Raw genomic sequence first — 115,343 nt, forward strand, 5'->3', positions numbered from 1 at the left:
AAAGGCAGCCTGAAGCTGTATTTCCTGAGAAAGCCTGAGGGCCCCTCATGGGCCCTCTTTTTTGTTCCGCGCGTGTCGGTCAGTTGTTTGCTGTTAAGGCGCTGGAATGGGCCGTTGCCACAACTGGCTGGCCCGGCTGCAGGCGCTCGCCGCCGCGCACCACAATTTTGTCGCCAGCTTCAACACCATCTGCCAGCGCAACCCAAAGCCCCACAGTTGCCTTGATGTTGGCGTCCACGCGTTGTGCCGTGCCGTCCGCACCCACCTTGAAGAGATAAACACTGCCACTCTTGATGATAAGCGCGTCACGGGGAACGGCAACTGCTGTCATTTCTGGCCCCTTTGGCAAACTGATCATCACGGGTGTGCTGACGGTCCAGTCTTTTGCGTCTGCGCTTAGGCGGACTTCCACCATACGCGACACCGCGTCACCCACGGGCACCACCGTCCGGATCGGCAGGTTATAGACACCGTGCCTGCTTTTCACTTCAACACTGTTGCCTACCGCCAGATAGGGCGTGATGTCGATTGGCGCAGGCATGGCGATTTCGATGTTCCGCGTGTCGACAAGGCGCAGGACTTCCTCGCCAACCGTGACATATTCGCCCTTGTTGGCCAGCCGTTGCACCACATGGCCAGGGAAGGGGGCTTTGATCTGGGTACGGTCCACATCGCCCTGCGCGCGGTCCAGTACGGCCTGTGCGTCGGCGATTTCCTGACGTGCCATTTCAAGGTTGGCGATGGCTTCGTCCAGGCGCGCCTGGGATGCGTTGTTGCCAGCGGCCAGTTCTTTATAGCGCTTCACTTCCTCCTGGCGATAGGCAAGGTCAGCTTGCAACCGTTTCACATTTGCAGCTGCGCGCCTTAGTGCCACAGCAAGCAGTCGGTCATCAATGCGGGCGATGACGTCGCCTTCTTCTACTGCAGTGCCAACATCCGCAACCCACAAAAGAGGGCCTTCCACTTCTGCTGAAATGCGACTGTCGTGGAGACTGATCACGGTGCCTGACACATCCATTTGGGGTGCCATCTTGCGGGATGCTGCCTCAACCACTTCCACTTGCGCGGGCGGCATTTCGCCCATGCCCTGGCCTGACGCAGGTGCGGTAGCCAATAGGCCAGCCGCAAGCATCAGCGGGGCGGCGATACGAATATTCAAGAGGGTTCTCATAACTTAGTCCTGCTGTCTTTCTTGTTATTCTGCCGGGTTTGTCTGGCCAGCGTCACTGCCATCTTCAAAGCGCCGAAGCTGGTCTGGCGTGGCAGGTGCGATCTTTGTGGGTACAAGCTGCAAAAGGCTCGGCAACAGCAACAGCGTGAAGATGGTCGAAATGCTCATGCCGCCCACAATGACGGCTGCCATGCCGCGATAAATTTCTGACCCTGCGCCCGGGAACAAGAGCAGCGGCAGCATGCCAAAAAGACTTGTGAGGGTGCTCATAAAAATGGGGCGAAGTCGTAACTTGAGCGCCTGATGGACCGCTTCGGTCCGGTTCATGCCGCGGCCCTGTGCCGTACGGGTTTGGGCTACCAAAAGAATGGCGTTGTTCACGACAAGCCCAAGCAGAATGATAAAACCTATCATGCCCAGAAGGTCGAGCGGGGTGAACTGAATAAAATTGAGTATCGCCAGTCCGATCATGCCCCCTGCACATGCCGTCAGGATGGAAACCACAACAAGCAATGCATCCACAGGCGACCGAAACAGTCCAGCAAGGATGAAATACAACAGCGCAATGGCAACCAGGAAGTTCAGGCCCAGTGTTTTAAGGGCCTGGGTCAGGTCATCCGCACTTCCCGCATATTTGATGACCGCATCGGCAGGTAACATTGCTTTAAGCTGCGGTTCGATCTTCGTCTGAAGCTCGTTGATAAGGGTGTCAAGCGCCATGCCTTCGGGTGGGTTGACCTGGAGGCTATAGGCACGGATGCGGTCAAACCGGGCAATTGCGTTGGGGCCAAGAACCGTTGATATCTGGGCTAATTCCCCAAGCGGCACTAGGCCGCCATTGGGAGTGTGAACCGGCAGGTCTGCCATCTGCTCCGGCGACGTGAAGCTCTCTGACTTCAGATAAATATCCATCTGGCCCTGGCCGTCAAAATATTCACCCAGCCAGGCGCCTTGGCCCAACTCAAGGATGACCATGGTCAGGTCCTGCCGGGTCCAGCCCACTTCGGCGAGACGGCGGTCATTGGGATCAAACCTGAGTTCGGTGGATTCTGCGAACGGGTCAGGTTGCGGGTTGGCCGTGGCACCAGGAATTTGGCCCATCACCATTCCCATGCCTGCCATGGCGGCGTTTTTGGCGGCATTCAGGTCTGTAGAGCTGATGCGCATTTCTACGCTGTTTTCACCGCCAAAGCCGCCAAAAAGACTGCGCCGCAGGGTGAAGCCAAACATGTCGGGGATACCACTTGTCACCTCCGACTGCACAATGTTCTGGAGTTCTTCGAGCCTGCTTGGGTCTTCTGCATTGAGGGCCAGCCAGCCGCCAGTTGCGCCTGGGAAAGACCAGAAGAAATAGTCGCGAACCTTGGGTTCCTTTTCACCCTTCAGGTAGGGCTGGATGCGGGCATCCACGACTTGGGCAATTTCCTTGTCCGCCGTTTCCACATTGGTACCAGGCGGGAAAAACAGGAAACTGTCGACTGTGTCGCGCTTAACAGGAGGTAGATAGTTTCGCTGCGGCATGAAAAAGAAAACCAATATCGCTGATACTGAAATCAGGATAATGACCCAGAATACCTGTTTTTGAACGGTATCGGTTACGTTCATCAAGCTATTGGCCATCCGGTCCCATGATGTTTCGCGACCGTCAGCTTCTGGCAAGCTGCGCATCCAGAAGCGTGCCATGGTTGGGAGTACAGTGACGGCGACAAGAAGAGAAATCGCCACGCCAACAGCGATGGTGAGGGCGAGGTCAGCGAACATCTGGCCAATGGCATCCTTCAGGAACATCACGGGAATAAATACTGCAACAGTGGTGGCAGTGGACGCCAGCAGCGCCCCCCACACTTGGGTAGCCCCCATATCTGCCGCGTCGCGAGGAGTTTCGCCGCGTTCCCGCAGACGAACAATATTTTCCAGCACCACGATGGCGGCGTCCAGCACCATGCCGGTGGCGAAGGCAAGCCCTGCCAGCGAAATCACGTTAAGCGTACGACCTGCCACGCCAAGGATCACGAAAGTGGCCAGCAGGGAGGTAGGAATGGCAATAGAAATCAACAGAGTTGCCCGCCATTGACGCAGGAACATCCACAGGGTGCCAACAGCAAGCAGCATCCCTATCACGAGGTTGCTGCCCAGAAGGCTGATCGACCGGTTGATATACTGCCCGGGATCAAAGGCGTATTGGGCCACCATCCCGCGGTCTTTGAAGGCACCGGCATTCAACTCATTGATTTTGGATTTTACGCCGTCGAGAGCTTCAAGCACATTGGCGTCATTGCTTTTGGCGATGGCAAGGCGGAAAGCGGGATTGCCGTTCTGGTAGATGAAACCATCTGCGCGCCCTGGCCCAACTTCAATACGGGCCACATCTCCAAGCGTGATAGGCAGTCCGCCGCGCCATTCAAGGATAAGCCCTTGCAGTTCTTCTATGTCATAGCGGCCTTCATAGCGAACCGTATACTGCTTGCGGCCCACGTCGACAAAGCCCGACGAAATGTCAGCTGATTGGCCGATGCGCGCCGGCACGCGTGCGATATCGATGCCGAATTCCGCAGCCTTGTATGGGTCGAAGATGATCTTGAGCTGGTCCTCGCCGCCATTGCTGTCCCAGAAATCAATGTTGGAAACACCATAAAGCGCCTGCAGTTCCGGCACGATGATATCGCGCATATAGCGGGCATTTTCGCGCGCCAGATGTTCCGTGCCAGGCAACTGCTGCACGTAATATTCAATCAATTGGTCGTTGGCGTCACCCCATTCGCCCAGCTGGACCTGTGGTTTTTCCGCATTTGCAGGCAGGGGACGCAGGCGGTTGAGTCGGCTGATAATTTCAATCAGCGCCCGCGTCATATCGGTTTCAATGGCGAACTCGAGCTGCATGAAACCAAAGTTGGCCATGCTCCAGCTCTGCATTTCCGTGAGGCCCGGCGTGCCTTGCAGCACTTCCTCAACCGGCACGGTAATCTCAGATTCGATTTCGGCAGGAGATGCCCCAGGCCACTGGTTGACAATTGTGACAACCGGCTTCTCAATCTGTGGCAGCAGCTGTGCCGGCATGTTTAGCATGCTGGCGATGCCCAAAAGCATGACCACCGCGGCTACGATGCCCACGGCAACAGGGTTATTGAGGCTTTGGCGCGTCAATCGCATTTTCTGTCCCTCGCGGTCAGCCCCCTTTTTTGGGAGCCTATTCTTGTTGCGTTCAGTTGAGCGAACGGGTGCCTTCAGGCTTTTGCCCTGCATATCTGGCTACCATGGGTATGGTCGAAAGCCGTATGGCCTTTCGTGTAGCGCGAAGTTGCTGACCCCCGTAAGCTATCCCACAGTGCACGTGTTCACGGTATGTTCAAGAAATTTGGTCTGATCACATCGCGCCTGTGCTATGGAAACACTAGCGCTGTGTTTAATTGATCACAGTGTCAAAAACTGACAGGAGCGTTCCGCCGGATGGAAACTTTTTTATGGTCTAAGCAGCTGCACCATTTTCCTGAGTGATCGCAAGATAGACATTGCCACTGTCATCGACACTTGTTTCAAGTGCGGGGGTGCACCCCTTGTCCGCGCCCTGCGCTTCTCCGCTCTTGAGGTCAATTACCCAATTATGCAGTGGGCACGCAACCGAGTGCCCGTGCACGATGCCTTCCGACAATGGGGCTTTTTTGTGCGGACATTCGTTCTTCAGCGCGAAGATTTTATTGTCCGATGTTCGGAACAGGGCCACCTCAAAAGCACTGGTGTAGATGCGGCGGGCACCGCGAGCCGGGATATCGTCAATATGGCAAACAAGGGTAAAGGTCGGTTGGACGGGCATTTTCATATCCTGCTGGAACAATTTGGGAAGTGTTTTTGGAACTCCGGCGTTTGGCGTAAGGTTCGACGAAGAATAGCAAGCCGTATGCCAAAACGGCTGCCTGAAAGGAGTGGCCGACTGACAAGGATGCCGTAGCGTCTTGATGCAGTGGAGCTGCAATCTTGGGTGCAAGTGCTGACCATTAATTAGACAGCTGACCAAAAAACGGCCAGCGCCTTGGGAAAAATACACCGGTCAGCGGAGCGGGATGGAGGAAATGACTTCCATTTCAGAAATATGGTGTTTTTTCTTCAGTACCTGGATTTCATCAAATGCCGCCTCTAACCATCTGTTGAAGGCATCAATCATCAGTGGTTTGGTGGTGGTAGACAGGAAATACTGGCTGTTCTGAAATGGCAGGTCGCGCCTGAAAACTATTGTTTCCACCGGTATACCCTCGCGCCTCATGTAAGCGCGCATCACATTAATATTGGTGTAAATGGTATCTACTCTGCCACGCACCAGCAGGTTAAACAGATCTGCTTCCGCGTTGGCTTCAAATAGCTTTACATGGGTGTTTCCAAGGACGCTCATATCGATCGTGAAGCCGCGCATCGTTCCAACCTTTTCAGGTGCACCCCTGTGTTCAGGGAGTGTCAGGAAACCATCTGTGAACAGCACGACCGGGTCGGAATAGAGAATGGGGGCATTCCCTTTTGTGGATTGTGCCCAGTCTGGGTTGGCGGGAAACTTGGCATCGATCAGGCCGGAAGCCAGTGCCCTGTGAAGCCGCGGAATGGGTAGCGGTCGGTACTGGACTTCCACACCCTGGGCAGCCGCAAATGCATCCAGAAGGTCGCGCCCAAAACCGCAATATCCTGTATCGCATATGCCGTAGTAGGGCAGATGCATGATGTTTTCCACGCCGATCACATACGTGGTTTGAGGCGGGTTGTCATCGGCGTCGGACACAATACTGCCAGCAAGCACCAGGCATAAGGCCTGTGCCAACCGATGCAATATGGAAGATCTGGTCCCGCTCTTGCGCATCCGTTACCCCGGGCCCGCCAACTTTGATGGAGAGGCCAATTCACTTTACGCCGACCAGTATGAGATGGACCTGTTAAAACAATGTTAGCACCTGACAGTGGTCCATCTTTCTTATCAGAAGGGGCAGGTTGCCCATGTCTCGCACTTGGGCTACAAAAGCCACTGCCCCGCTCGACATATGCTGGCGCCCGCCTATGTCATGGACCATTAACCGATTTGTGACTTTTCAGGAGTGCTTCCCATGCAATCATTCATCCCGACCAAACGCACGTTGATGGGCCCCGGGCCCTCAGACGTTCATGACCGCATTCTCGAGGCTATGGCGCGCCCCACTCTTGGTCACCTTGATCCTGACTTCCAGCGCATGATGGAGGAGCTCAAAGGTGGCCTTCGTGCCCTGTTCAAAACCGGAAATGCCATGACCTTCCCGGTTTCTGCGCCTGGATCAGCGGGCATGGAAATGTGCTTCGTTAACCTCATCGAGCCGGGCGACAAGGTTGTTGTTGTGAAGAATGGTGTTTTCGGGGAACGCATGCGCGAAAACGTGGTGCGTGCAGGCGGCGAAGCTGTGATGGTGGAATTCGATTGGGGCACAGCCCCTGATGTGTCGAAGGTGGCCGAAGTACTGGCGGCCAACTCAGACACTAAAATTCTGGCCTTCGTTCATGCTGAGACATCAACGGGTGTGCGCGCGGACGCTGCCGCTCTTTGCGCGCTGGCCCGTGAACACGATTGCCTGACAATCGTAGATGCGGTGACCAGCCTGGGCGGTCTGCCCGTTGAAGTGGACGCCTGGGGCATTGATGCCATCTATTCGGGCAGCCAGAAATGCCTGTCCTGCACGCCAGGCCTTTCGCCGGTGAGCTTTTCTGAACGTGCGCTCGAGCGCGTAAGAGCCCGGAAGGTACCTGTGCAAAGCTGGTTCCTGGATCTCAGCCTTGTGATGGCCTACTGGGACGGCACAGGTGGCCGGTCCTACCATCACACAGCGCCTGTGAACCCGCTCTATGGTCTGCATGAAAGCCTGGTGATGCTGTTTGAGGAAGGGCTGGAGGAAAGCCACGCCCGTCATGCGGTAATGCACGAAGGCCTCGTTGCAGGCCTGGAGGACATGGGGCTTGACTTCCTGGTGCACCCAGACATCCGTCTGCCGATGCTGAATGCAGTCAAGGTGCCAGACGGCATTGATGAAGCTGCTGTTCGGGCACACCTGTTGCAGGAATACGATCTTGAAATTGGTGCTGGCCTTGGTCCACTTGCAGGCAAGGTTTGGCGGATTGGTCTGATGGGAACCTCGGCGCGTGAAGAAAATGTAGAACTTTGCCTGACAGCACTGGCTGATGCGCTGGGTAAACAGCAGATGCATGTGGATGGCCTGAAAGCTTTGGAAGCAGCCCGTACAGCCATGAGCGATGATTAACAGCAGGCAGATCAGTCTGGCGTGAAAGGGCGGGGACTTCCCCGCCTTTTTTGGTTTTAGATGGCCGTGATGCCCTTAACTTTCATTGCCCGTCCATTTGCGCCACATCCGGCGCTCGCAGGCGGCGGGGCCACCTGAAAGCGTGCTTGTGAAGGCCAGCACAAACAAAAGCCACATCACTTTGTCTGCCTGTTCCGTGCCTTTCAGGATGAGCGCACTGCCAATCAGCGCCGCCGCCCACAGAATTGCCTGCACGATTTCCTGCCGACCTTTTTTCCGCTTTTGTGCGGTTTGCATTTTGTTGTCCTCGGCCATGTCTTACTCCTATATGTCCTTCGTGGGTTCATTAATGTAACCTAAAGGTATCAAATAGGTTGATATAGTGGTCATGTCAAGAGGGGCGCGTATATCGCCCCTAAGGTCTCGCAAAGTCGTGATCTGCGTGAGCCTTGTTTTTTCGGGTGTTCGGGGCAATCTCTGAAATCCGGAAGCATAGCCATGACATCAAGGAAGCCCATGAAACCGATCCAGCTTTACTCACTGAACACACCCAACGGGCAGAAAATCTCCATCGCGTTGGAGGAGCTTGGGTTGCCCTATGATTATCACCGCATCGATATCGGTGCTGGCGATCAGTTTACACCAGAGTTCCTGGCCGTGAATCCGAACAACAAAATTCCAGCGATTACAGATCCTGATGGCCCTGATGGTAAGCCAATCAATGTTTTTGAAAGTGGCGCGATCCTGCTGCATCTGGCGGAGAAAACAGGCAAGCTTTTACCGGCAGAGCCACGCGCCCGGTCTGAGGCCATCCAGTGGCTGTTCTGGCAGATGGCGGGGTTGGGTCCCATGTTTGGTCAGCTCGGGCATTTCTTCAAATATGCGAAAGACAAATGCGATCATCCCTATCCGGTGGAGCGCTATACCAATGAAGCCAAGCGGCTGTTGAGTGTGCTTGATAAGCGGCTGGATGGGCAAAACTATCTGGCAGGGGAATATTCCGTTGCCGACATCGCGACTTTCCCTTGGTTGAATTGTTTGGAAGAATTCTATGAAGCCACAGAACAAGTCGATTTATACAGCTTCCAGAATGTGGCTGCCTGGCGGGCGCGGTGCAATGAGCGCCCTGCTGTGATCCGAAGCCGAGGGCTTTACGTATAAGGTTCATTCCTCGTTACAGCGACCCCGACGGGTCTCCTCCCTCTCCATCCAAGGGGGCCCTTCGCTGACTGACCCGCCCCCTTCCCCCGAGGGCGGGTCAATTTTTTTGAACCAATACCTTATCCTGCCTCAATCCCGGATTAGGGGTTGGTGCCGACGGTTGCTTCCGATATGAAGGCCCCAAACGATAACCGAGGATTTTATGACAAAGTTTGTAGCGCTGTTGCGTGGTATCAATGTGGGTGGTCACAAGAAGATAAAAATGGCCGACCTCAAGGAAGTGGCTGGAAAATGCGGGCTTTCGGACGTGCAGCATTATGTACAGTCAGGGAATCTGGTGTTTTCGGGCAAAGGCACGCCGGATGCGGTTGCGGGCAAGCTGGAGAAAGCGTGTGAGCGGACCTTTGGTTTCCCCGTGGATATCATGGTGCTCTCGGAAGACGAATTCCGTCAGGAAGTGGCGGCCTGTCCGTTTGCTGATGGCAGTAGTCCCAAAGGTGAACTGGACCCGAAATTCCTGCAGCTGGCCTTCCTGAAAGGCATGCCGGACAGCGCGCATATAGAAGCGCTTTTTGAGGCTTACGAAGGGCCAGAGATGGTGCGGTTGGTAGGGCGTACCATCCATATTTATTTCACTGAAGGCTCAGGCCGATCCAAGCTGACGCCACTCCTGACCGACAAGAAGCTGGGTGTGCCCGCAACTGCGCGGAATTGGAACACGGTTCAGAAACTGCTGGCGATGCTGGACGACTAAGCTATCTTCTGCGCGGACTTGGCTTCGCGCCAAAGCTGGGCCACGGCGGCCATGAGACTTGGGCGTGTGGCCTCGAGATACAGCCGGTTGTCCGGCAGTTCTGCCTTCAGGCGGAAATAGGCCTTCTCAAGCGAATGATAGGGCATGCCCGGAAACAGGTGATGTGTCGCGTGGAACCGCAGCCCCACAGGTGCCCAAAGGCTGGAGATATAGCGGTTGCCCGGGATATCCACGCTGTCGAGGAACTCTTCCTGCTGGGTCATGCGTTCACGCCCGCCGTTCCGGTAAGCGTGGGCCGCCAGGGTCCGAAGGCCGTTCAGCACGAAAATCAGGATCGTCACCACATACCATACAGCCAGAAGCTTCCACGGCAGATAGCCCAGATACATCAGGCCGAGGCCCGCATAGGCATAGACGCCGGTGAAGATATCCTCAAGCAGCCAGCCAGCCACTTGGTCTTTTTTGGGGGCCGGGCGGATATAGGCGAAGTCGATCACCAGCGAGCTTGCCCGCTTCCAGACATAGCGGCGGAATGGGGGGATGATCAGGGTTAGCGGCATCAATACCGTATAACGCAGCAGCAGAAGGCCCGGCACAATCAGGGCCTGGACGATGAAGGCCACAATCTTCCAGGGCTTGTCCACGGCGAACGGCAGATATTCCCCGTCCTCGGAGGTGCCATAAACCTGCGGCTTGTGGTGATCGATATGTACATCGGCGTAGGTGTAGGCCGGCACCATCATTGGCATGCCGCAGAAGGCATTGAAATAGCGCCGGAAGGCGGTGAAGGTGCCTTTGCGGAAATGCGCGATTTCATGGATGAAAATCACCGCGCGGTAGAGGCCAAGCGTGGCAACCACAAGCGCCAGAATTTGCACAAGTGAATAATTAGGCGCCAGGGTGGCGACAGCCACAGCGCCCCAGCCGATGCCGGCAGATAGCGTGAAGTCTGTCCAGTAGATGCGGGCATTGGGTTTCCACAGGTCCTTGACCAGTTTGCGCGCTTCCTTGAGCGGAAAGGCGGCCGCTTCCGGGTGTTTACCGGACCTAGCTGGCGCATCCGCTGCTGAAGTTGCCACTTTTCCTACTGTCATACCGTCTTGCATGTCATTCTCTCACACCGCGATGGCGGTAAATCTTACATGTGCGCCTAATTGCCATAAAAACGCAGAAAGGCAAAGTGTCTTAAAGCCCTGCAGGCCTCACAAATCCTTGACTTTAGGCAATCGGCGTGGGGCTTGTGCTAAACTAGTTGGGCGAAACTATGTCCGTGGCGCGGGGCAGAGATGCGTATTTCTGCTCTTTTTTTCAAGCGCTTGTCCGTCTAATCTTGAAAGTATAACAGAAGGAATTTCTTGGACGTGCTCGATTATCAGGCATTGCTGGATTACATCGCCGAAGGGGTGCAGCCTCATTTCGGTAAGGGCAAGGTTGCCAACTATATTCCAGCGCTCGCGGGCGTTCCGGCAACAAAGTTCGGCATGGCCGTGCAGCTTGCGTCTGGCGAGAGCTTCTCGGTGGGCGACGCTGAAGAAGCCTTCTCCGTCCAGAGTATCTCCAAGCTCTTTGTGCTTGAACTTGCCATGTCTCACTTCGGTGACATGGTCTGGACGCGGGTTGGCAAAGAGCCGTCAGGCGACCGTTTCAATTCCATGATCAAGCTTGAGATGGAACATGGTGTTCCCCGGAACCCCTTCATCAATCCAGGTGCGCTCGCAACGCTGGACCTCCTGATGGGGCTGAAGGGCGACACCAAACACCGCATCCGCAACTTCCTGCGGTTCCTGGCAATGAATGATGCGGTTGACGCCGATGAAGCGGTCATGCAGTCAGAACTGACGCATTCAAACCTGAACCGTGCCATGGCACACCTGATGAAAAGCTATAAAAATATCGACCAGGATGTGGATACACTACTGGAAACTTATTGTTTCCAATGTTCCATGACCATGACCTGCAAGGACCTTGCGCTTGCGGGCCTGCCGCTTGCAACAGGGGGCTATTCCGCGCTCCATGACGCTACCATCCTGTCGGTGGCACAAGCAAAGCGCATTAATGCCGTAATGCTGACGTGCGGCATGTACGACAGCGTCGGCAGCTTTGCTTACCGGGTTGGGGTGCCTGCGAAAAGTGGTGTCGGCGGCGGTATCCTGGCAGTGATCCCCGGCAAGATGTCCGTGGCCGTGTGGTCGCCTGAGCTGGACCAGTTCGGTAACTCTTATGTTGGTACCGCGGCGCTGGAAATGTTCACGTCCATGACCCACACCAGCATTTTCTAGGTCATCTAGCGGTCTATCGGCGGACCATCCGCGAACATCATATCAAAGTCATTCGCGTCAACCAGATGCGCATAAGCTGCCCTGATTTTTGCGGCCAGTTCAGGGCGCAGGTTTGCGCCGCCCGCCAAATAGAGGGTCAGGCCCACCTCAAGGTCATAGACCGGCTTGAACGCCCCTCGCCAGGCGCCGTGGTGCTGGCGTTCAGTCTGGTAATTGATCATGCTGCCCGGGAAAAGGTCAACGCGTCCTGCCTCTACCATTTTGAGTGTGCCGGGTTGATCCAGATCCGGCGACTGTATGATGCTGGCTTCTGGCAGGCCTGTATCCTGAAGAATGGTGCAGGAGATATCCCCCTGCACGCAAATAACGCTAAAGGCCCCTTTCCGCAACTGTTCGCGAGTGAAGACGCGTTTGTCATCCTTGCGGGCAAACAGCCGGTAATTGTCGAAGGCCAGTGGTACAAGCCACTGAAAGCGCTCCTCACGGTTCGGTATGCGGGCGATGGAGTAGATCAGGACATTATCTGCGGTTTCCGTGTAACGCACCGCCCGTGCCCAGGGGACGATGGTAATCGAATAGTCCAGCTCACTTATGTTCATCACCTTGCGGACAAGCGCTGTCGCGTCTCCAGCTACAGTGCCATCAGCTGCAGGGAAATTATAAGGGGGATAATTTTCCGTGAAGATGAATACGTCAGCCGCGTGTGGGCTACTGACGCTGCTGAACAACAGCAGACAGACAAAAAACAACGCACGCCTGAACAAAAGCTGACGTCTCCCCATTTCTGGCCCCACGGGGCAATAATAACCGCATAGCGAATGGTTCGCACGTGAATATTGTCAAATGGCTGTGATGTTAGCGTTCAACAATATCCCGCTTCATCGGGGCCAGAAGAGCCAGCAGTCGGTTCTGGGTATGGAAAGGCACGCCTTCTTCGTCCATCGCTTGCTGGAGTTGTTCCACAAGGGCATTGAACTCGGCCTCGGTGATCCCAAGCTTGATGTGGGACTTTTTCATGTTTACGCCGCGATATTTGCACGGCCCCCCTGAAAGCTCGCATACTTGATCAGTCAGTAGTCTGGCCAGGCGATCCTTTTTTGTCTGCTCGAACTGGTGGGCGGTGCGGGGGTCGGCAGACGTCAGTTCCACCAGTCGGGTCATCATTCGCGCGATCGCATCTTTGCCCCCCAAGTCATCAAACAGGCTATCTGCGTGAACGGCGGTGGTCAGGGCCAGAAGGCCAGCGATCAGCGTGGTTTTCAGAAATTTCATATCTAGAACCCCAGTTGGACGGACAGGTAAAATCCACGTTGGCGGCCCTGCAGGGCAATCTTGCCAAGGTCGGTGTAGGCGGCTGTTACCGTCAAATGTTTTGACGGTAACCAGACCACGTAAGCGGCCATGGCGTCATCTTCTTCTGCGAAAGCCAGGTTGTCCGGCTTGGTGCGATAGTCAGCACCAAGTACAAAGTGACGACTGAGTAGGTAAGCGACCGATCCTTCAAATTGAAGAGACCTGCTTGAGCCATTCGGACCGCCAAAGCCCAGGAGGCCGAACTGGTTGGCGCGTGTCAGTCTGGCCGTGCCGGTTAGCACAAGGCTTTTATCTAGCAGGATTTTAGTGGCAGCCAGATAAACGTCTATATCGTCGTCGTCCTCAGCGCCCACTGCGCGTACGATAGCTCCCTTGTCCACTTTCTTGTATTGAGCGCCCAATGCCACTTGCGGCATCCAGGTGTCTTGGTCATAAACCGCGTCCCCGAATATCTTCACTTTCGCACCAAGGATGTCCTGGTTGAACTTGAAACCCTCCCCAAGGCCCAGCCGCTCGCCCGCACTGCCGGTATCAAACCACTGCCTGGTGAAGCTAAGCTCAAGCCGATCATATAGTCCCACGGTGGCGCCGGTGGCGTTCAATGTGAAATCGTTGGTGGTGACATAAGTATGGTGCACGCTGCCGCCAATCTGGCGATTGGTTCCATAGCCTGAAATTACTGCCCAAGGCGTCAATCCGCCGCCTGCAGTCCCTTCAACCTGGATCACCCCTGGGGTTGCCAAAATTTTGCCGCTGCCGAACAAGTTTTCCTCAGCAGTGGTTGGGCTGGAAAATATGAGTAAAATGGTCAGAAAAAACAGCAGGGTTGTGCGGCTTTGAGCCATTTTAGCGTTCCTTTTCAGTGTTCAACCCCATGAAATCTATAGCAAGTTTTCGGCCTGTTATGAAGGGATAGCTGGAATATTGCCCTTACTTCTGTGCCTCTATTTGCTATCCTTGCGTGCAAGGTGACCAATCTGCTGTTCGGTGTCTCTTATAGGGTTAAGGTCACGTTTTCTTCAGCGACACAGTAGGCGGAGAACACCAATCATGTCCCTTCTTGATAATATGATGTCTACCGATTTTATGCCACATGGCTACTGCTTCCTGTGGGCGCCGGAAATCTTGTGGACCCACGTGGTTTCTGATGCGGTAATCGCCTTGGCTTACTTTTCCATCCCCATCAGTCTCATGGTGTTCATACGCAGACGCCCTGACGTTCAGTTCACTTCTATATTCTATCTTTTTTCGGCGTTCATTTTCCTGTGCGGAGTAACCCACATTTTTGGGATCATCACGGTATGGCATGGTACCTATGGTATGTCGGGTGTTGCAAAGGCCGGTACGGCCATTGTGTCTCTCCTCACAGCGGTCGCCGTCTGGCGACTCATTCCTGCGGCACTCAAGATACCAACCCATGCATTGCTCGAACAACAGGTGGCGGAGAGAACTGCAGAACTTGAACAGAAAAGCCGTCGGCTCGAATTGGTGATCAACAAGATTTCACCAGCGATCATTGGAGTGAACTCGCGCGGATTGATTCAGGTGGTAAACCCCGGTGCGACAAACCTGTTTGGGTATTCGGAAGACGAGTTAATGGGCCAGCCTGTTGAAATTTTGGTGCCGCAAAATGCTCGGGCGAAGCACCCAGCCAACCGCGAGAGATTTTTCACTAATATGAAAACCCGTCCAATGGGGCAGGGGATGGAGCTTTATGGCGAACGAAAGGGTGGCGAGCTGTTTCCTGTGGAAATTGGCCTGACACCGGTTGAAGACGATCCAGAAATCGTTGTGATTGCTACAATTGTGGACGTTACGGAACGTATGCGGATCGCAACCGAGCGTCGCCGTCTGGTCACTACAATTGAGGCTTGTGATGATGCCATTTTCAGCCTTGATCTCATGGGCACAATCCAGAGCTGGGCGCCGGGCGCGGAGCAGCTGTTTGGATATTCCGCTGACAAGGCCATTGGTTGGCCGGGTACGCTGATCTTGCCAGAAGGTAAGTCCGGAGAGCTGCATGATATCCTTGCCCAGATTGCAGCCGGAGAGACGGTTCGCCACTATGAAACGGTTTACCGCCATGCCGATGGCCATGAAATTGATGTATCCATGTCCATTTCCCCGGTTAAAAATCCGCACGGCCAGATTGTCGCTGCTGCGGTGGTGGCGCGGGATGTTTCTGATGCAAAGGCTGCCGAAAAAGAGTTGCGCGAGTTGAACGGAAAGCTTTCTGCTTCCAATGAAGCGCTGGACCAATTCGTCTATATCGCAGCGCATGACCTGAAAGAACCGTTGCGGGGTATTCATAATCTCTCATCTATCGTGCGTGAAGAATGTGCCGATAAGCTCGAGAAGGAATACCAGGAAGACCTTGATACGGTTGCTCGGCTGACAGTGCGCATGGAGAGGCTGATTGACGACTTGCGAGAATATTCCCGCATCGAGCGCGGCGAACGACAAGGAGAAGAGATTGCAGCCGACAAGGCGGTTGAAATTGTCCTGGATGATATCGGTGGCTTCTTGTCCGAACATGGTGCGGAAGTTGTTGTGGTTGGAGACCTCCCAAGGCATGTTTTCCCTTCAGCACATCTTACCAGCATTTTCCGAAACCTGATTACTAATGGTGTGAAGTACAATGATAAATCGGAAAAAAGGGTGGAAATCTCTGGTCGGACGGACGGCAAGTTTGCTATACTGAATGTCACAGATAATGGCATCGGCATTGCGCCGGAATTTCAGAACAAAGTGTTTGACATGTTCCGGCGCTTCCACCGTGAAGACGCCTTCGGGGGCGGAACTGGTGCCGGTCTAGCCATTGTAAAGCGCATTCTCGATCACAGTGGCGGCTGGATCAGGTTCGAGACTGAGGAAGGAAAGGGAACAACCTTCTCCTTTGGCCTACCCATTCAAATGGAGTCACATGATGGCGGACAATGAGACCGACCTTATCTTACTCGTTGAAGATAGCGAGGCGGACGTCCGCGTAACCAAGCGCGCCTTCAAGAAGTTGGGTGTCGACAACCCGGTACATCACTGTGAAGACGGACGTCGGGCGATCAATTATCTGGCCATGTCCAAGGCGGCCCAGCGGTAACCGGTGGCCTTCCCTTGTGCTGCTGGATTTGAACTTGCCAGGTGTTGATGGGCGTGAAGTGTTGCGTACGATCAAAGATGATGATCGGTACAAGTCTATTCCAGTGGTTATATTCAGTACCTCAGATGATGAACGTGATGTTCAGGATTGTTACGCACTGGGCGCAAACAGCTTTGTCAAAAAGCCGCACGACTTGAACGGATTTGTGGATGCCATTCAGTCTCTCTCGGAATTTTGGTTGCACAGTGCGGAATTGCCGTCGCGTCCGTGAGGCTGTGGTGGCGTTCTAGATCATGTCATTAGGCAGATTTTGATCAGGTTGCTTCTTTGGCAATTCGATCTTGAATCTGCTGCCGCCAGTCGCACGCCCTTCGCACCAGATCCGCCCGTGATGCATCTCAGCAATTTTGGCGCATGTCGCGAGGCCAAGGCCGGAGCCCGTGGTGTTTTTCCGGTGGATGCGGAACAAGGGTGAAAAGATTTGGCGACGAGCAGAAGCAGGTACGCCGCAGCCATTGTCGGTAATCGTGATAATACAGCTATCCTCCATGTCTTCGGCGCTGATCGTGATCACGGGGCGAGCGTCAGAATGATACTTGATTGAATTGGCGATAAGGTTTTGGAACATCTGTGTCAACTCCGTGACATAGCCTTCAATCTTCGGCAACGTCTCCAATTCAATGACAGCACCCGACGCCTCAATGGCTTCCTCAAGTAAATTCGCAGCCAGCTGTACTGTGTCTGTAAGGTTGACAGGCTCGCATGCTTCTGCCGAAGAGCCAGTTCGGGCAAAGTGCAACAGGTCGATAACCAGTTGCTTCATATAGTGGGCCGCCTTCAGGGCGCTGTCCAGATAGTCAGGTATCTGGTCAATCTCGCCCCTTTCCATCATCTGTTGGGCAAGCGACACAAAGCCGATGACGCCGTTGAGAGGATTGGCAAGGTCATGCGCTGCGGTGGATGCAAAATTTTCCATCAGCATTTGCTGGTGCACTTGGCTACGCTTTTCCTGAGCCCGTCGGATGGCGCTATCGATTACTTCTTGCAGCCTTCCAGAGTTTAGCTGATTTTTGGATAGGTAGTCATGCGCCCCCAGTTTGATGGCTTTAGCGGCCACCCGCTCACTGCCTTCTCCACTGATCATCACGAGGCCTGGAAAGCCGGTTTCAATATCACGGTGAATACTTTCCATGAGTTCCAGCCCGTCCAGGTCCGGAAGCCGGTAGTCGATCAGCATGCAGTCATAATGCTTTTCGGCAATCTTGCGGCGCGCGTCTGCGGCTGTATGCGCGGAATCTATATGGTAGCTGGCACTTGAACGTTTGAGCGCATGTTCAATGAAGCGGCAGTCAGCGCCGCTGTCATCAACAAGCAAAATATCTCTATAGTGTATCGGCAATGCAGTTCCCCTAGGTTTCGCCATAGTGGGGCGCATGAATACAAGACAATATTGGTACGATTTATTGGCGAAAAAATCAAATGTTAGCGTGTTGTTTCATAAAATTTTACCGATCAGGCTACGAATTTGTGCAGACTATTCATTAGCGGGCTTCTTAAAGACTTCTTTCTGACCTTTTCACAGCCTATGGCCCTTGAAGGGGCGGTAAGGCGCCCTAAACTCTTTCCCCGGATATACAGTGGACCCAAGCGGTATAGATTTGAAGGGGCGAACAATGCGTCTTGAATATAGTGAAGAGGACCTGGCCTTCCGTGCGGAAGTGCGGTCATTCCTGGAAGCCAGGCTTCCAAGCCATATTGCAGAGCGGACCAAAGCGGGCCTTGCTCTGGAAAAAGAAGACTATCTGAATTGGCAACGTACATTGCAGGAAAAACAGTGGGTGGCCCACGCCTGGCCCAAGGAATTTGGTGGATCGGGTTTTACCCCATTCCAGAAGCACATCTTTGAAGAAGAATTTGTGCGGGTGGGCGCGCCAGAACTGCCACCTTTCGGGCTTTCCATGTTGGGTCCGGTGATTATTGCATTCGGGTCGGACGAGCAGAAGGCCCATTATCTGCCGCGCATCCTTGACGGTACCGATTGGTGGTGTCAGGGCTATTCGGAGCCGGGATCTGGCTCGGACCTTGCCAGCCTCAAGACAAAAGCAGTGCGCGACGGTGACCATTATATTGTTAATGGTCAAAAAACCTGGACCACGCTTGGCCAATATGCCGACTGGATATTCTGTCTTGTACGGACATCCAGTGAAGGCAAGCCGCAGACCGGCATCAGTTTCCTGTTGATCGATCTCAACACCCCAGGCGTTGAGATGCGCCCGATCATCACCATCGAAGGCGGCCACGAGGTGAACGAGGTATTCTTCGATAACGTCAAGGTGCCGGTTGAAAACCTGGTCGGCCAGGAAAACATGGGCTGGACCTATGCCAAATACCTGCTGCAGCACGAGCGTGTTGGTATCGCAGGTGTGGCTGCGGCCAAGGAAACACTGAAAAAGCTGAAAAAGATCGCATCCGACACCGATGACGGTGAAGGCGGGCGTTTGATTGACGATGCGCATTTTGCGGAGCGTCTGGCGAATGTGGAGATCGACCTGATGGCGATGGAACTGACCAACCTTCGGGTGCTTGCGGCGGCTCAGGCCGGCGGCGCGCCGGGGGCTGAAAGCTCCATGCTCAAGATCAAGGGGTCTGTGATCCGCCAGGAGCTGAGTGACCTGATGCGCCGGGCTGTTGGCCCCTACGCGCTACCGTTCATGCCGGAGCTGGATCAACTGGGTTCCAACATGGAACCTGTTGGCCCAGAGGGCGCACATCTTTATGCAGGCCAATATTTCAATCGCCGGAAATACTCAATTTATGGCGGATCGAACGAAATTCAGCGCAACATCATCTCCAAGATGATTCTTGGGCTTTAAGGGAGGATTTAGGTATGGATTTCAATCTCTCTGATGATCACCGCATGCTCAAGGACATGGTCTCGCGCTTTGTACGTGAGCAGTGCGATTTTGAAAGCCGGTTGAAGCTGATCAGCTCTGAAAAGGGGCATGATGAAGCGGTTTGGGCACAGATGGCGGAACTTGGGCTGGTGGCTGCTGTGCTGCCGGAACGCGTAGGCGGCCTTGGTGGGTCAGGCTTGGATATCATGGTGGTGGCCGAGGAACTTGGCCGCAAGATTGTGGTGGAGCCGTTTCTTGCAACGGCTGTTCTGGGGGCTGGGCTTCTGGCTGAAGAAGCTGCCGAAGGGCGTGGTCCTGCACTTCTGGATGACGTGATCGGCGGTGGGCACAAGCTCGCGCTGGCGCACTATGAACCGGGTGCACGCTACAATGCGGCGAAGGTGGATGCGACAATCGCTGGTGGCAAGCTGTCGGGTTCGAAATCGCTTGTGATCAATGGCGGCGATGCCGCCACTCTGGTTGTGTCCGCCAAAGATGGCGACAAGTTGGTGCTGGCACTAGTTGCGAAGGATGCTGAAGGTGTTGCTATCAAGGCCTTTAAAACTCATGACGGTTTTGGCGCCGCTGAGGTGACCTTCACAGATGTCGCCGTGGCAGCGGACGATGTATTGCTTTCGGGCGATGCTGCGGAGGCGGCCCTTGGCCGGGCTCTTGCGCGCGCTACACTCGCGCTGTGCGCGGAAAGCCTGGGTGCCATGGAAAATGCACGCGACGCCACGCTGGAATACCTGCGTACCCGGACACAGTTCGGAGTGCCGATTGGCAAGTTCCAGGTGCTGCAGCACCGTCTTGTGGACGTGTGCCTCGAGATCGAGCAAGTGCGGTCAATTGTGCTGCTGGCGGCTTCCAAGCTGGACGCTGGCGACCGCGACAAGCATCTGTCTGCTGCCAAGGCCCTAGTAGGCCGTGTGGGCCGAATGGTCGCTGAAGAGGCGGTGCAAATGCATGGTGGTATCGGCGTGACCTGGGAGCTTGAATTGGCACATGTTGCCAAGAGGCTTGTGATGATCGATCATTATTTCGGTGACACCGATTACCACCTGAAGCGCTTCCAGAAGCTGTCAAAAGTAGCTTAAAAGACTGCCGTTAGAACGCAGAAAGCCCGGCTTTTGCAGCCGGGCTTTTTTGTTGCCTCTATGTCGTGAACCTCGGGGCTGTCTACCCTTTAGCGTTGATCTTGTAGCTGAGGGGAATGGTCAGCGACACGCTTTCCCTGTTTTCAGGCAGCTTAGGGAAGCTGATACGGCGCATCAGGTCGACGGCTTCATCGTCCAGGATCGGGTTGCCTGAGCTTTCGACCACCTGCTGAGCCAGGATGGTGCCGTCCATGGCAATCTGCACCTTAACCCGGACCGTGCCTTCAATGCCTTCTTCAATCAGCTGTGTTGGATAGCCCTGGTTTCTTGCCAGAATACGGGAGACATCACGTTGCCAGCCCTGCCAGTCAGGCGTGGCTTCTGCTACCTGGACATCGGCACCCAGCTGGGTTTGCTGCTCGTCCATATTGAATCGAAGCGGAATCTTGAAATTGAAGCTGGATAACCCCTCAGGCAGCGGGGGCAGAGGGTTGATCCGGTTCAGTATCTGCAGGACCGAACCATCCAGCACATTGTGGCCCGACGACTGGTTGATCCGGAAGCCGATAATGTCGCCGTTCTGGCCGACAGTAACTTCAACCTTCACTGTGCCTTCCAGTTTGGCGTCCAGCGCGCGCTTGGGATACCGCTGCTTGGACGCGAAAGCGTCATAGACCCGCTCGCCCCATGTGGCGAGGTCATAGTCTTGTGCGGTAGCTGAGGGCACTGTGGTGCCGCATAAAAAAGCGAATAGGCCGAGGGTGAATATAGTACGGGTGGACGTTGGCGACATTGCGCGTTCTCCTTGCGGAAAGGGCTAAAGGCAACAAACGCAGAACTGTCGGGCAGGCTTCCGATACCTATAAAGTGGTGGTTGTCTGTCCTATGTCGGGCAGAATAGGTAACATTGGTTTATATCAAATTAACGCCCTTCAAGTGACCAGAACTACGTCGTTTTTTCGTGCGAACTGACAGATTGTGTCGGCGCGCAGCATTATGTATGGTTCCTATAAGGATGGCTGAACGCGGGGTCACAGCGCAGGGAGGACCTATGGGCGACATTGAGATCAAGCCAAGTGGCGTGTTGCGGGGAAGAACGGCCCTGGTGGTTGATGACCAGGAAATCATCCGCAAGATGTTGGATAAGTTGCTCCTGAGCCTGGGCTTCACAGAGGTACTGCAAGCTCAAGACGGTTCTGATGCCCTCAAGATGCTTGATCGCCGTGCCTTTGATGTGATTGTTTGCGATATCAATATGGATCCAATGGGCGGTATTGATTTTGTTCGTACACTGCGGGATGGCGCCAATATCCGATTTGATGCCAAGCGCGCAAGAACACCTGTGCTGTTCCTTACAGGTAGTGCCGAAAAGGACCATATCCTGAGTGCTAAGGGCTTGGGCGTGAAGGACTATTTGTTGAAGCCGATCGACCCGGAAAAGCTGCGTGCTCGGTTGGTTAAGATGTTCAGTTGACGTGCTGATTTGCGCGTAGGCGCGGTTCAAGAAAACGTGATCGGGCGGGGGCTTACAATTTCTGTTGTGGCCCCCATTTCTGTGGTGCCCGGGGCGTTCCCCTACCTCCCCCTAAGCTCCCGGGATCGCCCGCGCGTCAGCCCCCAATAGACGCGCGGGCTTTAATTTTTCGGGCTTCGGTGAGCGGCTAGAACTGCCCTGAGATTTCAAACAGGAACCCGGTATCGCGCTCACGCTCGGAGATTTCGGTGCCGATAAAGGTATCGCCGCGGGTTGGTGCGTAAAGATATCGGATCCGGTCACGCTGGACACTGAAGGTATAAAAGCTTGTCAGTTTCATTTTTACGCCGAAAAATTGGGTGGTTTCAATGAAAAGGTCCCAGCGGTCACTGCCCTCGAAATCCTCGAATTCCTCGACAAAATAGCCATGCCAGTTGAAGTTTGAATCATATTCCACGCCCCATGACCATTCCGAATTCGGAATGTCGTGACGGAAGTCGATAAAATATTCCAGCGGCTTGAAGTCATGGAGCCTGCGCGTCTGATTGGTGAGCGGATCAAGGAAGCTGCTCTCTTTGGCATAAAGCTCTACCTCCAGCAGTCCGCCTTTCAGTAGTCGATCAAGAGGAATGCTGGCCTGGGCATCGAGGCCCCAGCGGCGGGCACTGCCGACGTTGGCGCGGGCCTGTGCGCCACTTGGTAACACGATGCGTTCAAGCACGTCGTCTTTCCACTCGTGAAAAAGGCTCAGTGACAGCGCGCCCCGGTCGCTGAATTGATAGTTGACAGTGCCTTCGAGGCGGTCGGTACGGTCAGGCCTCAGGTTCGGGTTGCCAGCAAAAACGCGGTCGTCTGTTGCGTCCGCGCTTGCGGCAAAATCGCCAAAGTCAAGCTGGCCTACAAACCGTTCCGCTTTTACATCAAACTGCAGATTGTCAGACATGTTGAAGGTTGCCCCCAGGGATGGCTTCAGGAATTTGAAGGTCTGTGCCTGTTCGGCGTGCCCTGATGTGGAGATGCGTGAAATTTCTGCCTTCAGGCCACCATCAAGAGTGACCTTGTCAGAGGCCTGCCAAACCATATTGACGAAGGCCTCAGCTCGTTTTTCCTCAACCCGAACAGGTGAGGGCGCGCGGTAGAATGTCTCCACGCTACTGCTGTCCCGTTGGCTGATTTCCAGGCTGCCATCCAGCGTGTTGAAGGCTCCCTCAATGCCGAACTCGGGCTTGAAGCGGCTAAGCCCGGTTTTGCCCAGCGTGGTTCTAAAAATGGTTTCGGTGGTTTTTTCCTTGGCAGTGAAGGTGCTGAAAGAGGACGGCGTTCCCAACGGTGTTTCGAATGAAATCTCGTCAACGGCTGTCCAGTCCTCAATTGTGGTCAGGCCAATAAGGCGCCACTTCCAGCCGCTGTCGTATGTGCGCGACCAGTCGGCCCCGAATTCACCCGAATATTCTTCCCAGTTATGGTCGTCAAAAAAGCGATCAGTCACCGGAGCTGTTGCCAGGCCCGCGCCGCGACCAAGGCGCTCAGTGTCCCCGTACCAACTGTCGAACCCTAACCGGCCGTTCAACTGCAGCCGACCGCCAAAAGCGTCCCGACCGGCGTCAAATGAAAAGGTACCGTCGCGGTTCTGTTCGGTTCTGTTTTCGGTTTGCCTTTTGGTAAGCACACCGCCTGCATCCCGGCGGCTGATCACGGCCTGACGGGATTCGTCCTTGAAGAATGTCACCAGTTTAAGGGATGTGTCCCATCCCATTAGTTGGGTGCTGAATGTGCCGGAAACGGACGGCATGATTTGGCTTTTGTCAAACTTGCGGAGCCCGACTGTCCAGGTGCCTGTGCTGACATCTTTCAAGCGAACGACGTTTGCAATCATGCTTTGGCCGGCCGCTTCACCTGCGCCAATAGCGCCGCGCTGTATTTCAATGTGGGACACCTGGCTTGCCGGAATTCGGGAAAGGGCTTCCGAGAGGCCGCCTGATTTTGATGTCGGCCGCGTGCCGTCGATAAGAACATTGCCCGCTGTGCCGCCAAAACCCCTCGCGCTTGAGCCAGCGTCAAACACAAATCCGGGCAGCCGGTTGATCATATCCAGTGCCGTCTGAGGCGTATATTGTTCGAAGAAGTCAGCATCGAAGGCTTGGTGGTCAACATCAATTGTCACGGACGCACTTGCGTTAACTGTTGCATCCGAAGCGGCAGCAGGCAAGATGGCCGAAGCAAGTGCGGACCCAAATACAAGGGAGCCGTAGGCCTGTCGTGTGGCCCTTTTCGTCATTCCAAATTTCCCCAGAGCATGTCTGCTTCCCGGACCCTGCGAAAGGGTGGTGCTGACTTGAATTGTTATAATGTCCGGCTTCAAACTAATGATTTAATGGGCCTGGGGCTGGTCTTTTGCGGTGAAAAGAGCCCTTGCCGCGATAAATTGAATCGATCTGACTGCGCACGATACCTTAGGTGCAGCCAGCCATAAGCCGAACTCATGCTGGGGCTAAAAAAATAAAATCAGGGCGTCAACAATTCTTTAGCGGATTTACAATTGCGAAAGGAATTCGGGCCTAAGCTGTTCCCGGGGTCAAATAGTGTTTGAGAGGTTTGCCATGGTTCCTGGAGACGCAGGAGACGGCAGTTTAGTATCATCGTTTGAAGCTACGAGCGTAACCAACCAGTTGGATAGCCTCCCCTCGGCAAGTGCAGACATGCAGTTGTTGGTAGGCGAGAGTTCCATGCAGGCAGGAATACGTAGTGCAGATCTTAGGGACATGTTTAACCATTATCTGTCGTTGCGTCCTTCCAAAGGAGTAATGCCCTCCCGTGAGGCTTTCAATCCAGCCGCACTACCAAGACACTTACCCAATATTTTTCTCGTGGAAATTGAGCTTCAGCCAGATGGCAAGCCGAACTATCGCTATAAGGTGTTTGGTACAGCGCTTAGCGTATTGTTCGGCGCTGAGATGACCGGCAAGCTTGTTAGCGAATTTCCCGATCCCAACAGAGCGGAAAGATCGCGCCGTATTCTGGATCATGTTGCCCTGTTGCGTCGTCCGGTACGAACGGCAGGCAATTTTGTATCCAAGAACGGGATGTCAGTTTTTGGGGAATCTATTGTATTGCCGTTTGGTGAGGGTGACAAAGTGACCCACGTTCTAGCAGACCTTGACTACGATCAGCACGACTGATCGTTTTTTCAAATGTTGGTGACAAGTCCGGAAATGGCGTGCAGATTTTTGCGCGGCGTCATACGGTGTCGCTTGCTGTCTTGAAAGACGATAATTGCTACTTATGAAGGATACTCCCGCGTGACAGAACCGATCCCGCAAATGGGCCCACGCCAATGGGGGTTGCTGGCCATGCTTTCCGTGCTTTGGGGGGCGTCTTTCATGGCGATTGAAGTGGCAATAACTGCCTTGCCACCTTTGACTGTTGTTGCTGTGCGGGTTTCGCTGGCCGCTTTCGGCCTGTATTGCTTCATGAAGCTGACTGGGGTTTCCGTGCCCGGCGCCGGGCACAAAAACAAATGGCAGATATGGGGGGCTCTTGCGGTGATGGGGCTTCTGAATAACATCATGCCCTTCTCGCTGATCGCTTGGGGGCAGACGCAGATTGCTTCAAGCCTGGCTTCCATCCTGAATGCCACCATGCCGCTTTTCACTGTGTTTGTGGCTCACTTTTTCATCCATGATGAACGCCTGACTGCGAGACGCTTCTCTGGTGTATTGGTTGGTTTTCTTGGCGTGGTTTCCATCATTGGCCCAGGCAGCCTTGCGGGACTTACGGGCGAGTTTATGGGGCAGGTCTCTGTCCTCGCAGGATCTCTTTCCTATGCTTTTGCAGTTGTGGCCGGTCGCCGTTTCGTAGGGTTGGGGTTGAAGCCAGTGCAGATGGCATTTGGGCAGGTTACAATGGCAGCGGTTATGTTGATTCCGATTGTTATTGTGGTAGATGCGCCCCAAAGCCTGCCACTGCCTGAGGCCAGAGTTTGGGCCGCGCTATTGTCTCTGTCGCTGCTTTCAACGGCACTTGCATATCTGTTGTACTTCCGCCTGATCAGTGAGGCTGGCGCAACCAGCGCGTCGTTGGTGACGCTTACCATTCCGGTGGTCGCGACGACCTTCGGGGTGTTGTTCCTGGATGAGAGTTTGCAATTAGGCCACGGCATTGGCCTTGTGCTGATCGGGCTTGGTCTTCTGGTTCTGGATGGCCGCCTGCTCAGGCGGCTGCGCAACAGCATAAGGCGGCAGGCCTCAAGCCCCCCGCTTTAGGTGTTTCACGGCATGAATTCGGCTGGATCCAGCCCGAGTTCCCTTAGGTGTTCTGCCATTTCGCCAGAAGCTGCCAACTCTTGCAGGCGGTGATTGAATTGCGCAATAAAGTCCCTGTTGTTGGGGGTGTCATGGCAAACAATCCGAATGCGCGGAACGGGAATAGGGTCATAGTGCGGATCATGGGGCGGTAGTGGCTGGCCCAGGCTTTGAAAAACAAAAAAAGCATCCGGCATGTTTGCGATCATTGCATCCACCGTACCGGTATCCAGGATTTTAGCTTTGTCCACTTCGTCTGCCACAGGAATATATTCAACTCCGATATCACCAAGAGAATGGGGTATTTTTGATCCTAGTGCGTAGGCCAGGCGCTTCCCCGTTAGGTCTGCTGGACTGTGGATGATGGTCATGTCGTCCCGGGTGAAAACCCTTAAGGGGGACCGCAGCATAGCGGCGCTTTCGATGAAGCTTTCCCCTTCCTCCCAATCACCAGTTCGCATCAGTGTATCAATGCTTTTTGGATAGACACAGCTGGACTTGTCGCGTTTGAAGCCGCGCATGGCCCGCTTGTAGGGGGCGACCAGATAATTCTTACTGCTCAGGTCTGTGCCAAGTGTGAAGCGGGCGTAATCATTGTAGAAGCCGCTGCCATCAGCGTCGAGCGTGATACCCCAGCCGGTCGCAAATATATGCGGGATCTTGAATTCAGGATGATGCGCCCAACTGGGCATCGCGACCAATCCCAGCAAGCAGGCTATTACTAGGGCCGAAAGGGAAGGGCGCATTCAAGGGTCCTTGGTGAGAGGTTAATCGATCCTTGAGATACAGGGTATAGGAACAATGATTAACAATTGGCAAAAGCATCGGGTGCTTTGCCTTTCTGCTAATGCAAAGCACTAGTCATGATAGCGGGATTTGATCCGATCAATGGAATTGGTACACCAATCCATGTAACTTCTTTGAAAGCGAAGTCCGGCATCCAGTGTCATTTGCATGAAGAAGTCATCGTCGCCGAGGCCATCTGGGTAGGTCGGACACTGGGCTTTCCAACCCGCTTCTACAGCCTGAAGTGCAGCGTAACGGGCTTGATAATGCGCCTTCAGTTCTTTGAAAAACTTTAGGGCGGCCTCACGGTCCTTTTGTGTTCCCATGAAAAATACCTGGCCCAGGAAACCATGCCGCACCGGGCTGGTGGCAGGCCCAGTGTGTAGCCAGTCTATCAGGGCTTGGGTGCCAGCGTTTGTTCTGCTGTAAAGCTTTTTGTCTGGGCCTTTGTCAGACGGTACGCCCTCAACGCGCGCTAGGTCGTCCGCTACCAGCTTCTTTAGCGCCGGGTATATCTGACTTAGTTCCGCAAACCAGAAATGCTTCAGCGAACTGTCGAATTCCTGCTTGATGTCATACCCGCTTTTGGGTTCTGCGATAATGCCCAACAGGATATGCTGCAGGCTCATGCTGGGGCCTCCAACTTGCTTCGCTTGGGGTCGTCAAATTTTTTGCGGTAGTGGCGTTCCCATATCATGTTGGCTGGTACGCCTATCAGGGTTGGTAAAATCCAGGGTACAAAGGCAAAGGGGCCTTCGACGCCAATATCGAATAGGCGCGTTGCGCCGAATACAAGAAATGCGGTGTGAAACGCAATGCCAGCACCGATCATTGCGCCCATATGGCTATACCACCAGCCACGTTTGGATGTTTCACGCCCTTTGAAATAACCCACAATCTGTGGCCCGACCAGAAGCCCGATAGGCGATAGTGCCAACAGTACGACTGTCACTTCAGGCCTAACAAGAACGGCATAGGCAATGACCGCAACACTGCCGATAATTGCCCCGTACCCCAGCGCTAAGTTGGCTGCGGAGGCAAGCTTGGTTGGGTCTTTCTTCTCCCTGAGAACGAGCGTCCCGAAACGCAGCATAATGAAGGTCACCAGTGACAGGTAGCCAAGGAAAATCGCGAAACCCCAGAAGCTTTCCAGTTGCTCGAAGCTGTAATCAGACAGCGCATAGCGTATCGCACGTGTCCCAATAGAAAGCACCGCGGCGGTCACCACCACATAGCCGGCATTGAGGAAAACCTTGCCAAAGCGCCGGTGGTTAACCGCGCCTTTCTTGGCAAAGATGGGAACCCAGTAAGCCGCGAGGCCGATAAAGCCTGCGGTTATGTGGGTATAGAGAAATATTTGGTTGAGCATATCCATCGCAGCCGTGCCTCGGTTGTTATCTATGTAAATATTTATATAGTAGAAGCTTGTGTTCGGTTCAAGAGGGGGGCTTTGCCTTGACAGGCCACTTCTGAATAAACATCTATAATAAATGGGGAATTTAAGAAAAGTTTGGTTGAAAAGACGCCAGAAGCGCCATGCGTTTGGCTGGCTCTCAGATAACCAGGATCTTATCGTTACTGTGTCGATGCTGCTGATCTACCGCTTGATCCACGTGTTTGCGGTGGTTGGGTTTGGCCCAAGGGATTTTCTGACATTTTGGTGTGGATCCCATGACTTCTCAGTTCCTCTCCATCCTGCCTTCATGCTGGTTTTTGCTCTCTTGCTTGCATGGATACTGTCGGTCATATTCTCAAGACTGCGTCAAACAATGACAGGCCGTTGGCCTATGTTGCTGGTGCGGGGACTGACTATAACGCTGCTTGTCGGTTACATTTACGTTCTGCATGAGCAGTATGGCGGCTTCACGTGTAGTGTTAGGTCTCCCGCATATTTCGCAGCCGAACTGCATCAGGAACGGTATGAGGAATCTAAACGTTTCTTGGCGTCTCTGAGGGAAGATGAGGAAAGATGACCCCTGCTGAATTCAAAGCTTTGCGGGAAGGGCTTGGTCTATCCGAGCGCGACGTGTCAATGTTGACCATGGCCAAGGAAGCGCAGATCAAGGCATGGGAGCAGGGCCTTGAAGATGTCCCCGAGGCAGAAGGCGGTCTGTTGATGGATATCGAGCGCGAGGTCGAACGTCGGCTCGCCGAGGCTCTCAAGCGTGCGCTAGCGAGAGATGTCGTGACCCTCAAGCGCTTCAAGAGCCCGCTTGATTTCAAGAAGACCGGCCCGGACATGAGGCCCATCCCAAGCATGCTGGCATACCGTTGCCACTCGGCGCTGATTGGTCGGCTTTACCGGGCGCTCAGGCGCGCGGGTCGGGACGTCACGATCATCTATTCCTGATGTGGCATATGGTCTTTGGGGTCGAGACCTTTTGAAATCAGAAACGTACGCAGCTTTCCACTATCTATCAACGCTTTGAGGTGTTGGTCGAATGCGTGGATGAATGCCCTGTTTTTCTCAGTCTTATGGCAGACGAGCCCAATTTCTGTTGAATCAAGGGAATAGTCCACGTCATAGGGCGGGAGTTCCTTGCCAAGGCTGTCGAAGACGAACTTTGCATCCGGCAGTACCGCAACCAGCAAGTCCGTGCGGCCCTCCAACAGCATTCTGGCTTTTCCGACCTCGTCTGAGACTGCCACAAAATAGGCGCCGGACCCTTGCAGCAGATTAGCGACATCTGAACCCAGGGCATAGGCAACCCTCAGCCCTTGCAGATCACCCACATTGGCCGGAGGGCGGGTGCCATGGGGACTGAATATGCGCGACTGTGCAGCCACTACGCTTCGACTGCCGATATAGCTTTCAGGGTTGTCGATGGCGCCGGTGGTGACAAGATAGTCCAGGCTGTTCGGGTATAGGCAACTGGTTTTGCTTTCCAGGAATGCGCGTTTGGCACGCTTGTATGGTAAAATTTCATAATCGATTTCGCCAAGAGCTGATGGCAGGACCATTCTAGCCAATTCGTTGTAAAAACCACTGCCATCTGATTTGAGCGTCAGGCCCCAATCTGTCCCAAGGATATGGGTAGAGTCGGTCGCAACGCATGCCTGGGGCGTGGTTGAAACAAACATGCCAAAAAATGCAGCGCCTAAGGCGCGGCGTACTGGTTTGAACGCCATATGCTGTCAGTTCCCCTTCTGCGCTCCCCTGCGCGACCGCCATAGTAGCGTGCCTGCAGGCCAGTTGGCAAACGAAGGACGTTTGCCTGATGGTGGATTTTACCTGTAGGGTGTTGGAAAAGGGGAGGAACGAGCATGCGATGGCTTTTCACACTATTGGTGGCAGGAGTGCTTGGAACAGTCCCTGCTGCTTGGGCAGGCCCTTTGGAAATAGCACCGCCCAGTGATGCCCTGACTTTCGCCAGGTCCTATGAGGACGGGATGCCTTCAAAGCTCTTGCTGGTTATTCGTTACGAAGGCGAAACAATCACTGGAATTGATATGTCTCATGCACTTGGGCGCCCGGTGTATGATCCGATCATTCTCTATCAAGAGCTGGGAAGGCCTGCTATTCTGGAGGCGCTGAAAGTGATACCAGAGAGCGCCGCCGTGACGGTGCCGATTTTCAGTCTAGGTATGCCGGTGGGGCTTGGTGGCAACCATATCGCTGCAGGGGCGAATTTCTCGGAGCATGCCGATGAGGCCGAAGTTGAAGAGGGACCGTTCCTGTTTCCGAAACAAGTTCAGCCGACGCCCTGGAATGCACCCATTCCCCTAGGCGAAGGGCTCCTGGATTATGAGGTTGAATTGTGTTTCGTACCGATGCGGGATTTTCCCCCTGTCCGGCCCTCTTCGGTGATGGGCTTGATCTTGTGCAATGACGTGACTGACAGAGCCCTGCTTTTGAAGCGCATCGACGCTTTTGATATTGGATCCGGCAAAGGCTTTACCGAGGGAAAGAGTGCGCCAGGATATCTGCCAGTAGGCAATCTGTTTGTTATCCCTGCAGATATGGAAGCTTTTACGCGGACGTTGGTGCTCCACTTGTCTGTAAACGGAGAGGCCCGTCAGTCGGCATCTGTATCCCGGATGGTTTGGAACCTGAGGGAGATCCTGCTGCAGACGGAGGCCAGGAAGGATCATCGGTGGGCTTTCCATGAAACCTGGGCCAGCTTGCCTATCAGTAAGGGCAGGGTACCCGCACGGGCAATGATCATGTCGGGCACGCCGTCGGGAACCGTATTTGACGGGGTTCGCACAATGCACAAAGTACGAGGCTTTCTTGATTATCTGTTGGGCGGCTGGGATCAGCCCATGCAGCAATGGGTTATGGGGCGTTACATTCGAGAGGAACGGAAATTGGACCGGTATCTGAAGGCCGGTGACACGGTTCATATTCGGGTGGACCGTATGGGGGAGCTCCTGAATCCGGTGGAAAAGCCGGTGGAATAGCGCTCTGTCGGCACCGTGAAATCGGGCCTTTTGGGTGCCAAATTATCCTTTTATTTCCGCATCTTGAAATATAATTACGGTTTTCTGGATTTTCCTTGTTGACAATTGCGCAGCGCTTCGGTTAGTGATGCAAATATCGGACGGCCTCAATAGGAGGGGCCTCGAGTATTTAGGATTTTAGGAACATGAACACCACTTGGACGAAAATGTATGCAGTGAAAGGCGCGCAATTTATTTGCGTCCGTCTCGCATGCGTCCAGGAGGGTAGAGAGCTTTAAGCCGACAGGCCAAAAAGTTAAAAGGTTCCGAACCCCTCCGAAGCATCGCTCCGGAGGGGTTTTTCGTTGGACCGAACAGGAGCAAGGATAGGCACCTCAAAGCGCAAGCGACGGACGGTGCGAGACATTTGAGAAACAGAAGACCCGAGTGCGGCACGTTTTGAGTGAGATACTTGCGAGGACAGAATGAACCCCCGGGGTGCGGTAAGCGGCCCTTACCAAACCTCGGGGACCATAAAATGAAACAAATATGGCCCAGGATATGCATGGGCAAAATGGTGAGACAGAGACATGACAGCAATTGTTAACATACGGCCCGGCGAGACGGGCGAAGAGCGGTTCAACGAGTTCCGAGAGGGACAGCCGCTGAAGATTGCCCGCGCGCGGCGGGGCTTTGGCGGCTTTATCACGCTCGATATGGGCGAACCGTGCGAAGCGGATGCGGTGACGGGCGACGCCCAGTGGCAGTGGCATTTGTGGATCTACAGCTGTGACTGGGACCTATATCTGGACGAGGCGCGGATCCTGTGGCGGCGCGAAAGCGACACTGCCCGGGCCGGTCATATCCTGTCGAAACTTGAAGGCGAAAGCCTGACCAGTATTGAGCATGACGAAGTGGACGACTGTTTTGTGTTCACCTTCACCGGTGGTTTCCGTCTGCATATAGACCCGGACTTCTACGGCTATGACGCAGGGGACGACCTGTTCATGCTCTTTAAGCATGGCGAGCGCGATGTGCTCTCCTATTCCCCGAAACGACGTTTTTACAAGGCAGCGTAACATGATGAGTAGCCCAGCGTATGACATGACGGCAGATCACCCTGAGTTCGAGATCAGCGTGAGCCTGGAGATTGATACCCAGGAAAGTTCACCCGACGCGGTGACCAAATCCCTGGGCGTCTTCCCGAGCCTGGTCACGCGCAAGGGCGAGCCTGAAGCGCCGGAAGGCGAGCATCACAGCGTGCTAACGCATCAGGCGCTCAACAGCCACAATATCTGGCGGCTCGACAGTGGCTTACCCGCTGCCAACACGACGCTGTCGGACCAGATCAATGCACTGCTGGACCGGTTAGAGGGCAAGGAAGAAGAAGTGCAGAAATGGGCAGAAGGCGCACACGTGTTTGTTGCGGCCTACGCCTATAGCCGGGTGCCGCTTTTGACGCTGAGCCCTGAACAAATGAGCCGCATGGCGGCGCTGGGTGTGACGTTGGAGGTCGATTTGCACGACCTTACACATGCCCAGGACAATGATAATTGACGGAGACAGACGATGGAAAAATTTCACGACGTAATGCTGCCCCGCGACGTAGAGCAGTTCGACCTGAAGAAGGGCGCGAAGGGCGCAATCATCGGGTCTGGGTTGACGCACCAGCGGGTTTATACCGCTGAGTTTCCAAGCATCCGGGGCGGCGGTGCTTCGACGCTCCTGGAGTTGGACGCTGACGCGTTCGACAGCCTCGGCGAAGTAGTGGTTGTGGCCGGTTGGCGCCAAAGCGCAAGCCAGCTCGACCGACACTAGGTCAGTTGAGTTTCTTTAGCCCCTGATTCCTCCCCCGGCCTCCCCTTTGGCCATTTGGAATCCCCTGGCGCCGGCATCCTCCCCTGAATTCGGCGCCAATCCTCAGCCCCCTCGCCACAAGCGAAGGGGCTTTTTTTTGGTTAGCGGTAGAACCCTGTGGCGGATATGCAGCAGTTGGCACCAGAGTCGTCAACGGCGCGGAGATTCCGCTTCACCAAAACTTTGTCTGGCCGTCGAACGGGCTATTATATCAAGCAGGGAGTGGGGAATGCGCGACAAGTTTTTTGACATTGCGGACACAGCGGCAGAGACCTTTGCAAAACTGGTCTTGATGGCGCTGTTTGCCGCTTGCACCATTTTCCTGATGGTTGATGCGGCGCCCGTTGGCATCGTTTTCTTCTTTGTCGTCCTCAGCTTTGCGCGCTGGGTATGGGCGAAGCCCGCAGAGAAAGACGACCAGTTGACCGACTGATCGTGCGGTTGGCCACAGCTATCTTTTCAAGAGAACAGACAGTTCATCGGCTGTGTCCAGAATTGGCCGGCTGGATTTCTCGACACGAGCTGTGATCAGGGCGCCTTCAAAGGCTGAGAGAATCAGCGTCGCGGTGGCGCGGACCCTGGCGCGGGGCCAGTCATGGCTCAGCAGCATGTCGCTTACTGCGCGTTGCCAATGATTGAAGGACGCTTTGGCTACTGGGGTTATGAGGTCGGAGTGAGGTACGGTTTCGAGAACCGTTGTGGCAACTGGACAGCCGTCCGTGTAGTCCGATTTTTCCATCCAACCCGCCAGCAGCGACGCATATGCTTGTACAAATCCTGCCGGGCTTTCTGCGGAACCCGCAAGTTCTCTGAACGTGCGGGTGGCAACCTTGCTGGCTGCTTCAAGGGCGGCCGCACCAATGGCTTCCTTGCCTTCCGGGAAATAATAATAAAGTGATCCACGTGGTGCGCCGGACCGCTTCAGGATTTCTGCGGTGCCGGTGGCTGCATAGCCTTGTTTGCGAAAAAGTACGGCAGCCGCGTGGATAAGCGCCGCTTCATGTTTTGACCGATTCTGCGGCACCTTTTTTCGCTTGTCATCTGCGGCTTTCGCGGCAGTTTCAGTTGTCTCTGACATCCCGAATTTCTCTGTTTTTGACTCTGGGGCTTGACTTTTGTTAAAGTTATACAGATCAGTCTATATAATCAATATCTTTCAAGGACGGAAAATGACAAGTCAAGTGAATGAAGTGACAGAAAAAGCAAACGGGGGCCACCAAAGTCCAGTTGCAGGCGTGCGGGTGGCTACCACGACCTTGATCCGGGAAGTGGTGAAAGCCTCGCCGTTCACCGAATGGACCGGCTGCGAGGTGATTACCTGTGAAAACGGTGTGGCGGAACTGAAGATGCCGTTCCGGCAGGAACTGACCCAGCATCACGGCTTCGTCCATGGGGGTATTATTGGATTTCTGTCTGATAATGTGTCGGCCTGGGCCGCTGCCAGCGTGGTGGGCGACGTGGTCACCGCGGATTATAGTGTAAAGTTGTTGGCGCCAGGGATCGGCGAGGAATTCTTCGCGCGCGGCGAAGTTGTGAAAGCCAACAAGCGTCTGGTGGCTGTTGAAAGCCGGGTTTACGCCCTGCGGGACGGTGAGCGCAAGCTGATTGCTATCGGCAGCGCTACTATTTTACCGGTATGAAATAAACCATTAATTGTTTTTTTTGGTTTCCAAGTATTAGCTTCGGGCTTATGCTGATCAATCAGATGCATCCGGTTTGGGGGAGACCACATGTCTGAAGGAACGGGTACCCGGCGCGAAAAAATACCAGTGTCAACCATCATTTGGGCACTGTTGACGGCGCTGATTTTTTCAGCCGCCGTCTATCTTGGCGAGAGCTAAGCTAGGCGATACGTTGAAAGTCGGTGGCGGCCATCAGGTCACCAATCAGCCCGGCCTTTGATCCCTTTGCATTCACATGGAATATCGCTCGGAAATCATCAGCCTTCTTTATCAAGCTGGGGTCCATGCCGTCCGGTAGGCCGACATCGTTCGGAAGCAGCATCATCTGACTGCTGCCATAGGCATTGCAGGCAAAATAGGTCCCCCAGAAACCACTTTCTTTTTCTGCCAGCCGGATACCCAGTGCCCGCTCTAGGTCTTGACGGGAGCCCATGATATCAGTTTGGCGTGTGCCGAAGATCATCTCCTGCACTGGAGATTTGTCACCAACTTGTTGAGGCTTTGACGGTGCCTTAATCGGATGGTCCACTGTTTTCTTCATTTTTAACCTGAGGCCGAAAATAGGATCAAACGGTGCGTGATCCTGCAGGAAAAGCTTCAGTGGTAGGTGAAAACTGATCACGATCAGGCCAAACGGAAAGAAATAGAGGCCCCGTGCGAGCGATGCCCAGCTGACGGGCGCGGTGCCGCCTTTCATGACGCGGTAGCCCAGTATGCGCGCGCCAATAGTGGTTCCCTGCATCACCAAGGCTGGCAGCGCAAACAAGAGAGCATTCAGGGCAACGATCATGGTAAAATCAAAACCGGTCAATACGTCTGGTTTGCGGTCGAAGACCAGCTTGAATATGCCAAATACCCCAGCAAAGCCGATCAGTGCGTCAATGGCAAAGGCGCAGACCTGGCCGAACCAAGGCGCTTCCCTCAGAACAGTTTTCTTCACGTTGACCCCCACAAGCTCAATCATCAGCCGATGGAATGTGCGTATCGGCTGTTTTATTCTCTCTACAGTATATTGAGTGTTTTGTTAACACCATTGGTAGCAAATGATACATCCAAATTGCCGGTCGCATAGGGAGGGTGGCAATAGTATTGTGCCGGTAGGCCGTATGTAAGGAAGGCGGATGTCAAAGGTGAAAAATCAAGTAGCTCATTTAGGGGTGCTCCTGGTTCTACGTGATGCAGTCGGGCACATTTCCCGTATCTGGGCTCGGGCAGTGATTGTTTGCCTCGCGATGGTTTGCTCGCTTCTCGCCTTTGGTGGCATTCTGCAGCTGTTTGGTATTCCGATCTTTGACGTCCAGCCGGAACCGGCGTGGCGCTTTGACACCTTCCTGTTCAATTGGTTGGGTTGGGTAATCAGCTATATAGCCTACACCATGCTGATCGGAAAAATGCTGGCCCACCACTCAGCGATTGGGGCCGCTTTGCCTAGGCATTTGCTCAAGTCAGGCATGTCTGTTTTTGTTTTGATGGCTGTCCCCAGCGCAATCGTATCCACCTGGATGCCAGACGGGGATCTTACAATGACCTATATTCTTGCGATGGTGCCGCAAAGTATGCTGGATGTGTCGCTCTCAGTCTGCGTCCTCTACTTGGTCCTTCGGCGAGGAGCGATAAATGGTGGAGAATTTCCGACGCCGGATTGGCGATCCATTCCAATTCGTCTTTCGCTGGCTTTGATAGTGTTGCTTGGTGTTTTCCTGATCGCGGCTGAGCTGCTCTATACTGCTTTGGGGACAATCAAGTGGCAGGTGCTGACCGGTAGCGATGATCTGTCTGCCTTCATGAGTATGGCTGCGTTCGCAGTTGCCATTATGGCGCTGTATCTGAACATTGTGGCGACTCCCGGCTTGGTGGCGGCTTGGTACAGCAATCAACCAGGCGCCAGGGATCATCTATCCGGGATAAGGAATATTTTTGGGTGATCGATTGACAGCCATCCCTGCAAACGTCCAATGTGCGGCATTGATCGTGTCGAAATTACATGTAATTGGGGGTTGGGATGGAAGACATCTCGCAGGGGCCGCAAAGTCTGGGCGCAATACTTGGTAACAGCGTTCGTCAGATTTCCACCATCTGGGGGCGTGTCATCCTGTGGACAATTCTGATCTTTCTGATCAATTCTTTTGTTGCTGTATTCATCATGGCCATTACTGGGTTGCCCTTCGAGAATGGATGGTCTGCATCGGGCTACCTCTATAACTGGATAGCCATCACCCTGGCATATGGGACGATTGTGAAGTTCGTGGGGTATCTTTTGGCAGCCAACCATCTGCTCCTGGGCGAACCGGGAAAGAAGCCACAGCTTGTTCGCACAGCCTTCCTGGAAATTGCCATTGCTGCCGCAATTATGGCTGTGCCACAGACGCTTGTGGCCGAAGACGGTCTGACGTTGTGGGACTTTGTTGTTTCTGTCCCATGGAGTTTCCTTGATGGCTGCGTCATTGCGACGATTTTGGTTCGGGCGATAGCGATGAATGCACGCCGGCAGGGGAGCGAAGAAGGCGTCAAATGGCGTGAGGCGCCTGGCCCTATTACCGTCAAGCTGATGCTGGTTTACAGCTTGATGACCAGTGCGGTGGGGCTGACGCTGGAGTATCTGCGGGGGCTGCGTATGCCGGTAATCGACGGTGACTATTCTTCTTCTGATGTGACCACTGAATGGATCATTTATCTCTCGCACATTGGTGCGTTTGGCATCGCCACTGCGTTCGCTGCGGGTGTCTTTGTCGCCTGGTACAAGCTGCTGCCGTCAGTACAGGCTAACCCTGGCGGTATCCGCAACATTTTTTCGTAGATCATATCTGGCAGGCACTGGAAGAATACATGGACAGCAAACCGATGAAAGAAGCGGGACATAGTTTAGCAAACGCCGCCTCGATTACCGGAAATGGCAATCTGCCCGGGACAGGGGCGCTGGTGCGGGAAGCTGTTAAATGTATGTTTTCCAATTTCAGGCGCTTGATTGCCTGCTTCATTGCTTTATGCCTGTTTGGGGGGCTCCTGTTTCTTGTGGCCAGTGCAGCAGGCTTAGAGAGTTTCTTCGATCAGGGCATGGCGGGCTCGGCCCTTGGCAGCTTCATGTTTTTGTTTATTGGCTACTTCATTACCACGGCCGTGATGGGAATGCTGCTGGCCTATATTTTTGCTGCCAAACTTGGCTTTGAGATAAGCCTATGGAAAAGCTTTTTGCTGAGCTTCCGCGGCTGGATAGGGGTTTTGGCCTTATCTGTTGTTTTGGCCCTGATCTATATGGATTTTCCGGCAGACATTTCATACAGAGAGCACGCACTGGTGGCTTTACCGTTGGAATTTCTGGAAACCGCCCTTGTCGGTGCAGCGCTGATATTCATGGTGAGGAAGTCCAGCGAACATTATGGCTATCCTCTCGTGTTGTGGTCCGATTTCTCGGTGCGTAAGATCTGGCGGTTCCTGGTCTGTATTTCCGCAATTGTTGGCTATTCTGTCCTGTTTTTGGATTGGGGCAGTTCTTGGGCGATCGAGGTGTCGGATGCGGCTTTGGAAGCGACCGACCTTGAAAGCTTGCAATTTCTCCTGCTTTGGCAGGTTCTGGCAGTTTTGCTTGGCACAGCTGGGTTGTTGATAGACTTGGGGATGTTGCCCTGTGCTGTGCTGGTTTGGTTTCTGCATGTACCCTCGGTTCGTCAGGACGCCTGTGGCATCACCCAAATATTTCGGTGATCTCTCCTTCAATCCGACAGACCCAATACGGTAAACACTGCGCCTGTTCATGCGACTTGCAAGTGCCCATGACCCTGCGCCAAGTATGATTAGTGTCATTAATACGTGAAAATATTACTGGATATCAGGCGTTTAGCTCAGACCCGGGAAAAATCGTCTCTGAGCCACTTGAAGTTCTGTATGCAAATGCATACATATAAACTGTAAGTTTTGAAGCTCGCTTTTAGGGTGTGGGTGCCGAGTGCCTGAAAGCGTAGATTGGGGGAGGCCTTCATGGTCGCAAAATCGGTCCCGTTAAGCGTTCGCTTGTCCAGGGAAGATGCCGAATTTATCGCAGGCCTGAAGGCCGGAGACGCCGTCACCATGAGCGAAAAGGTGCGGGCGCTTGTAAGTGAAGCACGCCTGAAAGCCTTGCGCGGTGACACGTTTGAAGGGGTGGTTGAGCAAACTGAAGACACGCTCGCCCCCCTCAAACAGGCGCTGGACAGACTGGAGCAGGACGAAGGTGTCCGCTCTGCCCTTCTGAGGGCCCTGATTGTCGCTTTGCCGCGAATCTTGGCAGAGCTGGAGGCCGCCGATGTGGACGGAGACCCGCCCATTCTGGAGAGCCTGACCGACCTGGAAGCCGGGGCTGCCCGGCGAGTGAAAGATCTTCTGGATCAACTGGCGCGCCTGAGCGTGACGAAGGAAGCACCAACCCTTGATCCCTGTATCATGCGTAAAACGATCGCTGAGCCCCTGACGGAGCTTATCGATATCATTAAAGCCAACCCGAACAGTGGGGAGTAGGGATATGACCAACATTGCATCACGTGTAAGCCGTCTGATCTCAGGCAGTGTGAATGCCGCCATTGACGCCGTTGAGAACATGTCGCCGGAGATGGTGATGGAGCAGGCCATTCGCGAAGTGGAAGTGGCTGCCGCGGAAGTGCGGGCCGAGCTTGGCAAAGCCACAGCAGAGCGCCATCTGGCCTCAAAAAAGCTGGCTGACAACAGCAGTAAGCACGAAGAGCTTGCGTCACAGATTGAAGTGGCCGTCGCGGAAGGTCGCGACGACCTTGCGAGTGCGGCCATTACCCGCCAGATGGACCTGGAGGCCCAGGTGCCGGTTCTTGAGCAAACAGTGGCGGATGCCGCTGAACGTGAGAAGGAACTTGAAGGCTATATCGACGCTCTCAAGGGCAAGCGCTCCGAAATGCAGGAAGAATTGAAAGCCTTTAAGGCACGTCAGGCCGAGATGCCGGAAAACACGGTGATTGACGCCAGTGGCAACCCGTCATCAAGTCATGAGATCAATAAATCAGTGGACCGGGCATCGGCGGCTTTCGACCGGGCATCGGGGCACGCGGCAGATATGCTGGGCACCAGCTCGAAGGACGCCGCTGCGATGGCTGAACTGAAAGACCTTGCGCGCAAGTCCGAGGTTGAAAAACGGCTTGCCGCCATGAAGGCTAAAGGCGCCTGATAAGGCTTTGGTGCGACGATGGGGGTCGCATCAACGTCCCGCCAGACTGCTGCCCAGCCTGGCGGGACACCCAACAATAAGAATATATCTGATAGGGGTTAAAGCGGATGAGCGAATTTATGCTGGATGCAGCCAACCTGCCATTTTCCGTGGCACTTGCGATCATGCTTCTCATCGCAGCGATTGAAGGTGTCGGCATGCTTCTGGGCTTTGCCCTGTCTGGTCTGCTGGACAACCTGCTGCCGGACCTGGAGCTGGATGTGGATATCGACGCCGGTGACGTGGCAGACCATGGGGCCTTTGGCGAATTTCTCACCTGGCTAAGGCTTCGGGAAGTACCCGTAATTGTGGTGTTGATCGCCTTCCTGACCAGTTTCGCCATTACCGGTTTTGCCATGCAGCAAATCCTTGCAGGTACGCTGGGCTTTATACTGCCGGCGCTGATCGCGGCCCCAATTGCACTGTTTGTTTGCCTGCCCGGCGTGCGCTTGTTTGCGGGCGTTTTGGGCAAGATCATGCCGAAGGATGAAACCGAAGCGGTGGGCAGCGAGACCTTTATCGGCCGCCCGGCGACCATCACGCTGGGCACTGCAAGCATGGGCAGTCCAGCCCAGGCAAAACTGAAAGATAAGCACGGGCAAAGCCATTATGTGATGGTGGCGCCCGATAACGACGGCGAGAGTTTCGAGCAGGGAACAGGCGTGCTGCTGGTGCGCCAAACAGGCTCCACATTCTTCGCCATCAAAGACACTCAAACTGACATGTTGGACGCTTGAAGCCAAAACCAGGGGCCGCACGCGCGCCCAAACCTCATCAGGCCAAAGAACCAACAACCGATCAAATGAATGCAACGTCTCCTCCGAGCCGCATCAGGCAGACGGGGGTCTATTGAAGGAGGCAGTTCATGCCAGAACAAATGATTACGATAGGAATTTACGCGGGTATTGCCGTTGTCGGTATGCTCACCATTGGGCTCATTCTGGCCCGCCTTTACACACGGGCATCGAAGGAAATCTCTTTCGTGCGGACAGGTTTCGGTGGCCAGAAGGTCATCATGAACGGTGGCGCGCTTGTGTTCCCGGTGCTTCATGAAGTGATCCCGGTGAACATGAACACGCTGCGCCTCCCGGTGCGCCGCGATAACGAGCAGGCGCTCATTACTCGCGACCGGATGCGCGTGGATGTGGTGGCGGAATTTTACGTTCGCGCCCAGCCAACTACCGAAGCTATTGCAAATGCGGCCCAAACGCTTGGCGCGCGCACCATGCAGCCAGAAAAGCTGAAAGATCTTGTTGAAGGCAAGTTCGTCGATGCGCTCCGCTCTGTGGCGGCAGAAATGTCGATGGAAGAGCTGCATGAAAAACGCGTGGAGTTCGTGCAGAAAGTGCAGCAGGCTGTGTCGGAAGACCTGCTGAAGAACGGTCTGGAGCTTGAAACCGTGTCGCTGACCGGCCTCGACCAGACGGGCATGGAATATTTCAACCCTAATAACGCGTTCGATGCCGAAGGCCTGACGCGCCTGACCGAGGAAATCGAGCAGCGCAAGAAAATCCGAAACGATATCGAGCAGGACACAGCGGTTCAGATCAAGAACAAGAACCTGCAGGCGGAGAAAGAGTCGCTCCTGATCGCCAAGGAAGAAGAATATGCGCGGCTTGAGCAGCAGCGTGAAGTGGAAGTGCGCCGGGCGGCACAGATGGCGGAAATCGCCAAGGAGCAGGCGGACCGCCAGCGTGACGCCGACCAGGCGAAAATTGTAGCCGAGCGTGCTGTAGAAGAAGAGCGCATCGAGAAAGAACGTGTGGTTCAGGAAAAAGACATCGCCAAGAACCGGGCGGTGGAAACCCAGGACATTGAACGCCGCAAGGCTGTCGAGCTGGCCGAACAGGAACGCGATATCGCGATCAGCCAGAAGTCCAAGGAACAGTCTGAGGCGGCGGCTGAGGCAGATGCTGCACGCGCGATCGCCGTGAAGGCGGAAGAGCAGGTAACCACGTCCCGCGAAACTGAAGTGGCTGACCGTCAGAAACAGATCGAGCTCATTGAAGCCGCTAAGGAAGCCGAGCGTGAGGCGCTTGCGATCACCATCGCGGCTGAGGCCGAGAAGCGCGCCGCATCCGATAGCGCCGAAGCTGTGCGTGAAAAAGCTCGCGGTGACGCTGATAAAGCCCGCATCACGGCAGAAGCAGAAGCTGAAGCCGAGAAGCTGCGCGCTGCAGCTGCAGAGATCACCTATGCGGTTGAAGCAACAGGTATGAAGGCGCTCAACGAAGCGGCTAACCTGCTGTCTTCCGAACAGATCGAGATGAAAGTGAAGCTGGAGCTGATCGGCAATCTTGAGAAGATCATCCGCGAGAGCGCCAAGCCGATGGAAGCCATTGATGACATCAAGATCATCCAGTTGGACGGCCTGAACGGCATGGGCGCCACCACGGTGAACGGCGAAGCCGTGAGCACAGGCGGTGACGGCAACCTGGCAGACAAGGTTGTGTCCTCGGCCCTCAAATACCGGGCGCAGGCACCGCTGATCGACAGCCTGATGGCTGAAGTGGGTCTTGCAGGCGGTGACCTGAATGGCCTGACCTCCAGCTTCAAGCCAAACGGCAAAGCCAATGGCGCGGCAAACCCTGAAGATGCAGCGGTTCCGACGCCTGCTGTAGCCAAGAAGGTCAAGCCAGCAGCAAAGCCAACCGGCGCGGCTGAATAAAAACAGATAGCCAACCGGCGTGGTCTACGGGCCGCGCCGGTTGGCTAAGAGCCCAGAAAAGGAAACTTAGATGCTGCACTTGATTGTCCATCTTATTTCCTGGCTTTTCGGTAGGTGGTTCGAGGAAGACGAGAGCGCCAAAAACGAGGAGCGTCTGAGGAAGGGCGCTCCCATACCGCGCAGATCGGAGGATGATCGGTGAAGCTACTGCTGGCTATATCGACCCTTGTGGCGCTTGTTTTGGCGGATACTCGGGCAAAAGACACCAGCAGCATCTGTGATCTTGCGATCAACCGGGTTTGTGAGGTGAAGGCGGGGCCGCTGCTGAAACATGCCACCCTGCAGTTGATGGACGAAGAGACCCAGGTTGACCTGGTTGGCGGCGCGGCCTGGCGAGTGTCTTTTTATCGCTACCCCCATCAGTTTGCTCTGGTGGTTGAGCAGGCGAAGGGCCGATATGTCTGGTGGAATGTCTATCTGCTGGGAAGAAACCCCAATATACGTTTTCAGTTTGAGACCGTGAGAGAAGAGGGCGTGCGTGAGTTCACACTTTCGCCGCACCATGGGCTGAAAACCTGTATGGCTGATACGCCGGGGGTTTGCGACCAAGTGATTGCGGTGAAGCAGATCCTGGCTGGTCACCTGGAAGCAAGTCGCTTGAGCTGGAGGGTAGGTCCCGGAATTCTCGCGGCACTTGATTATGTTATGGCGGAATGTACGGCGCACCTTGGTCAGCCGTGCGGGGAGGATTTCACCTTTGATTGAAACACTGTTTGATTTTGTGGCCGACTTTCTGATGATGGGATTACCGAATGGCAAGGCGCCAAGCAGGCCGATGCTCGGTCAGTAGCGCGCACCGAAGAGTGAAGTAAAGATGGGATTGAAAGCCAAGGGCAATTCTAGCCTTAAGGTAAGGTAAAAAAGCAGCCTTCATTTGGGAGGCCACCATAGGAGAACACAAATGACAGCGGTTTATATTATTCTGGGTGTGGCGGCTTTGCTGCTTCTGTATGTGGCCAGCGTTTACAACAAGCTCGTGGGCTTGCGCGTGCGCAAGAACGAGGCCTGGTCGGATATCGATGTGCAGATGAAGCGCCGGTACGACCTGATCCCGAACCTGGTGCAAACGGTGAAGGGCTATGCCAGTCACGAAAAGGAAACGCTTGAGCGCGTGATTGCGGCGCGGTCGGCGGCCGTGTCTGCGACTGGCAGCCCGGCCGATCAGGCGCAGGCGGAGAATATGCTAACCGGTGCGCTTCGGCAGCTTCTGGCAGTATCCGAGGCCTACCCGGACCTGAAAGCCGACAAGAATTTCGCCAACCTGTCGGACAAGCTGCATGAGGTTGAGGACCATATCCAGAAAGCGCGCCGTTTCTATAATGGCAACGTGCGCGAACTGAATGTGGCGGTGCAGGAATTTCCGTCCAACGTCGTGGCGAACATGTTTGGCTTTGCTCGCGCTGAATTCTTTGAACTGGACGATGCCGAGGCCGAAGCCGTGAAGCAGGCGCCGAAAGTGGAATTCTAGGGGCGCCTGATGACGTCTGTTCGTGAACAGGTCTCCGTAAGCTATGAGCCAACGCCGGGCATTTCACCGGCGCTGGCCAGGACAAAGCTGATTGGCGGATATGATACGCGAACCTTCGCAGTGGCGATCCTGTCGCTGGTGCAGGACGGATTTCTGGAAATGAAACCGGAACAGGACGGCAGCATACGCCTGCGGCGGAAGGCGCAGGCCTGGCTGCCGCAGGGCAGTGCCGCCCAATGGTTGCTGAAGGCGCTTGTTGGCAAGGACGATTTTGCGCTGGGGCCTAAGGCTTACGTGCGACTGCTGACTATCCGTAAAGGTCATGCGGCCCGGTTGTTGAAGGAAAACAATCGCGTCGCAGGGAATGGCGGTATGTTTATCATGGCTGGTTTGGGGCTTGTTGTGCTGATGTCGGTCTTTGTCGCGGCTGTTGCTGTCCGGGCACCACTCCACTTGTCGGCTTGGGAAATCCTTCTGCCCTATTGGCCGTTATTGGCTGTGGCGGTTGGTGGCCTTTGGTTTTGGCGGATGGTTCATATGCGGGAAAAAAACGCCAAGCTTCAGCGAGAGGCCAACGAGGTTGAACGCTACCGGCGTTACATTGAAGTTGCTCAAGCAGAAAGGCTTGATCCCAGGTTTGCCGCCGATGGAGCTTATAAGTTTCATGATCCGGACACGGTTTATGCTGCAGCATTTGGTGTGAAAAATGCTTGGGCGGACCCTGTGGTTCATCTGCTTGAGAGCTTGTTGCCAGCCACAATAGAGGGGGCTGGCTACTCGAAAGCAAGGACGGATAAAGACAGATTTATACGCTGACGGCATGCTGAGGCTCCAGCACACCGGGAATAAATAGAGCAGGGATGGTTTTCCTGCAGGGCATATTTGCCGCCAAGCATACCAATAGTGGGGAGATTGATATGACGCACTCGAAACAACAGGTTCGGCCATGGGCTTTTGCTGCTCGACGTCTGGCTGTCTTGCTTTGTCTAGCTTTGTCAACAGTCGCGGCGCAGGCGACCGAGCAGATCGAGCGTTATGAAAGCGACATAACAGTGCGTGCTGACGGTGTGGTTGAGATTTTGGAAACCATTACCGTCAATGCCGAAGGGCGATCCATTCGGCGCGGTATTTTCCGCGATTTTCCAACCGAATACCGCGATGAACATGGTAACAATATCAAGGTCGGCTTTGATGTAATATCCGTTACCCGCAACGGCAGACCGGAACCTTACCGCGTTGAAGCAAAAGACAACGGCAAGAGGGTGCGGATCGGCAGTGCGGAGCATATGCTATCTCACAGGCAGCACACTTACAGCATTCGGTATGAAACCACCTGGCAAATAACCCACCTGACAGATACTGATGAACTCTATTTCAATGCTATTGGTCACGGTTGGCAATTCCCCATCCTTTCGGGCGGTGCCACGATCAGGGTTCCCGAAGGCGCCGAAATCGGCCGCACCAAGGCAACAGCGGGCCGGATGGGGCAGGTAAACGACATGATTGAACCCGAGCGGCTGGCGCCGAATGTGGTGCGGTTTGACCTGCCGCATGACCTGCGTCCGCGCGAGGGTTTGACAGTTCTGGTGGAATGGCCGGCGGGGTTCGTTGCCCGCCCATCGGGCGCAGATAAGGCTGAACGCTTCCTGATGGACAACGGCTGGATTGGCATTGGCGTGCTGGCGCTTGCGATCCTGATTTCCTATCTGTATGGCGCATGGAAGCTGGTTGGTAAAGACCCAAAGGGCGGTGCCATTGTCGCACAGTATGCACCGCCCGAAGGCCCGTTTGGTGAAATGTCACCGGCTCTGTGCCGCTTCATGATGGAACTCAAAACAGACAATACGGCGTTCAGCGCAGCGATCATATCGATGGCCACCAAGGGGTATTTGAAGATCAAGGAAACAAGTAAGGGGATCACGCTGACGCGGATCGCTTCTGATGTCGAATTGCCACCGGGTGAGGAGGCCATCGCCAGCAGACTTTTTTATCATGAAGGGGATGAATTCCTGATCGAGGAAGGCGAATATAACAGTAAGCTCGCAAGCGCCGTGAAGGCCTTCGGCTACGCTGTTGGACGCGGTGAAAATAAATATATCAAGCGCAATATGGGGCCTGTGTGGACAGGTGCTGCGCTTTGGATTGCAGGTATGGCCGTGATGATCATGGGCGGTGCCCATTTCCCCTTTTCCTTGCTTGGACTTCTTGTGGTTGGTGGGATTGCTTATTGGGGGCTGTCTGTTTTGCGGAAGGCCGAACATGAAGAAGGCCAGGGAGCGGTTACGGCAGCGGCAGTTCTTGCTGCCTTTGCTGCCTTTGGTATGAATGTGGTGTTTTCCGAAGCCGTCGCACTTTACCCCGGAATGTTTCTCTTCATTCTGGTTGGCTTGGTGATGGCTCTGGTTTTTGGCATCTTGATGAAGGCTCGCACTCCATACGGGCGCCGCCTGTTGGATGAGGTGGAGGGCCTGAAGCTCTATATGTCGGTGGCGGAAAAGGATCGGCTGGATTTTCATAACCCACCGAACAAGACCCCTGAATTGTTTGAAAAGCTGTTGCCCTATGCCATCGCGCTCGGCGTTGAGAACCGCTGGGGCGACCAGTTTGACGATGTTCTGGCACGCGCGGCGAAGGCAAGGGGCGAAGAGCATTATCAACCTGGTTGGTATCGCTCCAGCAGAGGCAGGGGCTCGTTCGGTAGAGGGCGCTTCTCCGCTGGCGCCTTTGGCGGGGCAATAGCCGGCGCCATGACCAGCTCGATCGCATCCGCAGCGACCCCACCGTCTTCAAGTGGGTCGTCCGGTTTCTCTGGTGGAGGATTTTCCGGTGGTGGCGGTGGCGGCGGTGGTGGCGGTGGTGGCTGGTAAGCCGTGACACCGCTCAGGCATCAGTGGCCCAGGGTTTTGCGCTCCAACGGACCAAGATAATAGGTCGGGTCGATGCCATTTTCCGATAGGAAGGCGGCTAACGCGCCGCTTTCCCGTAAGGTGGCGATCCGCGCGTTCACCCGAGCAAGCATCGCTTCATTCCCTGGCGTCCGGTGACAGACGATGGCGATATTATCGTCGTTTATGGTGAAGGTTGGATCATAGGGGGGGAGCGGTTTGCCAAGCTCGCGAAACACAAAGAGCACGTCGGGCATGTAGGCGATCATCAACTCTACCCGGCCGCTAATTAGAAGCTCAGCCTTGCCCTTTTCGTCGTTAACCGGAATGAAGGATGCACCAAACCCGTCCAGCAGTTTGGGAACTTCTGCCCCCATTGGGTAGGCGATCACTTTTTCTGAAACGCCCGATTTTCTGCTTACTGGCGGCGTGTCATAGCGCGAAAAAATATGGGCCACGCTGCGGATCATGAAGTAGCTTTCAATCAGATCGGATGTGTCGTCAACGATGCCAGTCGCAGCCATGTAATTCAGGGTGCTGGGATAATGGCAGCTGGATTCATCTTGTGCAAAAATTCGATTGGCACGGCGGTAGGGGACGATGTCGTACTGGGGGGCACCATCCAAGGTGCCCAGGACCAGTCGTGCTAAATCGTTGTAAAAGCCTGCCCCATCCTCAGCCAAGGTCATACCCCAGGCAGTGGCGTAAATTTTCCCGGCGTTGTGCGCATCCTCTGTAGGCTGCGCGAACACATGCGTCGTCACCATGAGGGAAATACAAGATGCGATAAGCTTTAATGCGTTCATATGTAGTCCCGTTATACCCCGTTATTCATGATACGGGAAGGCTACGGGAGTAGCAACGGGTTATGGCGAGCGAATGGGCGTGTACAGCTTAGGGTCCAATATGTTCTTCACGAAAAATGCTTGCAGTTCACCGCTTTCCAGCACGGTTGTCGCGCGCTCATTGAAGGCATCGATGAAAGCCCGTGTCGTTGGCGTGTTGTGGCAGGTGATGCGTACTTGCGTGTCGTTCAGTTCATAGGATGGATCAAATGCAGGCAGGGGCTGCCCCAGGGCATTGAACACGAATTGTGCGTCTGGCATGGCCGCCGTCATCATGTCGACCCTTCCAGTAAGCAGCATCCGGGCCTTGTCGCTTTCATTGGCAACTGCAATGAAATCCGCGTTAGCCTCTTTCAGGAAGAAAGGAATGCGTGACCCCATGGCATAGGCGACCAATTTTTGGCTTACATCTGCTATGCTGGCGGGCGGCTTGGTGCCTTGTGGCGAAAAAATATAAACCTTCACCTGTAGCAAGCCACTGGTGTCGATAAAGCTGTCGGCTGATGCAATCTCACCGCCGTCCTGAAGAAGCTCAATATTGCTTGGGTAAAGGCAACTGCTGTTGTCGCGCAGAAACAATGCCTTGGCGCGTCTGTAAGGACGAATGTCATAGTTGTATGGCGTGTCTAGCCCGGAAAGAAACAATGCGGCCAGATCATTGTAGAAGCCGGAGCCATCCTCCGCCAATGTCATGCCCCATGCTGTAGAATAGATATGGACGCCCTCTTCGCTCACAGGCGTTGTTGGTTCGCTTGCAGTTGGCGCCATTGTGTCTGCTGAATGCTCGCTTACAGGCGCGGGCAGCAGGAAAACCATGACGACCAGCCCACCCAACAGGACAACAACGCCCCACGCTAGAACTGTATTCTTCATGCGGACTCCGGTTTGGACACCGGGCCACTATATCAGACGAAGATTAGCAGGGGAAAGAGAGATCAGTCCTGATCCAACTGCTCAAGATACAGGCTGGCATTCAGGCCATACCCCTCGTAGAAGCGTTTCAGGTCGCCGGAGCTGTGCAAGCTTCGCAGACGTCTATTCAGTTGGTCCATAAATGCCCTGTTGCCAGGGGTGTCGTGACAGACAACGCGTGAACTGGCTGCGGGAAAGGGGCGATAGCTTGGGTCATAAGGCGGTAGGGCACTGCCCAAATGGCTATAAACGAGGCCTGCGTCAGGAAGGTTGCCAACCATGACATCCACTCTGCCAGTCAGCAGCATACGGGCTTTGTCCACCTCATTCGCGACCGCGATAAAGAAGGCCCCGTCTGCGCCCAGATACTCTGGCACCTTGGCCCCCATCGCATAGGCAACACGTTTGCCGGCCAGTTCCTGCGGGCCTCGGACGGCAGGGGAGCCGGGCGGTGTAAAAACTGCGACAAAGGTTTTCTGGATGGGGATGCTCTGGATGAACCCCACCGAATTGTCGATATCCTTGGTGCGTATCAAGCCAAGGATGCTTTTGGGGTATATGCAGCTGCTTTGCTCTTCATAAAAACGGCGCATTGCCCGGCGGTAGGGCTCAATGTCATAGCCAATATTTAAGCCAAGCAGGATATAGCGACCCAGGTCATTGTAAAAGCCGCCCCCGTCGGTGGAAAGGGTCAGACCCCAGGCTGTTGCATAAACCTTTGAAGGTGGAAACTCGGTCGGCTCCGCTTCGGCCTGAGGGATGCCTGCAATACAGAGCATGGCAGCCAAGCTGCATGCTGCCAGGTGAAGTCCCCGTCGGATCCGGCGGATGTGTTTGTGCATACGGTTTCCAGCAATTGATCATATTAGCATACATAATTTTAGGACGCCTGGGAAGTCAGGGCGACAGGCGTGGCTGTTGGGCCATAAATCCAAAACTGGAATGAGAAATTTGGATCTTATTGTTAACACTTGCGCAACGGTCTATCTATAGAAGTGCAAAACAAACGTGCAAAACCAATAACTTGCACCAATTTATATCTGTCCAGGATACACGAATGCTGTCCGATGATACTCAAAGTGGCGCCATCGCCTTTTATGACCGGTTGGTCGCCGAAACCGAAGTTGACCGGGCCGCTTTCATGGCGTTACCGATTATTCGGACAGCACTTAAGGGCGGATTGTCAAAGGATGTCTACCTTGGTTATCTCAGTGAAGCCTTCCATCATGTGAAACACACAGTGCCATTGATGGCGCTGGTCAATGAGCGACTGGACGAAAAACACACGGCATTTCAGATTGGCCTCGCGGAATATGCCCTAGAGAAGCGCGGGCAGGAACGCTGGATATTGCACGATATTGAGCATGCTGGTGGCGATGCGGATGCCGTTAAAAACGGTACTCCTGCCAATGAGACCCAGGCCTTGGTGGATTTCGCATATGAGTATATCAGGCAGGTCAGTCCAATGGCCATTTTTGGCATGATTTTCGTGATCGAACGTACGGGCTCTGGGTTGGCGGAAAGGGCAGTCGAACATTTGATGGAGACCTTGGGGCTTCCACGAAAGTGTTTCAGCTATCTGTTATCTCACGGGTTTGCGGACCTGTCGGAAATCAGCTTCTTCGAAGGCCTGATGGCGCAAGTAAACGACCCAAAGGAACAGGATGCCATCGTGTATATGGCAAAGCGCATGTATGGCCTTTATGGCCAGGTGTTCCAGGCGATCGCCGACAAGTCGGGTTTCAGCGAAGGCGACTGAAGCCGGCACTTTACCCCAACCCGGGAACGGGCCAGCGCAATCTCGATTGACAGATGGCCTCTGGGCCTCCTAGTTCATGGATACCAAAAAATGGTGGGGAAATTATTTATGGCTTGTTTGGTGCGTTCGCTGGCTCTGTCATTTGCGTTTGTCTCATTGATAGCTGTCGGCCCGGAAGTCGCTTCTGCTCAGGACTATGAAACGATCCCGCCACCACGCAAGCTGACCAAGGCACAAAGTGATCGGGCAGCTGCGAATTATCAGAAATATTGCGCATTGTGCCACGGTGTTAACCGTGAGGGCTACGCCAACGACCATGCCCCGTCGCTGAAAAGTGAAAGTCTGTTCCAGTCCGGCGTGCCGCACGCTGTGTTGCGCCCGCTGTCTTACGGTCGCGAAGGTACGGCCATGGGCGGTTACCTGGATGAGGTTGGGGGTCCCTTGACCCTGGACGAAACCTGGGATCTGACCTACTGGTTGTTCTGGGAATCTGGCGTGGACCGCGTAAGGCTCTCCACGGAACCTGTGCATGGCGATGTTGGCCGCGGAGCGGCGGTGTATCAGGAAAACTGTGCCAGCTGCCACGGGGTGAACGGCGAAGGTGTCGACGCCCCGGCGCTTGGAAATCAATCGGCACTTGCGCACAATACTGACGAATTTATCCGCTTTGCCATTCAAAACGGTCGGGACGGGACACCAATGCCAGCATGGCGGGATAGTCTGTTGCCGGAGGATATCGACAATGTAACCGCTTTTCTGCGCAGCCGGGCAAGTGGCTGGACCATGCAGAAGCCTGTACTGCAGGCGATGCCCACGCCAGATGAATATATTATAAACCCAAACGGCGAAGACCCCGGTTTCGAGTTGTCGGATGGTCGATACGTCTCCGCAAAAGATTTGCTGACTGCCCTTGAGGGCAAGAAGCGTATGGTTTTGCTGGATACCCGTGTGACATCTGTCTGGCAACGCGTCCATATCGAAGGCTCGATCCCGATCCCCTATTATACAGACTTCGACAAGCTGATGTCAGACCTGCCAAAGGATGTGCAGATCGTGGCCTATTGTTCGTGCCCACGTGCGGCAGCGGACAGCGTGATCAACAAGCTCAGGCGCCGGGGGTATGAGAATACTGCCGTGCTGTATGAAGGCATCTTTGGCTGGATGAACATGGGATACCCTGTCATGCGCGGGGACTTCGAGGTTGCCGCCGATTAGGGGTCCCTGATGTTCCTAATAAGATGGAATGTTCCTGTCAGGCGCATTTATCGTTAACCGAATTCCAATAGGGTAGGCATAATGATTCGTCTGGAGATCGACGAGGGAATTTATGCTGTCGCGGAACCCTATTTGCAGCAAGAACATACACAGTAGCTTCAAAAGAACACTTTTGGGGCTTGCTGCCCTAATGCTGTCAGTACTGCCTGTTCAAGCCTGTAGGGCGGCAACCGACGACCGCACCATCATTGTCGGCTATGACGAAAATTCCTTCCCTGCCTATTTTCAGGAGGCAGGACAGTGGGTTGGCATGGATGTGGAAGTAATCCGGCGGCTTATCCAAGGAGCTGGCCTGACGTACCATCCAGTTTCCATGAAATTTCCCCGCCTCCATAAAGACCTCCGAATGGGTGTTGTTCATCTGGTGCCGAACCTGACCAAGACCAAGAAGCGGTCGAAGGACATGGAGTGGATCGGCCCGGTTCGGGTCACGGCCATTGCGCTTCTATGTCGTCCTGAAAAGCTGGGCATCCCAATTGGCTCCTATGAAGATCTTGAGCAGGCGGTGGAAGACACCCAGCTCAGGATCGCCTATGTCACGGCTACCAGCTTTTCGGAATCGTTCGACCGACGCCTTGCCGATGAAGCGTTTGTCAGAAGTCTGTTTTTCGTATCAGAGAAAGCAACCGCCGCCAGGATGACGAAGGCAGGCAGGGTTCTTGGTTTCTTCTATGATGATCTTGAGGCCGCAGCGATCATGCAGCAGCCCGAAATGGCGAAGCTCGAAGGATTTGACGGCCTGGCCATCCATGATTTCCGTATCCCGGGATCAGAGGGCGGGGTCTATATCGGCATGTCCAAACGATTGCCGGATGCGGTCAGGACAGCTTTGCAGCAAGAATTCCAGACGATCCAGCAAAATGGCGAGCTTGACGCCATCATCAGCCGGTGGACCGAGGCCGACAATGCGGTCAACGCAGCAGGTCAATCCAGCATTCTGAACCCATCTTCATCACAAAGATAAAGCATGTTCTTACATTGGGCGCATCCGCTCTTTGGGGTGCCCTGCAGTGCTTGGGCCCGGGGCTCTGGGTATATGCTTGTCTGGGCCTTCTGCCACTTCAATTTGATATCGCATTGCGGTCAACTTCACGATTGTCGTATGGTCCTTTAAGATTTTTTTGGGGGAGAATTATGAAGAAGTTGATGTTGGTTTCGGTCCTGTTTCTTTGCTTCGGCGGGCTGGCAAAGGCTGATGAATTTGAGGGTTTGGTTGAGGAAATCAGGTATTTATCTGGTGCAAATACTACATCCATGGTCCTGCTTGATAGCTACTTGGCAGGCAATCGGGGGCTGATGTCGGGGTTTCTCAAGTATGAACTGGCGTTGGAAGGAAAGCAGACCAGCAATGCCAAGATAAATGATTTGCTCGATAAATGGCAGGAAGCCTATGTGGCTGCGGTACCCAAAGCAGTAGCGGAAATAGAAATGCAGTATTTTCGTCAGCAGTTCACACTCAATGAGCTGAAGCAGATCAGGGACATACTGAGCGATCCGATTATGAGAAAGCTAACGGTCGCCGGATTTCCACCAAATCGGTACTCCATCGAAATTCTTGCTGAACTTGAAAGACTTAACGCCAGTATTATGAAGCAGCTGGAAGATGCTGACCCAGATTGGTGGAAGCTTGGTGAGGCAGAAAGCCCTGAAACCCAACTGGCTGATGCGAAGGTTTTGAACTTTACGAAGGAATGGATGAAATTCAAGGACGCCGTTACTGAATATCCCGACAATCGTTGGCATCTAATCGACGAGGGTATGGCAGAGTTTGTGATTAAGGGCGGGCTAGAGTGCAAAATTCCGGAAAAGCAAGCGGCTGTGGTGGCGCTTCAGGCGATGATCATTGATGCTACGCGTGCGGATCATGCAATTATTATGAACCAGGTTGGCAGCGAACTACTCATGCTTCGCAATGAAAGAGGAGTGGACATTGCAGCCACCCGACATGCGCTTTTGGAGGCCGCATATCTGTCTGCTCGCGATGAAGGCATAGTGATGTTGTATAACGACGCTTTCAATATGGATGATACACCGCGGTGCGAGAATATTGAGGGATGGGCTGATGGCTTGCTGGCCAAGGCTGAACAGCTTGAGAAAATTCGTCAGGACTGATGTCTCAATCCAGCATTCTGAACCCATCTTCATCACAAAGGTAAAGCACCTCCTTGTCGTCGACTGTGGTCATCAGCTCCACGGGCCGGCGCCACAGGGCGTACATATGCTCCATCGTGTGGCGGCAATTGTCGGGCTCAAGCTCGCGCACTTCGCCCGCAACTTCGTCCACTTCATGCTTCAGCGTTAGCCGGTCGCCCGCGCGGGCATCGATCTTGTGACCCTTGATCACCGGTACACCGCCCATGCCCATATTGGCGAGTAAGGTCGCCTTCACGTCCTTCCAGCCGCTGTCGTCTGACACATGGCTGACCACCAGATCACCCTGTCGGTTGGGGCCATACTCGAACAGGTCCAGTTCGCGCATCAGTTTCTCGTCAAGGAAGCGCCTAAGGAAACTGACATCTCGGTCCACCTCCCGCACCTTGAACATCTCTTCGCGCACATGCGCGGCGTCGGCGGTGGTCAGTGGCAGCGGGCCACCATCGTCATCCTTGTCGTCGATGCCCAGATGTTCCTTGGCGATCTTCCGCCAGGTCATGAAGCCGATATGATAGGGGTTCATGCCGCCCGGGTGCGGGCGGATCACCTGGTGGTGGCGTACCAGGAATTCCATATGGATACCGTGCGGCAGGTCGAGCGCATTCATGATCTGGTGGTGCCAGAAACTGGCCCAGCCTTCGTTGATGGTTTTGGTTTCGATCTGCGGCAGAAAATAGAGGCTGTCTTCGCGCACGATATTGACGATATCGCGCTCCCATTCGCTGAGGTCAGGGGCGCGATCGCGCACCAGCAGCAGCAGGTCTTCTTCATCCTCCAGAAGCGGTTCGTCGAGCACACCTGAGAGTACCTTGTCGTGGATTTCGCTGTCCTGACCCTTGCGATTGCGCGCAAACTCGGCCGTGATATTGGCTTCCTGCTGCGCGCGAGTGTGGCGCTTGACGGACGGGTTCCTGGTGACCTGCAGGCTAAGGGCATGGCAGGCATCCAGGATGCGTTCCACCTTGTCGACGCCGATCGACGGGTCGGCCATATAGTCGCGGATGCGGTTGCCATGCACCTTCACCCGGTTCAGCACATTGGTGGGGTCGGTGTGGCGGAAGGTGAAATTATTCTTGAAGAAGTCGTTGTGGCCATAGACATGCGCCATTGTCAGGATCTGCAGGCACAGGCTGTTGCCGCGCATCAGGTAAGCGACCGACGGGTCCGAATTGATCACCATCTCATACGGCAGGCCACTGAGCTGCAGGTCATAGAGCGTCTTCTGGCGTTCGAAGCTTTTGCCGAACGACCAGTGCGGATAGTGGGCAGGCATGCCGTGATAGGCCATATAGCCCAACATCTGCTCGTGGTCGCACACCTCAAATTCCTGGGTGAAGCAGTTGAGGCCGATATCATCGACGATGCGCAGGATCTTTTCGTTCCAGCGCTGAAGGTCCGCCATGGTCCAAGCGGTTTCGTCGGGACGGAACGGGACTTCGTTACCCGGCATCGGCATCCTCCTCTTCCCTTAGCGCATGGCGGAGTTTTTCTTTGCTCAACAGCGCCTGGAACGCGGGCCAGACATCGTCTTTCTCGTTGATTTTAACGGCCTTGAAATTGTCGGCATCCAGATTGCGTTCGAACACATCCACAAGTCCCGAACCCCACGGGCGTATTTCGCCATAGCCAAACAGGTTGCATACATCGCAAAGCTCCTTGGCGCATTTGAGCATGGTCTCATTGTCTTCGGTGAAATTGTCACCGTCGGAGCCATGGAAGGCATAAAGGTTCCAAACGTCCGGGTGATAGCGTTCGCTGATGATATCGAGCGCCTTCTGGTAGCCCGAGCTGATCTTGGTTCCGCCACTTTCGCCCTTGTGGAAAAACTCATGCTCACTCACTTCCTTTGCCTGGGTGTGGTGGGCGATAAACGCCACCTCGACCGACCGATAGCGGGTGCGCACGAACTGGAACAGCAGGAAGAAGAAGCTACGCGCCAGATATTTCTTCATCGTGTCCATCGAGCCCGAGGTGTCCATGATGCAGATGATGGCGGCGTTGCTTTCAAAGCGGGTCTTGGGCTTGCGCCTACGGTAGCGCAAGTCTTCGCGCCGCATGCTGGCCGGGTCTTCCGATCCGATGGTGCCGCCGGCGATCCGGCGTTTGATCAGGGTCTTGAGCGTCTTTTTCTTGTCGAGTGTGGCGGGGTTGCCCGCGCGCTGGGTGCCCGCGCGCCTCAACGTGCGTTCGGATAGGGTCTCGCGCATCTTGCGGCGCTCCATGTCCGGCAGCTCAAGGTCTTCGAACATGATGTCCACGAGCTCATCCAGCATGATCTCGGTTTCATAATAGTCTTCGCCCTCATCGTCGCCGCCTTCACCTGGCTGGGCGCCTTGCTTCTTCTCGCCCGCCTTTTGGACAACCTGGCCTTCCTCGGTATCGCCATCGCCCGTGCCGGTGCCTTTGCCCTTGCCGTAAACAAAGCGGTATTCCTTGATGCCGCGGACGGGAATTTTGATGATCGTGTCGCCGGAGCGACCGATGATGGGTTGTTCGGCGACGATGTCGGCGATGTTTTCGCGGATGGCCTTCCGGACCTTCTGTCGGTGGCGGGCCCGGTCCCCCGCAGAGCGGTCGGATCGCAGCCCTTCCTGGGCCGGATAGTCGCGGAATATGACTTTTGGCTGGCTCATGTGCTTATGGCCTCAGTCCTTCCATAGATTGTTGGCGGCATATTTGAGAATCACATCTGCCGAATAGGGGGTGTAGCCAAGGTCGAGGAGGTCCTCGACCAGCTTGTCATACTTGTTGCGCTGGTCCTCGTCCCGTGTACGGCTTGCCGTCACGATCCGGCTGATATCGCGCACGCTTGAGGTCAGGCGTTTCTCAATCGCGTCTTTGAGCGGTGCATAGGACGTGTATGTGATCTTCTCTTTCCGTCGTGTTGCGGACCACAGGAAGGCGATCACTTCCTGGCGGAAGCCCTGGCAGGCGCTGCCGACGATAGCGATCTGTTCCTCGATGGACTTCAGGAAATTCTCGTCAGGTTCGAGCTCTTCCTTGGTGTCGCGGTCCTTGACCTTGGACTTGTTCACATAGGCTTCGGCATGGTCGAGATAGTTGTGGAACAGGGTTTCGGCCTGTTCTTCATAGGCATGCACGAACGCCTTGGTGATTTCTTTCTCAAGGATCGACAAATATTCCTTATGGATGGTGTCCTGCAGGAAGCCGAGGAGATCTTTCTTCTTGTCGTCGGCAAATTCGCTTTCCTTGACCATGTCAATCAGCGCTTCACGGATATGAATTGGTGTGATGCCGTCCGGGCTTTTAGAGAGTGCAATATCAAGTGCCTTGACGATGAAGCGCGTGGAGATGCCGGAAAGGCCCTCGTCCTGCGCATCGCCCTTGAGTTCTTCGATATCCACTTTCTTGGTGCGGCCCTTCTCGATCACCTCATCGCCATTATAGAGGCGGAGCTTGGTCATGCGATCGCATTTGTTCGACGGCTCAAGGCGTGACAGGATCGCGAACATGGCCGCGGTCTCCAGCGTGTGGGGAGCTATGTGGCCGTCGAAACCGGACTTGCCCAGGATCTTCTGGTAAATCTTCACTTCTTCTGAAAGGCGGAGGTTATAAGGCACCTTCACCACTACGATCCGGTCGAGGATCGCCTCGTTCGTGTGCTCGGCCTTGAACTTGCGCCATTCGGCCTCGTTCGAGTGCGCGAGGATCGCACAGTCCACATAGACCATGCCGTGGCGGCCGGGGGCAGGAACTTGTTTCTCCTGTGTCGCGGTGATCATGGTGTGGAGATATTCGGTTTCGTTCTTGAACACCTCGATAAATTCCACGATGCCGCGGTTGCCGGCGTCAAACGCGCCGTCGAGGTTGAGCACGCGTGGATCGCTTTCCGAATATTTGTCGAGCTTCGAGATATCTTCGGAGCCGATCAGCACGCTGGTGTCCTGGTTGTTGGGGTCCACCGGCGGCACTACAGCGATGGCGCGGCGCGCGCGCTTGGACGGGCGCACGGAAATGACACGCATCTTTTCATACTCGCCGCCGAACTCTTCCTTCAGTCGGTAGCGGCACACCGGGCACAGGTCGCCTTCGACATGAACGCCCAGCATCTTCTCGAATTCTTCCCTCAGGTGCCTTGGCGTCAGGTGCAGGGGTTCTTCCTGGATTGGGCAGCCCTCAATCGCCATCATCGGGGCTGCGGTCTCGAACAGGTGATGGACATGGTCGACAAGGCTTGACTTCCCGGCACCCACAGGGCCCATCAGGTACAAGACCTGACGGCTTTCCTCGCCCTTCAGGGCGGCCGCATGGAAATAGCGCACGATCCGGTCCACAACCGGTTCGATGCCGAAAAAGATATCCTTGAATTTGGTGTAGACCTTGACGCCTTCGTCGCCGAACAGGCGGCCGATGCGGGGGTCGTCTTCTGCTGTGAGGACGGTGTCGTTCTTGTCGATCAGCGCTTCATAGACGCGCTTATGGGCCAGCATGGGCAAGTGAGGATTCTCGCGCAAGAGTTCAAGGTAATCAAGGAAGGTACCTGACCATTCTTCCTCGGCTCGCTTTTCACGGTCGGTTGAAATCAGTTCCGCAAAAGACTTGTCCTTCTTCACCATTGCTTTGTCCTCACTCGTTGCTGTCCAGTTTCCTTGTGTCTCCATCTTCATCACGCACACGCGTGTTCATCATCGGTGCGCGATGCCCCGTTCGCTTCTAACGCCTGCCGCGCTGGTGGCGACATGACCGAAAGAATCCCCTAAAAAATTAACAAATGAGTTCGATTTGCGTCCCGCTTCTGCGGGGAGATAATGAAATTGCCGGGCAGATCCGCCCACGCGTTAACTATATCACATGGTGCGCCCGTGCTGATTAATTTTTCATGAACAGATCACCTGGGCAGAGAAAAACCAGTCAGCAGGGAGGACAAAAATCCGTGATCGGGTCGGGTGAACTGAAAAATGACGGTCTGGCATATATGGCCTGAAATTGACATTTTGGGCACTTAACACGCAGAGTACCATTCGGCATGGTGCCGCTGTTCTCAGTCACGACAGCGAAAGGAAAATCATGTTGGAACTTATCATCCTGAGCACCTTCGGCCTCCTTGCGGTGTGGGAGATGATCCACCCACGCCAGCAATATCCGGCCTCCCCCTTCTGGCGGACGCGGGGTGCAATTGGTTTCATTCTTTATTTGGCTGTTGGCACCTATGCTCCCTTCCTTTGGGATGATGTGCTCGCGAATTATCGGCTTTTTGATCTTACATCCCTGCCGATCTGGCAGCAGGCGTTGGCGGGCTTTTTCACAGCCGAACTGGTCGGCTATTGCTGGCACCGCAGCATGCATAACTCGAACTTCCTGTGGCGCGCCTTCCACCAGATGCACCATTCTGCTGAGCGATTTGACGTTTGGGGCGCCTTCTACTTCAGCCCCCAAGACATGGTGGGCTTTACCTTCTTTGGCAGCCTTGCACTTGTAGGTGTTGTGGGCCTCGGCGGGGAAGCGGGTCTGATTGTCAACCTCGCAATCCTGTTCCTGACTGCGTGGCAACATATGAACATCAAGACACCGTACTGGCTGGGCTTTTTCATCGTGCGACCGGAGGCCCATTCGGTCCATCACGAACGGGGCGTCCACAAATATAACTATTGTGATGTGCCGCTGATCGACATGGTGTTTGGAACCTTCAGGAACCCGAGGGAGATCATTCCTGAGACAGGTTTCTATCAGGGGGCCTCCCTGGAAATTCCAAAGATGATTGCTGGGTTCGACGTGTCTTCAAGCTATGCGGGCCCTAGCCCCTCAGGGTCAGCTGCAGGCAAGAAAGCGACGGCGGGCCAGGCCTAGGCCAGATGGGCCAATGGCTTTCCAAGGTTGCGGATGGCTTGGTATTTTTGCCGGTACTTGGCTGGTGAAACTCCTGCCGTCCGCTTGAAAAGGCGGCGGAAAAAGGCTGAGTCTTCATAGCCAACTGCCGTGCTGATCTCCTCCACGCTTAAGTGTGTGGTTTCCAGCAACTGTTTGGCTTCCTCCACGCGGATGGTTTGCACATAGGCCACGGGTTTCATACCCGTGGCACTTGTGAAACGGCGTTTGAAGGTGCGTTCTGCCAAACCGGATTTCTTGATCATGCGACTAACCGGCTGGGGTGCATCATAGTGGCCCGCGATCCAGGACTGGCATTCCCTTATGACGGCGTCATCATGATCCTTCAGGGGGGAAGGACCGGTGAAAGGCAGTTGACCGTCGCTTCTGTCACCCAGCAGGTAAATCTTTGCGGTTCGCGCTGCGGCGTCATATCCGAAAAAGCGCTTGATCAAATAAAGGCATAGTTCCATCCAGGATGCTGCCCCGCCGGTCGTAATGATACTCTCGTCATCTACCGCGCAGGAGAAGATCAGGTCAGGCTTCCATTTGACTTCCGGATAGGCCGACTGAAGCAGTTCGGCCCCGGCCCAATGGGTGGTGGCCTCCCGGTCATTCAGGAGACCAGTTTCTGCAAGAAGGGCGGCGCCGGTACAAACCGAACAGATGGTGCTGCCACGGGCGTGCTGATCTCGAATCCACTCGGCGCTGGCCTGCCAGAATTCTGTGGTCTGGAAGTCATCCCCAAGAAGAAAATCGGGGGCGATAATAATGCTGCCTGAAGGCAAATCCTCAAGGCTAGCTTGGGGCATGATCGGGATTTTTCCGATGCAGGTAAATACACCCTTGATGGGGGAGACGATACGCACGTCGAAGCCTTCGATGTGAGTGTCTGCACCGGTCAGGGTTGTCCACATACTATCCGCCGAATCCAGGATTTCATATAGGCAATACAGCACTGATCCCGTGGTCTCGGGCAGGGCAAGGATGTCGATTCTTGGTTTTGCAGGCTGCATAAGGTTTCCAGAAATGGCATAAAAAGACCGCAATAGTCATTTATAGCACTTATCAGTTTGAGTTGGCTTTGACAAGGTGCGCCTGCATTGAGCGAATGAAGGACTGGTCAGGCATTTCCGGTCCATCTTCAATCATGCCCTGCCCTGCAGGATAGGGCTGACCAGTCGGAGCACGTCTTCCTGACAAGTGCCGGGTGACGCTCCTCCCGCACTTACCCCACAATCGTCACCGATTGGTCAGCCCTCGTGATCAGTCGTGACACTATGCAAATCAACACCCAAAGTATGGCTGCACCTTAATGCTTGACCTTGTAGTAAGCTTTAAGGTGTATGATGATGTCGACTCAAGGATAAGGAGTGTGGCATGGCTGGCATGACAATCGGAAAACTGGCGAAATCCACAGGCGTGGGAGCGGAGACAATTCGGTATTATGAACGCAGCGGCTTTTTGCCGCCACCGGACCGGATGCCCTCCGGGTACCGTGTCTATGGCGGTGACGCGCAAAAGCGCGTGCGGTTCATCAAGGAGGCGCAGGCGCTGGGTTTTACCCTGAACGAGATCAAGGAGTTATTCTCCCTCACGGATGATCCTGACGCTGACTGTGCCAGTGTGAATGCACGGGCCCGGGCAAAACTGGCCGAGATCAATGAGAAGCTGAGGAAGCTGAAGTTGATGAAGAAAAGCCTTGAGCGCCTTTCTGACTATTGCCCCGCAGATGAACACCCGCTGACGGAATGCAGTATTATCAACTATCTGTACGGCAAATCCGGGCTCAGCGCCTGAGGCAGATGCTAGCGCCCCAACTGACGCTTCGCGGTGGCCCTGAGCGCAATATAATTGTCCTGGTTCTCTTTGGAGATGCTGGCGCAGTAAGCTTGAGTGGTCATCTCCAGACGGTCTTGAGCCTCGCGCCTTTCTGCAATAGCTGTTGCATATTCAAACGCATAGATATCCTGGCCAAGGTCGCCAATGAAGCGCCGAACGTCGGCTTTGTCCATCGCGCCAAACTTGGACCATTCGGTTTCTTCAAAGTGGGCGACGATGATTTCACTCAGGTTCTTCAGTGCCATTTCGTTGAGGATGGGCATGTTTACATTCAGTTCGTGCCGTCTGCAGAAATAGACATAGGAGCGAAACCGAGCTGGCCCTAGAGCATTATGATACAGCGGGTGATTGGTTTTTCTGACAGCCATCCACTTATCCATCGACCATGCGCGGACCTGAGCAAGGCCTGGGCTTTCAGCTTCAAAAAGCGGGTCCGGGATGGGGAAGCTGCCGTCTTCCTGCGCATGCAAAACATGGCTGGAAATTAGCAGTATCAACATACAGAGGGCAAGCCTGAGAGGGTGCATGGTCTTCTTTCCTTTGTTTGTTCCGATTTTGGCGGTTTTCATCTGCGGCGCAACCGTTAAGATGCCCTACAAGGAAGGAACCTCAATTTGCTGATATCTCCGCTACTGACCCTTTTGCTGGCGAACGCCACTCCTGCCGACTGCACCCCAGTTGAGAAAGAAATTCACGGCACGTCCCTTGAGGGCCAGTTGATGCCAGGGCAGAAAGTGACTGCATTACCGCCGGGATGCCGGGACATGCGGCGGTTGGATTTTGTTATTTTCACATCGGACGAAAGCCAAAATCTGGTCATCAAGCAAATCTGGGGAATGCCGGGTGATAAACTATTGGTTGACGACCGGGGCTATGTGTTTGTCAACGATGAGCAGGTGCTGACACCCTTTGACAAGCCATACCGCCTGAACCGTTATTTCATGCGCAAGCTGAAGAAATTTGAAGGCGAATTGACCGATTATCTATTGTTGGGGCACCCTGGCAGCCTGGACAGTGGGCGTGTTGGGCCAATTTCCATTAACCACATTGTAGGCATCGTCGAGAAGGAAGAAGGCCGCGAACGGCACTAGCTGTGAAGCCTTTTGATCCTACCCACCTAAGGCTGACAATTGGGCCCGGTAGCGGCGGCTGGCGGGTACCTTGGAGCCGTCCTGCAGTAGCACTTCCGCGTCACCATCAGACTTCGGTTTGACCGAAAGAATGCATTCAGCGTTGACCGTGAAGGACCTGTGTATGCGAATGACGTTGACCCCGGCATCCGCAAGCTGGCGTTCCAGCCCGGTCATGCTGAGCCGCACCAGGTGCATGGCATTGGCGGTGTATAATTCCACATAATTGCCGGCGGCCTTGGCATAAAGAAAGTCACAGGGCTTGATCCAGATGAGCTCGCTCCCGCTTTTGAACGCCAGCCGCTTGTCTGGTGTTTGACGTGTGTCTTCCTGCAGGGCTTCTTCACGTCGGACCAACGCCTGCACCAGATACAATAGTGACACAAACATGATGTAGGTCACGACATCCTTGCGGTATTCATAGAGCGCATCGCGCCATACGACATCCAGGAAGCTATAGTTGCTGTCGAAAAATCCCCAGAAGATCAACTTGCGCAGACCCACCATGCCGGCAACATGGATAGCGGAAAAGGCTATGCTGAGTCCCAAGTGTGCGATCACCGCTTTCTTCATGCCAGCGGCGTCGAGCGTCAAACGGCGCACGAACCAACTGACGAGTGGAAATAGCAGAATGATAAAGACCGCACTGGTGGCTTCAGTAATCCACGGTGTTCGCGCGTCAAGGCTGTCGCCCCGGCGCGCCGCTTCAGTCAGAATGGACAGCGCGTTGACGGCCACGATAACCAATGTCACCACCGATACCACGCCCCAAAGAAAGCGTTCGTTTCGGCTGGGCAGGCAGGCGCGATAGAATTTCCATAAGCTGATCATGCCTGTCACTATAGCGCCGCCTCTTTTGCAGCGAAACTGCAAAGCTTGGCCACTTGTCCCAGATGTGCCGCCGTTCGTCCCTGGCCAGCGGCTGCTGGGCCCATGGAAGTCATTTTCAATCCGCCGCTCGTCCCTCCCAGGCAGCAATTCGTGTCTGGCTATCTGGTGCCTCTGTTACCTTGATGATTGTATGTCCTTACCCGAGAAAAACGATGACGCGAGGATATGATGACACATACAATGAATAATAGGCGGTATGACCTGGACTGGCTCCGGGTCGTCGCCTTTGGCCTGCTGATCTTTTATCACGTAGGTATGTATTATGTGACCTGGGGCTGGCACGTAAAAAGCCCTTATGAGAGCGATTTCCTGGAACCAGCCATGATGCTGCTCAATCCATGGCGGTTGTCGCTATTGTTCCTGATCTCCGGTGTGGCGGTTCGGTTCGCTGCTGATAAGGCCGCAGCGGGTGTTTTCGCCTGGGCGCGCGTGAAGCGCCTGACGGTGCCCTTCTTCTTCGGTGCCTTCGTCATTGTGGCGCCGCAAACCTATTTCGAATTGCTGCGGGCTGGCGCAATCGAGCCGGGCTACTGGGCATTTTACAAGGATTATATGGACCTTGATCAGCGCTGGGAGGTATTCACCCCCACATATAACCACCTTTGGTATGTGCTTTATGTACTGATCTATACGCTTCTGATCCTTCCTGTGTTGCCACTTGTGCGGCGGTTTCGTGCGGGTGCAACGTTGAAGAATTTGCTTCAGACGCCGCTTGTACTTGTTGTGCCTGCACTTCTGTTCGTGCTGTACCGTTTCACGTCAGATATTGCCTGGCCGGAAACCCATGATATCCGGGGCGACTGGGGTGCTCACATCCGCTATTTCAGCTATTTCGCTGTCGGTGTGCTGGTCGCCAAAAGTGGCGCTTTCTGGGCCGGCATTGCGCGCCAATGGAAATTGTCGTTGGGCCTGGTTGTCGCAGCGGGTATCACGCTCACCGTGGCCTGGGCCAACTGGACGGAACTTGATGTGGACGGGCCTCTGATGCAGGCCGCTCGTACCCTCAGGATATTTTATGTCTGGTGGGTAATCTGTGCGCTCTTCGGTGCGGCTCAGCAGTTTCTCAACCGCCCCAGCACCGCGCTTAGCTACCTGACAGAAGCGGTGTTCCCATATTATATTTTGCACCAGACAGTTATCATTCTGGTTGGTGTGGCGGTGGCTCCTTACCTGATTGGCGCAGTGCCTGAGTTTTTGGTGGTGACGATTGGCACCGTGGCTGCCTGCGTGCTGCTCCATGAGTATGTAATCCGCCGTATTGGCTTTCTCAGGCCGTTGTTTGGCCTGAAACCAAAAGGCGCCAGTCCGGTCAGCGATCCGCTGGTGGTGCAGACATAGCCTATCTCTGAAAGGGGCGGTCACGGCCCGATCGCCTCTTTCTGAATCTTTTCCGATCCAGTCATTCAGCCAGGGTTCATGTCGTGCCCGCACAATGCGCGCAGCACAGATATGGGGACCTGCCCAGGCTTGCATGAGCCGGGGCGGGTAGTGTCAGAACTAGGCCTCTGGGCCAAACATTGCCTTATTCGAAGGAAATATTGTCGGCCTCCGTATCACGTGGGAACCATTCCAAGCGGAGCGACCAATGCTATTTTCTGACAGATTTCATTATGTCCCAATTTTTAGCGCCTTAACCCTTGTCGGAGCGACGGTTTCTCCAGCCGTTTTTGCTGATGATGCAGAAATCGATACCGACCGCACTACGGCTGTGGATACCACGACGCTGATGGGCGGCAGCGGGACACTGACCGTCACCGCAGACGGATCTGTCACGGTTTCAAGTGGCACAGCTGTCAGCATTACAGGCAATCATTCGCTATTGATGCAGGGAACGTTGCAGTCAGATGACGCGACGAATGCTGTCGCGCTAGGCGTCTATACCGATGATCTCCGTCTGACCTCAGACATCGACATCGAAGGGGCGTTCGTGATTGATGGCCCCACGGACGAAGATACGGCTACGAGTAACGTTGGCTTGGGTGTTTTCGGGACTGGCGTGTTTGACGGCAACCTGACGCTTTCGGAAGAATCGTCCATATCAGTCACGGGCGGCAGTGCCCGGGGCATCCTGATCGAATCCGGCTTCGAAGGCGAAATATATAGCGACGCTGTCATCACCATGACCGGTGAAGGGTCTGTCGGTGTTGAAATCATTGGTGACGTCACGGGTGACGTGACCATCGATGGAACGATCACTGCCCGCAACAAGGACAGCATCGGCATCCTGCAAACGGGCACTATTGACGGTGCGTTTGTGCATGAGGGTGGGATGTCTATTGGTGAGCCGACCACCACTGATGACGATGGCGAAGTTGTTGACGCAGTTCCTGGCAGGGCAGGGCTTTATGTGGGGAGTGATATCACCGGAGGCCTGATGCTGAATGGTGAGGGCGCGGACTTCAATGATGATTCAGACGAGGTGATCCCGACATCGGCCATCACCACATATGGTGGTGCCCCGGCTGTGTTGATTGAAAACCTGAAGGCAGACGGCACTGATTTGCGCCTCGGGCAGATCTCCGGTCTGGACTACGGTTTGGTCCATCGCGGTTTTATCACCGTGAACGGGCAAAGTGCCGGCCTTGATGCCGTGGGTATGCGCATTCTGGGCGGTAACGAGGCCAAGTCCATCATCAAGCGTGGTATCCACATCGACGACGGCTCGATCGATGTCAGTGCGCTTGATGCCACGGCTGTCGCGTTGCATCTGGGTGACGGCGCCGAGGTGCCAATGCTTTATAACCGAGGCACGATCGAAGCCACGACCGGCGTGACCTACAATGATGATGGCAACGAAACCTACAGCGTTGGCGGTGATGCCATCGGTGTGGATGTGGACGAGAATGCCCTTCTGGAAGCGCTCCAGAATGAAGAGACCATTGTGGTGTCCGCTGCAGGTGAAACCGGCGACGGTTTCGGCGTGCGCGACCAATCCGGCACGCTGACACAGATTGACAACTCGGGTGCCATCTTTGTTGTGCGCGGCACCAACAGCTCAGGAGAAACGGTTGCGTTTGATTTGCGAGCCAACACAAGTGGCGTTGAAATTAGTAACAGTGGCACGATCCAAGGCGATATCTGGCTCGGGAGCGGTGATGATAACGTCGTTCTGACGGATGGCAGCCTGGACGGAGATATTGCATTTGGCGCCGGGCAAAATAGCTTTTCCATGTCTGGAAACGCTGATTTCTCAGGCAGTATCAGCCATGAAGGGTCGCTTGATTTCTATCTTTCAGGCGCCGATCTGATGCTAGGGGCGGATGACGTGCTGGACGTGACCTCCGCCACGCTGAGTGACGGTGCGACGCTGTCCATCACCGTTGACCCTATTGAAGGCAGTGCCGGGCAGCTGAATGCGACGGGCGCTGTGGCCATCAGCGACGACGTTTCAATTACCACACGCTTCAGCACGTTTGTGACCGAGGAACAGACATATACGGTGATCGACGCAGGTGATCTGACGCTGGAAGGTGACCTGGTAAACGATGGAGGTGCTTTCCTTATGCACGGTACGCTTGGTTTGTCTGACGACGGGACAGAAATCGAGCTGACTGTCCGTCCCAAGACGGCAGATGAACTTGCTTTCACCGGTAACCGTGCAACGCTTTATGGCAATCTCTTTAAGGCACTTGATCCGGAAGATGATTTGGGGAGTGCCTTGGTACAGCTAGAGGATGCCGATGAAGTGGAAGATGCCATGCAGGCCATGATGCCGGATACCACCGGCGCCAGCCTGCAGATGGCCTACAGCGGCCTCCAGCAGCTTGAGGGCGGGCTTAGCGACCGCCTGATTGAGGTCAATGCCAAGAAGCGTCTTGAAGGTGGTTTCTGGGCCCGTGAAGTCGTTGGTGTTGGCGACATGACTGGATCCGTCAGCGAGCAAGGCGTGGACTATATCGGCGCCGGTATCCTTCTGGGGTACGACAAGGCGATTGGCCAAAATGTCCTGTGGGGCTTCGGTGGCGGCTTCATGTTGCAGGGTACGGAGCGTGAAAGCAACATCGGCGATGACGTATCCATTTTTTCACCTTATCTGAATACCTACCTGATCGCCAAGGCGGGGGCTGCCTATGCCACGACGTCAGCATCCATTTGGTATAACGATGTGGACCGTAGTCGAGAGCTCTCTTTCGCCACCATCGATAAGTCAGTGGACAGCAGTTCAAGTGGCTACACGGCAGCGCTGGATGCCGGTATTGGATATGACCTTAAGCTCGGGGGGCTGCATGTGCGGCCGCATGTGGGCGCAAGCTATATGCATGTTCGCGAGGGCGGATATACGGAAACGGGTGGCGATGGTGCCAACCTGGTGGTGGAAAGCCGAAGTTATTCACGCCTGGACGGAATTGGCCGGGTATCAGTGGGCTACGATTTCCGTTGGAGCGGCAAGGGTGAGAATGCAGTCATTATCCGGCCTGAGGTCTTCGGCACATACAGGAAGGCCTTGAGCGGAAACGATACGTTCGTCACCGCAGCGCGTTTTGAAAGTGGGGAAGACTGGTTCGAACTGGCTAACGACCCAATGGCAGACAAGTCAGTGGTTATCGGTGGGGCGTTGAATATCTTTTCGGGCTTCGGTACCGCTAGCCTCAGATATTCGCGTGAAAAGCGCGATGACTGGAAGTCCCATTATGCCGGGTTCAATTTCCAGATGCGCTTCTAAGAGGCGAAACGAGAAGCGGCGCAGCCATTGGGCCGCGCCGCTACATAATCGGTGTATCCATAATCTTATGCCGCTAGTTTGGCTGCCCGCAGCACGAGTGTTTCAATCCGTGCGCTTTTCACCGTGATAATCTGACGTACCTTGTTGAGAAGCACGCTGGCGGAATGGTCATCCACGTCCGAACAATCAAGCTCGATCCACTGAAAGCCTTCTTCCGTTTTCCGTGCAGAAACGCTGTCGCAATCCTGACCGCGGATCGAGAAAAGTTCCAACACGCGGGACAAGGTGTTTGGGTCATAATCCGCCATGACGGAAAATCGGGTTCGGGTGTTGCCTCGCAAAACCATGACTTGGGTCTCCATAAAAAATGCCGACCCCGCCCGTTTGCTCAGGCCCTTCTGGGGTGCGGCTTTCTGTCTAAGGTATGAACACTTTACCCTGACGCATGCGAGAAAAGGTTCCTATTGTCGCGGATATGGCATATAAAGTGAGAAATTATCTCATTAAATAGCGGTATATCGAAATAATGGCCGACAAAATAGATGATCTTGATGCACGTATCCTGAATTTGCTGCAGGAAGACGCCCGAATCCCGCTGGTGGATCTGGCCGACAAGGTTGCCTCCAGCCGTTCTGCCGTGTGGCGGCGTATCCAGAAGATGGAAGAGGCGGGCGTGATCTCAGGGCACACGGTGCTTCTGGATGCGGAAAAGGCCGGGCTCGGCGTGCTTGTGTTCGCGCAGGTCAAGATGCATGCCCACAGCCGTGACGTGCTGCCGGACTTTATGGAAAAGGTGCGCGGCTTCCCGGAAGTGATCGAATGCCACACCCTGATGGGTGACATTGACTTCATTCTGAAGGTGCGGGTTCGTGATGTGCAGGCCTATGAGGAATTTTTCTGGAATCACCTGTCGCAGATTGACGGTGTGCGCGAAATCAACAGCTCCATCGCCCTGACGGCCGTGAAAAATACCACCAAGCTACAGGTGGTGGCGGGTTAGCCATTTGGCCTGAACACACGCTTGATATAATCGCGGCATAAAAGGACCTGCCGAGGAAGCAAGTCTTTGGTGTCCAGCGATCGGGACAGAATAATGCCGCCCTCAACGGATGCCATGACCATGTCGGCAACGGCTTCCATGTCAACGTCCCCGGTAGGCGGGTGTTTTCGGGCGATCTGTTCCAGGCGATCCAGGAACAGCTTGCGCCAGCGCAGGACGCCTTCGGCATTTAGGTCGCGTATTTCACTGTTGAACAGCTGGTGCTGGTAGCAGTAGGACGCAACCATGCAGCCGGGATGCAATGACGGCATGTCTGAGAGCATGTCTGCAAGCAGTTTCAGCATCAGCAGGAGGCTGTCCAATGGATCTGTGCAGCAGGCGTCAGCCTCGTTGAACAGGTCGGCAAAAATGCGGTCGTCTTGCTCGACATACCGCAGGAACAAATGCTTGGCCAGGTCGGCCTTATCCTTGAAATGATAGAAGAAGCCGCTTTTGGTGATGCCTGCGGCGACGATCAACTCGTCTATGCTGGTGGCAGCAAAGCCTTTTTGAAGCACGGATTGTTCGGCAAGCTCCAGGATCAGGTCCCGTTTTGACTGTTTCTGGTGCATCGCAGCCCCCACTAAGGCTTGTCAAATGTTATATATATCAATGGCTTGGCTCTACTGTACCACAAGTACACTAGAAGGCCCATTGCCAAATAGAGATAGTGGCCGCGACTGGGCGGCTTCGGCTGCCCAGGGAGACCAAGAAAAACGCGAGGATACCATCATGACAACAACCTTTTTACCCAAGGTCGGCGGTCCGCTTTACCTGACCGACAGTGGGCTCGAAACCACCCTGATCTTCCACGAAGGCCAGGAATTGCCTTATTTTGCGGCGTTTGACCTTTTGAAGACCGAAGACGGGCGTGCATCGCTCAAGGCCTATTACATGCGCCACGGCGAGATCGCGCTTGCCCAAGGAATGGGCTTTCTGATGGAAGGACCAACCTGGCGGGCAAGCGCCGACTGGGGCGATAAGCTGGGCTACGCGCCGGACGAACTGGCGGCCGCGAACAGGGCATCGATCGAACTGATGCAGAGTGTGCGGGATAGCCTGAAGGCCCGAGGCGATATCCCTGTTCTGGTCAGTGGTTGCATCGGGCCGCGTGGTGACGGCTATGTGGCCGGAGATGCCATGACTGCTGAGGAAGCCCATGCCTATCATCAAGCACAGGCCATCGCCTTCAAGGAGGCCAGAGCGGATATGATTGGCGCCATCACCATGACCAATATTCCGGAAGCGACGGGTGTTGCGCTGGCTGCAAAGACGGCCGGAATCCCGGTTGCCATATCCTTCACTGTGGAGACAGACGGCCGCCTGCCAAGTGGTGACAGCCTCAAGTCGGCGGTGGCCGTAGTCGATGCGGCGACGGGCGGGTATCCGGCATACTATATGATCAACTGCGCCCATCCTGAGCATTTTGATCACGTGCTGGAAAGCGGGGCAGCCTGGATGGACCGGATTGGCGGTATGCGGGCCAATGCGTCCCGGTGCAGCCATGCGGAACTGGACGAGGCAGAAGATCTGGATGACGGCAATCCGGAAGAACTGGGGCAGCAATATCGCGCGCTTCTACAAGCCCATCCGCAGATTGTTGTGCTGGGTGGGTGCTGTGGCACTGACCACCGTCACATCCACAGTATTGCAAAGGCTTGTGTGCCGCTTGGTCAAGCTGCCTAGAAGTGGATTTTCAATATGGCGTTGATCGCCACCTGATCGGTATCGAAGGCCGCAGTGTCTTTGATGCCGAACTGGTTCTTCCAGATGTCGATCTCGGTACCAAGCCATATTTTGCCCGGTTCGCCCCATGTGGCGCCCAGGTCCCATTTGATCTGTGGCACCAGATGGAGGGCTGTTTCCTGTGGGCCCCAGCCCACTACATAGTCCATGAAGCCATCGATGACGAACGCCTGTTCACCCACTTTGAAAGGGCGTGACCACGCAATCGTCCATTGCATGTCGTCAAACCCGGCACCAAGGCCGGTGTCCTTGCGGGCGTAGGCATGGACGTTGAAAAAGGTGAAGCCTGGCAGGTTCAGGTCAACGGCACCGCCAATCAGCAGGCCTTCAACGCCATCCTTTCCGCGTTCCCAGGTGGTTGCGATCAGCACATCGCGGATCAAGCCATCTTCTGAAAATTTGAGCCCAGCGACTTTACCAAGGCTCAGGCGTGGCGAAATTTCACCGTACCAACTGCTGCCGGTGAAGGCATTGTCGTGATAATCCAGATAGTCGAAAAAGCCGAACACATCGCCCCAGTTCCAGGCACTGACGTGCTCAAATGTCAGGGTGGAAATATTGTTCCCCGGCACCTCGAAACCTGTGCCAGTCAGAGCGGTAATGCTATTGTCCATCCAGATGAGCGGGCTGGAATCTTCTGCAACTGCCGGAGTGCCGGTAAGGAGAGTTGCAAGTACCAAAGGGCGCACGACAGCCATACCTACGCCTCCCGCACGTCGGTGAGGAAGCGCTTCACATCGTCGCCTATAGTGCCGGACAGCTCGTCCAGCCGTTCGGCGACCGCCATCACGCTGTTGGATGCTTCACCAGTCTGGTTGGCCCCTTCTGTCACCTGGCCGATTTCACTTGCGACCTTGTCGGTTTGCTCGGACGCGAACTGAACGCTGCGGCTGATTTCAGACGTGGCGGCTTCCTGTTCCTCTACGGCGCTTGAGATGGCCAGCGTGACCTGGTTGAGTTTGCTGATGGTCTCGTCGATCGCTTGCATGGCGCTCACGGCTTCGCCGGTCAAGCCCTGCATTTCACTGATCTGGGCAGTGATGTCCTCTGTGGCTTTGGCGGTCTGGTTGGCAAGGGACTTCACTTCTGACGCCACCACGGCGAAGCCCTTGCCGGCGTCGCCCGCGCGAGCGGCCTCAATGGTGGCGTTCAGGGCGAGGAGGTTTGTCTGCTCGGCGATGTCATTGATCAGTTTCACCACATCTTCGATCTTGGCGCTGGCGACAGACAGGGTATCAATCGCTTCGCTGCCGGTGCCAGCCACCTTGACGGCGTCAGCGGACATCTGGCTTGCGGCCTGGATCTGGCTTGCGACCTCCCTGATGGAGGCCGAGAATTCTTCAATCGCAGACGCCATGGTGGATACGTTGTTCTGCATCTCGTGCGACGCGGATGACACGGATGTTGCCTGCCCGCGCGTCTGGTCGGCCACATCGACCATGGTAGTGGCGGTTGAGCGCATCTCGAGGGCGTTGGCGTTCAGATTCTCAATTGCTTCGGAAATGGACCGGTCGAAGGCGGCGATCAGCGCTTCGATGCGGGCGGCATGCTCTTCGCGCTGGCGTGCTTCCTCAGTATCACGGGCATGTTTTTCCCGTTCCAGTGTTGCGCGCTCCTCTGCCGCTTCCATCTCGGCTTTCTGGGCGGCTTCCCGTTCTTCCGCCAACTGCTCGACCTTCTTCATCTCATCTCGGAAGAACTCCATCGCGCGACCCATGTCGCCGATCTCGTCCTGGCGGCCGGTGTGCGGAATATCGATATCCAGCTTGTTCTCCGCCAGCGTCAGCATGGTGCCGGTGATGTCATTCACAGGTGCCGCGATTGAATGGCCAACGCCGCGGGCAATCACAACAGCCAACAGCACACCAAGCGCGCCCGTGACAATTAGGGTCCATGTCTGGAAGCTGAAGGCGCTCAGCATTTCGTCTACGATGGACTGTTGTTGCCCTTGCTGTAATTCAACCAGTTCGTTGATGCTGTACAGAACCTTTTCGAGGGGCGGCCAACTAGTGCCGTCGATCTCCAACTGTCGGGCTTGCAGGCGGGCGTCTTCGCCGCCCTGCATTGCCAGGTCTATCTGGCGGCGGAACATCGTCTTCAGGGTTTCGGTATTCGCCTTCAGTTCCCTTGCGATCCGCAGGCCGTCACCATTTTCTTCTTCATATTCACGATACAGGTTGATCAAGGTTGTGATGTCCCGGTCAAACTGTTTGGACCGGTCCTCGAACAGGCCCACCAGATAGTCATTTTGCGTCAGGACGGTCCCGCGTGTTAGCGCCAGCATATCGGTGACGTCATATTGTACCTGCCGCAGCATGGCGGTGGATGCATAGCGGTTCGCTGCCAGCTTGGTGGTCGACTGCACCCCTTGCACCTGGATCAAGTTGCCGATCACAAATAACAGCAAAAGCGCTACCAGCGCACCTTGGCCGAGAGCAAGTTTCATTGTCAGGGAATAGTCCCGCAGAAAAGCATCAAAGAATCGTCTCATCGAAGAGCTCCAGGAAGGCGCCGTGGCGCATTAGACCGAAACAAAGGAACTGGGGCCATCTGCCGGCCCGAATGGCGGGATTCGAAATCCGACATCATTGTCCCAAAGCAGGGTTAAAGTTGCGTTAGCGGTCTTGCCAACTGGCAATAAGCGCCTTGCCGGGGCGCGAACCATGCAGTATAGCGGGATCAGGTGGTGCTGGCCCGGCGCCAAAGGCGTTGGGCAGCTAAGAGGGAACACGGACGTTGACCTCGTCAACTGTATGCCGTGGCTGTACCCGCAACTGTGATTGGGGACGCGTTTCAACAAGGCCCACTGGACCGCTAAGTTTGGTCTGGGAAGGGTGAAACGGCGGATGATCCAAAAGCCAGGAGACCTGCCACCGCGTCGCCCATCTGTCAGCCGGGCTAGCTGATCAGAGCGGTTCTCCCGCAATGGCGACAATCCCGCTGAAATGCGCGGAGATTGTCCCTGTCTTTTAAGGCAAGCTCCCGTTCAGTGGTTTTGTGAAACCAAGAATGATGGGAGCGGGCATGCCCTCAAGCCTGCAATTGAAACACTTTTTGACAGCTGCTGTTGTTGTGGCAGGCATTGCTGCGCGCGCAGGTGCAGCGCCCACCGTGGCTGGGCTTGATTTCTGCGCCGACCAATATGTCCTGGCCTTCGCTGACCGGCAGGATATCGTCGCTGTGTCGGGGGATGCCACCAGCCCGAATTCTTTTTACCTCCGGCGGGCCCAAGGTCTCCATGCACTCAGGGGGGGCGCCGAAGAGGTTCTGATGCTGCGGCCGGATATCCTTGTGCGCAGCTACCGGGGGAGCCTGTCTATGGATGCCAAATTTGAACGCGTCGGCATTACCTCTTACCAGCCGCCTTATGCCTTCAACTTCGAGGCCAACCTGAAGAATTTTGGGGCTGTTGCCACGCTTTTGGGGCACGAGGCAGAGGGCAAGGCCTTCATGGCGGACTATATGGCCCGGTACCAAGCGCTAAAGCAGGCTGCCCCTATTCCCATGAAGACGGTCTATATGACTCCCAGCGGCTTCACGGCAGGGAAGGGAAGTTCGGTAGACGATATGATCCGACTGGCCGGACTTGACCCAATTGCCGAGGACCTTGGCCTGAACGGTTGGGGGCCTTTGCCCCTCGAACAGCTGGTCATGATGCCGCCTGACCTGGTGGTTGGCAGCTTTTTCGAGGAAGGGGCTGTTCATATTTCCAATTGGAGCAGCGGGCGCCACACAGTGTTCCGCGATCTGGTGAAAGACGTGCCGTCGATCATGGTGCCAAGCGGCATGATGTCCTGCGGCGGTGCCTTTACGGTGGATGCTGCCGAATATATCCGCTCGGAAATCAAACGTCGTGAATTGATGCCAAATAGGGTTGCCGCCGCGGCGACCGGGGAGAAACAAGAGTGATCAGGAAGCTGCAACAAAACGGCTGGCTGCTGAACGTGTCGCTGATGGGGGTTATCCTGATCGTGGCGCTGATGTCAGGCATGTTTGGCCAGGTGGACCTCGATGTTGCGCAGGTGGCGGCGGCTGTATTTGGTCCGCCCGACAGCCCGGAGGCCATCATCGTGCGCGAACTGCGTTTGCCTAGGGTGCTGCTGGCTATTCTCGCCGGTGCGTCGCTAGGCTATTCCGGTGCTGCCCTTCAGGGGCTTCTTCGCAACCCGCTGGCTGATCCGGGTGTGATAGGCGTGTCGGCCAGTGCCAGCTTGGGGGCAGTTATTGCCATTTATATGGGGCTGGCGGCGATGTCGTCTCTCGCCATTCCAGTCATGGCCATGGCAGGTGCGTTTGTTTCGACCGCGATCCTGATGCTATTGGCCTCGCGTGATGCCAGCGTGCTGACGCTGATCCTGGCTGGTATTGGGATTTCAAGCTTGGCCACTGCCGCCATTGCGCTGGTGATGAATTTTACCTCAAACCCGGTGACGGTGCAGGAAATGGTGATGTGGATGCTGGGGTCGCTTGAAAACAGGACGTTTGACGACCTCACATTGGCAGGGCCTTTCATCGTAGCGGGATGGCTTGCAATGCTGGGTGTGGGGCAGGGCCTGAACGCTCTGAGCCTTGGTGAAGAGGCCGCCCAGACGTTGGGGATTGACCTTAAACGCCTGCGCTGGCGCGTGGTGCTGGGGACAGCCCTGTCTGTGGGGGCGACCGTGTCAGTTTGTGGCGCCGTGGGTTTTGTCGGCCTAGTGGTGCCCCATATGGTACGGGCCATGATTGGTTATGAGCCGCGCCGCCTGCTGCTGCCGAGCGCGTTCCTGGGCGCGATCCTGATGATGCTTGCCGATATCCTGACCCGCCTGCCGATCGGTCACGGTCAGCTGCGCCTGGGCGTGGTGATGGCCATCATTGGCGCACCGGTATTCCTCTATATCGTGTTCAAGACGCGGGAGAGCATGCGATGAACGGGCTGGAAATTCAAAACCTGGCCGTCACGCTGGGTGGCAACGCTATCTTGCGCGATGTGTCTTTCAACGTTGAGCCCGGCCAGGTGGTTGGGCTGATTGGCGCGAACGGCGCTGGTAAAAGTACAGCGCTGAAAGCTGTGCTTGGCATTGTTGAGCCCGAAGCGGGCGACATCCGCATCGGTGATCAGGACGTGGCGGCCCTCGCGCCCCGCGAGCGAGCCAAGAAGCTTTCTTATGTGCCGCAGGGCGCGCCGGTTCACTGGCCGCTGACGGTCGAGCGACTGGTGGGGCTTGGGCGTACACCGCACCTGACACCCTGGCAGGAAGTGAGAGAGGAGGATCAGGCTGTCATCCGGAGCGTGATGGAAGAAACAGACTGCTGGCACCTTCGCAACCGGTTGGCCACAACCCTTTCGGGGGGTGAACGGTCCCGGGTGCTGCTCGCGCGCACCATGGCGGTTGGAGCACCCTTCATGCTGGCGGATGAGCCCACGGCGTCGCTGGATCCGCTGCATCAGCTTCAGGTGATGGACATCATGCGCGGGCAGGCGGCTTGTGGTGCCGGCGTGCTGCTGGTGCTGCATGACCTCAGTTTCGCGCTACGCTACTGTGACCGCCTTGTGCTGCTGCATGAGGGTGGCGTACTGGCGTCTGGTACGCCAGCGGATGTGCTGACAGACGCCCATTTGGAAACCGCTTTCAAGGTGAAGGTGGCTCGCTGGTCTGAGGGCGGTGAGCAGTTCCTCGCGCCGCATGTGGCTGGGGGATAGGCCTTGGCGCGGTCCCTCATGCTGCAGGGCACGGGCTCTGACGTTGGGAAGTCCGTGTTGGTGGCGGGGCTATGTCGCGCGTTCCACCATCGTGGCCTGACGGTCAGGCCCTTCAAACCCCAGAATATGTCCAATAATGCGGCGGTCGCCAAAGAAGGCGGCGAGATCGGTCGTGCCCAGTGGCTGCAGGCACAGGCATCCTGCGTTGACCCCAGTGTTCATATGAACCCGGTTCTGCTGAAGCCGGAAAGCGACACGGGCGCCCAGATTGTGCTGCAGGGGCAAGTGTACGGCCGGGCCGAGGCACGAACCTACCAGGAACGGAAACAGGAACTGTTTGCTCGTGTGGTCGAAAGCTTTGACCGCATGAAGGCGGAAGCCGACCTCGTGCTGGTGGAAGGCGCGGGCAGCCCGGCAGAGGTGAACCTGCGCGCCACTGACATCGCCAACATGGGGTTTGCACTTCCCACTCAAACGCCGGTGGCACTGGTTGGCGATATCAACCGGGGCGGGGTGATCGCAGCCATTGTCGGTACGCATGCGCTGTTGCCGCCTGAGGAGCGCGCGCTGATCAAAGGGGTGATCATCAACCAGTTTCGGGGTGATGTGCGCTTGTTTGATGGCGGACTAGAGACCATCACAGATGTAACCCAGTGGCAGAACTTTGGCGTGGTGCCTTTCTTGCGCTGTGTGCGCGACCTGCCGGCCGAAGATGCGGTGGTGCTCGAGAGCGCGAGCGAAAAACGCGAAGGCGGTTTGCGCATCGTGGTGCCGATGCTATCGCGCATCGCCAATTTTGATGACCTTGACCCCCTTCGGGCTGAGCCGAATGTCGAGGTGGTGTTCGTGCGGCCGGGTACGCCCCTGCCGCGTGATGCCGACCTCATCGTGCTGCCGGGCACGAAGGCCACCATAGCTGACCTTCGCTTCCTGAAAGTCGAAGGGTGGGACACCGATATCATAGCCCATGTACGCACAGGCGGGCATGTTCTGGGTATTTGCGGTGGCTATCAGATGCTGGGGCAGAAGGTGTCTGACCCTGAAGGTATTGAAGGCGCGCCTGATGAAGAAGCCGGCCTTGGCCTGCTGGACGTGGAAACGGTCTTGTGCCCCGCCAAGGAAGTGCGTGATGTGGCCGGCCATGCCCCGGACCTGGGGGCTGAGGTGACCGGATATGAAATCCACACAGGCCGCACGTCAGGCCCCGCACTCGACCGTGCCTTCATTCTTTCTGGAGGGGAAAGGCTGGGTGCAGTGTCTCAACAAGGTCGTGTGATGGGGACATATGTACACGGGCTTTTTGACAAGGCGGCCTTCCGAAATGCCTTCCTTGTCCGCCTTGGGCTGGCGAATGGCATGATGGAAGATCATCACCACCGGGTGGACCGGGCGCTTGATGATTTGGCTGAGGCCCTTGAAAAGCACCTTGATCTTGACGCCCTTTATGCGGCAAGCAGATAGACGGGCACACTGCCATGGGTAGCCAAGGGGCACGGTTATGGAAAATCTACTGACGATCTTTGATATCGCGGGCATCTTTGTGTTTGCGGTCTCAGGCGCGCTGGCCGCCATCCGGAACGGCATGGACCTTTTTGGTATTATTGTTTTGGCGCTGATGCCTGCAGTTGGCGGAGGCACGCTGCGTGACCTGATGCTGGATCAGCCGGTGTTCTGGATTGAAGGCACCCAAACCATCTGGATCGCGCTTGGCGCTGCTTTCGTTACTTTCCTCGGTGCGCGCTATCTGGACGGCAAGCGCCTGACGTGGCTGGCGTGGGCTGATGCCATTGGCCTGTCGCTCTTTTGCGTCGTTGGCGCCGAGAAAGCGCTAGACGTCTCGGGCAGCATGCTTGTGGCCACTATGATGGGCGTGGTGACGGGCGTTGCCGGCGGAATCATCCGCGACGTGATCTGCAATGAAATTCCGTTTGTGATGAAAAGAGGCGAAATCTATGCCACGGCGGCTTTCTTCGGTGCCGGAGCTTTTTGCCTTCTTGTTTATATCGGCGTTTCCGGGCCAATTGCCCTGTGGCTTGCCATGCTTGGCGCATTCCTGATGCGCGCCGGCGGCATCGTCAAGGGCTGGACCTTGCCGCAGGCACTGCACTAGTCCTCTAGAAGCTTAGGATTTTTCCTGTTTTCGGGCTGACCCGGCCATTGACCATGTCGGTGTAGGTCGCAAGCATCATGCTGGGGCCTTCATCACGCTCGATGTCGATCCAGCTTGCGGCGGGTTTGATGAAGTTGAGCCAAGCTTCGGCTGTGTTTTTCTGGAAGCCCTCCGGGCCCCAATCCGCCAACCGCTTCTGGCCTTGGGACGGTGCAAAGAACATCGTCGGCTTTGCGCCAGGCAGGTTCGAATTGTCGCCCATCTCGTCCCAGTGGGACGCGCCAACGGCACAACTGTAAACCAGGTTGTCGGCAAAATGGCTATGCACATCGGTGCGCACCTGCCCACTGCCAGCCATGTCGATATAGATGGTCTTCTTGCTGGCATCCAGACTAGCCACGTCGTCATATGCAATAGCGCGGTCATAGCAACCCAGGCTTTCGACGAACGCTATGTTCCCGGGCGAGGTAAGGCCGACCACCTCAATGCCTTCCCTCTTGGCCAGTTGGAACGCTGCGCCGAACGCAGTTTTCGAAGATGCACTGGAGAGTACCACCTGCGTGGCACCGAAAAAGTCATTGTCGGCCATGAAGTCATCAATCAGGAAACTGGTCATGAAAAGCGGTCGGAAGATCATCTGCAGGTCTTCCATGCTTTCCACATAGCCTGGGTCGGTGGCGGCATTGACATACTGGTTATAAACGATGGCCAGTTCAGCCCGGTGGGGGCTGCCGTCAAGGAAGCCCGCAGGTGATACCTTCGCTGGTTTGACCACCAGATGTGTCGACATTGGGTAGTACCCATAGAAGCGTTCGCCCACCTTCACATCCGGGTGGTTGCTGGCCTCAACGTCGGCGAAGCCCCACACGGGAATGCGTCCCCAGCCGTCGCTTGCCGGGAAAAACTGCCAGTATTTCATCACGTCACCGAAGGCCGCATAGGTCACATTGTTGGCGGTAAAAGCGAACCGGTCCAGCTTCAGAAGCACGTCACCATCCTTCAGGTCAGGCAGGTCGTGGCTTCTGAACTCGGTCTTGTGGAGGTCTGCTTTCGCGACCAGGAAATCGGTGCACTGTGTCATGTGATGCTCTTTTGCCCATGGTTTTCATTTTGTTCGTTACACATGACCTAGGGTGAAGCTTTTCGCATTCAACTTCTCTTGTCGGGTGTAGGGCAAAAAGGCATACTGCATCCAATTGGAGATCCTAGAGGACGGATATAATGGACTTTTTCAATTCGAACGACCTTGATACCGACAAGCTGGTGGCCCAGGCCACGGACATGGGTATCACCATTCTGGCAGCTATTCTGGTCCTGATTGTTGGCCTTTGGCTGGCCGGATTCGTTGAGCGCCGCCTGAATGCCGCCTTCAAGAAAAGCAGTAAAATCGATCCTACGGTATCGAGCTTCATGGCCAGCCTTGCAAAATATGCGGTGATCATCTTTACCGGTATTGCGCTGCTGGACCAGTTTGGCATCGAGACGACATCGCTTGTCGCGGTATTGGGTGCGGCCGGCCTCGCCATTGGCCTCGCGTTGCAGGGCACTTTGTCGAACCTGGCGGCGGGTGTCATGCTGCTGATTTTTCGGCCGTTCAGGGTGGGGCAATTTGTTGAAGTAGGAGGTCATGCGGGCACAGTAAAGGGGATTTCCCTTTTTCTGACCAAGCTGGACACCGGCGACAATGTGCGCATTACCATCCCGAACAATTCGGTATGGGGTAGCTCCATTCGCAACTTCAATCACCATGATACCCGGCGCCTGCAGATTGTGTATGGCATCGGCTATGGCGACGATATCGACAAAGCTATGGAGATTATCAAGGCCAGCATTGAAGCAGACGAGCGCTGCATGAATGACCCGGAGCCAGTGATTGCAGTGACATCGCTTGGCGAAAGTTCGGTGGATATCATGGTGCGCGTCTGGTGCGCGTCCGGCGACTATTGGGCGCTCAATTGGCATCTGCTGAAAACCGTGAAGGAACGGTTCGACGCCGAAGGGGTTTCGATCCCATTCCCGTGCCGCACCATTTATCAAGGCGAATAGGAGTTCAAGGCTACATCTTTCGTTTATAATTGTTGATCAGGGCAGCCTGCAGCCGGTCAAAACCATTTCATTGGTTGACTGTGCCGCAGCTGCCCTGTTTTATGTCGCGGGTGAGCCCTGCGGCTGGGTGGTGCAGGGCTCACATCAAAAAGAATATGGGCAATAACAAAAAATATCTCGTTACAGCTCCTGGAGGGGATCAATGATTAAAGCAGTACTCAAGTCGTCCGTTGCGGCGACGGCGCTGTTGCTTGCGGCATGCGGCAATGGTGAACAATCCAATGACACGCCTGCGAATGAGCAGGTTGTGGCCAAAGCCGAGGTAAAACCGGAGCTGGGCAGTTTCGGTGTTGACCTGACGGCGCAGAAAGAAAGCGTCAAGCCGGGCGACAACTTCTTCGAATATATGAACGGTACATGGCTCGATACTTTCGAGCTGCCGGCTGATCGCACCAACTACGGCGCCTTCACCGTGCTGGCTGAGCGCTCCCGCGACCGGACCAAAGCCATCATCGACGAAGTGACTGCTGGTGACTTCCCGCAAGGCTCTGTCGAGCAGAAAATTGGCGACTATTACAACAGCTATATGGATGTGGAAGCGATCAATGCCCGGGGCATTGAACCCCTGCGTCCGCTCCTTGATGAAATCGCGGCTGTTGAAGATGTGGCAGGTCTGATCCGCATGTTCGGTCGTGACGCCAAGGACAGCATGATTTCACCGGTATCGGGTGGCCTGGGCATCGACCGTGAAAACCCTGACTACTATATCCTGAACCTGGGTCTTGGCGGCTTGGGCCTGCCAGACCGTGACTATTACCTGGATGACAGCGAGCGCTTCCTGGGTATTCGCGAAGCCTACAAAGCCCACATCGCTGAAATGCTTGGGTTTGCTGGCGTCAGCGCAGAAGATGCTGCCTCGCAGGCAGAAACCATTCTGGCGCTTGAAACCAAGCTGGCCGAGAAGCAGTGGGAACGCGCAGACCGCCGTGATCGCACCAAAAACTTTAACCCAACCACGATGGAAGAGCTGAAGGCAAACTACACGGGCTTTGATTGGGATGCCTTCTTCGGTGCCGGCGGCCTTGAAGGCCTGAAGAAGGTGAATGTTACCGGACCGCAGCCGCTTAAGGATGCCATTGCGCTGGTGAACGAAGTTCCGGTTGCTGATTGGAAGGCTTACCTTGCGTATCACACCATTTCGAACCACGCGGCGATCCTGTCTGAGGAAATCGATACGGCGAATTTCAACTTCTTCGGCAAGACACTGCGCGGCCAACAGGAACAGCAGGACCGCTGGAAACGCGCAACAGCACGTGTGGGTGCCTTGGACGCGCTCGGTGAAGCCATCGGTCAGGTGTATGTGAAGCGTCACTTCCCACCAGAAGCCAAGGCTGAAATGGTCAAGCTGGTGGAGAACCTGCGTACGGCCATGGGCCAGCGCATTGATGGCCTTTCCTGGATGGGTGAAGAGACTAAGAAAGAAGCGCACGCCAAGCTGGCGTCCTTCAATCCGAAGATCGGTTACCCAGACAAATGGAAAGACCTGTCCAAGATTGATATCAAGGATGGTGATCTGTTTGCCAACGCCAAAGCGATTGATGCCTTCAACTATGAAGACCTGCTCGGTCGCTTCAAGCGCAAGACCGACAAGGACGAGTGGTTCATGACACCGCAAACGGTCAATGCCTACTATAACCCGCAGTTCAACGAGATCGTGTTCCCGGCCGCTATCCTGCAGCCGCCATTCTTTGATCTGGGTGCTGATGCAGCCGTCAATTATGGTGGTATTGGCGCGGTGATCGGCCACGAAATGGGCCACGGCTTCGATGACCAGGGGTCCAAGTCCGATGCCACTGGTGTGCAGCGCAACTGGTGGACGGACGACGACCGTGCGGCGTTTGAAAAGCTGACGTCCACGCTTGGCGGCCAGTACGACCAGTATGAGCCGGTACCGGGCAACCATGTGGACGGCACCTTTACCATGGGTGAGAACATCGGTGATCTGGGCGGCCTGCGGATGGCCTACACGGCCTACAAGCTGTCGCTGAATGGCAAGGAAGCGCCTGTGATTGATGGCCTGACCGGTGATCAGCGCTTCTTCATGGCCTGGGCACAGGTGTGGAAGCGCAAGTATGCGGAAGAAGAGCTTCTGAACCGCCTGAAGTCTGATCCGCACAGCCCGTCTGAATACCGCGTCAATGGTATCGTGCGTAATATGGATGAATGGTATGAAGCCTTTGATGTGAAAGAAGGTGACGCGCTTTACCTTGCGCCAGAGGATCGTGTCCAAATCTGGTAAGCGGATAGGCATAGAAATACTGAAAGGGCTGGGGGTTTCCCCAGCTCTTTTCGTTTGATCCAAAGAGCGGACAGTGCCTGGGAGCATTTTTCATGGACGACTTTGGGTGGGCCAACCTCCATGAGCCAAGCAACATGTCGGCGCAAGTTATAAACCTTTCGTCGCATTACCCTGGCCGCTTCGCGGCCGCTGCCGATAAATCTGGTCCTTGAATTAAGCGTCCAGTCATGGGGGGAGGGACACCAATGACCAGAAACGGTTTGGCGCTGCTTGCAGCCGCTTTTCTTTTATCAACACCCATCATTTCAGCCGATACCGAATCTGAACCGCAGATAAGGCACCATAAGATTGCAGAAGGCTTCCATGTTCTTTATGGCGGGAATGGTCTTGGGGCATCTGTGGGTGTGATTGAGACCTCAGACAGTCTGGTGCTTGTTGACACCATGCGTGACCGCACAACTGCCAAGCTGGCGGCAGCGCTTCAGGAAATTTCGGACAAGCCGGTAAGCCATGTGTTCAACACGCACCGGCATGAGGACCATACCAGCGGCAACAGCGCCTTCGTCGAGCAGGGGGCAATTCTTGTGCGCCAGGCCAATGGCCCGGACGCTGATGAAGGCAGCCAGATACGCTTTGATGAAAAGGTGATATTGAATGTCGGCGGCGTGCGTTTCGAAGCCTACGCAGTCCAGTCTCATACGCCGGAAGATGCGCTGATCCGGGTTCCCGCGGCCAATGTCATTTTCCTGGGCGACACATTTACCACCAACTGGCACCCGACTTTTTATTCTGGCGGCGAAGCTGGACAGCTTGCCGTGATTGAACGGGCGTTGGCCCTTGCGGACGATAAAACGGTTATTGTACCCGGACATGGGAATGTGACGAACCGGCAAGGAGTAATTGTTTATCGGGATGCTTTCCGTGACTGGATGGATCGTATGCGCGAGTTGGCCTCCGCCGGATGGACGCCTGATCAAATGGCAGCTGATGCGGAATTGAAGGCTATTTCGAAAAGGTTCCTGCAGGATGGCAGCAGAGACGAGATGAGGCCGGCGGGCTATAGGCGTTTCATCAAGCGTACGATCTCAACTGAATTGACGACGGCAAATGAAAGCGTGCTGCCACACCTTGGCGAGTATGTCGGCACCTACCGTTATGCAGATGGCATGTTGCTTCGGGTTGAACTAGCGGAAGGTGGTTTAACGATTTTCGAAGGTGGCCAACTTTCAGGCCATGTCATTCCGCTGTCGAAAGACAAGTTCCATTTCCCAGGCAGGCTGGAGGGAGAGGGCCATCTGACATTCCAGTTTGATGGCGGCGGCAATGTCACTGGCGCTACGTATGTCGGCGAAGACCAAAGCTGGCCTGCTGCACGCGTCCGCGACTAGTGAGGTAGCGGATTGTCTGGTATCCTGGGCATACGTGTGGAAGGGGGTACCATGACGACATCAATTTTTTGCCGCTTTACAGCAATCTCATTGTTCTTGCTGTTGCCGGGATGTGTGGGCAACAGCTTCTTTTGTAAAGCCGAACATGAAGACCCGAAAGTCGCTAGCTTGATGCGTGATAGCTGCCAGGGTAACCGCGGTGCCAGCATGCAACTCGGGTTGTGGTTTGAGGGCGAAGAAGACTATGAGCGTGCCGCGCGCTATTACCGTGCTGCTGCCACGCCCGACATTGGCCAGACCTATATCTATGTGCCGCCAGCAGGCGATGTGGGCGGCTATGTAATGCCCATCGATACCGGACCTCGCACACCGGGCAATGCCGAAGCGCAATACCGGCTGGGGTTGATGTACCGTGACGGCAGGGGCGTTAAGCAAAGCGCCTCCAAGGCGCGCAATTATTTCCGGCAGGCGGCCGAACAGGGCCATGCAGACGCAAAAGCTATCCTGGCAGTTACCGGGTAGCCTCCTTGATGAGCCAGTCCCTGAAGGTTTTCACTTTTCGCAAGCTGCCGCGGCTGTCGGGGTAGGCCAGATAATAGGCGTTTCGGCTTTTCACTGGTCCGCCGAATGGGGCGATCAGGCGGCCGGTCGCCAGGTCGTCCGCCACATACATCAGCGGCAGAACCGCCACCCCGAGGCCCGACCGCGCGGCCTCGATCATCATGGTGAAATTCTCGAACTGGGCACCGCCGCGGGCGCCGTTGTCTGTTTGCTGCCTGCCTTCCAGCCATTCCGTCCAAGCCGTGGGGCGTGTGGTCATCAAAAGCCGATCATAGTCCGCGACGTTTGCCTCTTCCTTGCCCTTCATCAGGGTGGGGGCGACAACAGCGATAATCTCTTCGTCCACCACCTTGTGGCTGGTCATGCCGGGCCAGTTACCGTCGCCATACTGCACAGCAACATCTGCATTCGCCGTCTTGAAGTCATCAGGTGTCAGGCCGGTGATGATATTCAACTGGATGTCGGGGTACGCATTGGTGAAGACGCCAAGGCGGGGGATCAGCCAGCGGGAGCCAAACGTGGGCAGAAGGCCCAGCCGTAACACCCGGTCATCCGCACCCCAGGTGATGAGCCTGAGGGTTTCGCTCTCAAGCCCAGCCAGCAGGGGCACGACGGCATCCGCATATTGCTTACCAGCTTCTGTGGGAATGAGCCGCTTACGCTCGCGGGTGAACAGGCTTTGACGCACGAATTCCTCGAGGTTGCCGATCTGGCGGCTGACGGCGCTTTGCGTCAGGTTCAAGGCTTCTGCGGCACGGGTGACCTGGCCGGTCTTCATGACTTGTTCGAAGCATTCGAGAGCGATCAGGCTTGGTATTCTGCGTTTCATGGTTCTATTTCATGATTATCTGTAATGATGATAGTCCTAAATGTTACTTTATGCGCCTGAGAATTGCTATATACATTCATTAAATTCATTAAGTGCCCGCCTCTCGGGCCTAGTTGAGGGAAGAATAATGTCGAAGCCAACATTCAATTGGGAAGATCCGCTGCTCCTTGATGAGCAACTCACCGAAGACGAGCGCATGATGCGTGACGCTGCCCGCGCTTACTGTCAGGACAAGCTGATGCCGCGCATTCTTGAGGCCAATCGCCACGAGCGTTTCGACCGCGAGATCATGAGCGAACTGGGTGAGATGGGCCTTCTTGGTGCGACGCTCCCTGAAGAATTCGGCGGCGCTGATGCATCCCACGTGGCATACGGCCTGATCGCCCGTGAGGTTGAGCGTGTGGACAGCGGGTACCGCTCTGCCATGTCTGTACAGTCGTCCCTCGTGATGTATCCGATTTACGCTTATGGCAGCGACGAGCAGCGCAAGAAATATCTGCCGAAGCTCGCGTCTGGTGAGATGGTTGGTTGCTTTGGCCTGACTGAGCCTGATCACGGCTCTGACCCTGGCGGCATGAAATCCCGCGCCGAAAAGGTTGATGGTGGCTTCAAGCTGACCGGCAACAAAATGTGGATCACCAACAGCCCGATCGCTGATGTGGCTGTTGTGTGGGCCAAGTTGGACGGCGTGATCCGTGGTTTCATCCTCGAGCGCGGCATGGAAGGGTTCGAAACGCCGAAGATCGAGGGCAAGATGAGTCTGCGCGCCTCTATCACCGGCGAGATTGTGATGGACGGCGTGTTTGTGCCGGAAGAAAATCTGCTGCCGAACGCCAAAGGTCTGGGCGGCCCATTCGGCTGCCTGAACAAAGCACGCTTCGGTATCGCCTGGGGCGCCCTTGGTGCCGCTGAATTCTGCTGGCACGCCGCGCGTCAATATACCATGGACCGTTCGCAGTTTGGGCGTCCGCTGGCGCAGAACCAACTGGTGCAGCAGAAGCTTGCGAACATGCTGACGGAAATCACGCTTGGTCTTCAGGCTTGCCTGCGCGTCGGCCGCCTGCTGGACGAAGGCAAGTCCGCGCCTGAGAATATCTCGCTGATCAAGCGCAACAGCTGTGGCAAGGCGCTGGATATCGCCCGCATGGCGCGCGACATGCACGGCGGCAACGGTATCTCTGACGAATTCCACGTGATTCGCCATATGGTGAACCTAGAAACGGTGAATACCTACGAAGGTACCTATGACATTCACACATTGATCCTGGGCCGCGCACAAACCGGCCTGCAGGCCTTCATGTAAGCAAGTCCGAGTTCGGAGTAAGCGATTATGGCAGGCCCTTTGACAGGTATCCGTGTACTTGACCTCAGCCGTATCCTGGCCGGGCCCTGGGCGACCCAGTGTCTGGCCGACCTGGGCGCCGAGGTCATCAAGGTCGAGCGCCCCGATGTGGGCGATGACACGCGCACCTGGGGCCCGCCATTCTTTGAGGACGGCGACAAGCCGGTCTCCGCCTATTTCATGTGCGCCAACCGGGGCAAGAAATCGGTGACCATCGATTTCACCAAACCGGAAGGGCAGGCGCTCATTAAGAAGCTGGCCGAGAAATCTGACATTCTGGTCGAAAATTTCAAGGTTGGCGGCCTTGCAAGATATGGCCTCGACTATGAGAGCATCAAGGCGGTTAATCCGGGGCTGATCTATTGTTCGATCACCGGCTTCGGCCAGACAGGGCCCTATAAGGACCGCCCGGGCTATGACGCGCTTATCCAGGCACTTGGCGGCCTCATGAGCATCACGGGTGAGCCGGACGGCATGCCCGGCGGCGGACCGCAGAAGGTGGGCGTGGCGGTGACAGACTTGTTCACCGGGCTCTATAGCACCATTGGCATTCTGGGCGCGCTGCACCACAAGGCACGGACGGGTGAGGGCCAGCATATCGATATGGCGCTAATGGACACGCAGGTGGCTGTGCTCGCGAACCAAAGCATGAATTATCTGGTCTCAGGCAAGGAACCAAAGCGACTCGGGACCGCGCATCCCTCCATTGTGCCCTATCAGGTGTTCGCAAGCGCCGACGGACACATGATGCTGGCGGTGGGCAATGACGGCCAGTTCGCGCGCTTCTGCGTGGCTGCAGGCATGCCGGAAGTCGCTGCGGACCCACGCTTCAAATCGAACCCCGGGCGGGTGGAAAACCGTGAGGCACTGATCCCCTTGGTGGCGGAAGCCATCGCGCGCAAGACGACGGACGAATGGATCGCGCTGCTGGAGGCACACAATGTGCCGGGCGGGCCGATCAATACTATGGAGCGGGTGTTCGATGATCCGCAGGTGGAAGCGCGCGGTGTGGCGCTGGCGCTGAAGGCAGAGGATGGGTCCATCATGCCGTCTGTGGCCAACCCCATACATTATTCCGGTACGGAAATAAGTTATGACAAGGCCCCACCAGCGTTGGGTGCAGACACAGATGATGTGCTCAAAGACGTTCTCGGTGTGACAGACGATAACCTGAAGCTCGTGCGGGCCTCGAAGGTGCTGGGCTAGTCGCCATCAAACGTCACACCCGGCATTGGCCGGGTGTTGACCTTCAACTCGAACACATCCGGGCGGCTATAGTGGCCGTCTGTATCCAGCGCCTGGCATTCCTCAAGCTGCATCGCCATGTCAACTTCCCCCATCACCAGGCCAGCGCTGCTGTAAAGTGGTTCGGTAATGTAGCTGCCGTCGGCGGCGATGATGGCACTGCCGCCCGTGTGGATCAGGTCATCTGCGCCACCCGGCATGGAGGCCAGCATGGCTTCGGCCTCTGGTGCGTCCACATCCAGTGACCTGAAGCCTGCAATAACGTCCGCTTTGGTCAGCACGGCGCCCGCCGCGGCCACGGCACATCGCCCTTCAAAGGCATACTGGCGGCTGGCGATATGGTTCATTTCCTTGACCATGGGCCACTGGGCTATGTGAATGGCTTCGCCTTTCGCATGCATGGCGGCCCGCGCCAGCGGCATCCAGTGTTCCCAGCATATCAGCCCACCAAGGGTGCCCCACGGCGTGTCGATGGCAGCGAGGGTTGACCCATCACCCCGGCCCCAAACCAGCCTTTCGGTATAGGTGGGAACCAACTTGCGGTGCGGGACAGGGGCTTCTGCGCCCGGCGTGAAATAGAACATGCTGTTGTAAAGGGTGTTTCCAATTCGCTCATGTGCGCCCATCACCAAATAACTGCCAAGCCGGTCGCAGGCCTCCTGCAGGCGCGCCAGATGCTTGTCACCCAATCGCACGCTGTTTTCTGCCAGTAGCCGAAACAGCGCCTTGGCACCTGGGTCATCCCATAGGCCCGCGCCGGGCGCGAAATCAAGCCACACAGGATAGCCCGGCAGCCAGGTTTCAGGGAACACGATGATGTTGGCGTCTGTCTTCGCAGCCTTTTCCATATGCCCGATGGCCTTCGCCACGCTTGCAGGCAGGTTCAGGAAAACAGGTGCTTCCTGGACGATGGCGATGGTTGGTTTTGTCACGATGTTTTCCCTTAGAATGGTTTGGAGACGCCAATGAGCAGGAGAGTGTCGTTAACGTCTGCCACGTGACCTGCATTGAAGCGCTGGCCTGCATTGGCCTCGAGAAGCCAGCCCCCCATCTGTGTACGGTAGGCCAGTTCCAGGGCAAGTTCCCGCGATGACGGCGCCAATGAAAGCTGCCGCTCTGTGAACAGCACATTGCCTTCCGCATCCAGCCTGTCGCCAACCGTCAGACGTGCAGTTGCGCTTTCTACACGCAGTGGCTGGTGCAGGGTCAGGCTCAACTGGTCAGCGTCTGATATGACATCCATGGCCGTCAGGCGTGCCGTGAAGCTGGTGCCCAGAATGGTGCCCACATCATCAAACAGGCTGCCGGTGCGCGCGGACGGATGGGTCATGGTTGCTGTGCCGCTCACGCTGGCGCTGATGTTGTCGGATATGAACCATGTGCCGCTGGTGCCAAGCCATGTGGTGTCCGCGCCCCCCGCAAGTGACAGGCCGCCTGCTGATTGGCTGCCCAACACGCTGCCATCTTCGCGCATTAGCCCGGCCTCCAGCGCCCATGTGGCGTGCGCGGTGAAGTGCTCGAACCGCGCACCGACCGATTGGGTGCGGCTGTCGGTCCGGAAGGCCTTCACGGGGTGGCGGTCTGTGCCGCTGTCTTCATCGAACGATAAGCCAACCCACAGCATGCTGTTTTCGCCAACGGGTTGGCCAATGGTCATATAGCTGCCGCCATTATCGGGCAGAGGGCTTGTGTTCGCGCCAGTAACAGAGAGAGTATGCCCGGCCCGGTAGTCAACCGGTTGACGCCTCAGCGCATCAGTCAGGCTGCGACCGGTGCCGATAGCCCATAGGGTATCGCCCAGTGTGCCCGTGAATTCAAAACTGGCGTCTACGACGGGGTCAAAGCTGTGTTCAGCTTGCCCAGTCAGGGCAAAAGCAGGGGCATGGTCTCTCTCGCGCGTAAGGGAATAATTCAGCGCCATGCCACCAAGGCCAATACTGCTGGCCTGCTGGTCGCGCCGCAGGTTCAGCGCGCCTTCAAGCAGGCGCTTCTCTGTGCTTCCTTGCACAAGGCCTGACGCGTCCATCTGGAAATCGCGGCCGTAGCTATCGAGGATCATGATGTTGCTGAGGCCTCTGTTCAGGTCCTCGGCGTCCCCGAAGGCGCTGCCCAGCAGGATAGCAGAATCGGCCACCGGCTGCGCGCCGGCTTTGATCGCCACCTTGGCCTGGCCTGTCGGCTGCAAGGCTGCGTCCAGGTTCAGGAGGCCGTGGCCATAGACATTATCCACCCCCGCTTCGCCAAGATCGGTAGCGGTTTCAAACAAGATATCCGCGACCTCACGGGCCGTCAGGCTGGGCCAGCGATCCAGGATCAGTGCAGCGGCCCCTGTGATGTGGGGTGCGGAAAAGCTGGTGCCTGATAGGAAGTACAGGCCAGGCCCTTCGGCTTCCGTCACCCATGGCACAACTACCCGCTCGCCGGGGGCAACAAGAAAGTGAAACCGTGCAGGCCCATTCCCAGCCCGGTCCGAAAAATCCGAAATCTCCAGGTTTTCGTCCACGGCACCGGCGATGATCAGCGCGCCTGGGCCACTGTTCAGGATGCCACGTTCGGCCAGCCGTTCGATGGCCTCGAGGTTTGATAACGACGGCTCTGGGTCATAATTGTTTCCGGCTGAGCTGACGATCAGCGCACCAGCCTCAATCGCAGTCGTTTCAAATTCGAGCGTGTAGCGTTCGTCCACATCCGGCAGGTTGCTGACCACATCGTCTTCATCAAAACCAAGCGATTTGTTGATCACCCGCGCGCCATTCTCGAAGGCATACAGATAGGGGTTTGAAACGGTGTAACGGATGCCGTTTTCTGTTGTCTGATAGCTGCGCACGCCGGAAAAGAAGTCGACTGCGATCACCTCTGCGTCGTAAGCTACACCGTGTGTGTCGCTGTCGTTCTTGACGCCTGCCGCTGTTACGGCGACGGCCTGGCCGTGGGGCTGGGTTGACGCTGGCCTGTCGAACTGGGCTTCATAGATGGCACGCAGGTCTGGGTCTGCATCGCGGCTGGCGCTATGGAAATTCAGCTCGTTCGATGTGAAGTCAAAGTTGAAATCCACGAGACCGATGGTGACGCCTTCGCCCGTATAGCCTTTGGCGTAGGCACTCGCCGCGTTGATGGCATCAAGCCCCCAGCTGCGGTTATACTCATCGGTCTTGAAATCATCCGGATTGCCGTCAAGCGGCGGTTGTTCGGGTGGCGTGACAACGGTTGGAATGACGGGCGCAAGTCTTGGTGAACTGGAGCCGCCACAGGCAGCCAGCGTCGTCGACGCAGCCAAAAGCCCGGCAAATTTGAGCCAACTGAAGTGATGACGCATATGGTTCCCCTTTAACCCAAGTCCCACAGCACGACTTTAGATGAAACTGATTGTTGCACAAGCAAGCTGAACAAAATTTGAACGGACTTCACGGGGGCGCACACGAATAGTTGACGGTGGCTTGAAGTGCGCGGCCCGTTGTTCGCTGATACATCATCGGCAACAGAGACAGGAGCCAGCTATGAAGCGCATTCTACCTTTTTTGACCTTCATTCTTTTCATTGCAGCCAGCCCAGCCCAAGCTGGTGAAGACCCAATCTATACCGGCATCTTCAATGACCGTGCGGCGAGTGGTTATGATGTTGTGTCCTACTTTACTGATGGTAAGGCGGTGAAGGGCGACAAGAAATTCCAGACGGACTACATGGGCGCAGAGTGGCGGTTCACATCGGAAGAGCATCTTAATGCTTTTCTTGCGAATCCGACCCACTATGCCCCCCAGTATGGCGGCTATTGTGCCTGGGCCATGGGCCGCGGCTACACGGCGAAGGGTGATCCGGAAGTGTGGCGTATCGTCGATGGCAAACTTTATCTCAATTACGACGAGTCGGTGAAAGCCCAATGGGAGACCGACATCCCAGGCTTCATCATGAAGGCTGATGTGAACTATCCCAAGCTTGTCGACCTTGAGGAATAGGCATGCGGACTGTCCGGAATATGATCGCGCTGACCCTGCTGATCTCAGGCATGGCCGGGGCAGTGGCTGCGAATGCGCCGACGCTGGGTGTCAATCATATTGGCCTTGCTGTTTCCAACCTGGACGCGTCAGCTTCTTTCTTCATTGATACACTTGGCTGGCGCCGAGCCGGTGGAGACGCCGATTACCCTGCGATTTTCGTCACTGACGGTGAAGCCTTCGTCACTTTATGGCAGGTCGAAAACCCAGCTGAGGCGGTAGCTTTCGACCGAAAGAAGAATGTCGGCCTGCATCATATGGCGATAACGGTGGAAAGCCTGGACGCGCTGCATGCCCTACATGCCAAGTTCCTGCAAACCAAAGGTGTGACCATTGAATTCGCGCCCGAGTTCATGGGGCAGGGGCCAACCACGCATATGATGATCCGTGATCCATCGGGGTTGAGACTCGAATTTATCGTGCCCGGGAGCCGAATGCCAAAGGCTGGTGACGAATAGGTTCTAGGTCCATTCGCCTTCCGTCGGAATCTTGAGCGTGGTGCCACAGTGCTTGCAGTGGACGGCGTCGGGGTCATGCCGGTTCAGGCCGCATGTTTCGCAGGGATATTGCACCTTGGTGGGGCGGAAGATGGTCTGAACCAGACGCAGAAACAGCGCCACGCCAAACACCATGATCACCACCGAGACCATGCGCCCGAGCGTATCATCCATGGTGATATCGCCGAAGCCGGTGGTCGTCAGCGTTGCCACCGTATAATAAAGCGCATCAAGGTAATTGTTGATGGAATCGTTCCTGCCGGCTTCCAGCACATACACAACGGCAGTAATAACAAACACGAAAATCGCAAGATTGACGCTTGAGAGAACCACCTGCTCGTTCTGTCGGAACCAGGAAGATTCCTGTCGGATGGTCTTGAGCATATGATAGCTGCGCATCAGCCGGAGCATACGCACGACCCGTAGGAATCCAAGGTTGTCGATGAACAGTGGCGCGATGAGCGAGAAAATCACGATCAGGTCTGCGAGTGAGCTGAAATTGATCAGGAAGCGCACTTTTCTCCGCGCGATGTAGAGCCGGGCGGAAAATTCCGCCAGTAGGAACAAGGCGATACTGTAATCAATGATATAGGTGGCCCAGCCCTGCTCAAGCAGTGAGGACAGGATGAAGAAGGCAATGGTCAGCAAGTCCAGCATCAGCAGGGCGAGGCGGAACCTGTGAGCCCGCTGGTCTGACCCGAAATAGAGTTTGCTGAGTTTCTCTTTCACCTGTGATCCTCCCCCGGATTAAGCACGCACCTGTTCTGGCTGCGTGCTTCCCGGAAACTGCCCTATTGGGGCGTGACCTGCAAGTGTCTTGGCGTTATCACAGGGGTGTGATTGACGCATCGCAGAAATGAAAGATACACTCCCAACTCTTCAGGGAAGTTCGTCTAACATACGGGTAATCCGTATCAGAGGGAGTTTTGCATGAGTATGCTGCGTATCTTCGTGGCTCTGGTGGTTGCGTTTGGTCTTTTGACCAGCGTCACACGAGCCGACACCAAAGACCCCATCATCGTTTATGATACCCAGTTCCACCCAACGATTGCCCGAAACGGCATGGTGGTGAGCCAGGAAACCTATGCGTCAAAAGCCGGTCGCGAGATTCTGGAGCAGGGTGGTAACGCAGTCGATGCCGCGGTGGCCACGGGCTTTGCATTGGCCGTGACCCACCCGCAAGCCGGCAACCTGGGGGGTGGCGGCTTCATGATGATTTATCTGAAGGAAGAGGACCGGGCCATCGCGCTGGACTATCGCGAGATGGCGCCAGCCGCCGCGCACCGGGACATGTTCCTTGACGAGAATGGCGACGTGGACAAGAAGCGTGTGCGCTTCACGTTGAAAGCCAGCGGCGTACCGGGGACCGTGATGGGCCTGACAGAAGCGCTGGCGAAATATGGCACCCTGCCACTTGATGTGGTGATGGCGCCCGCAATCCGCCTGGCTGACGAAGGCTTCCCCATGACCTGGGCGCTTTATGAATCGCTTGGCCGCTATGCCGGTCGTCTGCAGGCCGACCCGGAAAGTGCCAAAAACTATTATAAGGCGGATGGATCGCTCTATGAGGCAGGCGAGCTGTTCCGCCAGCCTGACCTGGCGGCCACACTGAAAGCCATCGCGGCCAATGGCGCTGCTGGGTTTTATGAAGGGCCGGTCGCCGACAAGCTGATCGCTGCGATGCAGGCGCAGGGCGGTATCATGACCCATGAAGACCTGCGGAAGTACCACGCGGTTGAGCGGGAGCCCCTGGTGGGGACATACCGCGGCTTCAAGGTTGTCACCATGCCGCCACCGTCGTCAGGCGGGGTGCATGTGGTGCAAATGCTGAATGTTCTTGAAGGCTGGGACCTGAAGGCACTTGGGCACAACAGCGCGGCCTATATTCACCGGCTAACGGAAACCATGAAGTATGCCTATGCGGACCGCTCAAAGTACCTTGGTGACCCGGATTATTTTGATGTCCCGGTCGGGGCGCTGACAGACAAAGCCTATGCAGCGTCCATCAGGGGCAAAATCAAACTGGACCAGGCCACCCCATCGACCGCGATTGCCCCGGCGCAGAGCCTGCCTGAGGAAAGCAATGACACCACGCATTTTTCCGTCATGGACAAGGCCGGTAATATGGTGGCCAACACCTACACGCTTAACTTTACCTATGGCAACGGTCGTTCGGTGCCCGGCGCGGGCTTCCTGCTGAATAACGAGATGGATGACTTTTCTGCGAAGCCGGGTGTGCCGAACGCCTTCGGTCTGCTGGGCGGTGAAGCCAACTCGATCGAGCCGGGCAAACGGCCGCTCAGTTCCATGACCCCCACATTCCTGTTCAAGGATGGGGAGCCGTTGATGGCGACGGGCAGCCCTGGGGGGTCCACCATCATCACGGTGGTCTTGCAGGCCATCCTGAATGTGATGGAGTTTGACATGAATGTGCAGACAGCCATCAGTGTGCCGCGCATCCATCACCAATGGTACCCGGACCGCTTGTATCTTGAGCCAGGCCATTCGATCGATACTCGTCGTATCCTGGGGCAGATGGGCCATCAGGTGAAGACGGAAGCAACCGAGGCCTGGGACAGTGTTTTGGGGTCAGCCCAGTCACTGATGCGGACGACAAGTGGCATGATCCTGGGCGCAGCCGACCCACGTCGACCAGGATCGTATGCTGCGGGCTTTTAGCGCACCTGATCAATAAGCCAAAAAGAAAGGCCACCGGAAATCCGGTGGCCTTTTTGTTTCTGGCAATACCGCAAGTGCTATTCAGCTTGTTGCGGGAGGCTGCCTTTCGGTTGGCCCTTAAAGCGGCGTTTCGCACCAGCCCACATGCGGCCGAAGAAACCACCAATGTCAAAGCCGATGGTATAAAGCGCCGGCACCATGAACAGGGTGACGAAGAAGGCGATCAGGACACCGCCCGCCAAGGCCACAACGATGGGCTTAAGGAAGGCTGCCTGGATGGACCGCTCCAGCATCATCGGCACCAGGCCAACGAAGGTTGTCACTGATGTCAACAGGATCGGGCGGAACCGTGCCACACCTGCTTCCACAATTGCTTCGTAGGGGTCCATGCCCCGCTCGCGCAGCTTGTTGCAGTAATCCACCAGAACCAGGTTGTCGTTCACCACGACCCCCATGGCGGCGGCTATGCCGAAGTAGCTGAAGATTGCCATTGTCATATCTACCGCCAGGTGGCCGAAGATGGCACCTGCAAGGGCATACGGCATGGCAATCAGGATCGCAATCGGCTGCCAGTAGCTGCGGAACGCAATTGCCAGCATTGCATACATGACGAAAAGCGCAGTGGCATAGAGCTTCAGGACTTGTGCGATGAAGCGGGCTTCACCTTCGGCCTGGCCAATGGCGCCACGAATGATCCCTGGATATTGCTTCTCCCACTCAGGGAAGAAGTTTTCATTCAGGTCCTTCATGATGTCTTCGCGGATATTCTCTTTCATATCCGCGCTGACCCTTGCGGCCCGGTTCATGTTCCAGCGCGCGATCCGGTTGATACCCGGTGCATACCGCAGTTCGGCGATGGACATCAGGGGCACTTCTTCGCCGTCAGCCGTACGAACACGGAAGTCCTTCAGGCTTTCGATCGACCGGCGGCTTTCCCGTGGATAGCGCACCATCACCTTCACATCCTGACCATCGCGGGGCAGGCGCTGGACTTCTTCACCATAGTAAGCCTGACGAACCTGGCGGGTCACATCCGCCAAGGTAAGGCCAAGCTTTTCGGCGCCCGGCATCAGTTCGATCCGAATTTCCTCGGACGCACCTTCCAGGTTGTTACGAACATCATAGAGTGCGTCATAGGTGCGCAGCTGATCTTCTAGATCATTTACTGCTTCACGTAACAGGTCCAGGTCGGAGTGGCGAACGGACAATTCAAAGCCCGGGTCATTGTCGTTGGAAGAATAGTGAACCGTTACTTCCTTCGCGTCAGGAATAACGCCAATCAGGTCGCGCAGGCGCAAAGCAGTTTCCTTGGCAGTCATGCTTTGAACTGCTTCAGGGCGCTCTTCTGGTGGCGTCAGTTTCACGATGGCTATAACGCTGTCACGACGGGACCGGGTGTACCAGTTTTCAATAAGGGCACCTTCGGTATTCGTTTTTGCGTCAACTTCGCGGACCAGCTCTTCTTCCGCAGCCTGTACCTGCGCCAGAATTTCCAGCGCACGACTATATGATGCGCCTTCAGGCAGAACCACATTCACGTTGATCTCGTCGGATTCGATATCCGGCATGAAGGCTTTCTTCACATAGCCGATATTGAAGAGACCAAGGGCAATGACAAAGACAGCAACAAAAACAGAGAAGGTCAGATAGCGGCGCTTCACGGCCCACTGGCCAAGTCCACGATAGTGGTTGTGGGCAAAGGTCGTGATGCCGTCGGCAATACGCTTCTGGAATTTCCCGAAGCGGCTCAGGTTTTGTCGTGGTTTCAGGCCCGACAGGTGGGCAGGCAGGATCAACAGTGATTCCACCAGCGAGAACGCCAAGGCACAAATAACCACCCATGTAATGTGGCGGGTAAATTCAGACGTTGAACCATCAATGAAAACCCAAGGCAGGAAGGCAATGATGGTCGTCAGGACGGCAAAAATAACCGGTTTGGCAACCAATTGGGTACCGAACACTGCAGCGGTGATGCCGCCACCAGTCTTCTGGCTTTCCGTATGGATGCTTTCGCCAACAACAATCGCATCGTCTACCACAATCCCCAGCACAAGCAGGAAGGCAAAGGTGGACAGGAAGTTGATGGAAATGCCCAGCGATGGCAGGAATACAAAGGCGCCTGCATAAGCCGTGGCAATACCAAACGCCACCCAGAAGGCCACCTTAGGCCTCAAGGTCAGCATCAGGACGATCACAACAAGGACAAGGCCCCAGAAGGCCGAGCTGCCAATGGTTTCCATGCGACCCTTGAACAGTTCACTATTGTCTGTCCACAACGTCAGCTTTGCACCAGTTGGCAGTGTTTTACTGCGCTCATCGACCCATTTGTTAATGGATTCAGAGGCCGTGACAATGTCCATAACCTCTGTAGTCATCACCTGCAGAAGAACTGCGGGTTCACCGTTCAGCGTTGCCAGGATTTCATTGTCTTCGAAACCGTCGATAACCGTCGCGACATCGCCGACACGAATGGTGCCGCCGTCGGCCGTTTGGCGAACGATGATGTTTTCGAAATCGGCTTTGGTGTCGGCCATATTACGGGCCGTCAGCTTGTATTCGCCGGCGTCTGTCCGCACGGTACCACCTGACGAGTTCAGGCTGTTGGCGCGAATAACGGCGGCCACATCTGCGAAGCTGATATTATAGCGGCGCAGCGAATTCTCACTGACCTCTATCGACACTTCCTCGCGGCGTACGCCGAACAGTTCTACGATGTTTACCGCAGGGAGCTGGGCCGCTTCCCGGCGCAGCTTTTCAGCCAGACGCTTTAGCGGCCGTTCGCCAATATCGCCATGGACGGCAACTCGGATCATCTCGTTCCGGTTTACCCACTGCTGGACCCTTGGGGGTTCAATATCGCGTGGGAAGCTGGAGATAGAATCGACACGGATTTTCACGTCGTTCATGAACTGAGTGAAGTCGACGCTCTGTTCCGCAAGGATATAGATCTCGCCCGAGCTTTCGCCGGCAAAGGAGCGTACCCATTCGATGTTATCCAGGTCTCTTACCGATTCCTCGATACGGGCGACAATCTGTTCTTCAACTTCTACCGGGCTGGCGCCAGGCCAAGCCACAACGATCTGCAGGCCAGGGAAACGAACTTGTGGGTCAAGTTCCCGCTCCATCGACGTGAAAGCGAAGAAGCCTGACATGAAGATGCCGAACATCAGGAGGTTGGCCGCAACCTTGTTGCGGGCCCACCATTCAATTAATCCATTCATGATCTGATCCCCTTAGCGTGAAGCTGGATCGGCTTGGGCATTGCGCGAGATGGCAGTAGCCCCCATACCGTCGTATGCGCCGCGAACCGGTGAGGTTACTACCTTTTCACCAGGTTCCACGCCCGAAGTGACAACTACGCGATCCGCGGTTGTCGACAAAACGTCAACCGTGCGAATTTCAAGCTTTTCATTCTTGATCACATAGACCTTGTCTTCGCTCCGCAGAGCCAAGCGCGGCATCACGAGCGCATTCTGTGGGTTCACGCCTTCAATTTCGGCGCTCACGAACAGCCCGACAGCCAACGGCATGCCATAGTCGTCAACCGAAACGCCGTAAGGATCTACGACTTCGGCAACTGCATACATCAGGCGGGTTTTCTGGTCGACCGATGCGTGCGTCCGCACGATACGGCCTTTCCACAAATGGTCGTCGCCGCCAAGGTTGGCCTTGAAGGTAACAACAGGAGCATTTGCGCCAGTTGCTACAAAACCGATAGGCAGGTTCAGCTCAGCCAATTGGCTGTCTGTCAGTGGCAGGCGAACTTCAACTTTGTCCGTGGCAAAAACGCGGCCCAGTTGGGCGCCAACATTCACAAACTGGCCAACACCGACCTTGCGTTCCAGCACGCGGCCCTGGAAGGGCATTTTGATTTGTGTGCGGGCGAGGTCCAGCTTGGCTTTTTCAAGGTCAGCTTCAGCAGCGCGCAGCTTGGCTTGTGCCTCAGCAACCTGTGGCTGGTTCAGGGCCAGAGGCGTTGGTTCGCCATCCTTAACCCAGTCTTGCCACTGTTTTTTCTTGATGCGAGCGTCTGCCAGTTCCTGCTCTACGCGAACGCGGGCTTCTGCTACCCGGGCTTCAGAACTAGTAACGGCGAGCCTATAGTCGGCATCGTCAATCTGAATCAATGTCTCGCCCGCGGTGAAGCCTGCGCCTTCCGCAAAGGAATCGGAAATCGCGATAATTCGGCCCGATACCTGTGGTACCAGATCGACTTCTGTCTTGGGGCGAACTTCGCCTTGTGTCCGGACAGAAAGCGTTACACGTTCAGCGCGCACTTCATCTACATAAAGTGAGACCTGCCGAGGCGCTTCTTCTTTCTTTTCCGGGGCTTCTTTTGCTGCGGCCAGCACTACAACAGAACCGATGGCAGCCGCCAGCACCAATCCAGGTGCGGCAATCTTTAAAATCTTCCTCACGTCATCCTCGCGTTTTTTCTGTGTGGCTTGCGCCACTTGTCGTTTTTTTATGCGGTTTATACCGCTTATTTTTGTGGCTTATGCCACTTGGTCTATGGTTCCCCATATATACTATTACAATATAGTTTGTCACGGCCTTAATTTTAAGGGGGCGACTGGAAAAGGATGAACCTTATGCGACCTTTCGCCGTCTTTAGCATATGATTGCAATGCGTTAGGCTGCATGTAGTAGCCATATTTCACTATTGGGGGGCAGATGCTGAATTCCAGCACATGTTTTGAAGTCACAGGATTGACCAAAATATACGGGGAAGGCTCGGCCCAGGTTCGGGCGCTTCGGGGCGTTGATGTGACAATCCGTGACGGCGAAGTGATCGTGCTGCTCGGTCCATCGGGTAGTGGCAAATCAACGCTTTTGAATATTCTGGGCGGCCTGGATACGCCAACCGACGGTCATGTTTTCTACCACGGTGTGGACCTGACCACCATGTCCGACCGGGACCTGACCAGTTATCGCCGCGACAATGTCGGCTTTGTTTTCCAGAACTATAACCTGATGCCCGGCCTCACGGCTGAGGAAAATGTCGAGCTGGTGACCGAGATTGCAGCCAACCCGTTGAAGGCAGCGGAAGCCCTGGAACTGGTCGGATTGGGCGAACGGCTCCGGCATTTTCCAAGCGAGCTGTCAGGCGGTGAACAGCAGCGTGTTGCCATTGCCCGTGCTATCGCCAAGCGCCCGGGTGTGCTGTTTTGTGACGAACCAACCGGTGCGCTTGATTCCACGACAAGCCTGAAGGTGCTGAGGGCCCTGAACCGGGTGGTCGAGGAACTGGGCACCACCATGCTGATGGTTACCCACCATCAGGGCATCGCGCCGCTGGCACACCGGGTATTGCATTTCAAGGACGGCAGCGTCGACCGGGAGGTCATCAATGAGACACGCGCCCGACCGGAGGATATTCATCTATGATCCGTGGCCGCCTCATCAAGCTGTTCAAGCCACTGAACCGCAAGCTGTTGCGCGACATCAATCTGATGTGGGGGCAGGTGCTGGCGGTCAGCTTGGTGCTTGGGTGTGGGGTGGCAATCTATGTGATGATGAACGGCACATTGGCGTCGCTGAAGGACACGCTGGCGGTATACTATAGTCGCTACGACATGGCCGACGTATGGGCGCCGGCGCGCCGCGCGCCTTTGCAGCAGATGGAGCATCTGAAAAACATACCCGGCGTGCGGTTGGCTGAAGGGCGGATCTCCGTAGGCGGTATATTGGATATGCCGCTTGAAGCTGAGCCTGTGCGGGCCAAGATCATGTCGCTTCCGGATGGCCGGATGCCACGCATCAATGCGCTGTTCCTGAAGGCTGGCAGCCTACCTGAGCGTGGTTCCGAGCAGGTGGTGATTGCCGATGATTTCGCCGAAGCCCATAGCTTGCGTGTGGGCGATGAGGTTCAGGCAACTCTATATGGCGTGCGTCGCACGCTCAAGATATCCGGGGTCGCGCTGGCGCCCGAGTTCATCTATTCCATCGCACCCGGCGAGATGATCCCGAATGCCCGGCGTTATGCCATCATGTGGATGGGGTATGAGGCGCTGGGCCACGCCTACAACATGGATGGAGCCTTCAACGAAGCTGTGTTTCTTCTGGACCGCGGTGCCAGTGTGCCGGAAGTTCTCGCGCGTATCGACGTGGTTCTGGACCCCTATGGCGGCATCGGCGCCTACCACCGGGACGACCAGTTGTCTGACGAGTTTTTGCAAAGCGAATTCACCACCCTGGACACGCTGGGCGGGCTGTTGCCTCCCATATTCCTTGGCGTCGCTGCATTCCTTCTCAACATGGTGGTGACCCGGATTGTGGAACAGGAGCGCGAGCAGATCGGCCTGATGAAGGCCTTCGGCTACCGCCCGTCGGCAATCGTCTGGCACTATTTACGGTTCGCCGGAATTATCGTGCTGATTGGGGTGCTGGGCGGTTGGCTGGCTGGCTACCGCATGGGCGGCGGCATGGCCAATATCTATAAGGATTTCTACAAATTCCCGATCCTGATTTTCGACCCTGGCCTGGGCATTTACCTGCGGGCCGCCGTGTTCGCAGGGGTCGCGGGCGTGCTGGGTGTATTGCTGGCCGTCCGGAAAACCATTTCTCTCAGGCCTGCGGTGGCGATGGCACCTCCGGCACCGACCGATTACAGCAGGCTTGGCCGATTCGCTTCAAAAGCACGCTGGATGGACCAGGGTCTGCGCATGATCGTGCGCCACATTGCCCGCTGGCCGGGGCGATCAGCCCTGACTTGTCTGGGCGTGGCCATGGGTATGGCGATCATGATTGGCGCTCAAAGCGGCCGGGACGCCATCAACCTGATGATTGCCACCCAGTTCGAGCTGGTGAGTCGTCAGGATCTGACCGTGGCTTTCACTGAAAAGCAGGCCCCGGTGATCATCAACGAGCTGATGGCCCAGAAAGGTGTGATTGCAGCTGAGCCTTTCCTGGCCGCACCCGCGACCATAAGATTTGGCCATCGGTCTCGTCATCAGGGAGTTACCGGGGTAGTACAGAACGCCAATCTGAATGTGTTGATTAACCAATATGATCAGGCCGTCAATCCGTCGCCCCAAGGTGTGACGCTGTCTGAAAGCCTTGCGACGGCGTTGGCGGCAGGGCCAGGCGACCTGATCACGCTTGAATTCAAGGATGGCCTCAGAAAATCCGAGCGTCTGCCGGTGATGAAGGTGGTGCCCACCTATCTGGGCACGCCTGCCTATATGGACATTGACGATATGTCGACGCTGCTCAGGGAAGGCGACCGTGTGTCTGGTGCCTACCTGCTGGTCGACGCGCATGAGCTGGAACGGATATACGGTCTGCTCAAGGACATGCCGACGGTGGCAGCCGTATCAACCAATCAGTCGTCCCGAAAAGCCATGTCGGACACCATGGATGAAACCATGGGCACCATGACTTTCTTCAATTCGCTATTCGCGAGTCTTATCGCTATCGGTGTCGTGTTTTCGGGGGCTCGCATTTCCTTTTATGAGCGTCAACGCGAGATCGCGAGCCTCCGCGTGCTGGGTTTCACGGTTGCGGAAGTGAATGCTGTGCTTCTGGGGGAGCTTGCGGTCCTGACTTTCCTGGCACTTCCGCTTGGAGCTTATCTTGGTTATCAGCTCGCGCTCTTTATCCACACCAATATGAGCAGCGAACTGTTTCGCGTGCCAACAACGGTGTCCAATTGGTCGTTCGCCTATGCGACGACCGTGATTATTCTGGCAGCGGTCGTATCCGCTGCCGTGATTGCAAGGCAGGTCGCCAAACTGAATTTGGTCATGGCCCTGAAAACGCGCGAATAATGAAAAAGCGCGAACGGAGAGGAAAGTAGTATGGCTGCACCGCGTGCACGCACAATCATGTTTGGTGCCATGGGCGCCTTGGTTCTGGCATTCCTGATCTTCGCCTTCCGGCCGGAGCCTCTGCACGTGGATGCCGGCAAGATCGAACGTGGGCCAATACAGATTTCCATCACCGATGACGGACGTACTCGGGTGAAGGAGCTTTATGTGGTGTCTGCCCCGATTGCTGGGCGTGTGCTTAGGCTGGAACCTGAGGTTGGTGACCGGGTTGTGGCTGGCGAGACACTCCTTGCCACGATGGTGCCTTCTGGCCCGGCCTTCCTGGATGAGCGCCGCCAGAAGGAAGCAGAAGCTGCAGTAGAAGCCGCGCGCGCTGCTCTTGAATTGGCGCAGGCCAGTGTCGCTAAAGCGGAAGCCGAGGTGGATTATGCTCGAGCGGAAATCAAACGTACGGAATCGCTGGTGGCCAGTAACACCGCGAGCCCGGCAGCGCTTGACCGGGCACAGCTGGCCTTCCGCACGGCTGCGGCCCAGCTTGATACCGCAAAATCAAGCGTTCGCATGCGTCGGGCAGACGTAGCCGTGGCAGAAGCCGCACTGATCGGGCCCGATAGGGCAAACGGCACCAGCAGTGGCGTGGTGCAGATCAGGGCCCCCATCAGTGGCGCGGTGCTAACGCTCAATCATGAAAGTGAGGGGGTTGTGGCTGTGGGTACACCACTGCTGGAGCTGGGCGACCCGCAGGATATTGAAATCGTAGCAGATTTTTTGTCCCACCAGGCGGTGAAGGTGATGCCTGGCGCCCGTGTGATGGTTGAAGGGTGGGGTGGCGAGCCGCTATCGGGGCACGTCCGACTGGTGGAACCTAAAGGGTTTACCAAATTCTCGGCGCTCGGGATCGAAGAGCAGCGGGTCAATATCATCATCGATTTTGATGATGCTTCACGAGAACAGTTGCAGCAGCTGGGCCACGGCTTCCGGGTCGAGCCACGCATCATTCTGTGGGAAGGGCAGGACGTGTTGCAGGTGCCCACCAGCGCCCTTTTCCGTAAGGGCGAAAATTGGGCCGTCTTCAGGATTGTTGACGAAACCGCCCTGCTGACCGAGGTGCAGGTTGGTCGCATGAATGACCGTGTGGCCGAACTTGTCGAAGGATTGAATGAAGGCGCATCGGTCATTCTGCACCCGTCAGACGTGCTCGAGGATGGAATGACGGTCCGCATTCGTGTTGAATAACATATGGTTAATTGGGGAGATGCCCGGATAAGAATGCGTTTTTCAGATGACTGAAAGTCACCATTGTCATTGCAATTTCCTGCCCTGAATCTATGATTTCCTATGAATCAGATGTGGGGATTCGCAGTGGGAACGAGTTTTCAGAGCAAAAGGGGCCAGAGCTTGGACGCAGACCAAGATGTGCCGTCGTCAGCCGACCTTCCGGCGGTGATGGACCTGCTGACGGAAGGCGTGATTGTACGTCGCGGCGAAAAAGTGTTGTTCGTCAACGAAGCCCTGCGTCGTCTGATGGCGTTCGATGGCCCCAAGCGCGAGATGCTCAAAGAGCCAATGAAACATTGGCTGCACCCCGAGGACTATAAACGGATCGAAGACTATTACGCCAACCGTATCGACGGCGGCGACGCCCCGGAAAGCTATGACGCCAGGGTCATGCGGGCTGATGGGGAAGTGCGCTGGTGCACTTTCCGGGCCGCCCAGATCATCTGGGAAGGCGAACCCGCTGTCACGGCATCTCTGACAGACATCACCGACCAGCGAGAGACTGAGCAGGCCTATGCCCAGTCAGAGCGCAAATTCCGCAATATCTTTAACCTGACGCCGGAGGTGATGATCATCTCCAGCCTGGTAGACGGCAAGATACTCGATGTGAATCCAGCCTTCCTGAATGTATTCGGTCGCAGGCGCGACGATGTGATTGGTAAAACATCAGCTGATCTGGACATCTGGGCAGATACCACTTTTCTGGGCCGTTTCGTCGAAGAGCTGAAGATGAATGCCTCAATGACGGATGTGCCGACGACTGTCAGGACGCGCGGCAACCTGATCCGCCATTTCCGATTGTTCGCACAGAAAATCGAACGCGATGAGGAGCCGATGTTGTTGATGATTGGGCGTGACGTGACCGAAGACCTGACGCAGGCCCAGGAACTTCAGCGCAGCAAAGATTCGGCTGAACTTGCCAACCGCGCAAAGTCTGAGTTCCTCGCGAACATGAGCCATGAGCTCAGAACGCCTTTGAACGCCATCCTTGGTTTTGCGGAAATTATCAAGGAAGAGATGATCGGTCCTTTGGGGACGCCGCGCTACGCCGAATATGCCCGCGATATCCACGAAAGCGGCACGCATCTCTTGTCCATTATCAATGACATTCTGGATTTGTCGAAAGTGGAGGCCGGGCGGCTTGAAGCTTACCTCAGTTGGGTTGACCCGCTTGAGAATCTCGAGATGTGCATCAATCTGGTGCAGCAGCGCGCCCGCGAGGCCAACTTGAAGCTGAGTTATGCTTTCGACGATGACATCCTGATCGAGGCCGATGACCGGCTGATCAAACAGATCGCGCTGAATCTTCTGTCGAATGCCATCAAGTTCACGGAACCTGGCGGTTCTGTGTCGATGAAGCTGGAGAAGACGGCCACAGGCGGCTTGTGCCTGAGCGTCGAAGACACCGGCATCGGGATGACAGCGGAAGAGATCAAGATCGCCAAGCGTCCGTTCGGGCAGGTGGACAGCAGCCTCAGCCGACGGCACGAAGGCTCGGGCCTTGGCCTGCCGCTGATCTCTGCGTTCGCCGAAAAGCTGAGCGCCACCATGACCATCGACAGCCAACCGGGGGTCGGTACCCGTGTTTCCATCGTGTTCCCCCCTTTCAAGGTGCGCGCGAAAGACGACCAGGACGATTAAGTCGCCGGAATTAAAGGCAATGAAAAAGCCAGCTCAGGGAGCTGGCTTTTGTGTGTATGGGCGCGTGCCTTGGATCGATGCTGTCTAGTTCAACCAACTTGAGACACCGGGCATCCACCTTTCCGCGATGGCCGTGGATATGCTGCCGGGCCAGAAATTAGTGGAGGCCCCGTTGGTCAGATAGATCACGCTTATGGTGTCGCCGGATGTCTTGCTGATGAAATGCCGAACATCCACCCGGTTGCCACCGCCATGGCCCACGATCCGGAAGCTTTCAGTTTCCCAATATTCCCAGCCGGCGGCAAAGCCGCCAGGTTTGCCGTTCGCAAGATCCTGTGTCTGCCAATAATGTTGCAGGCGTTCAGGTGGCAGGAACTTGCCGTCAAGCAGGGCTTTGGTCCACAGCACCATATCTGGCGCTGAACTGTTCAGACCAGTGCTAGCGAACATATAGTCAGGCTGGAAAATCGGGCCATTCAATAACAGGCCATTTTCGCCCGCGAAGTAAGTGCGGGCACGGTTCGGTACAACGGCATATTCCCCGCCATAGCGAGTTTGGGTGAGGCCCGCAGGGTCCATCATGCGCCCTTGCATGACCTCACTAAATGATTGGCCTGTGATGGTTTCAATGATCTGTTTTAGCAGCAGATAGTTGGTTTGATTATAGCGGTAGTCCGTATTTGGCGTGAAAACAAACTCGCCCTTTGCGGCAAGCGCAATAGCAGTGTCTTCGTTTTCGGGGGTTGGATTGGGCCAGTGATAGTAGTCGGGCAGGCCAGACGTATGGGTTAACAGCTGGCGAACCGTTGTTTGTTGCCACTGGGACGGCAGGTTCGGCAGATAGGTTGCTACAGGGGCATCCATTTGGACATCGCCAGCTTCCATCAACTGCATCATGACTGTATTTACAAAGAGCTTGGCGACAGAGAACATCTGAAAGACGGTGTCTTCACCCACTGGGACAGAGAGTTCGACGCTGGCCTGTCCGTGCGTGGCTGTTGCCACCAGTTCACCATTTTTTAGCACAGCGACGCTTTGGCCGACGATGCCATGAGCCGCCGCTTTGTCTGCCAGCAACGCGTCAAGAGACTGTTGGCGAGCCACCAGGGTGTCCTGTGGTGTCACTTGGCTCGTGGCCCCAAGCATCAGAATAAGCCCGACAAGGCATTGGTGAATTGCAGACAGGCGCATCACAGAAAGTCCTCCAAAAATTTCAAGTGTGGAAGTCTTCCTAAGTGCGCGTGGGTCCTGTCAAGCAAGCCTGCATAACAATAACCGGAGCCACGGAGGTAGACCATCAGGGCGTGACCGAGAAAACTCAATCGGCCTGCTTTTCCCGTTCCACAGCGCGCCATCCGATATCGCGGCGGCAGAAACCGCCCGGCCAGTTCACTGTATCAACGGCCGCATAGGCTGTTTTTTGCGCTTCAGTCACGCTTGCGCCCAGCGCGGTTACGTTCAGGACCCGGCCGCCGTTTGCGACCAGAATACCTTCTTCAAGCTTGGTACCCGCGTGGAAGACTGTGGCACCCGTTTTGCGTTCTGCCGCCTTGAGGCCGCTGAGTTCATCACCCTTTTTGTAGCTGCCCGGATAGCCCTTGGTTGCCATCACCACAGTCAGGGCCACGTCGTCATTCCATTCCGCTGTACAGCCCGCCAGTTCGCCCTTGGCGCTCGCAAGCAGCAGCGGCACAAAATCACTTTTCATGCGCGACATCAGTACCTGGCATTCCGGGTCGCCGAAACGCACGTTATATTCAATCAGTTTCGGGCCGTCGGCTGTGATCATCAGGCCGGCGAAAAACACGCCGCGGAACGGGTGGCCCATATCAGCCATGGCCTTAACGGTTGGATTGATGATTTCCTTCATCACCCGGTCGCACATATCGTCGGTCATCACAGGCGCCGGGCTGTATGCGCCCATGCCGCCAGTGTTGGGGCCGGTGTCGCCTTCACCGACTGCTTTGTGGTCCTGCGCGGTTGCCAGCGCCAGCGTATTTTGGCCGTCACACAGCACGAAGAAGCTGGCTTCCTCGCCGGTCAGGAATTCTTCGACCACAACCTCAGCACCTGCTTCACCAAAGGCACCGCCAAAGATTTCATCAATGGCAGACTGGGCTTCTTCAACTGTCTGGGCCAGAATTACACCCTTGCCAGCGGCCAAGCCGTCAGCCTTGACCACAATCGGCGCGCCTTGTTCGGCCACATAGGCTTTGGCGTCATCTGCTGTTTTGAAGCGGCCATAAGCGGCAGTAGGGATATCATATTTGGCGCACACATCCTTGGTGAAGCCTTTGGATCCTTCAAGCTGTGCCGCACCTGCGGTGGGGCCGAACGCCAGGATGTCGGCTCCCGTGAGTGCATCCACAAGGCCCGCCACCAGCGGGTCTTCGGGGCCGACTACGACAAAATCGATTGCCATCTCGCGACAGAAGTTGATCACGGCTTCGAAGTCTGTGGCTTTCAGGTCCACACAAGCAGCCACGTCGGCAATGCCGCCATTGCCGGGCGCACAATAGAGCGTATCCACCATGGGGCTCTGGGCAATTTTCCAGCAAAGGGCATGTTCGCGGCCACCTGAGCCGATGACGAGAATGTTCATTTTTTATCCAGTCACATGATGGTTGCTTGAAGGCTGCCCCCTTGTATCATAGGTTCCTGAGCACTCAAGCCTGAACTGGGATAAAACAGTCGGGTGCGACAAAAAACAAGGGAGCATCGCGGCAATGTCGAATGACGACACGCCAGTTGGCGCAGGGTCCGGCGCCCGCAACATCTTTGAATATAGTGTTTCGGAGCTTTCTGGCGCCTTGAAGCGCTCGGTTGAGGACCAGTTCGGCTATGTGCGTGTGCGGGCGGAGCTTTCTGGCGTCAAGCGACCGGCATCAGGGCATCTGTATTTTGCCCTCAAGGACGATAAGGCCGTCCTGGACGGCGTGTGCTGGCGCGGTGTGGCCGGGCGGTTTGCTTTCAAACCTGAAGACGGACTGGAGGTCATCTGTACCGGCAAGCTGACGACCTACCCGGCGCGGTCGAAGTACCAGATGGTCGTGGAGCATATGGAACCGGCCGGCGCCGGCGCCCTGATGGCCCTTCTGGAAGAGCGTAAGAAGAAACTGGCGGCTGAGGGCCTGTTTGACCCCACGCGAAAGAAACCGATTCCGTACCTGCCGCAGGTGGTCGGCGTTGTCACATCACCTACGGGTGCCGTGATCCGCGATATCCTGCACCGCCTCAACGACCGTTTCCCGCGCCACGTGCTGGTGTGGCCTGTGCTGGTGCAAGGGGAGGGCGCTGCCGATCAGGTGGCGAACGCTATCAAGGGCTTCAATGCCATTGACGGCACGCGAGGCATCCCGCGGCCTGACCTGTTGATTGTGGCCCGCGGTGGCGGCTCAATTGAAGACCTGTGGTCCTTTAACGAGGAAGTCGTGGTGCGCGCGGCAGCAGACAGCGACATCCCGCTGATTTCAGCTGTGGGGCACGAAACCGATACCACACTGATTGATTATGCATCCGATATGCGCGCGCCAACGCCGACGGGTGCCGCAGAAAAAGCCGTTCCAGTGCGGGAAGACCTCCGCTTCACGGTCGCTGACCTGGGGCGCCGCCTGGCGGGGCTCAAGGTATCCATGCTGCGCGACAGGGAAGAGCGTTTGCGGGGCCTGGCCCGTGGCCTGCCCAGCCCGCGCGATATATTGGGGTTGGCGCAGCAACGCTTCGATGACCTGTCCGAACGCCTGCCTCGCGGCCTGGTGGCAGCGGTGCAGCAGAAATCAATCCAGCTGAACCGGCTGGTAGGCGGCTTGAGTGCCGGGCGCCTGAAACAGCTTGTCAGTTTCCGCGGCAAGGAACTTGAAAGCACGTCCCGCCGGTTGACGCCGGCGTATGCCCGCAAACTGGATGACCTGGGTGCCCGGTTGGCGGCAAGTGGCAGGATGCTCGATAGCCTGAGCTATGAGCGCGTGCTGGAACGCGGCTTCGCGCTGGTTGAAGACGCAGGCGGCACACCGGTCTCAAAGTCGGCGAACCTGTCGGTAGGGGATCAGGTAACTGTCCGCTTTGCTGATGGCACCAGCGACATGCAGGTGCTTGACGGCGATAGCGCAAAACCGGTTCAGAAGCCAAAACCTGCGCCGAAGAAAAAGCCTAAGGCCAAAACACCTGGCAGCGACGACCGGCAAGGGTCGCTGCTCTAAAAAAACGGGTCTCGATGCCCAACTTTTGCCGTCTTCACCGGAGAAACAGAGGTCCATGATTAAGATTGTCCAAATATGCGTTGTTGCCCTTCTGCTGACCATGCTGACGCCGCTGGTGCATGCGGTTGAGCTCAATGGCAAGCTGGTGCAGGGTGGCCTGGTTTGGGGGCAGCTTTCCCCCGGAAGCGAGGTCAGTCTGAATGGCGAGCCCGTCAAGGTTGGCCCAAATGGCGAGTTTGTGTTTGGCTTTGGTCGGGACGAGGGACCAACAGCGTCGCTGGTGATCCTGCACCGGGACGGCACGCGAGAGGAGCGGACACTTAGAATAAAAAAACGAGAGTTTGATATTGAACGCGTAGAGGGCCTGCCGCCCAAGACCGTGACGCCGCCCCCTGAATGGCGCGAGCGCCGGAAGGCCGAGACCGGCAAGGTGCGGGAGGCCCGTAGCCATATGGCCGACAATATGCATTGGTCCCAAGGGTTTGTTCGCCCAGCTGAAGGCCGGTTTTCCGGCTTCTATGGCAGCCAGCGCATTTTGAATGGCCAACCAAGAAGCCCCCATTACGGGCTGGATATTGCTGGCCCCACTGGCACGCCCATTCATGCGCCTGCAGGTGGGGTCGTCAGGCTTGCAGTGCCGGATTTCCTTCTCGAGGGCGGCATAGTGATCATCGACCACGGTTTTGGCGTGACTTCCACCTTGTTTCATATGAATAGCGTGGATGTTAAGGAAGGCACATGGGTGCATCAGGGTGACCTGATCGGCACCATTGGGGCCACCGGACGCGCCAGCGGCCCCCATGTGGACTGGCGCGTGAACTGGAAAGATGTGCGGCTTGACCCGCAACTTCTGATTAATGACAGCATCGAGGAATAAAAAATGAAAAAGACAATTGGCTGCCTTGGGCTTCTGCTGGCAGCATCAACAGCTGCGACTGCGCAGGAAGAATCGAGTTTGGCGATCGACGGCTACGTTGGGGTGTTGAGCGACTATCGCGACCGAGGCTTAAGTCTGTCGGATAAGGACCCGGTGATCGTAGCGTCTGTGGGTGCCTTCCATGACAGCGGCTTCTACGGTGGCGTGGTTGGCGGTATTCTGGGTGACGGGTATGCCGGGGAGACCAAGGCCGAGTTCTACGCTGGCTACCAGATGGATACCGGCACTTACATCTATGATTTTTCCGCTGAACTGGACAGCTTTCACGGTGATGGCAGCAGCCGCTTCTTCCCAGAGTTCAAGGCTACCATGGCCCGGGATTTCGGCCTGGCCTTCATCAGGGGTGGTATGTCCTATGCGCCTGATGGCCGCTGGAGCGATCCGGATAGGGACAGCTTCTATGTTTATTCCGACCTCGAGGTGCCAATCCCGTCCATTCCGGAGCTGACGCTGATTGGCCGTCTTGGCTATGACATGCGGCAAAACCGGTCCAATGTCTGGGACTGGGGGCTGGGAGTGAGTGCCTTTATCGAAAATGTCGAGCTGAGTGTCATGTATGAAGACAGCGGCCGGGAACATGACATGGGCGAAGGCGCACTTGTGTTCGGTGCGCGCTTCTACTTCTAGGTCACGACTTTAGCTGACCGCTTTGGAGCGAACAGCTGCAAGCGTGCGGGATGCCGGGAAACGCATGGTGACGGTTGTCCCGACACCTTTCTCTGATGCGATCTCGAGCTCGCCGCCGTGTAACTCCATCAGGCTTTTCACGAGGGGCAGGCCAAGGCCTGTGCCTTCGTGACTGCGGGTCATGGTTGACCCGGCCTGGCCGAACGGTGTCAGCGCGATGATAATCTCGTCCGGTGTCATGCCGATGCCGTTATCTTCCACCGCGACATACAGGCAATTGTTGGCATCAACACCCGCGCGCATGTCAATGCGGCCACCGTGGTTGGTAAACTTGGATGCATTGCTGAGCACATTCAAAAGGACCTGCTTGAACAGTCGGCGGTCACCATGAAGGATTGGCAGGTCTGAGGGGACGTGGGCCTCCAGCTTGATCGATTTGGCCGTTACCCTTGGGGTCATCAGTTTGGCAATGTCGTCCAGAAGCGCGTCGATATCGACCGGTTGCTCCTTCAGGACCAGACGCCCAGATTCTACCTTCGACAGGTCCAGGATATCATTGATGATATCCAGCAGGAGCCTGCCGCTTTCGTTGATGTGGTCGACATATTCCTCATATTGGGGCGCGCCCAGCTTGCCGAAGACTTCATGTTCCATCATCTCGGAGAAGCCAAGAATGGCATTCAGGGGTGTCCTCAATTCGTGGCTCATGTTGGCCAGGAATTCTGATTTCGCCTGGTTGGCGGCTTCGGCCTGCTGCATGCTGCGTTTGAGCGCCCGGTTATGGCGATGTTGCATGACCAACACGGTCACGGCTGCGATGGCAACCAGCAGTGCCAGCGTGATGGCAAGCCGGGTATAAGCTTCTTCAGCGTCAGCAAGGGCGGCTTCGGCCTGTTGTTTTGCCAGCATGGTTTCAAGGCTTGAGCGCAAATCGGTGATGCTGCTCTGAAACTGTTTGAATTGGCTGTCGAGCAAGGCCCGGCGGGCTTTATTCAACAGCTCAAAGGCTTCCTCATATTTGCCTTCGGCCTGCAGGATGTAGGCGCTTGTCAGCATGTCCTGACCGCTTGGCCCGTCCTGCCGGTAATCCGGATGATCCCGATAGAAGTCCTGCACCAGTTTTTGGTAAGACCTTGCCGTTTCCGGGTCCCCCAGGCGGGCATAGCTTATGGCCAGCAGGTCATAGAAGGAAATATCGAAACCCGGGTCGCTGGAATAGGACTGCAGCGCTTCCTTCGCCAGGTCTATGCTTTCCTGATAGTCTTCCTCGTCATAGGCGATCCAGGCCAGGCCGAACAGAACATAATAATGCCCGGCATCCCTGCCTGTTTGTTCAATGACTTTCTCAAGGCCTCTGTAGTATTGCTTCGCCAGCTGGTTTTCTTTCAGGTTGTTGAAAGACGACGCGATATTGAATAGGGCGCTTTCCCGGTCGAACGCGATGCCTTCCTTTTCCGAAACATCCAGTGCGTTGCTATAGTTTTCAATGATCGCATCAATTTCGTCGACGCCTGTGTAGGTGTATGCCAGCACAAGATATGCCATCATGCGCATGCGGTTGCCGCGCGGTGTGTCCGGCAGTGTCTGGGCCGCCTGTGACATGGTAGACAGGCCTTCCAGCACATTGCCCAGTTCCGGACCGAGGATAGCGAGTGTTGCATCGGCAAAGAAAACGCCCAGGTCGTCATCGATGGAGAGGGCATAGTCTCGCGTCGCCTTAATCAGGTCGCGGGCTTCATATAGTTCCCCCATAAGCGACAGGTAGGTGGCCTGTGCCAGGTCGCCATAGATTTTCAGTTCCGGGTCGTTCAGTTTCCTAGCCAGAGCCTGCGCATCATCTGCGGCACTTTCAAGGCCCTCGGGTTCGGCGACATCCATATAATGGAAAATCAGTTCCTTCAGGATTTCGGCGCGGTCTTTGGGCGCCTGTTCCTTTTCCAGCCTCGCTTTCAAGAGGGCGATATGCAGGTGTGCATCGGATGATTTGGCGGCAACAAGCTTGGGGAGCAGGGTTTCGGCGCGGGCCCGGGCTTCGTCGCTCAGTTTGCCGGTGGCATGGGCAGATACCGCGAGCACCATGGCGCCAGCAATCGCTGCAAGCCAGAGGCTCAAGCGTTTCCCAACAAGGGATCTAAAGAAGAATTCAGTCATCCAGCACCAATTCCCTACGGCCCCAATAGCCATATGTACCTTCATACACCTAAAAAAGGAAATTGAAGGTTAACGGCAGTGCAACAATTAGCGCCTCAGGCCGCGACATGGCGCCAGGCGGCAAGGGCAGGTTCAACCCGGTCCATGATAGCACTGCGAAGCTCCGGCGTACTGGCCACGATATGGTCATGCAGCGGTCGTTTGCGGTTGAACAGCAGGCTTCGGCCGGTGCCCGTTGTCAACTGCCCGCCAGCTTCTGCCAGGATCAGGTCAGCTGCGGCGACGTCCCAATCGTTTTTGGGCCTCAAGGTCACGCAACAGTCAAACTGGCCATCGGCGATCTGGCATATCCTGAGAGCGATTGAATTGGCCTGCTCGGTATGCATGGTCTTTGGCCAGGGTTCCGGCCAGATCTTTTCTGATTTGAAGGCGCCCGGGTCTCCCATCATGCGGGCAACTGTCAGGTCAGATTGGCCGCTGACATTGATGTTCAGGCCGTTTTTTGTGGCACCGCGGCCCTGTTCTGCGAAATAAAAGGCGTCTTTGACCGGTGCATAAAAGGCCGCAAGAATGGGTTTCTGATCCTGCACGAGCGCGACTGAAATGCCCCAGTCTTCGCCGTTTTCAAGAAAGCTGCGGGTGCCGTCGATCGGGTCAATCACCCACAGGCGGCCACAGCGGAGGCGCTCAGGGTGATCTTCGGTTTCTTCAGATAGCCAGCCATAGCCTGTGCGGTTCTGCATCAGGGTGGTGCGCAGGAATTCGTCCACGGCCATGTCGGCTTCGGATACCGGATTGTTCGGAGATTTGTCCCAGGCGTGGCAATCGCGCGCAAAATAGGATAGGGCGATCCGGCCCGCCTCTTCGGTCACAGACCGGACAAGCTTGGCGTCGTCCGCGCGGTCCCACGGACAGGTCTCTTCATCAAATGGTTCGCTACTCGTGCTCACACTCTGTCTCGGTTCGGCCTAGGCCTGGTTTATCCCGCCCCCGCGACTGTCATTCCTTCAACCCGGAGGGTCGGCGCGTTGATGCCGTACCGGAATGACAAGTCTGATGCTGGCACAAGATGCCTGAACATTTCCTTAAGGTTGCCGGCAATGGTGAATTCGCTGACTGGCTCAGCCAGTTCGCCGTTCCTGATACGGAAGCCCGCGGCACCGCGGCTATAGTCGCCTGTCACGCCGTTCA

The 115,343-nt window shown here is 55.7% G+C and carries 106 protein-coding genes and 1 riboswitch (2 of these 107 only partly in view); of the genes, 63 read left to right on the forward strand and 43 right to left on the reverse strand.

Going from position 1 to position 115,343, the window contains the following annotated elements; translation table 11 throughout:
* Positions 1-13, forward strand: partial view of an Hsp20 family protein gene (locus tag B3Z17_RS14335; protein ID WP_286830472.1) — the 3' portion only. 479 nt of this gene lie to the left of the window's left edge; the window shows 13 of its 492 coding nt (coding positions 480-492); its start codon lies beyond the left edge, outside the window; its stop codon occupies positions 11-13.
* A 66-nt stretch (positions 14-79) separates the two neighbouring features.
* Here B3Z17_RS14335 and B3Z17_RS14340 read toward each other — a convergent pair whose 3' ends face one another.
* From B3Z17_RS14340 to B3Z17_RS14355, 4 genes are all read right to left on the reverse strand, one after another.
* Positions 80-1,171, reverse strand: a complete 1,092-nt coding sequence (locus B3Z17_RS14340; RefSeq protein ID WP_286830474.1) for an efflux RND transporter periplasmic adaptor subunit — start codon at positions 1,169-1,171, stop codon at positions 80-82.
* Between the two features lie 24 nt (positions 1,172-1,195).
* On the reverse strand, positions 1,196-4,321 hold the full coding sequence (locus B3Z17_RS14345; protein ID WP_286830476.1) for an efflux RND transporter permease subunit: 3,126 nt from the start codon (positions 4,319-4,321) through the stop codon (positions 1,196-1,198).
* A 316-nt stretch (positions 4,322-4,637) separates the two neighbouring features.
* Positions 4,638-4,982, reverse strand: coding sequence for a nitrite reductase small subunit NirD (gene nirD / locus B3Z17_RS14350; protein WP_286830477.1), 345 nt, complete (start codon positions 4,980-4,982; stop codon positions 4,638-4,640).
* 234 nt (positions 4,983-5,216) lie between these two features.
* Positions 5,217-6,011, reverse strand: coding sequence for a substrate-binding periplasmic protein (locus B3Z17_RS14355; RefSeq protein WP_286830478.1), 795 nt, complete (start codon positions 6,009-6,011; stop codon positions 5,217-5,219).
* Positions 6,012-6,252: 241 nt separating this feature from the next.
* Between B3Z17_RS14355 and B3Z17_RS14360 the strand changes: the two genes are divergently transcribed.
* Positions 6,253-7,431, forward strand: coding sequence for a pyridoxal-phosphate-dependent aminotransferase family protein (locus B3Z17_RS14360; RefSeq protein WP_286830480.1), 1,179 nt, complete (start codon positions 6,253-6,255; stop codon positions 7,429-7,431).
* Positions 7,432-7,506: 75 nt separating this feature from the next.
* Here B3Z17_RS14360 and B3Z17_RS14365 read toward each other — a convergent pair whose 3' ends face one another.
* Complete coding sequence (locus B3Z17_RS14365; protein WP_286830481.1) at positions 7,507-7,746, reverse strand: hypothetical protein; 240 nt, start codon at positions 7,744-7,746, stop codon at positions 7,507-7,509.
* A 183-nt stretch (positions 7,747-7,929) separates the two neighbouring features.
* On the opposite strand from B3Z17_RS14365, the gene B3Z17_RS14370 reads away from it, so the two are divergent.
* On the forward strand, positions 7,930-8,592 hold the full coding sequence (locus B3Z17_RS14370; protein ID WP_286830482.1) for a glutathione binding-like protein: 663 nt from the start codon (positions 7,930-7,932) through the stop codon (positions 8,590-8,592).
* A gap of 202 nt (positions 8,593-8,794) precedes the next feature.
* Positions 8,795-9,346, forward strand: coding sequence for a DUF1697 domain-containing protein (locus tag B3Z17_RS14375; RefSeq protein WP_286830483.1), 552 nt, complete (start codon positions 8,795-8,797; stop codon positions 9,344-9,346).
* Here the strand turns inward: B3Z17_RS14375 and B3Z17_RS14380 are convergent.
* Positions 9,343-10,440: a fatty acid desaturase family protein gene (locus B3Z17_RS14380; protein WP_286830484.1), complete on the reverse strand. Its 1,098-nt coding sequence runs from the start codon at positions 10,438-10,440 to the stop codon at positions 9,343-9,345. The genes B3Z17_RS14375 and B3Z17_RS14380 overlap by 4 nt on opposite strands.
* Before the next feature lie 261 nt (positions 10,441-10,701).
* On the opposite strand from B3Z17_RS14380, the gene B3Z17_RS14385 reads away from it, so the two are divergent.
* Entirely contained in the window at positions 10,702-11,625 is a 924-nt protein-coding gene (locus B3Z17_RS14385; protein ID WP_414672776.1) for a glutaminase, read from the forward strand.
* 5 nt (positions 11,626-11,630) lie between these two features.
* Here the strand turns inward: B3Z17_RS14385 and B3Z17_RS14390 are convergent, their stop codons facing one another.
* The 3 genes from B3Z17_RS14390 to B3Z17_RS14400 all read right to left on the reverse strand — a co-directional run bounded on the left by B3Z17_RS14390 (position 11,631) and on the right by B3Z17_RS14400 (position 13,784).
* Positions 11,631-12,407 (reverse strand): substrate-binding periplasmic protein, encoded by a 777-nt coding sequence (locus B3Z17_RS14390; RefSeq protein WP_286830486.1) that lies wholly within the window; start codon positions 12,405-12,407, stop codon positions 11,631-11,633.
* Positions 12,408-12,480: 73 nt separating this feature from the next.
* Positions 12,481-12,897: a group I truncated hemoglobin gene (locus B3Z17_RS14395; protein ID WP_068302375.1), complete on the reverse strand. Its 417-nt coding sequence runs from the start codon at positions 12,895-12,897 to the stop codon at positions 12,481-12,483.
* A gap of 2 nt (positions 12,898-12,899) precedes the next feature.
* Positions 12,900-13,784: a DUF3034 family protein gene (locus tag B3Z17_RS14400; protein WP_286830487.1), complete on the reverse strand. Its 885-nt coding sequence runs from the start codon at positions 13,782-13,784 to the stop codon at positions 12,900-12,902.
* A 205-nt stretch (positions 13,785-13,989) separates the two neighbouring features.
* On the opposite strand from B3Z17_RS14400, the gene B3Z17_RS14405 reads away from it, so the two are divergent.
* The 3 genes from B3Z17_RS14405 to B3Z17_RS14415 are packed head-to-tail and all read left to right on the forward strand — an operon-like array spanning position 13,990 to position 16,307.
* Positions 13,990-15,879 (forward strand): PAS domain S-box protein, encoded by a 1,890-nt coding sequence (locus tag B3Z17_RS14405; RefSeq protein WP_286830488.1) that lies wholly within the window; start codon positions 13,990-13,992, stop codon positions 15,877-15,879.
* Positions 15,866-16,036 (forward strand): hypothetical protein, encoded by a 171-nt coding sequence (locus tag B3Z17_RS14410; protein ID WP_286830489.1) that lies wholly within the window; start codon positions 15,866-15,868, stop codon positions 16,034-16,036. Before B3Z17_RS14405 ends, B3Z17_RS14410 begins: the two co-directional genes overlap by 14 nt.
* Positions 16,037-16,052: 16 nt before the next feature.
* Positions 16,053-16,307 (forward strand): response regulator, encoded by a 255-nt coding sequence (locus B3Z17_RS14415; RefSeq protein WP_286830490.1) that lies wholly within the window; start codon positions 16,053-16,055, stop codon positions 16,305-16,307.
* 15 nt (positions 16,308-16,322) lie between these two features.
* On the opposite strand, the gene B3Z17_RS14420 is transcribed toward B3Z17_RS14415, so the two are convergent.
* Positions 16,323-17,471, reverse strand: coding sequence for a sensor histidine kinase (locus B3Z17_RS14420; RefSeq protein ID WP_286830491.1), 1,149 nt, complete (start codon positions 17,469-17,471; stop codon positions 16,323-16,325).
* Between the two features lie 238 nt (positions 17,472-17,709).
* On the opposite strand from B3Z17_RS14420, the gene B3Z17_RS14425 reads away from it, so the two are divergent.
* Complete coding sequence (locus B3Z17_RS14425; protein ID WP_286830492.1) at positions 17,710-18,909, forward strand: acyl-CoA dehydrogenase family protein; 1,200 nt, start codon at positions 17,710-17,712, stop codon at positions 18,907-18,909.
* Between the two features lie 14 nt (positions 18,910-18,923).
* Complete coding sequence (locus tag B3Z17_RS14430; protein ID WP_286830493.1) at positions 18,924-20,027, forward strand: acyl-CoA dehydrogenase family protein; 1,104 nt, start codon at positions 18,924-18,926, stop codon at positions 20,025-20,027.
* 82 nt (positions 20,028-20,109) lie between these two features.
* Here the strand turns inward: B3Z17_RS14430 and B3Z17_RS14435 are convergent, their stop codons facing one another.
* Positions 20,110-20,820 (reverse strand): energy transducer TonB, encoded by a 711-nt coding sequence (locus tag B3Z17_RS14435; protein ID WP_286830494.1) that lies wholly within the window; start codon positions 20,818-20,820, stop codon positions 20,110-20,112.
* A gap of 258 nt (positions 20,821-21,078) precedes the next feature.
* Between B3Z17_RS14435 and B3Z17_RS14440 the strand changes: the two genes are divergently transcribed.
* On the forward strand, positions 21,079-21,501 hold the full coding sequence (locus B3Z17_RS14440; RefSeq protein WP_286830495.1) for a response regulator: 423 nt from the start codon (positions 21,079-21,081) through the stop codon (positions 21,499-21,501).
* A gap of 187 nt (positions 21,502-21,688) precedes the next feature.
* On the opposite strand, the gene B3Z17_RS14445 is transcribed toward B3Z17_RS14440, so the two are convergent.
* On the reverse strand, positions 21,689-23,779 hold the full coding sequence (locus B3Z17_RS14445) for a TonB-dependent receptor plug domain-containing protein (protein WP_286830496.1): 2,091 nt from the start codon (positions 23,777-23,779) through the stop codon (positions 21,689-21,691).
* A gap of 322 nt (positions 23,780-24,101) precedes the next feature.
* Between B3Z17_RS14445 and B3Z17_RS14450 the strand changes: the two genes are divergently transcribed.
* A complete protein-coding gene (locus B3Z17_RS14450) occupies positions 24,102-24,680 on the forward strand; it encodes a PAS domain-containing protein (protein WP_286830497.1) in 579 nt (192 codons plus the stop codon).
* Between the two features lie 120 nt (positions 24,681-24,800).
* Entirely contained in the window at positions 24,801-25,763 is a 963-nt protein-coding gene (locus B3Z17_RS14455; protein WP_286830498.1) for a DMT family transporter, read from the forward strand.
* A gap of 5 nt (positions 25,764-25,768) precedes the next feature.
* Here the strand turns inward: B3Z17_RS14455 and B3Z17_RS14460 are convergent, their stop codons facing one another.
* The 3 genes from B3Z17_RS14460 to B3Z17_RS14470 form a co-directional block, all read right to left on the reverse strand.
* Positions 25,769-26,494 (reverse strand): substrate-binding periplasmic protein, encoded by a 726-nt coding sequence (locus B3Z17_RS14460; protein WP_286830499.1) that lies wholly within the window; start codon positions 26,492-26,494, stop codon positions 25,769-25,771.
* A gap of 165 nt (positions 26,495-26,659) precedes the next feature.
* Entirely contained in the window at positions 26,660-27,217 is a 558-nt protein-coding gene (locus B3Z17_RS14465; protein ID WP_286830500.1) for a PadR family transcriptional regulator, read from the reverse strand.
* Entirely contained in the window at positions 27,214-27,963 is a 750-nt protein-coding gene (locus B3Z17_RS14470; protein WP_286830501.1) for a hypothetical protein, read from the reverse strand. The genes B3Z17_RS14465 and B3Z17_RS14470 overlap by 4 nt, the downstream gene beginning before the upstream one ends.
* A gap of 594 nt (positions 27,964-28,557) precedes the next feature.
* Between B3Z17_RS14470 and B3Z17_RS14475 the strand changes: the two genes are divergently transcribed.
* Positions 28,558-28,938 carry a hypothetical protein gene (locus tag B3Z17_RS14475; RefSeq protein ID WP_286830502.1) on the forward strand — a complete coding sequence of 127 codons (381 nt, stop codon included), beginning with the start codon at positions 28,558-28,560 and terminating at the stop codon, positions 28,936-28,938.
* Here B3Z17_RS14475 and B3Z17_RS14480 read toward each other — a convergent pair.
* Positions 28,929-29,717, reverse strand: a complete 789-nt coding sequence (locus tag B3Z17_RS14480) for a hypothetical protein (protein WP_286830504.1) — start codon at positions 29,715-29,717, stop codon at positions 28,929-28,931. The genes B3Z17_RS14475 and B3Z17_RS14480 overlap by 10 nt on opposite strands.
* A gap of 135 nt (positions 29,718-29,852) precedes the next feature.
* Between B3Z17_RS14480 and B3Z17_RS14485 the strand changes: the two genes are divergently transcribed.
* From B3Z17_RS14485 to B3Z17_RS14505, 5 genes are all read left to right on the forward strand, one after another.
* Complete coding sequence (locus tag B3Z17_RS14485; protein ID WP_286830505.1) at positions 29,853-30,989, forward strand: fumarylacetoacetate hydrolase family protein; 1,137 nt, start codon at positions 29,853-29,855, stop codon at positions 30,987-30,989.
* Positions 30,990-31,558: 569 nt separating this feature from the next.
* The gene (locus B3Z17_RS14490; protein WP_286830506.1) at positions 31,559-32,047 is read left to right on the forward strand and encodes a hypothetical protein; all 489 of its coding nucleotides are present in this window, start codon (positions 31,559-31,561) and stop codon (positions 32,045-32,047) included.
* A 1-nt stretch (position 32,048) separates the two neighbouring features.
* Positions 32,049-32,525 (forward strand): DUF4279 domain-containing protein, encoded by a 477-nt coding sequence (locus tag B3Z17_RS14495; protein WP_068302450.1) that lies wholly within the window; start codon positions 32,049-32,051, stop codon positions 32,523-32,525.
* Between the two features lie 12 nt (positions 32,526-32,537).
* Positions 32,538-32,786 carry a hypothetical protein gene (locus B3Z17_RS14500; RefSeq protein WP_068302453.1) on the forward strand — a complete coding sequence of 83 codons (249 nt, stop codon included), beginning with the start codon at positions 32,538-32,540 and terminating at the stop codon, positions 32,784-32,786.
* Between the two features lie 268 nt (positions 32,787-33,054).
* Positions 33,055-33,258: a hypothetical protein gene (locus B3Z17_RS14505; protein WP_068302458.1), complete on the forward strand. Its 204-nt coding sequence runs from the start codon at positions 33,055-33,057 to the stop codon at positions 33,256-33,258.
* A gap of 18 nt (positions 33,259-33,276) precedes the next feature.
* Here the strand turns inward: B3Z17_RS14505 and B3Z17_RS14510 are convergent, their stop codons facing one another.
* Entirely contained in the window at positions 33,277-33,903 is a 627-nt protein-coding gene (locus B3Z17_RS14510; protein ID WP_082714463.1) for a TetR/AcrR family transcriptional regulator, read from the reverse strand.
* Between the two features lie 91 nt (positions 33,904-33,994).
* Here B3Z17_RS14510 and B3Z17_RS14515 point away from each other — a divergent pair, with 91 nt between their 5' ends.
* Positions 33,995-34,465, forward strand: a complete 471-nt coding sequence (locus B3Z17_RS14515; RefSeq protein WP_286830507.1) for a PaaI family thioesterase — start codon at positions 33,995-33,997, stop codon at positions 34,463-34,465.
* Between the two features lie 202 nt (positions 34,466-34,667).
* On the opposite strand, the gene B3Z17_RS14520 is transcribed toward B3Z17_RS14515, so the two are convergent.
* Positions 34,668-35,447 (reverse strand): RDD family protein, encoded by a 780-nt coding sequence (locus B3Z17_RS14520; RefSeq protein ID WP_286830508.1) that lies wholly within the window; start codon positions 35,445-35,447, stop codon positions 34,668-34,670.
* 181 nt (positions 35,448-35,628) lie between these two features.
* Here B3Z17_RS14520 and B3Z17_RS14525 point away from each other — a divergent pair, with 181 nt between their 5' ends.
* The 11 genes from B3Z17_RS14525 to B3Z17_RS14575 all read left to right on the forward strand — a co-directional run bounded on the left by B3Z17_RS14525 (position 35,629) and on the right by B3Z17_RS14575 (position 46,776).
* Positions 35,629-36,432, forward strand: a complete 804-nt coding sequence (locus B3Z17_RS14525; RefSeq protein ID WP_286830509.1) for a hypothetical protein — start codon at positions 35,629-35,631, stop codon at positions 36,430-36,432.
* A gap of 77 nt (positions 36,433-36,509) precedes the next feature.
* Positions 36,510-37,304 (forward strand): hypothetical protein, encoded by a 795-nt coding sequence (locus B3Z17_RS14530; protein WP_068302475.1) that lies wholly within the window; start codon positions 36,510-36,512, stop codon positions 37,302-37,304.
* A 29-nt stretch (positions 37,305-37,333) separates the two neighbouring features.
* A complete protein-coding gene (locus B3Z17_RS14535; RefSeq protein ID WP_286830510.1) occupies positions 37,334-38,209 on the forward strand; it encodes a hypothetical protein in 876 nt (291 codons plus the stop codon).
* Between the two features lie 273 nt (positions 38,210-38,482).
* Entirely contained in the window at positions 38,483-38,998 is a 516-nt protein-coding gene (locus B3Z17_RS14540; protein ID WP_068302487.1) for a hypothetical protein, read from the forward strand.
* Positions 38,999-39,002: 4 nt separating this feature from the next.
* Positions 39,003-39,674, forward strand: coding sequence for a PspA/IM30 family protein (locus B3Z17_RS14545; protein ID WP_286830513.1), 672 nt, complete (start codon positions 39,003-39,005; stop codon positions 39,672-39,674).
* A 107-nt stretch (positions 39,675-39,781) separates the two neighbouring features.
* A complete protein-coding gene (locus B3Z17_RS14550; RefSeq protein ID WP_286830515.1) occupies positions 39,782-40,450 on the forward strand; it encodes a YqiJ family protein in 669 nt (222 codons plus the stop codon).
* A gap of 128 nt (positions 40,451-40,578) precedes the next feature.
* Positions 40,579-42,381: a flotillin family protein gene (locus B3Z17_RS14555; protein WP_286830516.1), complete on the forward strand. Its 1,803-nt coding sequence runs from the start codon at positions 40,579-40,581 to the stop codon at positions 42,379-42,381.
* Positions 42,382-42,579: 198 nt separating this feature from the next.
* Positions 42,580-43,146 carry a hypothetical protein gene (locus B3Z17_RS14560; RefSeq protein WP_286830517.1) on the forward strand — a complete coding sequence of 189 codons (567 nt, stop codon included), beginning with the start codon at positions 42,580-42,582 and terminating at the stop codon, positions 43,144-43,146.
* A 196-nt stretch (positions 43,147-43,342) separates the two neighbouring features.
* A complete protein-coding gene (locus B3Z17_RS14565; RefSeq protein ID WP_286830518.1) occupies positions 43,343-43,909 on the forward strand; it encodes a LemA family protein in 567 nt (188 codons plus the stop codon).
* Between the two features lie 9 nt (positions 43,910-43,918).
* Positions 43,919-44,725: a DUF2207 family protein gene (locus B3Z17_RS14570; RefSeq protein ID WP_286830519.1), complete on the forward strand. Its 807-nt coding sequence runs from the start codon at positions 43,919-43,921 to the stop codon at positions 44,723-44,725.
* 101 nt (positions 44,726-44,826) lie between these two features.
* A complete protein-coding gene (locus B3Z17_RS14575) occupies positions 44,827-46,776 on the forward strand; it encodes a DUF2207 domain-containing protein (protein WP_286830520.1) in 1,950 nt (649 codons plus the stop codon).
* A 20-nt stretch (positions 46,777-46,796) separates the two neighbouring features.
* Here B3Z17_RS14575 and B3Z17_RS14580 read toward each other — a convergent pair whose 3' ends face one another.
* The 3 genes from B3Z17_RS14580 to B3Z17_RS14590 form a co-directional block, all read right to left on the reverse strand.
* On the reverse strand, positions 46,797-47,600 hold the full coding sequence (locus B3Z17_RS14580) for a hypothetical protein (protein ID WP_286830521.1): 804 nt from the start codon (positions 47,598-47,600) through the stop codon (positions 46,797-46,799).
* A gap of 60 nt (positions 47,601-47,660) precedes the next feature.
* A complete protein-coding gene (locus tag B3Z17_RS14585; RefSeq protein WP_286830522.1) occupies positions 47,661-48,512 on the reverse strand; it encodes a hypothetical protein in 852 nt (283 codons plus the stop codon).
* 62 nt (positions 48,513-48,574) lie between these two features.
* Positions 48,575-49,393 (reverse strand): transporter substrate-binding domain-containing protein, encoded by an 819-nt coding sequence (locus B3Z17_RS14590; protein ID WP_082714466.1) that lies wholly within the window; start codon positions 49,391-49,393, stop codon positions 48,575-48,577.
* Positions 49,394-49,608: 215 nt separating this feature from the next.
* On the opposite strand from B3Z17_RS14590, the gene B3Z17_RS14595 reads away from it, so the two are divergent.
* The 4 genes from B3Z17_RS14595 (at position 49,609) to B3Z17_RS14610 (ending at position 53,697) form a co-directional block, all read left to right on the forward strand.
* Complete coding sequence (locus tag B3Z17_RS14595; protein WP_286830523.1) at positions 49,609-50,310, forward strand: TenA family transcriptional regulator; 702 nt, start codon at positions 49,609-49,611, stop codon at positions 50,308-50,310.
* A 108-nt stretch (positions 50,311-50,418) separates the two neighbouring features.
* Positions 50,419-51,525 carry a c-type cytochrome gene (locus tag B3Z17_RS14600; RefSeq protein WP_286830524.1) on the forward strand — a complete coding sequence of 369 codons (1,107 nt, stop codon included), beginning with the start codon at positions 50,419-50,421 and terminating at the stop codon, positions 51,523-51,525.
* Between the two features lie 190 nt (positions 51,526-51,715).
* Positions 51,716-52,549 carry a substrate-binding periplasmic protein gene (locus B3Z17_RS14605; RefSeq protein ID WP_286830526.1) on the forward strand — a complete coding sequence of 278 codons (834 nt, stop codon included), beginning with the start codon at positions 51,716-51,718 and terminating at the stop codon, positions 52,547-52,549.
* 170 nt (positions 52,550-52,719) lie between these two features.
* Entirely contained in the window at positions 52,720-53,697 is a 978-nt protein-coding gene (locus B3Z17_RS14610) for a hypothetical protein (RefSeq protein ID WP_286830527.1), read from the forward strand.
* Positions 53,698-53,701: 4 nt separating this feature from the next.
* On the opposite strand, the gene B3Z17_RS14615 is transcribed toward B3Z17_RS14610, so the two are convergent.
* From B3Z17_RS14615 to B3Z17_RS14625, 3 genes are read right to left on the reverse strand one after another with little or no spacing between them, the layout of a single operon-like run.
* The gene (locus B3Z17_RS14615) at positions 53,702-55,189 is read right to left on the reverse strand and encodes a SpoVR family protein (RefSeq protein WP_286830528.1); all 1,488 of its coding nucleotides are present in this window, start codon (positions 55,187-55,189) and stop codon (positions 53,702-53,704) included.
* Positions 55,179-56,372 (reverse strand): DUF444 family protein, encoded by a 1,194-nt coding sequence (locus B3Z17_RS14620; RefSeq protein ID WP_286830529.1) that lies wholly within the window; start codon positions 56,370-56,372, stop codon positions 55,179-55,181. The genes B3Z17_RS14615 and B3Z17_RS14620 overlap by 11 nt, the downstream gene beginning before the upstream one ends.
* Before the next feature lie 12 nt (positions 56,373-56,384).
* On the reverse strand, positions 56,385-58,316 hold the full coding sequence (locus tag B3Z17_RS14625) for a serine protease (protein WP_068302536.1): 1,932 nt from the start codon (positions 58,314-58,316) through the stop codon (positions 56,385-56,387).
* Between the two features lie 451 nt (positions 58,317-58,767).
* Here B3Z17_RS14625 and B3Z17_RS14630 point away from each other — a divergent pair, with 451 nt between their 5' ends.
* Positions 58,768-59,547, forward strand: coding sequence for a sterol desaturase family protein (locus B3Z17_RS14630; protein ID WP_286830530.1), 780 nt, complete (start codon positions 58,768-58,770; stop codon positions 59,545-59,547).
* Here B3Z17_RS14630 and B3Z17_RS14635 read toward each other — a convergent pair.
* On the reverse strand, positions 59,544-60,581 hold the full coding sequence (locus B3Z17_RS14635) for a GlxA family transcriptional regulator (protein ID WP_286830531.1): 1,038 nt from the start codon (positions 60,579-60,581) through the stop codon (positions 59,544-59,546). The genes B3Z17_RS14630 and B3Z17_RS14635 overlap by 4 nt on opposite strands.
* A gap of 364 nt (positions 60,582-60,945) precedes the next feature.
* On the opposite strand from B3Z17_RS14635, the gene B3Z17_RS14640 reads away from it, so the two are divergent.
* Positions 60,946-61,365: a heavy metal-responsive transcriptional regulator gene (locus B3Z17_RS14640; RefSeq protein WP_068302545.1), complete on the forward strand. Its 420-nt coding sequence runs from the start codon at positions 60,946-60,948 to the stop codon at positions 61,363-61,365.
* Between the two features lie 8 nt (positions 61,366-61,373).
* Here the strand turns inward: B3Z17_RS14640 and B3Z17_RS14645 are convergent, their stop codons facing one another.
* Positions 61,374-61,907 carry a hypothetical protein gene (locus B3Z17_RS14645; RefSeq protein WP_286830532.1) on the reverse strand — a complete coding sequence of 178 codons (534 nt, stop codon included), beginning with the start codon at positions 61,905-61,907 and terminating at the stop codon, positions 61,374-61,376.
* A gap of 114 nt (positions 61,908-62,021) precedes the next feature.
* Between B3Z17_RS14645 and B3Z17_RS14650 the strand changes: the two genes are divergently transcribed.
* Positions 62,022-62,498 carry a S26 family signal peptidase gene (locus tag B3Z17_RS14650; RefSeq protein WP_286830533.1) on the forward strand — a complete coding sequence of 159 codons (477 nt, stop codon included), beginning with the start codon at positions 62,022-62,024 and terminating at the stop codon, positions 62,496-62,498.
* Positions 62,499-62,516: 18 nt separating this feature from the next.
* Here B3Z17_RS14650 and B3Z17_RS14655 read toward each other — a convergent pair whose 3' ends face one another.
* On the reverse strand, positions 62,517-63,368 hold the full coding sequence (locus B3Z17_RS14655) for a LytR/AlgR family response regulator transcription factor (protein WP_286830631.1): 852 nt from the start codon (positions 63,366-63,368) through the stop codon (positions 62,517-62,519).
* 240 nt (positions 63,369-63,608) lie between these two features.
* On the opposite strand from B3Z17_RS14655, the gene B3Z17_RS14660 reads away from it, so the two are divergent.
* Both B3Z17_RS14660 and B3Z17_RS14665 read left to right on the forward strand, forming a co-directional pair.
* Complete coding sequence (locus B3Z17_RS14660) at positions 63,609-64,766, forward strand: acyltransferase family protein (protein WP_286830535.1); 1,158 nt, start codon at positions 63,609-63,611, stop codon at positions 64,764-64,766.
* 247 nt (positions 64,767-65,013) lie between these two features.
* Positions 65,014-68,091: an autotransporter domain-containing protein gene (locus B3Z17_RS14665; RefSeq protein WP_286830537.1), complete on the forward strand. Its 3,078-nt coding sequence runs from the start codon at positions 65,014-65,016 to the stop codon at positions 68,089-68,091.
* Positions 68,092-68,156: 65 nt separating this feature from the next.
* Here B3Z17_RS14665 and B3Z17_RS14670 read toward each other — a convergent pair whose 3' ends face one another.
* Positions 68,157-68,438, reverse strand: coding sequence for a hypothetical protein (locus tag B3Z17_RS14670; protein ID WP_139167517.1), 282 nt, complete (start codon positions 68,436-68,438; stop codon positions 68,157-68,159).
* Between the two features lie 179 nt (positions 68,439-68,617).
* Between B3Z17_RS14670 and B3Z17_RS14675 the strand changes: the two genes are divergently transcribed.
* The gene (locus tag B3Z17_RS14675; RefSeq protein ID WP_286830539.1) at positions 68,618-69,091 is read left to right on the forward strand and encodes an Lrp/AsnC family transcriptional regulator; all 474 of its coding nucleotides are present in this window, start codon (positions 68,618-68,620) and stop codon (positions 69,089-69,091) included.
* On the opposite strand, the gene B3Z17_RS14680 is transcribed toward B3Z17_RS14675, so the two are convergent.
* Entirely contained in the window at positions 69,088-69,702 is a 615-nt protein-coding gene (locus B3Z17_RS14680) for a TetR/AcrR family transcriptional regulator (RefSeq protein WP_286830540.1), read from the reverse strand. The two genes, B3Z17_RS14675 and B3Z17_RS14680, sit on opposite strands and share 4 nt — an antisense overlap.
* 160 nt (positions 69,703-69,862) lie before the next feature.
* Here B3Z17_RS14680 and B3Z17_RS14685 point away from each other — a divergent pair, with 160 nt between their 5' ends.
* Entirely contained in the window at positions 69,863-70,816 is a 954-nt protein-coding gene (locus B3Z17_RS14685; protein WP_286830542.1) for a homocysteine S-methyltransferase family protein, read from the forward strand.
* Here the strand turns inward: B3Z17_RS14685 and B3Z17_RS14690 are convergent.
* Both B3Z17_RS14690 and B3Z17_RS14695 read right to left on the reverse strand, forming a co-directional pair.
* Positions 70,813-71,574: an outer membrane protein OmpK gene (locus B3Z17_RS14690; protein WP_286830543.1), complete on the reverse strand. Its 762-nt coding sequence runs from the start codon at positions 71,572-71,574 to the stop codon at positions 70,813-70,815. The two genes, B3Z17_RS14685 and B3Z17_RS14690, sit on opposite strands and share 4 nt — an antisense overlap.
* A gap of 2 nt (positions 71,575-71,576) precedes the next feature.
* A complete protein-coding gene (locus B3Z17_RS14695) occupies positions 71,577-73,367 on the reverse strand; it encodes a methyl-accepting chemotaxis protein (protein ID WP_068302577.1) in 1,791 nt (596 codons plus the stop codon).
* A 176-nt stretch (positions 73,368-73,543) separates the two neighbouring features.
* Positions 73,544-73,765: riboswitch (cobalamin riboswitch) on the forward strand.
* Positions 73,766-73,930: 165 nt separating this feature from the next.
* Between B3Z17_RS14695 and B3Z17_RS14700 the strand changes: the two genes are divergently transcribed.
* The 5 genes from B3Z17_RS14700 to B3Z17_RS14720 are packed head-to-tail and all read left to right on the forward strand — an operon-like array spanning position 73,931 to position 78,672.
* Entirely contained in the window at positions 73,931-74,785 is an 855-nt protein-coding gene (locus B3Z17_RS14700) for an ABC transporter substrate-binding protein (RefSeq protein WP_286830544.1), read from the forward strand.
* Positions 74,786-74,829: 44 nt separating this feature from the next.
* Positions 74,830-75,789 (forward strand): FecCD family ABC transporter permease, encoded by a 960-nt coding sequence (locus tag B3Z17_RS14705; protein ID WP_349680333.1) that lies wholly within the window; start codon positions 74,830-74,832, stop codon positions 75,787-75,789.
* Entirely contained in the window at positions 75,786-76,562 is a 777-nt protein-coding gene (locus tag B3Z17_RS14710; RefSeq protein ID WP_286830546.1) for an ABC transporter ATP-binding protein, read from the forward strand. The genes B3Z17_RS14705 and B3Z17_RS14710 overlap by 4 nt, the downstream gene beginning before the upstream one ends.
* Before the next feature lie 3 nt (positions 76,563-76,565).
* Positions 76,566-78,023, forward strand: a complete 1,458-nt coding sequence (locus B3Z17_RS14715) for a cobyric acid synthase (protein ID WP_286830547.1) — start codon at positions 76,566-76,568, stop codon at positions 78,021-78,023.
* 37 nt (positions 78,024-78,060) lie between these two features.
* Positions 78,061-78,672 carry a trimeric intracellular cation channel family protein gene (locus tag B3Z17_RS14720; RefSeq protein ID WP_286830548.1) on the forward strand — a complete coding sequence of 204 codons (612 nt, stop codon included), beginning with the start codon at positions 78,061-78,063 and terminating at the stop codon, positions 78,670-78,672.
* 4 nt (positions 78,673-78,676) lie between these two features.
* Here B3Z17_RS14720 and B3Z17_RS14725 read toward each other — a convergent pair whose 3' ends face one another.
* Entirely contained in the window at positions 78,677-79,753 is a 1,077-nt protein-coding gene (locus tag B3Z17_RS14725) for a DUF2855 family protein (RefSeq protein ID WP_286830549.1), read from the reverse strand.
* A gap of 140 nt (positions 79,754-79,893) precedes the next feature.
* Between B3Z17_RS14725 and B3Z17_RS14730 the strand changes: the two genes are divergently transcribed.
* From B3Z17_RS14730 to B3Z17_RS14745, 4 genes are all read left to right on the forward strand, one after another.
* Positions 79,894-80,718: a mechanosensitive ion channel family protein gene (locus B3Z17_RS14730; protein ID WP_286830550.1), complete on the forward strand. Its 825-nt coding sequence runs from the start codon at positions 79,894-79,896 to the stop codon at positions 80,716-80,718.
* Positions 80,719-80,920: 202 nt separating this feature from the next.
* On the forward strand, positions 80,921-83,017 hold the full coding sequence (locus tag B3Z17_RS14735) for a M13 family metallopeptidase (protein ID WP_286830551.1): 2,097 nt from the start codon (positions 80,921-80,923) through the stop codon (positions 83,015-83,017).
* A 245-nt stretch (positions 83,018-83,262) separates the two neighbouring features.
* The gene (locus B3Z17_RS14740; RefSeq protein WP_286830552.1) at positions 83,263-84,405 is read left to right on the forward strand and encodes an MBL fold metallo-hydrolase; all 1,143 of its coding nucleotides are present in this window, start codon (positions 83,263-83,265) and stop codon (positions 84,403-84,405) included.
* Positions 84,406-84,456: 51 nt separating this feature from the next.
* The gene (locus tag B3Z17_RS14745) at positions 84,457-84,927 is read left to right on the forward strand and encodes a tetratricopeptide repeat protein (protein ID WP_286830554.1); all 471 of its coding nucleotides are present in this window, start codon (positions 84,457-84,459) and stop codon (positions 84,925-84,927) included.
* Here B3Z17_RS14745 and B3Z17_RS14750 read toward each other — a convergent pair.
* Positions 84,917-85,795 (reverse strand): LysR substrate-binding domain-containing protein, encoded by an 879-nt coding sequence (locus tag B3Z17_RS14750; RefSeq protein ID WP_286830556.1) that lies wholly within the window; start codon positions 85,793-85,795, stop codon positions 84,917-84,919. The genes B3Z17_RS14745 and B3Z17_RS14750 overlap by 11 nt on opposite strands.
* 127 nt (positions 85,796-85,922) lie before the next feature.
* Here B3Z17_RS14750 and B3Z17_RS14755 point away from each other — a divergent pair, with 127 nt between their 5' ends.
* Positions 85,923-87,098 (forward strand): acyl-CoA dehydrogenase, encoded by a 1,176-nt coding sequence (locus tag B3Z17_RS14755; RefSeq protein ID WP_286830558.1) that lies wholly within the window; start codon positions 85,923-85,925, stop codon positions 87,096-87,098.
* A gap of 27 nt (positions 87,099-87,125) precedes the next feature.
* Positions 87,126-88,343 carry a CaiB/BaiF CoA transferase family protein gene (locus B3Z17_RS14760; RefSeq protein WP_286830559.1) on the forward strand — a complete coding sequence of 406 codons (1,218 nt, stop codon included), beginning with the start codon at positions 87,126-87,128 and terminating at the stop codon, positions 88,341-88,343.
* Here B3Z17_RS14760 and B3Z17_RS14765 read toward each other — a convergent pair.
* Entirely contained in the window at positions 88,340-89,314 is a 975-nt protein-coding gene (locus B3Z17_RS14765; protein WP_286830560.1) for a carbon-nitrogen hydrolase family protein, read from the reverse strand. The genes B3Z17_RS14760 and B3Z17_RS14765 overlap by 4 nt on opposite strands.
* An 11-nt stretch (positions 89,315-89,325) precedes the next feature.
* The gene (locus tag B3Z17_RS14770) at positions 89,326-91,698 is read right to left on the reverse strand and encodes a S8 family peptidase (RefSeq protein ID WP_286830561.1); all 2,373 of its coding nucleotides are present in this window, start codon (positions 91,696-91,698) and stop codon (positions 89,326-89,328) included.
* Between the two features lie 181 nt (positions 91,699-91,879).
* On the opposite strand from B3Z17_RS14770, the gene B3Z17_RS14775 reads away from it, so the two are divergent.
* Complete coding sequence (locus B3Z17_RS14775) at positions 91,880-92,335, forward strand: YHS domain-containing (seleno)protein (protein WP_286830562.1); 456 nt, start codon at positions 91,880-91,882, stop codon at positions 92,333-92,335.
* Positions 92,336-92,337: 2 nt separating this feature from the next.
* Positions 92,338-92,832, forward strand: coding sequence for a VOC family protein (locus B3Z17_RS14780; protein ID WP_286830564.1), 495 nt, complete (start codon positions 92,338-92,340; stop codon positions 92,830-92,832).
* 3 nt (positions 92,833-92,835) lie between these two features.
* Here B3Z17_RS14780 and B3Z17_RS14785 read toward each other — a convergent pair whose 3' ends face one another.
* Positions 92,836-93,600, reverse strand: coding sequence for a potassium channel family protein (locus tag B3Z17_RS14785; RefSeq protein ID WP_286830565.1), 765 nt, complete (start codon positions 93,598-93,600; stop codon positions 92,836-92,838).
* Positions 93,601-93,801: 201 nt separating this feature from the next.
* Between B3Z17_RS14785 and ggt the strand changes: the two genes are divergently transcribed.
* Positions 93,802-95,550 (forward strand): gamma-glutamyltransferase, encoded by a 1,749-nt coding sequence (gene ggt, locus B3Z17_RS14790; RefSeq protein ID WP_286830567.1) that lies wholly within the window; start codon positions 93,802-93,804, stop codon positions 95,548-95,550.
* A gap of 77 nt (positions 95,551-95,627) precedes the next feature.
* Here the strand turns inward: ggt and B3Z17_RS14795 are convergent, their stop codons facing one another.
* Both B3Z17_RS14795 and B3Z17_RS14800 read right to left on the reverse strand, forming a co-directional pair.
* A complete protein-coding gene (locus B3Z17_RS14795; protein ID WP_286830568.1) occupies positions 95,628-98,771 on the reverse strand; it encodes an efflux RND transporter permease subunit in 3,144 nt (1,047 codons plus the stop codon).
* 12 nt (positions 98,772-98,783) lie between these two features.
* Positions 98,784-99,968, reverse strand: coding sequence for an efflux RND transporter periplasmic adaptor subunit (locus B3Z17_RS14800; protein WP_286830569.1), 1,185 nt, complete (start codon positions 99,966-99,968; stop codon positions 98,784-98,786).
* A gap of 256 nt (positions 99,969-100,224) precedes the next feature.
* Here B3Z17_RS14800 and B3Z17_RS14805 point away from each other — a divergent pair, with 256 nt between their 5' ends.
* The 4 genes from B3Z17_RS14805 (at position 100,225) to B3Z17_RS14820 (ending at position 106,238) form a co-directional block, all read left to right on the forward strand.
* Positions 100,225-100,938, forward strand: coding sequence for an ABC transporter ATP-binding protein (locus B3Z17_RS14805; protein WP_175445647.1), 714 nt, complete (start codon positions 100,225-100,227; stop codon positions 100,936-100,938).
* Positions 100,935-103,319, forward strand: a complete 2,385-nt coding sequence (locus B3Z17_RS14810) for an ABC transporter permease (RefSeq protein ID WP_286830570.1) — start codon at positions 100,935-100,937, stop codon at positions 103,317-103,319. The genes B3Z17_RS14805 and B3Z17_RS14810 overlap by 4 nt, the downstream gene beginning before the upstream one ends.
* Positions 103,320-103,349: 30 nt before the next feature.
* Positions 103,350-104,555, forward strand: coding sequence for an efflux RND transporter periplasmic adaptor subunit (locus B3Z17_RS14815; RefSeq protein WP_286830572.1), 1,206 nt, complete (start codon positions 103,350-103,352; stop codon positions 104,553-104,555).
* Positions 104,556-104,717: 162 nt separating this feature from the next.
* The gene (locus tag B3Z17_RS14820; RefSeq protein ID WP_286830574.1) at positions 104,718-106,238 is read left to right on the forward strand and encodes a PAS domain-containing sensor histidine kinase; all 1,521 of its coding nucleotides are present in this window, start codon (positions 104,718-104,720) and stop codon (positions 106,236-106,238) included.
* A gap of 84 nt (positions 106,239-106,322) precedes the next feature.
* Here B3Z17_RS14820 and B3Z17_RS14825 read toward each other — a convergent pair whose 3' ends face one another.
* Positions 106,323-107,429: a serine hydrolase domain-containing protein gene (locus B3Z17_RS14825; RefSeq protein WP_286830632.1), complete on the reverse strand. Its 1,107-nt coding sequence runs from the start codon at positions 107,427-107,429 to the stop codon at positions 106,323-106,325.
* Positions 107,430-107,556: 127 nt separating this feature from the next.
* A complete protein-coding gene (gene purD / locus B3Z17_RS14830) occupies positions 107,557-108,840 on the reverse strand; it encodes a phosphoribosylamine--glycine ligase (RefSeq protein WP_286830575.1) in 1,284 nt (427 codons plus the stop codon).
* Between the two features lie 124 nt (positions 108,841-108,964).
* Between purD and xseA the strand changes: the two genes are divergently transcribed.
* Genes xseA through B3Z17_RS14845 form a run of 3 tightly spaced genes read left to right on the forward strand, consistent with a single transcriptional unit; the run spans position 108,965 to position 112,001 of the window.
* Positions 108,965-110,437, forward strand: coding sequence for an exodeoxyribonuclease VII large subunit (gene xseA / locus B3Z17_RS14835; protein WP_286830577.1), 1,473 nt, complete (start codon positions 108,965-108,967; stop codon positions 110,435-110,437).
* Between the two features lie 55 nt (positions 110,438-110,492).
* The gene (locus B3Z17_RS14840; protein ID WP_286830579.1) at positions 110,493-111,314 is read left to right on the forward strand and encodes a M23 family metallopeptidase; all 822 of its coding nucleotides are present in this window, start codon (positions 110,493-110,495) and stop codon (positions 111,312-111,314) included.
* Between the two features lie 3 nt (positions 111,315-111,317).
* Complete coding sequence (locus tag B3Z17_RS14845) at positions 111,318-112,001, forward strand: TorF family putative porin (RefSeq protein ID WP_286830580.1); 684 nt, start codon at positions 111,318-111,320, stop codon at positions 111,999-112,001.
* Positions 112,002-112,010: 9 nt separating this feature from the next.
* On the opposite strand, the gene B3Z17_RS14850 is transcribed toward B3Z17_RS14845, so the two are convergent.
* From B3Z17_RS14850 to B3Z17_RS14860, 3 genes are all read right to left on the reverse strand, one after another.
* The gene (locus tag B3Z17_RS14850; protein ID WP_160328585.1) at positions 112,011-114,113 is read right to left on the reverse strand and encodes a tetratricopeptide repeat-containing sensor histidine kinase; all 2,103 of its coding nucleotides are present in this window, start codon (positions 114,111-114,113) and stop codon (positions 112,011-112,013) included.
* A gap of 134 nt (positions 114,114-114,247) precedes the next feature.
* Entirely contained in the window at positions 114,248-115,102 is an 855-nt protein-coding gene (locus B3Z17_RS14855; RefSeq protein WP_286830582.1) for a 3'(2'),5'-bisphosphate nucleotidase CysQ, read from the reverse strand.
* A 29-nt stretch (positions 115,103-115,131) separates the two neighbouring features.
* Positions 115,132-115,343, reverse strand: the 3' portion of a protein-coding gene (locus tag B3Z17_RS14860; RefSeq protein ID WP_286830583.1) for a TldD/PmbA family protein. It continues 1,132 nt past the right edge of the window; the window shows 212 of its 1,344 coding nt (coding positions 1,133-1,344); the start codon falls outside the window, past its right edge; the stop codon is at positions 115,132-115,134.

Origin of the sequence: Kordiimonas sp. UBA4487 (genome assembly GCF_002389025.1) — a bacterium.
GTDB lineage: Bacteria > Pseudomonadota > Alphaproteobacteria > Sphingomonadales > Kordiimonadaceae > Kordiimonas > Kordiimonas lacus.

Coding starts and splice junctions, on each gene's coding strand:
- B3Z17_RS14340 (WP_286830474.1), bottom strand. CDS start 1,171: ATGAGAACCCTCTTGAATATTCGTATCGCCGCCCCGCTGATGCTTGCG.
- B3Z17_RS14345 (WP_286830476.1), bottom strand. CDS start 4,321: ATGCGATTGACGCGCCAAAGCCTCAATAACCCTGTTGCCGTGGGCATC.
- nirD (WP_286830477.1), bottom strand. CDS start 4,982: ATGCCCGTCCAACCGACCTTTACCCTTGTTTGCCATATTGACGATATC.
- B3Z17_RS14355 (WP_286830478.1), bottom strand. CDS start 6,011: ATGCGCAAGAGCGGGACCAGATCTTCCATATTGCATCGGTTGGCACAG.
- B3Z17_RS14360 (WP_286830480.1), top strand. CDS start 6,253: ATGCAATCATTCATCCCGACCAAACGCACGTTGATGGGCCCCGGGCCC.
- B3Z17_RS14365 (WP_286830481.1), bottom strand. CDS start 7,746: ATGGCCGAGGACAACAAAATGCAAACCGCACAAAAGCGGAAAAAAGGT.
- B3Z17_RS14370 (WP_286830482.1), top strand. CDS start 7,930: ATGACATCAAGGAAGCCCATGAAACCGATCCAGCTTTACTCACTGAAC.
- B3Z17_RS14375 (WP_286830483.1), top strand. CDS start 8,795: ATGACAAAGTTTGTAGCGCTGTTGCGTGGTATCAATGTGGGTGGTCAC.
- B3Z17_RS14380 (WP_286830484.1), bottom strand. CDS start 10,440: ATGACAGTAGGAAAAGTGGCAACTTCAGCAGCGGATGCGCCAGCTAGG.
- B3Z17_RS14390 (WP_286830486.1), bottom strand. CDS start 12,407: ATGGGGAGACGTCAGCTTTTGTTCAGGCGTGCGTTGTTTTTTGTCTGT.
- B3Z17_RS14395 (WP_068302375.1), bottom strand. CDS start 12,897: ATGAAATTTCTGAAAACCACGCTGATCGCTGGCCTTCTGGCCCTGACC.
- B3Z17_RS14400 (WP_286830487.1), bottom strand. CDS start 13,784: ATGGCTCAAAGCCGCACAACCCTGCTGTTTTTTCTGACCATTTTACTC.
- B3Z17_RS14405 (WP_286830488.1), top strand. CDS start 13,990: ATGTCCCTTCTTGATAATATGATGTCTACCGATTTTATGCCACATGGC.
- B3Z17_RS14410 (WP_286830489.1), top strand. CDS start 15,866: ATGGCGGACAATGAGACCGACCTTATCTTACTCGTTGAAGATAGCGAG.
- B3Z17_RS14420 (WP_286830491.1), bottom strand. CDS start 17,471: ATGCGCCCCACTATGGCGAAACCTAGGGGAACTGCATTGCCGATACAC.
- B3Z17_RS14425 (WP_286830492.1), top strand. CDS start 17,710: ATGCGTCTTGAATATAGTGAAGAGGACCTGGCCTTCCGTGCGGAAGTG.
- B3Z17_RS14430 (WP_286830493.1), top strand. CDS start 18,924: ATGGATTTCAATCTCTCTGATGATCACCGCATGCTCAAGGACATGGTC.
- B3Z17_RS14435 (WP_286830494.1), bottom strand. CDS start 20,820: ATGTCGCCAACGTCCACCCGTACTATATTCACCCTCGGCCTATTCGCT.
- B3Z17_RS14440 (WP_286830495.1), top strand. CDS start 21,079: ATGGGCGACATTGAGATCAAGCCAAGTGGCGTGTTGCGGGGAAGAACG.
- B3Z17_RS14445 (WP_286830496.1), bottom strand. CDS start 23,779: ATGACGAAAAGGGCCACACGACAGGCCTACGGCTCCCTTGTATTTGGG.
- B3Z17_RS14450 (WP_286830497.1), top strand. CDS start 24,102: ATGGTTCCTGGAGACGCAGGAGACGGCAGTTTAGTATCATCGTTTGAA.
- B3Z17_RS14460 (WP_286830499.1), bottom strand. CDS start 26,494: ATGCCCAGTTGGGCGCATCATCCTGAATTCAAGATCCCGCATATATTT.
- B3Z17_RS14465 (WP_286830500.1), bottom strand. CDS start 27,217: ATGAGCCTGCAGCATATCCTGTTGGGCATTATCGCAGAACCCAAAAGC.
- B3Z17_RS14470 (WP_286830501.1), bottom strand. CDS start 27,963: ATGGATATGCTCAACCAAATATTTCTCTATACCCACATAACCGCAGGC.
- B3Z17_RS14475 (WP_286830502.1), top strand. CDS start 28,558: ATGACCCCTGCTGAATTCAAAGCTTTGCGGGAAGGGCTTGGTCTATCC.
- B3Z17_RS14480 (WP_286830504.1), bottom strand. CDS start 29,717: ATGGCGTTCAAACCAGTACGCCGCGCCTTAGGCGCTGCATTTTTTGGC.
- B3Z17_RS14485 (WP_286830505.1), top strand. CDS start 29,853: ATGCGATGGCTTTTCACACTATTGGTGGCAGGAGTGCTTGGAACAGTC.
- B3Z17_RS14490 (WP_286830506.1), top strand. CDS start 31,559: ATGACAGCAATTGTTAACATACGGCCCGGCGAGACGGGCGAAGAGCGG.
- B3Z17_RS14495 (WP_068302450.1), top strand. CDS start 32,049: ATGATGAGTAGCCCAGCGTATGACATGACGGCAGATCACCCTGAGTTC.
- B3Z17_RS14500 (WP_068302453.1), top strand. CDS start 32,538: ATGGAAAAATTTCACGACGTAATGCTGCCCCGCGACGTAGAGCAGTTC.
- B3Z17_RS14505 (WP_068302458.1), top strand. CDS start 33,055: ATGCGCGACAAGTTTTTTGACATTGCGGACACAGCGGCAGAGACCTTT.
- B3Z17_RS14510 (WP_082714463.1), bottom strand. CDS start 33,903: ATGTCAGAGACAACTGAAACTGCCGCGAAAGCCGCAGATGACAAGCGA.
- B3Z17_RS14515 (WP_286830507.1), top strand. CDS start 33,995: ATGACAAGTCAAGTGAATGAAGTGACAGAAAAAGCAAACGGGGGCCAC.
- B3Z17_RS14525 (WP_286830509.1), top strand. CDS start 35,629: ATGTCAAAGGTGAAAAATCAAGTAGCTCATTTAGGGGTGCTCCTGGTT.
- B3Z17_RS14530 (WP_068302475.1), top strand. CDS start 36,510: ATGGAAGACATCTCGCAGGGGCCGCAAAGTCTGGGCGCAATACTTGGT.
- B3Z17_RS14535 (WP_286830510.1), top strand. CDS start 37,334: ATGGACAGCAAACCGATGAAAGAAGCGGGACATAGTTTAGCAAACGCC.
- B3Z17_RS14540 (WP_068302487.1), top strand. CDS start 38,483: ATGGTCGCAAAATCGGTCCCGTTAAGCGTTCGCTTGTCCAGGGAAGAT.
- B3Z17_RS14545 (WP_286830513.1), top strand. CDS start 39,003: ATGACCAACATTGCATCACGTGTAAGCCGTCTGATCTCAGGCAGTGTG.
- B3Z17_RS14550 (WP_286830515.1), top strand. CDS start 39,782: ATGAGCGAATTTATGCTGGATGCAGCCAACCTGCCATTTTCCGTGGCA.
- B3Z17_RS14555 (WP_286830516.1), top strand. CDS start 40,579: ATGCCAGAACAAATGATTACGATAGGAATTTACGCGGGTATTGCCGTT.
- B3Z17_RS14565 (WP_286830518.1), top strand. CDS start 43,343: ATGACAGCGGTTTATATTATTCTGGGTGTGGCGGCTTTGCTGCTTCTG.
- B3Z17_RS14570 (WP_286830519.1), top strand. CDS start 43,919: ATGACGTCTGTTCGTGAACAGGTCTCCGTAAGCTATGAGCCAACGCCG.
- B3Z17_RS14575 (WP_286830520.1), top strand. CDS start 44,827: ATGACGCACTCGAAACAACAGGTTCGGCCATGGGCTTTTGCTGCTCGA.
- B3Z17_RS14580 (WP_286830521.1), bottom strand. CDS start 47,600: ATGAACGCATTAAAGCTTATCGCATCTTGTATTTCCCTCATGGTGACG.
- B3Z17_RS14585 (WP_286830522.1), bottom strand. CDS start 48,512: ATGAAGAATACAGTTCTAGCGTGGGGCGTTGTTGTCCTGTTGGGTGGG.
- B3Z17_RS14590 (WP_082714466.1), bottom strand. CDS start 49,393: ATGCACAAACACATCCGCCGGATCCGACGGGGACTTCACCTGGCAGCA.
- B3Z17_RS14595 (WP_286830523.1), top strand. CDS start 49,609: ATGCTGTCCGATGATACTCAAAGTGGCGCCATCGCCTTTTATGACCGG.
- B3Z17_RS14600 (WP_286830524.1), top strand. CDS start 50,419: ATGGCTTGTTTGGTGCGTTCGCTGGCTCTGTCATTTGCGTTTGTCTCA.
- B3Z17_RS14605 (WP_286830526.1), top strand. CDS start 51,716: ATGCTGTCAGTACTGCCTGTTCAAGCCTGTAGGGCGGCAACCGACGAC.
- B3Z17_RS14610 (WP_286830527.1), top strand. CDS start 52,720: ATGAAGAAGTTGATGTTGGTTTCGGTCCTGTTTCTTTGCTTCGGCGGG.
- B3Z17_RS14615 (WP_286830528.1), bottom strand. CDS start 55,189: ATGCCGGGTAACGAAGTCCCGTTCCGTCCCGACGAAACCGCTTGGACC.
- B3Z17_RS14620 (WP_286830529.1), bottom strand. CDS start 56,372: ATGAGCCAGCCAAAAGTCATATTCCGCGACTATCCGGCCCAGGAAGGG.
- B3Z17_RS14625 (WP_068302536.1), bottom strand. CDS start 58,316: ATGGTGAAGAAGGACAAGTCTTTTGCGGAACTGATTTCAACCGACCGT.
- B3Z17_RS14630 (WP_286830530.1), top strand. CDS start 58,768: ATGTTGGAACTTATCATCCTGAGCACCTTCGGCCTCCTTGCGGTGTGG.
- B3Z17_RS14635 (WP_286830531.1), bottom strand. CDS start 60,581: ATGCAGCCTGCAAAACCAAGAATCGACATCCTTGCCCTGCCCGAGACC.
- B3Z17_RS14640 (WP_068302545.1), top strand. CDS start 60,946: ATGGCTGGCATGACAATCGGAAAACTGGCGAAATCCACAGGCGTGGGA.
- B3Z17_RS14645 (WP_286830532.1), bottom strand. CDS start 61,907: ATGTTGATACTGCTAATTTCCAGCCATGTTTTGCATGCGCAGGAAGAC.
- B3Z17_RS14655 (WP_286830631.1), bottom strand. CDS start 63,368: ATGATCAGCTTATGGAAATTCTATCGCGCCTGCCTGCCCAGCCGAAAC.
- B3Z17_RS14660 (WP_286830535.1), top strand. CDS start 63,609: ATGAATAATAGGCGGTATGACCTGGACTGGCTCCGGGTCGTCGCCTTT.
- B3Z17_RS14665 (WP_286830537.1), top strand. CDS start 65,014: ATGCTATTTTCTGACAGATTTCATTATGTCCCAATTTTTAGCGCCTTA.
- B3Z17_RS14670 (WP_139167517.1), bottom strand. CDS start 68,438: ATGGTTTTGCGAGGCAACACCCGAACCCGATTTTCCGTCATGGCGGAT.
- B3Z17_RS14675 (WP_286830539.1), top strand. CDS start 68,618: ATGGCCGACAAAATAGATGATCTTGATGCACGTATCCTGAATTTGCTG.
- B3Z17_RS14680 (WP_286830540.1), bottom strand. CDS start 69,702: ATGCACCAGAAACAGTCAAAACGGGACCTGATCCTGGAGCTTGCCGAA.
- B3Z17_RS14685 (WP_286830542.1), top strand. CDS start 69,863: ATGACAACAACCTTTTTACCCAAGGTCGGCGGTCCGCTTTACCTGACC.
- B3Z17_RS14690 (WP_286830543.1), bottom strand. CDS start 71,574: ATGGCTGTCGTGCGCCCTTTGGTACTTGCAACTCTCCTTACCGGCACT.
- B3Z17_RS14695 (WP_068302577.1), bottom strand. CDS start 73,367: ATGAGACGATTCTTTGATGCTTTTCTGCGGGACTATTCCCTGACAATG.
- B3Z17_RS14705 (WP_349680333.1), top strand. CDS start 74,830: ATGGGGGTTATCCTGATCGTGGCGCTGATGTCAGGCATGTTTGGCCAG.
- B3Z17_RS14710 (WP_286830546.1), top strand. CDS start 75,786: ATGAACGGGCTGGAAATTCAAAACCTGGCCGTCACGCTGGGTGGCAAC.
- B3Z17_RS14720 (WP_286830548.1), top strand. CDS start 78,061: ATGGAAAATCTACTGACGATCTTTGATATCGCGGGCATCTTTGTGTTT.
- B3Z17_RS14725 (WP_286830549.1), bottom strand. CDS start 79,753: ATGACACAGTGCACCGATTTCCTGGTCGCGAAAGCAGACCTCCACAAG.
- B3Z17_RS14730 (WP_286830550.1), top strand. CDS start 79,894: ATGGACTTTTTCAATTCGAACGACCTTGATACCGACAAGCTGGTGGCC.
- B3Z17_RS14735 (WP_286830551.1), top strand. CDS start 80,921: ATGATTAAAGCAGTACTCAAGTCGTCCGTTGCGGCGACGGCGCTGTTG.
- B3Z17_RS14740 (WP_286830552.1), top strand. CDS start 83,263: ATGACCAGAAACGGTTTGGCGCTGCTTGCAGCCGCTTTTCTTTTATCA.
- B3Z17_RS14745 (WP_286830554.1), top strand. CDS start 84,457: ATGACGACATCAATTTTTTGCCGCTTTACAGCAATCTCATTGTTCTTG.
- B3Z17_RS14750 (WP_286830556.1), bottom strand. CDS start 85,795: ATGAAACGCAGAATACCAAGCCTGATCGCTCTCGAATGCTTCGAACAA.
- B3Z17_RS14755 (WP_286830558.1), top strand. CDS start 85,923: ATGTCGAAGCCAACATTCAATTGGGAAGATCCGCTGCTCCTTGATGAG.
- B3Z17_RS14760 (WP_286830559.1), top strand. CDS start 87,126: ATGGCAGGCCCTTTGACAGGTATCCGTGTACTTGACCTCAGCCGTATC.
- B3Z17_RS14770 (WP_286830561.1), bottom strand. CDS start 91,698: ATGCGTCATCACTTCAGTTGGCTCAAATTTGCCGGGCTTTTGGCTGCG.
- B3Z17_RS14775 (WP_286830562.1), top strand. CDS start 91,880: ATGAAGCGCATTCTACCTTTTTTGACCTTCATTCTTTTCATTGCAGCC.
- B3Z17_RS14780 (WP_286830564.1), top strand. CDS start 92,338: ATGCGGACTGTCCGGAATATGATCGCGCTGACCCTGCTGATCTCAGGC.
- ggt (WP_286830567.1), top strand. CDS start 93,802: ATGAGTATGCTGCGTATCTTCGTGGCTCTGGTGGTTGCGTTTGGTCTT.
- B3Z17_RS14795 (WP_286830568.1), bottom strand. CDS start 98,771: ATGAATGGATTAATTGAATGGTGGGCCCGCAACAAGGTTGCGGCCAAC.
- B3Z17_RS14805 (WP_175445647.1), top strand. CDS start 100,225: ATGCTGAATTCCAGCACATGTTTTGAAGTCACAGGATTGACCAAAATA.
- B3Z17_RS14810 (WP_286830570.1), top strand. CDS start 100,935: ATGATCCGTGGCCGCCTCATCAAGCTGTTCAAGCCACTGAACCGCAAG.
- B3Z17_RS14815 (WP_286830572.1), top strand. CDS start 103,350: ATGGCTGCACCGCGTGCACGCACAATCATGTTTGGTGCCATGGGCGCC.
- B3Z17_RS14825 (WP_286830632.1), bottom strand. CDS start 107,429: ATGCGCCTGTCTGCAATTCACCAATGCCTTGTCGGGCTTATTCTGATG.
- purD (WP_286830575.1), bottom strand. CDS start 108,840: ATGAACATTCTCGTCATCGGCTCAGGTGGCCGCGAACATGCCCTTTGC.
- xseA (WP_286830577.1), top strand. CDS start 108,965: ATGTCGAATGACGACACGCCAGTTGGCGCAGGGTCCGGCGCCCGCAAC.
- B3Z17_RS14840 (WP_286830579.1), top strand. CDS start 110,493: ATGATTAAGATTGTCCAAATATGCGTTGTTGCCCTTCTGCTGACCATG.
- B3Z17_RS14845 (WP_286830580.1), top strand. CDS start 111,318: ATGAAAAAGACAATTGGCTGCCTTGGGCTTCTGCTGGCAGCATCAACA.